Raw genomic sequence first — 113,263 nt, forward strand, 5'->3', positions numbered from 1 at the left:
GGAGCACGAGCGGACGGATGCGGCGGCGCAGCTGTGCCAGCCGGCGCTGCCGATACGGGCCGCCCTCCGCGTTCTCGGGCACCTTCCCGTGTTCGATCGGCTGGACGTACTGTTCGCGGAACTTCCGGGCGGACGCGAACAGGCCGGGCGCGGTGAGCTTCAGCAACGCCCAGAGCTCGGTGAGACTGTTCTCCAAGGGCGTGCCGGTGACCGCGAGCGTCACATCGGCGGAGAAGCGCGCGACCGCACGGTGGAGCTTGGTCGCCGGATTCTTGACGAATTGGGCTTCGTCGAGGATCAGCCCGGCCCAGGCGACCTCAGCGAACCCGTCCTCGTCGAGTCGGGCGACGGCATACGTGGTGAGCACGACGTCCGCCTCTCCGGCCACGGCGGCCGCGGGTGGGCCGGCCGTGGAGTCCCGGGTGACCACACGGAGTCCCGGGGCGAAACGGGCGGCCTCGGTGCGCCAGGTCGCGAGGACGGAGGTCGGGACGACGACGAGGAACGGCCGCTCCTCCCCCGACGCGCGCGCGTGCAGCAGGAGGGCGAGGAGCTGCACCGTCTTGCCCAGACCCATGTCGTCGGCGAGGATGCCGCCGAGCCGATGGGACCAGAGGAAGGCGAGCCAGTCCAGCCCCTCCTTCTGATCCGGCCGCAGCTGCGCCGTGAGCCCGGGCGGGAGCGGGACGGACGGAACCTCGGACGCGCGCCGGAGGCCGTCGGCGGTGGCACGCCAGCTCACGGCGGGAAGCGCCTCGTCGGCGAGGTCTTCGAACTCCTCCCAGAGATCCGTCTGATGGCGGCTGAGGCGCGGCCCCGTCTCCCACTCATCGAGGTCGCCCGCCTCGTCCAGCAGCTCGCGGAGGCGATCGAGTGCCGGGTGGTTCAGCGAGAGATAGCTGCCGTCGACCAGCAGGAGCTTGCGCCGCCCGGCGCTCATGGCGGTGAACAGCGGCTCGAAGGGGATACTCCGTCCGTCGATCCGCACGATGACACCGAGATCGAACCAGTCCGGATCCGTGGTCTCGACGGTGGAGACGGTGATCTCGGGTTCTCCCGTGAGCTCGCGATACGTCTTGCGGCGGCCGGACACCTCCACCGTGACCCCTTCGGCCTCGAGCGCGGGCACCGTGCGCGTCATGAACTCGGCGGCCTCGACGTCATGGAAAGCGCCCGTGGGCGCGAACACGGCGCTCGACCGTTCCTCCCAGACAGCGCGCAGGCGGTCGGCGACGGCCGCTTCCGCGTCCGGATCGCGGATGCCCTCCGATCCCGCGACGAAGGCGACCCGCCCGAAGCCGCGGTACTCCCACTCGATGACGTATTCCACGGTGTCGCCGCGACGAAAGGCCACCCGCAGCACGGCGCGCGGTGGCGGGAGGGCGGGCAGCGCGACGCGGCCGACGGCGCGGACCGCCACCCGGCGCGCGAGAAGCGGATAGGCGTCGCGGAGGAACGCGGACTCGTCGGTCGCCGGTACCACGAGCGCGCCGGTGCGGACCAGGGAATGCGCCGGCCCCGCCAGCGGCAGTTCGGCGAGCGTCACCTGCAGCCGGGCGCCGATCGGGGCCACCGCGTACACGCCGGCGCGGCCCAGGGGACGCACGGTCCCCGACTCGGTCTCGCGGCCGTCCAGCGTCACGACCGGACGGACGACGAGACCGCCGTCGTCGTCGCGGGAGACGGCGGCGGTCAGCTCCGCCGACTCCGCCAGCACGAGCGTCGTCGAGCGCTGGGCCGCGACGAGCGGAATGCCCAGGTCGGTGGCGGATCGCAGATGGCTCCAGAGGAGACGCGACTCGATGAGGTCTGCGACGAGCCAGTCCCCCGCCGTGCCGGACAGTAGCGTGTCGCGCGCGATGCTCAGCAGGTCGGCGAACCACCGGGACTGCTCGCGACCGTACTGTGCCGGTGCGCGGCGGACCGCGTCCCAGGTCGCCGCGCCGAGCACCCAGGACCCCGTCGTGGCACTCCGCTCCAGAGGCCGGATGCCCAGGAGGAGCTCTCCCACACCCTGGGCCACATCACGCGGCGTGGCGGTACGTTGCGGACGCGAAGCCCACGGGTTGGCGCCACGGGAGTCGCGGACTCGCAGTTCGAAGCCGAGGGCGAGCGGCGTCGTCGACGGGGAATCCGCGCCGGTGTCGAGCAGCACGCGCCAGTCGGGCGCGCCGTCTCCCGGCGCGCCGGAGGTGGAGGCGGGCGGGCGGATCATGGGACGATCCTGCCCGCTGCCGCCGACACCGCGCGCGGAGGTCAGGACGAGCGGGCGACGCGGGCGAGCACCCCGTGCACGAACGCACCCGACTCGTCGGTGGAGAACTCCTTCGCGAGCTCCACCGCCTCGTCGATCGCGACCGCCGTGGGCACCTCGTCGTTGAAGAGGATCTCCCACGCGCCGATGCGCAGGAGCGCACGGTCGACCGCGGGCATCCGCTCCAGCTTCCATTCGCGACTGTGCGTCGTGATCTGCTCGTCGATCTCGTCGCGCTGATCGATGATGCCGTCGACGATCTCGCGGGCGTACAGCCACGAGGCCTCGCGGGCCGGCTCGTTGGCCGCACGCTTGGCTTCGGCCGCCAGGGCGACGGCGACCTCGTCGCCGCGGACGTCGGCGGAGAACAGGATGTCGAGCGCGCGCTTGCGCGCCTTCGTGCGGGCGCTCACGCCTTACTTCTCGCGGCCGAGGTACTCACCCGTGCGGGTGTCGACCTTGACCTTCGTACCGGTCTCCAGGAACAGCGGAACCTGGATCTCGTAGCCGGTCTCGAGCGTCGCGGGCTTGGTGCCGGCGGACGAGCGGTCGCCCTGCAGACCGGGCTCGGTGTAGGTCACCTCGAGGATGACCGACGCCGGGAGGTCGATGTAGAGGGGGTTGCCGTTGTTGAGGGCGATCGTGACCTGCTGGTTCTCGAGCAGGAAGTTCTTCGCGTCGCCGACCGTGGCGGCCGGCAGCGTGATCTGGTCGAAGTCGGTCTGGTCCATGAACACGAACCCGTCACCGTCGGTGTACAGGTAGGTGTAGTCGCGGCGGTCGACGTTCTCGATGTCGATCTTCGCCCCGGCGTTGTACGTGCGGTCCACGGTCTTGCCCGAAACGACGTTCTTCAGCTTCGTGCGGACGAACGCGCCGCCCTTGCCCGGCTTGACGTGCTGGAACTCGATGACGCTCCAGAGCTGCCCGTCGATGCTGAGGACGACGCCGTTCTTGATGTCTGCGGTGGATGCCATGTGCGAGGAGTTCCGTTCCTGAGTCCGTGGGGCCGGGGTCGGCCGACAGTCGATTCTACGGGATGCCCGGTGCAGGCCGCCGCGTGGGCACGATAGACGCTCCTGTGCGGGAGGGGTACCCCCGTGACGCCGCTCACCGCCCCGCGCAGGCTGAGCACGGACAGGAGGAATCGACATGACCGAGGACGACCGCGAACGGGATCCGACCAGGATGGCGAACCAGCCGGCGCTGCGGACGTCGTCGGGGGCCGTCTGGCTCATCGTCGCCGCGCTCTTCACGGCCGTCAGCCTCGTGCCGCTCATCGGGATCGTCCGCAGCGGCGGTGCGGCGGGAACGGTCGGCCTCGTGACCGCGCTCCTGCTGGTGCTGGGCCTGGTGACGATGGTCGTCATCCGTCTCACGGTGAGGAGCGTTCGCGCTCGGCTCCGCGCTCTCGCGGCATGCTTCCTCGCGATGGCGGGCCTCACGCTCGTGGGCATCACCGTCTGCGTGCTGCTTGTCGGCCTGCCCTGACCCCGCCCGCTCAGAGGTGAGCGACGAGTTCCCGCACCGCCTCGGCGTAGCCTTCCACGCCGTGCCCGACGACGCGGACGGCAGCGACGTCGTGCAGGTACGAGTGGTGACGGAACTCCTCGCGGGCGTAGACGTCGGAGATGTGCACCTCGGCGAACGGCAACGCGACGCCGGTGAGAGCATCACGCAGGGCGACCGATGTGTGCGTGAGGCCGCCCGGATTGATGACGATGCCCGCGCAGTCCGCACGCGCCTCGTGGATCGCATCGATGAGCACACCCTCATGGTTGCTCTGCAGGGCCCGCACCTCGAACCCGAGTGCGGCGGCGGCCTCCGCGGTGATCCGCTCGACGTCGGCCAGCGTCGCAGTGCCGTAGACCTCGGGCTCGCGGGTGCCGAGGAGGTTCAGGTTGGGGCCGTTGACGAGCAGCAGCCGACGCGGGCCGGTCATGCGGGCACGCTCCCCGTGTGCGCCAGCTCCCGGCGCATGACCCACTCTCGTCCGAAGCCGGAGGTCTCGATCGCGCCGGTCTGGACGAAGCCGCATCGACGGTAGACCGCCTGCGCGCGCTCGTTGTCGACATGCACCTCGAGCACGAGCGCACGGAAGTCGCGGTCGCGTGCCCAGGCGGCGGCGTCGTCGAGGAGCGCATCGATGACCCCCGCACCGCGGTGCGCGTCTGCCACGTACACCCCCACGACGAGCCCGGCGTCGTGCTGCTCGCGATGCGGGAGCACCGTCACCGTCCCGGTCCAGGTGCCGTCGTCGGCGATCGCGACGAACTGCGTCGCGGCGGCATCACCCGCGGCGTTCGCCGCGCGCTCCTGCCAGAAGCGGTCGGGCTGTGCGGCGGCGTGCTCGACGGTGTCGAGGAACGCCATCGGCGCGGCCGGGTCGGCGAGGGCCTGCAACCGCAGCGCCTTGACCTCCCGCCAGTCCTCCGGTGTGATGCGCCGGACGGCGATGCTCATGAGCCGATCTCCTGGTACGCCGCGAACAGCAGTGACTCGTCCGGTGCCTGGAGCACGGTGGGCTTGGCGATGTCGTCCAGCAGGATGAACCGGAGCATGCCGCCGCGGCTCTTCTTGTCGCGCTGCATCGTGGCGAGCAGCTGCGGCCAGGCTCCGGCGCGGTACGAGGTGGGCAGGCCCAGCGACTCGAGGATCGTCCGGTGGCGCTCCGCCGCGGCATCCGACAGCCGTCCGGCCAACCGGGAGAGCTCCGCGGCGTACAGCATGCCGATGGAGATCGCCGCCCCGTGCCGCCAGCGGTATCGCTCCGCGTGCTCGATCGCGTGTCCGAGCGTGTGTCCGTAGTTGAGGATCTCGCGCTGTCCGGCCTCGCGGAAGTCGTCCGACACGACCTGCGCCTTCATGTCGATCGCGAGCTCGACCGCCCGACGGAACTCGTCCGTCGCGGTGTCGACCGCGCGCGTCGGATCGGCTTCGATGATGTCGAGGATCTCCGGCGCCCAGATGAAGCCGGCCTTGACGACCTCCGCGAAGCCGGCGGTGGCCTCGTTCGGGCTCAGGCTGCCCAGCTCGTCGAGGTCGCCGATGACGGCGCGCGGAGCCCAGAAGGCGCCGACGAGGTTCTTCCCCTCCGCGGTGTTGACGCCGGTCTTGCCCCCCACGGCGGCGTCCACGAGGCCGAGGACGGTGGTCGGCACCTGGATGACCTGGACGCCCCGCAGCCAGGTGGCCGCCACGAAGCCGGCGAGGTCGGTCACCGCGCCCCCGCCGTAGCCGATGACCGCATCGGTGCGGGTGAAGTCGGCCTGGCCCATCACCTGCCAGCAGAAGGCCGCGACCTCGATGCGCTTGCCCTGCTCGGCATCCGGGATCTCGGCGAGGAGCACCTCTCGCGGCCCCTCGGCCGTGTCGGCGAGGATGCGGTCGCGGAGTTCGGCGGCGCGAGCCGCGAGGGTCGGTGGATGCACGACCAGGACCTTGCGGACGCCGGGCGCCAGCGCCGCCGCGACCTGGTCGAGGATTCCCCGGCCGATGCTGATGTCGTAGGCGTCGTTCCCGGTGACGCTGATGGTCGTCGTGCTCATCGCTGTTCTCTCCTCCATGCCACGATCTCGTCCGCGATGCGCTGCATCGGACGCCGCGAGGTGTCGAACGTCGTCGATGCCACCTCGTCGTACCATCCTCGCCGTTCGGCGAAGATCCGCTTCCACTTCTCGACGGGGTCATCGCCCGCCAGGAGGGGGCGCGTCCCCCCGCGCAGGCGATCGGCCACCGCCGCCTCGTCGACGGTGAGGAACACCACGGGATGGTCGCGCAGCAGCTCCCGCGTCTCGGGATCCGTGACCGCGCCGCCCCCCAGCGAGATCACGCCACCCTCGGCCAGTGCCGTGCGGACTGCGTCGCGCTCCAGCGTCCGGAAGTGCGGTTCGCCGTGAGCGGCGAAGATCTCCGAGATCGGTCCGTGCGCGGCGACGAGGCGTTTGTCCGTGTCGATAAACGCGACGCCGAGGCGCCGTGCGACCCGTCGTCCGATGCTGGTCTTGCCGGCCGCCATCGGCCCGACGAGGACCACCGTGAGCGGGTCAGCCTCGTTCGTCATGCGCGATGAGCGCCGCCTCGGACGCGGGGGCCGTGCGCAGCTCCGCGGGGATAGCCTCCAGGTATCCGTCGAGGTTGCGGCGTGTCTCGCGAACGCTGTCCCCGCCGAACTTCTCCAGGACGGCGCGCGCGAGTTCGATGGCCACCATGGCCTCCGCGACGACGCCCGCCGCCGGAACGGCGCAGACGTCCGAACGCTGGTGGTGCGCGGTCGCCTCGTCCCCGGTCGCGACATCGATCGTGCGCAGCGCGTGCGGCACGGTCGCGATCGGCTTCATCCCGGCGCGCACACGAAGCACGGTCCCGGTGGACATGCCGCCCTCGGTGCCGCCGGCGCGGTCCGTGCCGCGGGCGATGCCGTCGGCGGTGGCGAAGAGCTCGTCGTGGGCGGCGGAGCCGCGGCGGCGCGTGGTCTCGAAGCCGTCGCCGACCTCCACGCCCTTGATCGCCTGGATGCTCATGAGCGCCTGGGCCAGCCGGGCGTCCAGGCGACGGTCCCAGTGCACGTGGGAGCCGAGCCCCGGCGGCAGACCGTACGCGAGGACCTCGACGATGCCGCCGAGGGTGTCGCCGTCCTTCTTGGCGTCGTCCACCTCGGCGACCATGAGCGCCGAGGTCGCGGGGTCGAAGCACCGCAGCGGGTCGGCGTCCAGTGCGTCCACGTCGTCCGGAGTCGGCAGCGCCGCGCCATCCGGCACTCGCACCGGCCCGATGGAGAGCGTGTGGCTGACGAGTCGGATGCCGAGTTCACCGAGGAAGGAGCGGGCGACGGCACCGAGCGCCACGCGGGCGGCGGTCTCCCGCGCGCTCGCACGCTCGAGGATCGGACGGGCCTCATCGAAGTCGTACTTCTGCATGCCCACGAGGTCGGCGTGGCCCGGACGCGGCCGGGTCAGCGGCGCGCCACGACCGCGCGAGCGGTCGGTGAGCTCCACCGGCTCCGGGTTCATGACCTCGATCCACTTCGGCCACTCGGTGTTGCCGATGCGCAGAGCGATGGGGCTCCCCAGGGTCTTGCCGTGGCGCACACCGCCCGAGATGGTCAGCTCGTCCTGTTCGAACTTCATCCGGGAGCCGCGTCCATAGCCGAGCTTGCGGCGGGCGAGGTCGGCCTGGATGGCCTCGGACGACACCGGGACGCCGGAGGGCAGGCCCTCCATGACGGCGATGAGTTCTGGGCCGTGCGATTCGCCGGCCGTGAGCACGCGGAGCATGTGCTCTAGTCTCCCATGCGTTTCCCCCCGTGACGTGCCGCGTTTCGTCGGGCGGCGCTCAGAGGGTGGCGCGCATCGCGGCGAGGACCGCGTCCTCGTCCGGCAGCGGCGAGACCGGGTCGCCGTGCAGGAAGATCCGGATCTGCCGGACCGCCTGATGCAGCAGCATCCCGAGCCCGGAGACGACCGGCTGATCGCCCCACGCCGTCGCGAGCGCGGACGGCCACGGGGCGTAGGCCGCATCGAAGAGCGTCCCGCCCATGTCGGACAGGCGGGCAGCGACGTCCGGCGGCAGCGCGGTGCCGGAGGGCAACGTCGCCACCGTGAGGTCCGCGTCGCCGTCCACGTCCTCGAACGATCGCGGGGTGACCACGACCCCGCGACGCTCTCCGATGCGGACGAGCCCGGCGGCGCGTTCCGGCCGCCGGGCGGCGACCTCCACCCGCCTCGCCCCGAGGTCGGCGAGGGCGACGAGAGCCGAGGCCGCCGTCGCTCCGGCGCCCAGGATCCGCGCCGTCCCGATCTCGCGGATGCCGGCGTCCCCGAGCGCATCGACGATCCCGCCGACGTCGGTGTTGAATCCGGCCGGGTACTCCGAGAGCAGGAGCGTGTTGACCGCGCCGGTCAGCTCCGCATGGGCGTCACGGGTGGCGGCGTATCGGTACGCCTCCTCCTTGAGCGGCATCGTCAGGGACAGGCCGCGCCAGGAGTCGTCGAGCGCCTCGACGGCGTCCGTGAACCCCTCCGCGCCGACCTGGCGGCGCCCGTACTCCCAGTCCAGCCCGAGCACCGCGTAGGCCGCGGCGTGCAGCTCCGGCGAACGGGAGTGCCCGATCGGGTCGCCCCAGACCGCAAGGCGTCTCCGGTTCACGGAATCAGCACCCGGCGTCGGGGTTCGCCCGACACCAGTCCCGCCACTTCTCCACGCCCTGCTCGTGTTCGGCGAGGGTCTCCGAGAACTGCGTCTCGCCCGTCTCGAGGTTGACGGTGACGAAGTAGATCCATGGGCCGTCGGCGGGATGCATCGCGGCATCGATCGCGGCATCGTTCGGGCTCGCGATCGGCGTGATCGGCAGGCCCTTGTGAACGTACGTGTTCCACTCGTTGGGGTCTTCCAGAGCCTCCGCCGAGCTCGAGACCACGCCCTCGTGCAGCGAGCCGTACCCGTACTGCGCCGTCGAGTCCATCTGGAGCAGCATGTCGTCGTCGAGGCGGTTCTGAATCACGCGCGACACCTTGGCGAAGTCGTCCGTGCGGCCTTCGCGCTGGATGATCGAGGCGATCGTGAGGATCCGCTGCGCGTCCTCGTCCGGGACGCCCGCGGCGGCGAGCGATTCGCGCGTCCGGTCGACCATGCGCTGGATGACCTGCGTCGCGGTGACTTCGGGGTCGAAGGTGTACACCGCGGGGAACAGCCACCCCTCCAGGCTCTGCGCCTCCACCCCGTACGCGGACGGATCGGCAACGGCTGCTTCGAGGTCGGCCAGCGGCATCCCGAGAGTCTCCGCCATGGACGGCAGGGCCGATTCGATCGTCCCTCCCTCCGGCATGGAGACGGTGTTCTCGAGCTTGTTGTCCTCGTTGCGGAGGGCGGCCAGGGCATCTTCCGCCGTCATCTTCTGCTGCAGGCGGTAGACGCCCGGATAGAAGGTCACCGCGATGTTCTCGTCGATCAGATAGTCGTAAAAGACGTCCTCGGTCTTCGTGACGCCGGCTTCGTAGAGTGCCTTCGACACGGGGCCACCCGTGTCACCCTGCTTGATCGTGACGAGTGCCTCACCGGTCGCCTGGCCGGGCTCCCAGTCCTTCGGCTCGCCCCAGCCCATGGCATCGGCGATGCGGTCGCCGAAGGTGTTCGCCACCCAGATTCCGCCGGCAGCGATGCCGCCGAGGATGGCCAGGACGATGATCAGCGCGATGAGACAGCCCTTGCGGCGCTGCTTCTTCGCGGGTGCGCCACGGTCGCGGTCGTCGTCCTGCGCGGCGAAGATCTCGTCGAGGCCGCCTCCGAGCACGGGAGCCTCGTCGACGCCGCCCGATCGACGTGGCCCGTGCGGCGTCGATACGTCGGCCGTGGTGACCACGGGAACCGCGCGTGTCGCTACCGCGTGGTCAGTCGCGACGGGCGTGTCCGCCTCGGCCTCCGTCGGTGTCGAAGGGCGGCCTGCCGCCGCCGAGACGGGACGCGCCGGCTCGTCCGCCTCGCCTCCGGTCGTGCCCTCCACGGACGACGTCATCGGCTGACGCGCCGCGGCTTCCCTGGCCGCACGGCGGGAACCGGGGGCGGGGGTGTCGTCGCCGGTGGTCGGCACCTGGGGCGAGGGAGCGGGGAGGTTCTCGAACAGGTCACCCAATCGGGAGCTCTGCTCGTGCTCGTGCTCGGGCGCACGGCTCTCGCGTTCGGACATGTTCAGGCGGGCTCCTCGTCAACGGGGACCGGGGCACCGGCCGGGTTTCCGGTGCTCTTCTCCGTGTCGATCGCCTGCTGCAGCAGCACCACGGCGGCGACCTGATCCACAATGCTACGAGAGTTCTTCTGTGATCGCCCAGAACTCCGCAACGCCGCATGCGCGGAGACCGTGCTCAGACGCTCGTCGACGAGGCGTACCGGCACGCCGCTGCGCGCCTGGAGCGCCGCGGCGAACTCGCGCGCATCGACCGTCGACGGCGTGTCCGCGCCCTGCATGTTCACCGGCAGCCCGACGACGATCTCCAGCGGCTCGTACTCCGCGGCCAGCTCCGCGATGCGCGTGAGCGAGCGCTCATCGCGCGGCACGGTCTCGACGGGGACGGCCAGCATGCCATCCGGATCGGACCGGGCCACGCCCACGCGGGCCCGGCCGACGTCGATGCCGAGCCGGACCCCGCGGCGATAACCGCTCACGCGCCGCGCAGCTCCTGGGAGACAGCCTCGAGCGCGGCGGGCAGTGCCGCGGCGTCGGTACCGCCACCCTGGGCGACGTCGTCCCGACCGCCGCCGCCTCCGCCGAGCACACCGGCGGCGCGCTTCGCGAGCGCACCCGCCTTCGCGCCGGCACCGCGTGCAGCCTCGTTCGTGGCGACGACGACGACGGGGCGACCATTCACGACGGCACCGAGCGCGACGACCGCGGCGTCGGAACCCAGCCGGTCTCGCACGCCGTTGACGAGCTCGCGGACGTCGTCCGCCGACGCGACATCACCCAGCGTCTGCGCCGCCACACGGAAGTCTCCGACGCGCGTCGCGGCCTCGGCGATGGCGGGGATGCGTCCCGCACGCTCCTTCGCCTCGAACTGCGCGATGCGCTTCTCCGCGGCCTTGAGGCTCGCGGCGAGATCGGCGATCCGCTCGGGGAGCTGCTCGCGCGGCGTCTTCAGGGAGGCGGTGAGCTGCGACACGAGGGCCCGCTCCGCCGCGAGCTCGCGGAACGCGTCCGCGCCGACGAGAGCCTCGATCCGGCGGTTGGAGGCGCCGACGGACGACTCCCCCACCACGCTGACCAGGCCGATCTCCGCACTGGTCGACACGTGCGTTCCGGCACAGAGTTCGCGCGACCACGGACCGCCGATGTCGACCATCCGCACGACGTCGCCGTACTTCTCGCCGAAGAGCGCCATCGCGCCGGCTTCCTTGGCCTCGTCGAGGGTCACGATGCGGGTTGTCACCTCGAGGGCGTCCTGCACGGCGCGGTTCGTGATCTCCTCGATCTCCGTGCGGGTGTCCGTCGACAGCGCCTGCGACCAGGCGAAGTCGAATCGCATGTACCCGGCGCGGTTGAGCGAGCCCGACTGCGTGGCCGTCGGGCCGAGCGTGTCGCGCAGAGCGGCGTGCACGAGGTGGGTGGCGGAGTGCGCCTGGCGCGCCGCACGACGGTTCGCGGCGTCGACGATGGTCGTCGCGACGTCGTCCACCGCGACGGAACCTCGGGATACCTCCACCGTGTGGCTGATGAGGCCGGGTACCGGACGCTGCACGTCCAGTACCTCGAGCTCATAGCCCGGGCCCACGATCGTCCCCTTGTCGGCCACCTGGCCACCGGATTCGGCGTACAGGGTCGTCTCGGCGAGGACGACCTCGGCGATCTGGCCTTCGGTGGCGCTGCGTACAGGGGCTCCGTCCACGAGGAGTCCGAGGACACGGGACTCCACCTCGAGCGCGGTGTAGCCGTCGAAGCCGGTCTCCCCCAGCGCACGGAGGTCGCGGTACACCGACACGTCCGCGAGCTGCCGCTTGCGGTTGCGGGCATCATCCTTGGCGCGCTGACGCTGCTCCTGCATGAGCGAGTCGAACGCGGCGCGGTCGACGTCGAGCCCGGCCTCCTCGGCGACCTCCAGGGTCAGATCGATGGGGAAGCCGTAGGTGTCGTGCAGCAGGAACGCCTCGGAGCCGCTGAGGGTCTTCCCGCCGCTCTTCTTCGTGTCCTCCAGCGCGAGGTCGAGGATTGTCGATCCCTGCGCCAGCGTGCGGCGGAAGGTCTCCTCCTCGGCGAAGGCCGCCGAGGAGAGCACCGACCAGTCGCGCTCCAGTTCCGGGTACGCCGACTTCATGGCGTCGCGGGACGCGGCGAACAGCTCGGGGAACGCGGGGTCGTCGACGCCGAGCAGACGCATCGCGCGCACGGTCCGGCGCATGAGGCGCCGCAGGATGTAGCCGCGGCCCTCGTTCGACGGGCGCACTCCGTCGGAGAGGAGCATGAGCGAGGAGCGCACGTGGTCGGCGATCACACGGAAGCGGACGTCGTCCTCATGCACGGCGCCGTAGCGACGACCGGAGAGCTCGACGGCGCGATCGAGGACCGGACGCACCTGGTCGGTCTCGTACATGTTCTCGACGCCCTGCTTGAGGAAGGCGACGCGCTCCAGCCCCATGCCGGTGTCGATGTTCTTCATCGGCAGCTCGCCCACGATGTCGAACTCGGTCTTGCCGCGGATGTTCTCGATGAAGTCCTGCATGAAGACGAGGTTCCAGATCTCCAGGAACCGCGAGTCGTCGACGGCGGGCCCGCCGTCCTTGCCATAGGCCGGACCGCGGTCGAAGAAGATCTCGGAGTCGGGTCCGCCGGGACCGGGCTGGCCGGTGTTCCAGTAGTTGTCCGCGCGCCCGAGGCGCTGGATACGCTCCGGCTTGAGTCCGATGATGTCGCGCCAGATCGCCTCCGCCTCGTCATCGGTCTCGTAGACGGTGACCCAGAGGTCCTTCTCGTCGAAGCCGAGACCGCCGTCGGCCTCCGCGCTCGTCAGGAGCTCCCAGGCGTAACGGATCGCGCCTTCCTTGAAGTAGTCGCCGAACGACCAGTTGCCGAGCATTTGGAAGAACGTGCCGTGACGCGCGGTCCGCCCGACCTCCTCGATGTCGTTGGTCCGGATGCACTTCTGCAGGTCGGCGATACGCGGGTGCGGCGCCGGGACCACCCCGGTGAGATACGGGATCATCGGGACCATGCCCGCGACCGTGAACAACAGCGAGGGGTCGTCGCTCACCAAGGACGCCGAGGGCACGATGAGGTGGTCGTTCTTCTCGAAGTAGGAGAGATAGCGCTGCGCGATGTCCGCAGTTTTCATAGGAGTGCCGGATGTCCTTGCGTGAGGGGTCGCGCCGAAGCGCAGATGCGGGGGGTCAGTTCTCGCCCGGCTCGGTCAGCCGAGCCTCCTGCTCGCGATACGCGTCGCCGAGGATCGCGGCGAGGCCGTTGATGCGGGCGTCGACGTCGGCCAGGATGTCGTGGCCACGCGGGTCCTTGTTCATGAAGTGAGCCGCGACGAAGCCGCCGATCACGCCGATCAGGAACCACAGCACGTTCTTCATGTCGTCATCCTTGCCCTAGAGCCGCGAAGGCGCGGTCTCTCCATCGTATGCGGAAACGACAGGAGGCGTCGGGAACCCCCGACGCCTCCTGCCTGATGCTCTACCGCTGGATCAGCGACCCGAGTAGTACTCGACGACGAGCTGCACTTCACAGGTCACGGGGACCTCAGCGCGCTTCGGACGACGGACCAGGCGGGCCTGGAGCTTGTCGAGCTCGACCTCGAGGTAGCCCGGGACCGGGGGCAGGACCTCGGCGTGACCGCCGGCAGCCGCCACCTGGAAGGGCTCGAGGCCCTCGCTCTTGGGCTTGACGTGGATGAGCTGACCCGGCTTCACGCGGAACGACGGGCGGTCGACGAGCTGGCCGTCGACGAGGATGTGGCGGTGCACGACGAGCTGACGAGCCTGCGCCGTGGTGCGGGCGAAGCCCGAGCGCACGACGAGGGCGTCGAGACGCATCTCCAGGAGCTCGACCAGGTTCTCACCGGTCAGACCCTCCTGGCGCTTGGCCTCCTTGAAGACGATCTGCAGCTGCTTCTCGCGGATGCCGTACTGCTCGCGCAGACGCTGCTTCTCGCGCAGACGGACGGCGTAGTCGCTGTCGGCCTTGCGCTTGGTGCGGCCGTGCTCGCCCGGAGCGTAGGGACGCTTCTCGAGGTAGCGGGCGGCCTTCGGGGTGAGGGCCACGCCGAGGGCGCGGCTGAGACGGACCTTGCGGCGGTCCTGGGACTTCGTGGTCACGAAGCTGTCCTTCCGATGACGCGGTCGCGACTTTCGCGACTCGCGGACGTATCATCCGCGTCCTGCCTCGGAGCGCACGTCGGGGCGCCGGCGAGGTGTGGTGTGGACGAGGAGATGCCCGAAAACTCGGTTTCGAGCCGCTCAAGTCTAACAGACAGCAGGGATCGGCCGTGGACGGCGGGTCACCGGTCGCCGAGGATGCGGCGGATGCGCTCCAGACGGGCGCTGATGTCACGCTCGGCCCCCAGGTTCTTCGGCTCGTAGTAGTGCCGTCCGTCGAGTTCGTCCGGAAGGTACTGCTGCGGCACGATCCCGTACTCGCTGTCGTGCGCATAGCGGTAACCGCGGCCGTGCCCGAGCCGCTTGGCCCCCGGATAGTGCGCGTCGCGGAGATGAAGCGGCACACGACCGAAGCCGCCGGCGCGGATGTCGGCGATCGCCGCATCGATGCCGACGTAGGCGGCGTTCGACTTCGCCGTGGTGGCGAGGTAAACGGTGGCCTCGGCCAGCGGGATCCTCCCTTCCGGCATGCCGATGAATGCCACGGCGTCGGCGGCGGCGACGGCGATGACCAGTGCCTGCGGATCGGCCAGACCGACGTCCTCGGAAGCGGAGATCACGAGCCGCCGCGCGATGAAGCGCGGGTCCTCCCCCGCCTCGATCATGCGGGCCAGGTAGTGCAGCGCCGCATCGGGATCGGAACCGCGGATCGACTTGATGAAGGCACTGATGACGTCGTAGTGCTCGTCGCCCTGCCGGTCGTAGCGGAGCAGAGCCTTGTCCACGGCCTGCGCCACGTCATCAGCGGTGACCTCGGGCGCCGATGCCTCCGCATCGTCCGCGCCGTCGTCGGGGCCTTCGTTCGACGCGGCGTGCGAGAGCGCGACGGCTGCCGCGGCCTCGAGGCCGGTGAGCGCGCGACGGGCGTCGCCGGACGCCAGGTGCACGAGCGCGGATCGCGCCTCTCCGCTGAGCGCGACCGCACCGCCGAGACCGCGCGGGTCGGACACCGCCCGGTCCACGAGCACGCCGATGTCGTCGTCGGTGAGCGGCTGCAGTGTGAGGAGCAGCGAGCGCGACAACAGCGGCGAGATCACCGAGAACGACGGGTTCTCCGTCGTGGCCGCGATGAGGATGACCCAGCCGTTCTCCACCCCCGGCAGCAGCGCGTCCTGCTGGGCTTTGGTGAACCGGTGGATCTCGTCGAGGAAGAGGATCGTCGTCTGGCCGTAGAGGTCGCGCTGTGTGATCGCCTCCTGCATGACCTCCCGCACGTCCTTCACGCCCGCGGTGATGGCGGAGAGCTCGACGAAACGGCGCCCGGACGACCGCGCGATGGCCTGGGCGAGCGTCGTCTTGCCGGTGCCGGGCGGGCCCCAGAGGATGATCGAGACCGCGCCGGGGGAACTGGCCTCCGGGTCGGCGAGGGCCACGATGGGCGATCCGGCGCGCAGCAGGTGACGCTGTCCTGCGACCTCGTCCAGCGACACCGGACGCATGCGCACCGCGAGCGGGGTCTGCCCGGAGAGCAGCGCGGAGGGAGAGGACATTCCTCCAGGCTAACGGCGGGCGGCGACACGGGGCGCGGTCGACGCCCCGGTAGGCTCTCAGGCGACGTCGTGGACCGGCGTCGGACAGGAGAGGCACGGCATGGCGGCACGCGGTTCCAAGAAGGCGCAGGCGCGCACCGAGGCGGAGCGCGCTCGACTGCACACCGCGCGCACACGCTGGCACCAGGACCAGATCCGACGGCGCACCCGCGACAACGTCATCGCGATCACCGTGGGCGGCCTCATCGTCGTGGGAGCCATCGTCAGCCAGGCCGTCCACGCACAGGTCACCGCTCCGGAGCCGACGCCGACACCCTCCTCGACGGTCGAGCCGGCCCCGGTGCCGTCCGACGCCCCGGACGAGGCGCCGAGCACGGAGCCCACCGCGCCGGAGACCCCGGCGGAGTGATCCCGGCCGACGCGGTCAGTCGTCGACGACCGCGAGCCGATACCCCCGCTTGACTACGGTCTGCACGAGGTCACGTCCGCCGAGGGACTCGCGGAGACGCGCCACGGCGACCTCCACGGCGCGCGGGCTCCGCCGCCCACCGGGAAGCACCTGTCCGATCTCCGCCCGGCTGAGCACTCGTCCGTCCGCGACGAACAGCGCCTCCACGAGGCTCACCGCGCCGCGTGACAGCGGCAGGAACTCGTCGTCGACCAGCACGCCCCCGCTGCGCACCGCGAGCCGGCCGACCTCGGTCATCCGGACCGGCGCCGTGCGGACGAGGAGATCGAGGACGGCCTCGGCGAGATCCTGCGCCGTGGGCCCGCCAGCGGCGACCGCGGGGAGTCCGGCCTCTTGCAGCGCTCCGACCGCCGCCGCGTCGACAGCCGCGAGCACCAGTCGCGCCGCGTGCGTCCGGCGACGAACGGCGTCGAGCATCGCGGATCGTTCGAGCGCGCTCAGCCACGCCGGCACGGCCTCCGCCGCGGGGAACAGCACGGCATCCACCTGTCCCGTCGCGATCCGGTAGGCCGTGCGCCGCGAGCCCGCGGGGATCGGGTGGGCGTCACGCAGCGGCACCATCCGCACCACCTCGGACCCTGTCGCGATGAGGGTCCGCACGAGGGTCTCGGCGTCCACCGACTCCGGCCGGACGGGCCGCGGCGCCTCGGCGATCGCGACGCGACAGCCGACGAGCGCCGGGGCGGATCGGGTGGGCGCGCTCATGCGGAACCCTCCGCGGCGCGCCGCAGGGCAGCGGGTGCACCCCGTCTCCCTCCGGGCGCGCGGTGGCGGCCTCCGGCGCCCGCCCCCTCGCCGGCGGACGCAGGGCTCATCCCGCCGCGCACCGGGTTCCCGTGCAGACCGTCGACACCGGGAACGACGACACCGAACGCACGGAGCTCCGCCAGCACACCCGGGAGCTCAGCCCGGGGGAAGCCGTCGAAAGCGAGCGCTCCTCGGTCGATGCGCACGGGGGTGCCGAGCCCGGAGGCGAGGCGGGCGAGGACGAGCAGCAGATCGGCACTGATCCCTTCGCCGACCCGCACCTCGATGCGGGCGGATGACGCGGCTTCGCGCACGAGCACGCGCGACGATTCCCCTGCCCGATCCGCGACGCGCGAGGCGGCACCCGCGGACGCGCGGTTCATGAGAGCGAGGGCGAGTCGCCGAAGGCACCCCGCGCAGTCGCTGCTGTCGCCCCCTGCGGTCGACGCGTCCGCGAACGTCGTGATCCCCCGGCGCTCCAGGTGTGCCTCCACCGCGGCAACGGTCATCGCGCCCCACTCGCGGCCGCACGAGCATGTCTCGTCTTCTGCCCCGTCGTCCGCGAGCAGCCCGCGGATCACCGCGTGCCGATCGGCCTCTCCCTGCCACAGACGCGACGTCCACCCTGCCGACCGCTCACCGATCACCGTGACGGCGTGCACCACCCGTGCATCCGCGGAGAGCTCCGCCTCGCCGTACACGCGCCGTCCGCTCGCGGTCAGCGGAACCGTCACCGTGTCGGCGCCTGTGCCGACCCGCATCGTCGTGATGCCGATTCCGCCGGGCGCGGCGCTCCACCTCTCGGGTCCGGGCCCAGCGGCCCGCTTTGCGCAAAGCAGATCCGCGGCGCGCTCCGCCGCGATGCGGGCGCGCTCCACGCCGTGCCCCGCGGATGCCTCCCGGACGGCGACGTCACCGATCGCGAGGACCCGCGGGTCCGCGGTCGCGCCCTCCGCATCCACGAGGATCCCGCCCTCGGCGTGCACGGGCAGTCCCGCGTTGCGGGCCAGTTCATCGCGCGCGCGGGCACCGACGGTGACCACGAGGTCGGTCCGCGCGAAGCTCCCGTCCTGGAACTCGACGGCGGTGACCGTCCCCGCTTCGTCCGGATCCACGCGCGTCAGGCGCGTCCGGAGACGCACGCCGATCCCCCGGCTCTCGACGAGCGCGCGCAGGGCGGCGGCCCCGGTGACGGAGAGCTCGCCCGCGCACAGCCGATCGGCGGTGTCGACGAGCGTCGTCTCCACGCCCGCATCCTGCAGCGCGCACGCGGCGTCGACGCCCGCCGCATCGCCCCCCACCACCACCGCGCGGAGGGGGCGCGGGAGCTGCGCGGCGCGGACGGCGACGAAGGCACGGAGCGTCTGGGCATCCTCCATCGTGCGGAGCGCGACACTGCCGCGGATTGCGATGCCGGGGACGTCCGGGACATGCGCGTGGGTCCCTGTCGCGAGGACGAGCGCGTCGTAGCCGTACCAGCGTCGCGAGCGCGTGCGCACCCGGCGTCCGGCCCGATCGATCCGGAGCACCCGGTCGTCATCGATGAGCCGCACACGATCGTCGCGGAAAGGCCCACGGTCGAGGTCGAGGGACGATGCCGATGCCCCGCCGACGACGCGCGCAAGCCCCGACCGGTCGTAGGGCAGACGCGCCTCATCACCGATGACGGTGATCCGCACCTGGTGCTCCGGATCCTGCAGGAGGCGCGCGACGAAGCGCTGGGCCGCCACGCCGGCCCCCACGACGACGATATTCGCGGTGTGCGCTGCGCTGTCGTCCATGGAACTCCTGTCGACCTGGGGACTGTCGTGGTCGCGACGATAGGAGCACCGTGTTACCCGGAGATGACGCGGAGTGTTTCACGCAGCGAACGTTCTCCTCACGAATCGATAACGCCCTCTCCCCCGCCCCTCTCTTTCTCCCGAGACCCTGGACCGTTGCCGAGGCCCCGGGGGGCTCACGCACGGAAGATGGGGGCTCGGCGGGAAGGCGGAGGCTCGGGTGATCGGGCGCACCTGGACCGGCCGCACCCGGAGGGCCGCGGCGTACTAGGCTGAGCCTCGTCCTTTCCGCCTCCCGCGGCGTGACCGCGCAAGGAGAATCACGTGTCTGCCAACGAGCCCGCGAAGCCGACCCCGCCCGTTCCCACCCCGCCCGCTGTGCCGATGCCGCGCAAGGCTCCCACGCCGGCCGCCGTGGCGCCCGCCGTCGCCAAGCCGACGCCCGTCTCCTCCGCCGGCGAGTGGGGCCGTGTCTCTGAAGACGGCACCGTCGAGGTCCGCGAGGGCGAGACCTGGCGGGTCGTCGGCCAGTACCCGGACGGCACCCCCGATGAAGCCCTGGCGTACTTCGTGCGCAAGTACGACGACATCGCCTTCAAGGTCGTCGCGCTCGAGCAGCGCCACCAGGCCGGCGGCGCCTCGGCCAGCGACCTGTCGAAGCAGGCGGCGCACCTCATCGACGAGGCGACGGACGCCGCCGCCGTCGGAGATCTCGCCGGCCTGCGCGACCGTCTCACCGCGTTGACCGCTTCCCTGTCCGAAGCGACGGCGCAGGAGGCCCAGCAGGCGAAGGAGCTCGTCGAACAGGCCATCGCCGAACGCACGGCCCTCGTCGAGCGCGCCGAGGCCATCGCCGCCCGCGACCTGAGCAAGGTGCAGTGGAAGCAGGTGACGGCCGAGCTCAACGAGCTGTTCGAGGCCTGGCAGTCGCAGCAGCAGAACGGTCCGCGACTGTCGAAGGGCATCTCGCAGCAGCTCTGGAAGCGATTCCGTGACGCGCGTTCCGTCGTCGACAAGCACCGCCGGGCCTTCTACTCCGAGCTCGACGACGCCCACAAGGCCGCGCGGGACGCGAAGTCGCGTCTCGTCGAGCGCGCCGAGGCGCTGGCCCCGCGCGGCGTGGACGGCATCCCCGCGTACCGTGCCCTCCTCGACGAATGGAAGACCGCGGGTCGGGCCGGCCGGAAGGCGGACGACGCCCTCTGGGCGCGCTTCAAGGCCGCCGGTGACGCCCTCTACGCCGCGCGTGCCGAGCAGGCCGCGGCGGAGGAGGCGGACAGCGCTCCGAAGATCGAGGCGAGGGAAGCGCTCCTCGAGCAGGCCAAGGCTGTCGCCGACGAGCCCAACATCAAGCGCGCCCGGGCGCTCCTCACGCGCATCCAGCGTGAATGGGACGAGGTCGGGCGCATCTTCCCGCGGGAGAAGGAGCGTGCGCTCGACGACAAGCTCCGCGTCATCGAGCAGGCCCTCAAGGCCCGCGAGGACGTCGACTGGAAGAAGAACAACCCGGAGACCAAGGCGCGGGCGAACGACATGAGCTCGCAGCTCCACGAGGCCATCGAGAAGCTCGAGGCCGAGTTGGCGGCGGCCGAGAAGGCCGGCGACGCGAAGGCGGCGAAGGAAGCAGCCGACGCGCTCGAGGCGCGTCGCGCCTGGCTCACGGCTCTCGGCGGCTGATCTCTCCACAGATCCCGCAGATCATCACCGGAGCGGGGTGCCGGACACGACACTGGTGTCATGCACCCCGCTCTGTTGTACCTGCCCGGTGCGCGGCTGAGCCTGCCGGAGTTGAGCGCCGCGCGACTCGATGGCGACGTCGTCGAGATCGGCGACGCCTACATCCCCGCGGACCTGCCCGAGTCCCCTGATGTGCGTGCCAGCAGCATCGCCGTGCTCGTGCAGGACGGCACTGCGGCGTGCGGACCGTCGGCGGCCTGGATCCACGGCGCCGGGGACGCACCTCCGCCCGTCCATCACGTGCGACGGTGCGTGGAACGACGCGTACGCCCGCGACTCAGCGCCCGCATCACCTTCCACGACACGGTGATCCCCGCGACGGATGTGGAGGTGCTCGGTGGCATTCCGGTGTCGACGCCGGTGCGGACCATGAGCGACCTCGCCACCGCCCTGCACCGCGACCCCCGGGTGCTGCCCTGGATGCACGCCCTCGCCTCCGTGCATCCCGTCGCGGTGGAACTCGCGATCGCGAGCCTGCGCGCGCGGCGCCGCGTCCCCGGGCTCGTGAGCGGCGTCGCCGCGCTCGAGCGTGTCGTCAGGAGGACGTGACGCGATAGACGTCGTACACGGCGTCGATCCGCCGGACGGCGTTGAGGACGCGGTCCAGGTGGACGGCGTCGCCCATCTCGAACACGAACCTGCTCAGGGCCAGCCGCTCATCGGTCGTGGAGACGGTCGCCGAGAGGATGTTCACGTGATGCTCGCTGAGCACGCGCGTGACGTCGGAGAGCAGCCCCGACCGATCGAGCGCCTCGACCTGGATCTGCACCCGGAAGACGCTCTTCTTGGTCGGCGCCCACGAGACCTCCACGAACCGGTCCTGCTCACCGCTCAACGCCTTGACGTTCACGCAGTCCGCCCGGTGCACGGAGACGCCGCTCCCCCGGGTGACGAACCCGACGATCGGATCGCCGGGGACGGGCGTGCAGCACTTCGCGAGCTTCACCAGGATGTCGTTCGCGCCGCGCACGAGCACACCGGAATCGCCGCCCCGGGTCTCGCGGGTCTGAACGCTTCCCGGCAGGTCGATCGCCCCGGTCGTGGGCTCGTCGGTGGCGACGAGCGCCGTGACCTTCTCGAGAACGGACTGGGTCGAGACATGTCCCTCGCCGACGGCGGCGTAGAGCCCCGAGACGTCCTCGTAGTGCATCTGGTGGGCGACTTCGGTGAAGGAGTCCTGGCTCATCAGGCGCTGCAGTGGAAGATTCTGCCGGCGCATCGCCCGCGCGATGGCCTCCTTGCCCTGCTCGATGGCCTCCTCGCGGCGCTCCTTCGTGAACCAGCCACGGATCTTGTTGCGCGCGCGAGTGCTCTTGACGAAGCCGAGCCAGTCCTGGCTCGGACCCGCGTCGGGGTTCTTCGAGGTGAACACCTCGACGACGTCGCCGCTCTTCAGCTCGGACTCCAGCGGCACCAGGCGGCCGTTGACCTTGGCGCCCATGGTCCGGTGGCCGATCTCGGTGTGCACGGCGTAGGCGAAGTCCACCGGGGTGGCGCCGGCCGGCAGCCCGATCACGCGGCCCTTCGGCGTGAAGACGTAGACCTCCTTCGCGCCGATCTCGAACCGCAGCGAGTCCAGGAACTCTCCGGGGTCGGCGGTCTCCGCCTGCCAGTCGGAGATGTGCGCGAGCCACGCCATGTCGGTGTCGGAGGCGCGGACCTCCGCCTTGCTGCCGCCGTTCATCCGCTCCTTGTACATCCAGTGTGCGGCGACGCCGTACTCCGCCTGGTGGTGCATCTCGTGCGTGCGGATCTGGATCTCGACGGTGCGCCCGGCCGGGCCGATCACGGTCGTGTGCAGGGACTGGTAGAGATTGAACTTCGGCGTGGCGATGTAATCCTTGAAACGGCCCGGCAGCGGCGTCCAGCGCGCGTGGATCGCTCCGAGCACGGCATAGCAGTCGCGCACGGACGAGACGAGGACGCGGATGCCGATGAGGTCGTAGATGTCGTCGAACTCGCGTCCGCGGATCACCATCTTCTGGTACACCGAGTACAGCTGCTTCGGGCGGCCGACGACCTTGCCGCGGATGCGAAGGTCGCGGAGGTCCTCGTCGATCTCCTCGATGACCTGACTCAGGTACTTCTCGCGCTGCGGAGTGCGCTGGGCGATGAGGCTGTGGATCTCGTTGTAGATCTTGGGATGGAGCACCGCGAAGGAAAGATCCTCCAGCTCCGACTTGATCGCCTGGATACCGAGGCGATTGGCCAGCGGCGCATAGATCTCCAGCGTCTCCTTGGCCTTCTTCGCCGCCTTCTCCGGCGGGACGAAGCCCCAGGTGCGGGCGTTGTGCAGCCGGTCCGCGAGTTTGATGAGCAGCACGCGGATGTCTTTCGACATCGCCACGATCATCTTGCGCACCGTCTCGGCCTGCGCGCTCTCGCCGTACTTGACCTTGTCGAGCTTCGTGACGCCGTCGACGAGCATCGCCACCTCGTCGCCGAACTCGGCGGTGAGGTCGGTGAGCGCGTAGCCGGTGTCTTCCACGGTGTCGTGCAGCAGGGCGGCGGCGATCGCGCGCGGCCCGAGCCCGAGTTCGGCGAGGATCTGGGCGACGGCCAGCGGATGCGTGATGTACGGCTCGCCGCTCTGGCGCTTCTGCCCCTCATGCTTCTCCTTCGCGACCGCGTACGCGCGCGAGATGACGGAGAACTCACCCTTCGGGTGGTTGGCACGGACCGTGCGGATCAGGTTGTCGAGGTCGTTGATCCGGGACGCGCGCGAGAAGATGCGGGGCACCAGCCGTCGCAGACTCGAACCCTGCGATGCCGTCTGCGGCTCCGCCATCCACTCACCTCCGAATCAGACAATCCTACGCGCGCTGAGCGGGGGTCGGCCCCGCGGCGGGGGCGTCAGGCGTCGACGGCCGCTTTGCTCCGTGCGGCACGGATACGCGCGTCGCGTTCCTTGATCTGCGGCTCGTTCTCACGGAAGAGCGAGTACAGCGGCGCGGCGACGAACAGCGTGGAATACGTCGCCACGAGGATGCCCACGAAGATCGACAGCGAGATATCGGTGAGTGTCTCCGCACCCAGCCAGAAAGCTCCGATGAAGAGGATCGCCCCGACCGGCAGAGCCGCGACCACCGAGGTGTTGATCGAGCGGATGAGGGTCTGGTTCACGGCGAGGTTGACGGACTCCCCGAACAGCCGCGCGGTCTTCTCCCCGTCCTCGGTCGTGTTCTCCCTGATCTTGTCGAACACGACCGTGGTGTCGTACAGGGAGTACGCGAGGATCGTCAGGAAGCCGATGACGGCCGCCGGCGAGATCTCGAATCCGGCGAGGGCGTACACCCCGACGGTGATGACGAGGACGTCGAGCAGGCCGATGATCGCCGCCGCCGACATCTTCCACGTGCGGAAGTAGATGGCGAGGATGAGGAAGGTCAGGGCGAGGAAGATCGCCAGGCCCCACAGCGACTGCCGCGTGACGCTCTCGCCCCAGGCAGGGCCGATGAAGGAGGAGGCGACGGCATCGGGCTCGACGTCGTACGCATCGGCCAGGGCCCGCGCGACCTGCTGCGTCTCGGCCTCCGTCATCTGGTCGGTCTGGACACGGACGTCCTGGTCGTTGACGATGACGACCTTGGTCGCGGCTCCGGGTACCACGGACTGGACCGCCTCGGTCGCGGTGTCCTGATCCGTGGTGTCCGGTGCGGTCACGGTGAACTGCGAGCCGCCGGTGAACTCGATCGAGAACTGGATCGGGCGGAACAGCGGCACGAGAGCCGAGCCGACGACCAGCGCGATCGCGATGATGAACCAGAGGCGGCGCCGCCCCACGAACGGGAAGGAGGTCTTGCCCGTGTAGAGGTTGTTGCCGAACTCATTCATGGAAGGCATCAGTTGTCTCCCTCACTTCCGGCCGTGGTCTGTCTCTCGGCGGCGAGGGCTTCCGCCCGCTTGCGCTCGGCGATGGTCTGCCGGCGGTCCGCCTCTCCGCGCGAACGCGCGTTCTTCGCTCCGCGACCGGCCGAGGCCGTGGCGACCTCGCGGTACTGCGACCGGCTGCGGTACACCGCGCCGAGGGCCTCCGGGTCGAGTCCGGAGAGCTTGTGGCCGCCGCCGAAGAACTTCGTGCGGGCGAGCAGCTGCATCACGGGGTGGGTGAAGATCACGAAGATCAGCACGTCGATGACCGTCGTGAGGCCGAGCGTGAACGCGAAGCCCTTCACGGTCGAGTCCGCGAGGATGTAGAGCACCACGGCGGCGAGGACGTTGATGGACTTCGAGATGTAGATCGTCCGCTTCGCGCGTCCCCAACCGTCTTCGACGGCCGCGGTGATCGACTTGCCGTCCCGCAGCTCGTCGCGGATGCGCTCGAAGTACACGATGAACGAGTCGGCCGTGAATCCGATCGAGACGATCAGACCGGCGACGCCCGCAAGCGACAGACGGAAGCCGATGCGCCACGCCAGGATGCAGATGACGATGTAGGTGAGCACCGCCATCACCGCGATGGACGCGATGATCACCGTCCCGAGCGCGCGGTACGACAGCAGGGAGTACACCGCGACGAGCGCGAGGCCGATGAGGCCGGCGATGAGGCCGATCTGGAGCTGCTGGGTGCCGAGCGTCGCGGAGATCGTGTCCGAGCTCTGCACCTCGAAGCTGAGCGGGAGAGCACCGAACTTGAGCTGATCGGCCAGCGTCGTCGCGCTCTCCTGCGTGAAGCTGCCGGAGATGCTCGGCCGACCGTCGAGGATCACGCCGTTCATGCGCGGCGCACTGATCACCTCGCCGTCGAGCACGAACGCGAACTGGTCCCGCGGCGAGAGGCCGTCGATGCGGTTCTGGTTGAGGCGCGTGCTCACCTGGCCGAAGGCGTCAGCGCCCTCGCCGTTCATGGTGAGCTGCACGATCCAGGCACCGGAGCGCGGGTCGCGTCCGGCGGTCGCGTCCGTGATCGCGCGGCCGTCCAGTTCCGCCGGACCGAGGATGAACTTGGCGGTGTCGTCGGGCGAGCACGCGATGACCGGCTCGTCCTTCGGAGCCTTCGACGGGTCGTTGGACGGGTTGGCGCAGTCGTACGCCTGGAACTCCGCGGCCAGCTTGTCGGTCACCCAGGACAGATCGCTCGCGTCCGTCGGCTCGGCCGTCGGTTCCGCGTTCAGCGAGGGGTCAGGGCTCGGGTACGGCGTGGAGTTGCCGTCCTCGCCGACGAACTCCGTGCTCGCCGCCGTGGTGTACAGCACCGGACGGAACTCCAGCTGAGCGCTGGACTGGATGCGCTCGCGCGTCTGCTCGTCCGCCTCACCGGGGATCTGGACGACGATGTTGCGCCCGCCCTCGGTGGTGATGTCGGCCTCTGCGACGCCGGACGCGTCCACACGCTGACGGATGATGGCCGCGGCCTGGTCGAGCTGCTCCTGCGTCGGCGCGGCTCCGTCCTCCGTCTCCGCGCTGAGGATGATCTGGGTGCCGCCCTGCAGGTCGAGGGCGAGCTCCGGCGTCCACGAGCTCTGCTTGAAGACGTAGACACCCAGCGCGTTGATGCCGAAGAGCACGCCCGTCACGAGGAGCAGGCCGAGGAGGACCCGCCAGGCGTGACGGACGGGAGAGGATGAAGCCACGTGTGTTCAGCTTTCTGGAAGGACGGTGATCCGACAGGCCGCGACGGCCCTCTTCTTACTTGTCGTCGGCATCCCGCTCGAGGCGGGCGCGGGTCTCCTCCGGCGTCTCCACCGCGGGGGCGGCGGTCTCGTCGACGATGTGGTCGTCCACTCCGTCGACGGGCGCCTCAACGATAGCGTCCTTGGGCTCGACGATGCGGAGGATCGCCTGGCTGTGGACCTCGATGACCGTGCCGGGGGCGATCTCCACCAGGGCCGGGGAGTCGAGGTCGTCCGCGTCGTAGGCGACGATGGTGCCGTAGATGCCGCCCTGCAGGAGGACCTTGGCGCCGGGGACCGTCTTGGTCGCCTTCTCCTCCTGCTCCGCCTTCATCTGGCGGGTGCGCTTGCGCGTGTTGAAGATCATGAAGATCAGGAGGACGGCGAGGAGTCCGAAGAGGACAAATTCCATGGGCATGGGGATGGCGCCTTTCTCAGGTGCACGCACCAGCCTTTGGGCGCACAGCGGTATCCGGGAAGTCTTCAGCGATTATAGGTCATCCAACTTCAGCATCCCGTCCGGGTGCGCGACGCCGAGGTGCGCGTACGCCTCCGGGGTCGCGACCCGTCCGCGGGGCGTGCGCCCGAGGAAGCCGATCCGCACGAGGTACGGCTCCACGACGCTCTCCACGGTCTCCGGCTCCTCCCCGACGGCGACCGCGAGGGTGCTCAGGCCGACGGGGCCGCCGCGGAAGCGCCGCACCAGCGCTTCGAGGACGGCACGGTCGAGGCGATCGAGACCGATCGCATCGACGTCGTACAGGTCGAGGGCCGCCTGCACTCCGCGCAACGTCGCTTCGCCCCCGCCGTGGACGAGCGCATAGTCGCGGACGCGGCGCAGCAGGCGGTTCGCGATGCGCGGTGTCCCCCGGGACCGCCGGGCGATCTCGGCCAGCGAGTCCGTGGGGAGGTCGACGCCCAGCACCGATGCGGAGCGGCCGATGACCTGCTCCAGCTCCCCGTCGTCGTAGAACTCCAGATGTCCGGTGAAACCGAAGCGATCACGGAGCGGGTTCGGAAGCAGACCCGAGCGGGTCGTGGCACCGACCAGGGTGAACGGCGACAGCTCGAGGGGGATGCTCGTGGCGCCGGCGCCCTTCCCGACCATGATGTCGATCCGGTAGTCCTCCATGGCGAGGTAGAGCATCTCCTCCGCGGAGCGCGCCATCCGGTGGATCTCATCGATGAACAGCACCTCCCCGGGCACGAGGCTCGACAGCAGGGCGGCCAGGTCGCCGGCGTGCTGGATGGCGGGGCCACTGGACATGCGCAGCGGTCGGTCGCTCTCGTGGGCGACGATCATCGCGAGAGTCGTCTTGCCGAGCCCCGGGGGCCCCGCGAGGAGGATGTGGTCGGCAGGGCGGGACTGGATGCGCGCCGCCTCCAGGAGCAACTGCAGCTGCCCGCGCACCTTCTGCTGGCCCACGAACTCGCCGAGGCTCGACGGCCGCAATGCGCCTTCGATCGCGAGTTCGGACTCGTCGGTCGGCTCGGTCGGGTCGAGGGCGTCAGCCACGCGTCGGGCCTCCCTGCGCGGGACCGAGAAGCGCGAGGGTGCGGCGCAGCAGCGAGGCCACGGACCCGCGCTCGGCATCGGTCGCGTCCGTCGCCGTCTGCGTGGCCGCCTCGGCCGCCACCTTCTCGGACCATCCGAGACCCACCAGTGCCACGGTCACCTGCGCCACGACGTCACCGCCTGTCGCGGCCGCGGGCGCGGCCGGCGTCGCCACCGCCTGCACCTTGCCGGCGAGCTGGACGACGATGAGCTTCGCCGTCTTCGGCCCGATGCCGGACACACGCCGGAAGGGGGCATCGTCCTCCGCGGTGACGGCCTCCGCGATCTGGTCGGCCGTCAGGTGGGACAGCACGCCGAGAGCCGACTTCGGCCCGACGCCGGTGACGCTCAGGAGCAGGGTGAAGATCTCCAGCTCGCCGCGGTCCGCGAAGCCGAACAGGGACAGGGAGTCTTCCCGGACGATGAGACTCGTGTGCAGGAGGAGCTTCTCCCCCACCGTCGCCGTATGCGCCACATCCGCGGGCACCGCGACGGCGAACCCCACGCCACCGACGTCGATGATGACCTGATCCGACGTCGTGTGCAGCACGGTGCCGTGCAGAGAGGAGATCATCCCCTCAGTCTACGAGGTCGCTCGTAGATATGTTCGAGCGACACGCTCCGCATCGGCCCACGCGCGCTGCGCGGGGGTGAGCCCGCCGTCACCCGCCCGCCCCGGCGCCGGCGCGCCGCGGCGCCAGGCGTGGCACAGCGCGATCGCGAGCGCATCGGCCGCATCCGCCGGCTGCGGCGGAGCATCGAGCCGGAGGATCCGCGCGATCATCGCCTGGACCTGCCGTTTGTCCGCCGATCCGTAACCGGTCACCGCGGCCTTCACCTCGCTGGGCGTATGGGTCGCCGCAGGCAACCCCGCCTCGGCCGCGATCAGCAGCGCGACCCCGCTCGCCTGGGCGGTCCCCATCACGGTGTGCGTGTTCTGCTGCGCGAAGACCCGCTCGACCGCGACCGCATCGGGGCGATGCTCGGCGATCGCCGCGCGGATACCCGCCGCCACGACCGCGAGCCGGTCACCGATCTCCGCGTCGGGTGCCGAGCGGATCACACCGACATGGACGAGGGTGCCGCGACGCGCGCGATCGACGTCGACGATGCCGACACCGCACCGGGTGAGTCCGGGGTCGATGCCGAGCACGCGCAGCGAAGTGGTCACCCGTCCAGGCTAGGCGGACAGGATGGTGGTCGGTCTGCGCCGCGCCTACGCGTCGTCGTTCTCGAGCTCGGCCTGCACCTCGGGCGACAGGTCGAAGTTGCTGAAGACGTTCTGGACGTCCTCGCTGTCCTCCAGCGCGTCGATCAGCCGGAACACCTTGCGGGCGGTGTCGGCGTCGATCTCGACCTTGAGGTTCGGCACGAACTCGACGTCGGCGGACTCGTAGTCGATCCCCGCGTCCTGCAGAGCGGTGCGGACGGCCACGAGGTCGCTCGCCTCGGTGACGACCTCGAAGCCCTCGGCGTGCGGCTCGATCTCCTCGGCGCCCGCTTCGAGGGCCACCATCATCACGTCATCCTCGGTGGTGCCCTCGGAGCCCACGACGATGACGCCCTTGCGGCTGAAGTTGTACGCGACGCTGCCGGGATCGGCGAGCGTCCCGCCGTTGCGGCTGAGGGCGGTGCGCACCTCGGCCGCCGCGCGGTTCTTGTTGTCGGTCAGACACTCGATCATGAGGGCGACGCCGTTGGGCCCGTAGCCCTCGTACATGATCGAGGTGTACTCGACGGCCTCGCCGCCGATGCCGGCCCCGCGCTTGATGGCACGGTCGATGTTGTCCTTGGGGACCGAGGTCTTCTTCGCCTTGAGCACCGCGTCGAAGAGCGTCGGGTTGCCCTGCAGGTCGGCGCCGCCCAGCTTGGCCGCGACCTCGATGTTCTTGATGAGCTTGGCCCAGGACTTCGCACGCCGCGCGTCGATGACGGCCTTCTTGTGCTTGGTCGTGGCCCACTTGGAATGCCCGGACATAAGTCTCCGCTCGTCGTCTGCGCCCCGGAACGCCGTCCAGGGCGTCGTCCAGTCTATCGAAACGTGCCGCGGCACCGCTCTGGTTCCTGTGCGGGATGCAGGCGAGCGCGCGAGAACAGGCCATCTCGCACTGAGATGCCTGTGGTCGCGCGCGGGCCTGAATGCGCGCGACAGGACGATCAGCCGCGGGCACCGACGTGGTCGAGGAAGCGCCGGTGGAACCGCGCCTCGTTCGTGATCTCGGGGTGGAAGCTCAGCCCGAGCAGTCCGTCCTGCTCGACCGCGACCACGCGGCCGTCAGGCAGGGTCGCGAGCACCGACGCCCGTGGTCCTACCGCCTCCACGACGGGTCCGCGGATGAAGGCCGCCGTCACGGGCCCGTCGAACGCGGGCACGGTCAGCTCCGCCTCGAATGACTCGGCCTGTCGCCCGAACGCGTTGCGCCGCACGACCGCATCGAGCCCACCGAAGCTCTGCTGTCCGTCGATCGCGTCGACCACCTCGTCGGCGAGCAAGATCAGCCCTGCGCAGGTGCCGAGCACCGGCATCCCCTCGGCGATCGCGGCGCGGATCGGCTGCTGCAGCCCGAACAGCCGGGCGAGCTTGTCGATCACGGTCGACTCGCCCCCGGGGATGACGAGGCCGTCGACCCGCGCGAGCTCTTCCGGGCGACGCACCAGGGCGACATCGGCACCGAGGGCCTCAAGCAGGGCGACATGCTCCCGCACGTCGCCCTGCAGCGCAAGGACCCCGACGCGCGGACTACCAGCCACGCTCGGCGAGGCGGTGCGGCGCCGGGAGGTCGCTCACGTTGATGCCGACCATCGCCTCACCCAGCCCACGGGAGACCTCGGCGATCACCTTCGGGTCGTCGAAGAACGTCGTGGCCTTGACGATGGCCTTCGCACGCTCGGCGGGGTTGCCGGACTTGAAGATGCCGGAGCCGACGAACACGCCGTCCGCGCCGAGCTGCATCATCATCGCCGCGTCCGCGGGGGTCGCGACGCCACCGGCGACGAAGAGCACCACGGGGAGCGTGCCGGTCTCGGCGATCTCGGCGACGAGCTCGTACGGCGCCTGCAGCTCCTTCGCGGCGACGAACAGCTCATCCTTCGGCAGCGCGGTCAGCGCCGCGATCTCCCCGCGGATCTTCCGGATGTGCTTCATGGCCTCGGAGACGTCCCCCGTGCCGGCCTCGCCCTTGGAGCGGATCATCGCGGCGCCCTCGTTGATGCGGCGCAGCGCCTCGCCGAGGTTCGTGGCGCCGCAGACGAACGGCACCGTGAAGCCGAACTTGTCGATGTGGTTCACGTAGTCGGCGGGCGAGAGCACCTCGGACTCGTCGATGTAGTCGACGCCGAGCTCCTGCAGCACCTGCGCCTCGACGAAGTGCCCGATGCGCGCCTTCGCCATGACCGGAATGGAGACGGCGTCGATGATGCTGTCGATCATGTCCGGGTCGCTCATCCGCGAGACGCCGCCCTGCGCACGGATGTCCGCGGGGACCCGCTCGAGGGCCATGACGGCGACGGCGCCGGCGTCCTCGGCGATCTTCGCCTGCTCAGCGGTGACGACGTCCATGATGACGCCGCCCTTGAGCATCTCGGCGAGGCCGCGCTTCACGCGGGCGGATCCGGTGGTGGGCTGCTCGGTCATGGAGGTCTCCTGTCGGATGATCCGAAGTCGGGTTTGATCTAGATCAAAGATAGCACTGTCCCCACCGCCTAGAATCGCGGAGGAGGATCATGAGCGACGAGATCAGGGGCACCACGGCGGCGGAGATCGCGGACAGCGTGCGCGCCCTGCGGGACCGCGGGACCCTCCGGCCCGGAGAAGTGCTCCCTCCCGTCCGCGAACTCGCCGCCACGCTCGGCGTGAACCGCAACACGGCGGTCGCCGCCTACCGTCAGCTCGCCCAGGCGGGGCTCGTGCACTCACGCGGGCGGGCCGGGACCGTCGTCGCCGGGGTCGACGCCGTGCCACAGGAGGGCTACGCGGCCGACACGGTCCTCCGCGACATCGGCACCGGGAATCCCGACCCCGGACTCATCCCCGATCCGTCATCGGCGCTCGGCACCATCGGCCGCCGCCCCGTGCTCTACGGTGAGCCGGTCATCGATCGAGGGCTCGAGGAGTGGGCTCGGGAGTGGATGGGCGCCGACCTCCGGGAGCAGGACTTCCGTGTCACCGTCACCAGCGGTGCGGTGGACGCCGTGGAGCGGCTGCTGGCACAGGCACTGATGCGAGACGACGCGGTGGCCCTCGAGGACCCCTGCTTCCTCGCGAGCATCCACACCGTCCGACTGGGTGGCTACCGCGCCATCACGGTGCCGGTCGACGACGAGGGCATGACCGTGGACGGCCTCCGCTCGGCTCTCGAAGCCGGCGTCCGCGCGGTCATCTGCACGCCGCGGGCGCAGAACCCGACAGGGGTGAGCCTCTCCCCCGCCCGGGCCGAGGCGCTGCGAGCCGTACTCGCCGACCACCCGTACGTGCTCGTCATCGAGGACGACCACTTCTCCCTGCTCTCCCAGCGGCCCTACGAGTCGCTGATCGGCCCCGGCCATCGGCGCTTCGCGCTGGTGCGATCGGTGTCCAAGTTCCTCGGGCCGGACATGTGCCTCGCGCTCGCGGCGACCGACCCGGAGACGGCCGATCGCCTCGCGATGCGACTCAGCCCCGGCACCACCTGGGTCAGCCACCTGCTGCAGCGGCTCACGCTCGCGCAGCTCACCGACCCCGCCGTGCGCGAGGAGATCGCGGACGCAGGGCGGCACTACGCGCAGCGCAACGCCGCCTTCGCCGCGCGCCTCCGCGCCGAGGGCATCGACGCCCCGGACCCGGACGGCCTGAGCCTGTGGATCGGCTTCTCGAAGCCCGCTCGTGTCGTCGCCGACCACCTCATGCGGCGCGGATGGCTCGCACGCACCGGGGACGACTTCGCCCTGGACGAGCGAGCCGAACCCTCGCACCACCTCCGTCTCACCGTGCACGACCTCTCCGAGGCCGACGCGGACACCCTCATCGCCGACCTCGTCGCCGCCGGACGATGACCACCCGACGCGGGCACCGTCCCGCCCTGAATGAAAGGGACCGGGCATGAAGATCCTGTCCATCCAGTCCGCCGTCTCGTACGGTCACGTCGGCAACTCCGCCGCGGTCTTCCCGCTCCAGCGCATCGGCGTGGAGGTCCTGCCCGTGTACACGGTGACCTTCTCGAACCACACCGGATACGGCGCGTGGCGTGGACCGCTGATCGACCCGAACGACGTCGGCGAGGTCATCACCGGCATCGAGGAGCGCGGGGTGTTCGGCTCGATCGACGCCGTCCTCAGCGGCTACCAGGGCAGCGAAGGCATCGGGGACGTCATCATCGACGCGGTCGCGCGGGTCAAGGCCGCGAACCCCGACGCGGTGTACGCGTGCGACCCCGTGATGGGCAACGCCAAGTCCGGGTGCTTCGTCGCACCGGCGATCCCGATCCTGCTGCGGGAGCGCGTCGTCCCGGCCGCGGACATCATCACGCCGAACCAGTTCGAGCTCGGCTTCCTCACCGAGACGGAGCCGGACACCCTCGAATCGACCCTCGCCTCCGTGGATCTCGCCCGCGCGATGGGACCGCGCACGGTGCTGGTCACGAGCGTCGAACGTCCCGATCGCGAGGAGGGCACGATCGAGATGCTCGCGGTGGACGACGCCGGTGCCTGGCTCGTCCATACCCCGCACCTGCCGATGAAGGCCAACGGCTCCGGCGATGTGACGGCCGCGCTGTTCACGGCGCACTACGTGGCGACCGGGAGCGCGCAGACCGCCCTGGAGCGCACCGCCTCCAGCGTCTACGACCTCCTGCAGGCGACCCTCGACTCGGGTGAGCGCGAGCTGCAGCTCATCGAGGCGCAGGAATTCTACGCGCACCCCCGGATGCAGTTCTCCGCTCGCCAGGTGCGCTGACCCCTTCTCCACCCTGGGTCCCTGAGCCCGTCGAAGGGCGGCGCTTCGACAGGCTCAGCGACCCAGGACCGGGCTCAGAGATCGGAGGCGGGCCACGCCTCCGCGACGGCCTCCCGGACCTCGCCGAGAAGCTGCGGGAGTGCCTTCGTCTTGGCGATGATCGGGAAGAAGTTCGCATCCGACCGCCACCGCGGGACCACGTGCTGATGCAGATGCGCATCCACGCCCGCGCCCGCCACGGCGCCCTGGTTCATGCCCAGATTGAAGCCGTCGCACCCCGACACCTCGCGGAGCACGCGCATGGCCGTCTGCGTGAGGGCACCGATCTCGGCGACCTCCTCGGGCGTCGCCTGGTCGTACGTGGCGATGTGCCGGTACGGGCAGACGAGCAGGTGTCCCGAGTTGTACGGGAAGAGATTCAGCAGCACGTACGCGGTCTCTCCGCGCGCCACGATGAGGCGCTCGGCGTCCGGGTACTTCGGGGCCTCGCAGAACGGGCATTCCTCGCGGAGGGGCTCCGGTCCCGCCTGGATGTACGCCATCCGGTGCGGAGTCCACAGCCGCTGGAACTCATCGGGGACACCGACGAGACGGGAGGCGTCCTCGAGATCGACCTCGGTGCGCCCTTCCGCCTCGCGGCCGGTCATGCCAGGTCCCCCGCCTTCAGCACCAGGGTGTGTGCCGCGATGGCGGCCGTGATGCGGCGCACGGCGTCGGCGACCGGGACGCCGTTCTCCTGCGTCCCGTCGCGGAAGCGGAACGACACGGTGCCGGCGGCACGATCCTGCTCCCCCACGATGAGGATGACCGGGACCTTGGCCGTCGTGTGGGTGCGGATCTTCTTCTGCATGCGGTCGTCGGAGTGATCGACGTCGGCCCGCACGCCCGCCGCACGCAGCTGCGCGATGACGTCGTCCAGGTAGTCGCCGTACTGTTCGGCCACGGGCACGCCCACCACCTGGCTCGGGGCGAGCCAGAGCGGGAAGTCGCCGGCATAGTGCTCGAGGAGGATCGCGAAGAAGCGCTCGACGGAGCCGAGGAGCGCCCGGTGGATCATCACGGGCCGGTGCTTCTGTCCGTCGGGACCGGTGTACTCCAGCTCGAAACGGTCGGGCTGGTTGAAGTCGAGCTGGATGGTCGACATCTGCCAGGTGCGGCCGATCGCGTCGCGTGCCTGCACCGAGATCTTCGGACCGTAGAAGGCCGCGCCTCCCGGATCAGCGACGAGCTCCAGCCCGGACTCGATGGCCACCTCGCGCAGCGTGTCGATCGCGGTCGACCACTGCTCGGGCTCGCCGAGGAACTTCGGGTTGCCCTCCTCGTTCGTCGAGAGCTCGAGGTAGAAGTCGTTGAGGCCGTAGTCGCGGAGCAGATCGAGCACGAGGTTCAGGTTGGTGGTGAGCTCCTCCTTGACCTGATCCTGCGCGACGTAGATGTGCGCGTCGTCCTGGGTCAGACCGCGCACGCGGGTGAGCCCCGAGAGCGTGCCGCTCTTCTCGTACCGGTAGACCGTGCCGAACTCGGCCAGACGCAGCGGGAGCTCCCGGTAGGAGCGACCGCGCGAGCGGAAGATGAGGTTGTGGAACGGGCAGTTCATCGGCTTCAGGTAGTAGTCCTGGCCCTGGCGGGTGACGTTGCCCTCGTCGTCGACGACCTCGTCGAGGTGCATCGGGGGGAACATGCCGTCCGCATAGGTCTGCAGGTGCCCCGACGTCATGAAGAGGTCCTTCTTCGTGATGTGCGGGCTGTTGACGAGGTCGTAGCCGTTGCGCAGCAGGTGCTTGCGCAGGTTCTCCTCGATCTCGTAGCGGATGATGCCGCCCTTGGGGTGGAACACCGCCAGTCCCGAGCCGATCTCGTCCGGGAAGGAGAACAGGTCCATCTCGGCGCCGAGCTTGCGGTGGTCGCGGCGCTCGGCCTCGGCGATGCGCTCCTGGTAGGCGCGGAGCTCGTCCTTCGTCGGCCATGCGGTGCCGTAGATGCGCTGCAGCTGCGGGTTCTTCTCGCTCCCCCGCCAGTACGCGGCGGCGATGCGGGTGAGGTCCCAGCCGTTGCCGATCATGCGCGTGTTGGGCAGGTGCGGACCGCGGCAGAGGTCCTTCCAGACGACCTCGCCGTCACGGGTGGTGTTGTCGTAGATCGTGAGCTCGCCCTCGCCCACCTCGACGGAGGCCCCCTCGGCGATCTCGGTGGATCCCTGGGCCCCTGAGCCTGCCGATGGGCCCTTGAGCCCGATGAGCTCGAGCTTGAACGGCTCGTCCGCGAGCTCCGCACGAGCCTCGTCGTCGGTCACGACGCGGCGGACGAAACGCTGGCCCTCGCGGACGATGCGCTGCATCTCCTTGGAGATCGCCTTGATGTCCTCCGGCGTGAACGGGGTGTCGACGCCGAAGTCGTAGTAGAAGCCGTCGGTGATGGGCGGGCCGATGCCGAGGTTCGCCTGCGGGTTGATGCGCTGCACCGCCTGGGCGAGCACGTGCGCGCTCGAGTGGCGCAGGATCCTCAGGCCGTCGGGGCTGTCGATCGTGACGGGCTCGACCTCGTCGGTGTCGGTGACGGTCGCAGCGAGGTCCTTGAGGACGCCGCCGACGCGCATGGCGACGACGTTTCGGTCAGGGAACAGGGCGAAGCCGTCGGTCGGCTGGGCGTTTTCAGGCACTGATCACTCCATCTGGGTCTGGATCTAGGCTACTCGTCCGTTCGCAGGTCGCCGACCGTCACGCGGCGCTTTCCGGCAGCGAATCCGTAGCGGCCGGGGCGAAGATGATGATCGCCGCTCCGGCCAGTGCCACGACGGATCCGATCACATCCCAGGAGGTGGGACGGAAGCCGTCGACGATGACGCCCCAGGCGAGGGACCCGGCGATGAAGATCCCGCCGTACGCGGCGAGGACCCGCCCGAAGTTCGCATCCGGCTGGAGCGCCGCGATGAAGCCGTAGGCGCCGAGGGCCATGACCCCGAGGACCGCGAACAACCACCCGCGGTCTTCCTTCACCGCCTGCCAGATGAGCCAGGCACCGCCGATCTCGGCGACGGCGGCGAGGACGAAGAGGACGGCGATGCGCAGCACGGTCATCGCCTCAGTGTGGCATCAGCGGTGTCCGACGGGGGCGGTAGCGTGGGCGCATGACACGGACGATCGGCCGCTGGCTCCTCGCTCTCGCCCTCGGGGTGATGGGCGTGCTGCACTTCACGCAGACACGCGGGTTCCGGGTGGTCGTTCCCGACTGGGCGACCGCCTTCACCCGGATGGACAAGGACACGATCGTCCTGGCGTCGGGGGCAGCCGAGGTCGCGCTCGCGGCGGGGCTGGTGGCGTTGCCCCGCGAGCGCCGACGCGTGGGATGGGCCACGGCGGGTTTCTTCGCCGCGGTCTTCCCCGGCAACTGGTACCAGTGGCGCACCGGGCGGTCGACTCCCGGACTCGACACGGACCGGCGGCGGTTCGGCCGCCTGTTCCTGCAACCTCTGCTGATCGCCTGGGCCCTGTGGGCGACCCGATGACCTCGCCCTCGATCGTCTGGTTCCGCGACGATCTCCGCCTGGCCGACAACCCCGCGCTGCGTGCCGCCGTCGAGCGCGACGAACCGGTCGTCGCGCTCTTCGTCCTCGACGAGGAATCCCTCGGCATCCGTCCGCTGGGCGGCGCGGCACGCTGGTGGCTGCATCACTCGCTGGCCTCGCTCGCCGGACGGCTGCGCGAGAAGGGGGCGACGCTGGTACTGCGGCGCGGGCCGGCCGACCGGGTCGTGCGGGAACTGGTGGCGGAGTCCGGGGCGGGCGCCGTCTTCTGGAATCGCCGATACGGAGCGGCCGGGCGCGGGATCGATGCCGGACTGAAGACGGCGTTGCGGGGCGACGGGCTCACGGTGTCGTCGTTCGCGGGCGCCCTTCTGCACGAGCCCTGGACGGTCACGACCGGGAGCGGCACACATTATTCGGTCTTCACGCCGTTCTGGCGGGCCTGTCTGGCCCTTCCGGCCCCGCGCGCCCCCCTCCCGGAACCCCGGGAGCTCCGCGGCACGCACACTCGACTCACCTCCGACGCGCTGGATGACTGGGGTCTGCTGCCCACCTCACCGGACTGGGCGGGCGGGTTGCGCGACACGTGGGAGCCCGGCGAGCCCGCCGCGCGCCGCCGGCTGCAGCGCTTCCTCGCCGAAGACCTCCGAACGTATGATCGCGCTCGCGACACCCCGGCCGCCGGCGCCACCTCCCGACTGTCTCCCCGTCTGCGCTGGGGCGAGCTCAGCCCCTTCACCGTGTGGCACGAGGCCGTCGGAGTCGACGGTGCCGGCGGATTCCTCTCGGAACTCGGCTGGCGGGAGTTCGCCTGGCACACGCTCTTCCACTTCCCCGACCTCGCGACGAAGAACCTGCGTCCGGAGTTCGACGCGTTCCCGTGGCCGCCGCTGGATCCCGCACGGCTGGACCGGTGGCAGCACGGGGAGACGGGCGTGCCCCTCGTCGACGCGGGCATGCGCGAGCTCTGGCACACGGGGTACATGCACAACCGGGTGCGGATGGTCACGGCATCCTTCCTCGTCAAGAACCTCCTCATCGACTGGCGGCTCGGCGAGGAGTGGTTCTGGGACACGCTGGTGGATGCCGACGACGCGAGCAACCCGTTCAACTGGCAGTGGGTCGCAGGCTCCGGCGCCGACGCCGCCCCCTACTTCCGCGTCTTCAATCCGGAACTGCAGGCCAAGAAGTTCGACGGCGAGGGGCAGTACATCGGACGCTGGGCCGCCGATGCCCCCACGGAGCCCCTCGTCGACCTCGGCGAGACGAGGAAAGCCGCGCTCGCCGCCTACGACACCATGAAGCGGTCGGCGCGCGCGCAGCGCGACTGACCTGCCCCTGCGGCCCGGCAGGCGGACGAGGACCGTGGCAGACTGGTGCCCGTGAGCCCGTCCCGCAAGCCCGCCGTCGTGCGCGGCTTCGCGACCTCGTCACTCGCCATCTTCGTCGCTCTGGCGGGTCACGTGACCGGCGGCGGCGAGATGCCGGGGGCCCTGGGGATCCTCGTCCCTTGGGTCTTCGCGTTCATGGCCAGCGTGCTCCTCGCCGGCCGGACGCTCTCGCTCGCCCGCCTCACCGTGTCGGTCGCGCTGAGCCAGTTCCTCTTCCACACGCTCTTCGTCCTCGGCACGGTCTCCCCCTCCGGTGCCCCGGCGCGCCACGTGCACGGCGCCCCGCTCGTCCTCCCCGCCGGTGACGGCACGATGGCAGCCGTACCGGCGGACGCCTCGATGTGGGTCGGCCACACGCTGGCCGCGCTCCTCACCGTCGCGGCGCTCTACCGCGGTGAGCGCTTGCTCGGAACGATCCGCGACCTCGCCGTCCGCCTGGCCCGGTGGGTCCGGCGGCGCGCGGACGTGGTGCTCTCCCCCCGTCCCGTCGACGCCGGGCGGTACAGCACGGGGTACTTTGTCGTCCGGACGGCCCGCAGCCGCCGACTCCTCGCTCCTCTTCTCGGACGCGCCCCGCCCTCTCTCGCCGCGCTCTGATCCGCACTCACGGCCACCGGTCGTGGCGTGCGACCTCGCGCTGTCGTCTGCGACGCGCGCTCGAACGCAGGAATCCACGTCGCTCGGCGACGTCTGAAGAGAGGCTCTTCCATGTCCCCTGTCCGCAGATTCGCGGCCGGGGCGGTGGTGGCAGCCGTCGCGGTCCTCGCGACGGCCGCTCCCGCGACCGCCCACGATCAACTCATCGACAGCAGTCCCACCGACGGAGAGCGGCTCGAGGCGGCTCCCGAGAACATCACCATGACGTTCTCCGGAGAACTCCTCGTCCTCGACTCCTCTACCGCCGGTGCCACCGTCCTCGTCGTCGACGCGGCGGGTGAGGACTGGGCCACGGGTGCGGTGGAGGTGCGCGGGAGGAACGTCACCGCCGCGCTCGCTGCCGACATGCCCGAAGGTGGCTACCAGGTCCGCTGGCAGGTCGTCTCCGAAGACGGGCATCCCATCGCCGGAGTCATCCCGTTCGCGATCGGCGACGCCGCTCCGCTGGAGACGACAGGTCAGCCGGCGGCGACGCCGCCCGCCGCCGGGGACACGGCGGACACACCTCCTCAGAATGCCGACGAGGCCGGTGACCCGATCCGGGTCCTGCTCATCGGCGGAGCGGGCGCGGCACTCGCCGTCGCCGTCTTCGCCCTCCTCCTCCGCCGCCGTCGCGCGGCCGCCGTGCTGCCGGAATCCGGCGATGACACGGCAGACAACTCGTGAAAGGCCACACCATGAACATCCGCACCTCCCTCCCCCGCTTCGGCGCGATGATCGCCCTCTCGCTCCTCGCCCTCACCGGCTGCACGGCACCGACGGCCGCGACGCCGACGGACACCCCGGCCGCGGATGCCCTCCGCATCGACGATGCCTGGGTCAAGTCCGCGGACGAGGGCATGTCGGCGGCTTTCGGCACGCTCGTCAACGAGAGCGACGAGGACGTGACCGTGACGGCGGTCTCGTCCGCTGCATCGCCGATGATCGAACTGCACGAGACCGTCGAGAACGACGCCGGCGAGATGGTGATGCGCGAGATCGCTGGCGGTTTCGTCGTCCCGGCCGGCGGCCGCCTCACCCTCGAGCCCGGTGGCGACCACATCATGATGATGGACCTCGCCGCGCCGCTCCGCGCCGGTGACGAGGTCTCCTTCACCATGACCATGTCGGACGACTCCACGGTCGACTTCACCGCGCCGGTGAAGGACTACTCGGGTGCCAACGAGAACTACGACGGCGGCGACGAGCACGACGGCATGGACCACTGATGCCCACAACCGATGCGAGCTCTCGTACCGGGCGTCGTGGTTCGACCCGGCGGCAGTTCCTCCTCGGAGGGGCCGTCGCCGGTGTCGGGGCCGCGGTCGCGGTGGGTGCGGATCTCGCCCTCAACAGCCGAGGCGCGGACACACCGGACGCTTCCCGGGCCCTGAACGGCGACCTCACCGTCGCATTCCACGGCACCCACCAGGCCGGCATCGCCACCGATGCGCAGGCGCACGGGTCTTTCGTCGCGCTCGACCTCCGACCCGAGGTCGACCGAGAATCGCTGCGGAGGATCCTGCGGATCCTCACGGACGACGCGGCTCGGCTCACTGAGGGACGGGCGGCGCTCGCGGACTCGGAACCGGAACTCGCGGCCGCCCCGGCGCGGCTGACCGTCACGTTCGGCTTCGGACCGGGGCTCGTGGCGCGGGCGGGAGGTACGGGACCCTCGTGGCTCGCTCCGCTCCCGGCGTTCCGCGTCGATCGCCTACGGCCGGAGTTCTCGGACGGGGACCTGCTCCTCCAGATCGGCGCGGACGACCCCCTCACCGTCGCCCATGCCCAGCGGATGCTGCTGAAGGATGCGCGGGGGTTCGCGACCGTCCGGTGGATCCAGCAGGGCTTCCGCCGCGCGCACGGTACCGAGCGCGCCGGGACGACCATGCGCAACCTCTTCGGTCAGGTCGACGGCACGAGCAATCCGCAGCCGGGGACCGAGGATTTCGCGCGCGTCGTCTGGAGCGACGACGGCTGGCTGACCGGAGGCACGGGCATGGTGCTCCGCCGCATCCGGATGGACCTCGACGGGTGGGACCGCCTGGATCGGAGCGGGCGCGAGGCGTCCGTGGGGCGGACGCTCCGCGAGGGAGCGCCGCTGACCGGGACAGCGGAGTTCGATGAGCCGGACTTCGACGCGACCACGGCCATCGGCTTCCCGGTCATCCCCGCGTTCGCGCATATCCGGCGGGCGCGCGGCGACGGCACGGAGCGCATCTTCCGCCGGGCGTACAACTACGACGAACGTCCGGCCGGTAGTGAGGTGTCGGAGTCCGGATTGCTCTTCGTCGCCTTCCAGGCGGACGTCGCGCGCCAGTTCCTCCCCATGCAGCGGCGATTGGATGAACTCGATCTGCTGAACGAGTGGACCGTCCCGATCGGGTCGGCGGTCTTCGCCGTCCCGCCGGGGTGCGCGGCCGGCGGGTACATCGGAGAGACCCTCCTCGACTGAGGCGGGATCAGTGGGGTCCGCGTCGTCGCGCGGCGGCGACCGCGGGCCCCACGCCGTCGAGGATGGGAGCCCCATGACCGGGGAGGACCACCCGCGCCCCCGTGCGCGCCAGCGTGTCCAGTGAGTCCATCGCCTCCGCGGTATCGGCCGTCGCCGCCCTGGCGACGATCTGCGGCCCTGCCTCCCCCGTGTACGGGTCGAGCGTCACGAGGGCGTCGCCCGCGACGAGCACCCCGGTGTCCGGGAAGAAGTAGGCGCAGTGTCCCGCCGTGTGCCCGGGTGTCCACAGGGCCAGCGGAGTGCCCGGGGCGTCGACGGGGTGTTCGTGCGTCACGCGAGGCTGCGCCTCGACGCCGCGGACGTTCAGCGCCCCGGCGAGTGCCATCCGCGTGATGGGCGGGATGCCCCGCGGATGAGTGAGCACGTACGGGACCCGAGGGGCGGCCGGACGATACCGGTACGGATGACGGGCCAGCTCCGCGTCCCGCGGGTGGACGAACACCGACACGCCCTCCGCCCGCAGCCCGCGGGCGACGCCGACATGATCGAAGTGCCCGTGCGTCAGCACGACCGCGTCGATGTCGGCCTCGTCCGCGCCCAGATGACCGAGGAGGACGCGCAGCACTCCTCTGCTCCGCGGCAGCCCGGCGTCGAACAGGGTCATCCCGTCCGCGGTCTTCACGAGATAGCAGTTGACGTCCGCCACCCCGATGCCGAAGAAGCCCGGCACCACCTCGGTCCACCGTCGCCCTGTACTCATTCCCGATCCTCCCCATCGTCGGCGGGTCCGCGGCCCGCATCGAAGCTGCGCTCGTAGCGGTCCCTGGCCTCGGCCAGCACGTGCTCGTCGATGACGGCGATGGGCTCCACATCACGAAGCAGAGGCTCGCAGTCGGGCCCCCGACCGCAGTGCTCCCCGCGGAGGACCCAGGCGATGCGCTGCGGGTCCTTCTCCGCCAGGTGACGGTACTGACAGAGCTGACGCGCGAGCCAGTCCTCCAGCGGACGTGTCCACCAGCGTTCGGCGTCCAGAGGATTGACGGAGAGACCGGGGAGCTCGAGTCCGCTCTCGGTGTCGATGCTGGAACGGCGGGAGTCCGCATCCGGACCCTCCGAGTAGCGGACGTGCAGGCCCGGGCACGCCCGGACGACCGCGGCCAGCTGCGCCAGATGATCGATGCGCCGAAGACCGGTCGCGGCATCCCGGCCGGATGCGGTGTCGGGTCCGCAGGTGCGGTCGAGTGCGGCGTCTGTCATGCCCTGAGAGTAAGAACGGGACCTCCGGTGCCGAGGGGGATTGACAACTCCCGCTTCCGCCGCCTCCCTCCCGCGCGGCGGGTCCTCGGCCGCGCGGGAATCTACCGCGCAGCCCCGGGCCGCGTCAATGGGGTCTCAGCGGCCCTGTGGCGGGTCCTACCGTCGGGCAACCGCACCACACCCTGGAGGGGAAAATGAGCGACACCACCCGCACCGACCGCAGCACCCGTTATGCCGGCACACCCATTCAGAAGACGGCGTTGATCGTCGGAATCGTCTTCCTCGTCGTCGGCATCGCCGGGTTCATCCCCGGCCTCACGCATTCCGCCGAGCACCTGCACGGCGCAGGCGCCGACTCCGAGGCGTTGCTTCTCGGCGTCTTCCAGGTGTCCGTCCTGCACAACATCGTGCACCTTCTCTTCGCGGTCGCGGGCATCGCGCTCGCCGCCTCGCCGCGTGCCTCTCGCCTGTATCTGATCATCGGTGGGCTCGCGTATCTCGTCGTCTGGCTCTACGGTCTCATCGCCGTCGGCAACGAACAGCTGAACTTCCTGCCGGTGAACAATGCCGACAACTGGCTGCACCTCGGCCTCGCGGTCGGCATGGTCCTGCTCGGCATCTTCGTCAGCCGCGAACCGCGCGTCCCGCAGAACGGCAGCGGCACCGCGCGGGTCTGACACCTCGCGCCCGTCGAGAACGCCCCCTGCGCGCTGCGGCGTCGGAGGGGGCGTTCCTGGTGTGGCGGCGTCGAGCGCCGGGACTCACGCCGAGTCGACGGTGCCGGTGACGGCGCTCCCCGTCGGTTCCGGGACCAGGTACAGCCCTCCCGGCGCGTTGGCGGTGAAGGCGAGGGCATCCACCCAGGCCCGGTTGATCTCCGGCTGCCGGCTGCCGACGTACTTGAACACGATCGAACTGGTCGCGTGCACCCACACGGTGGTCCGGCCACCGCCGATGCTGGCGTCTTCCTTCCAGGTGTACGGGAACGGCTCTCCCCGCCGCAGCTTCGCCGTCATCACCAGCTGGAGGTGTCGCAGCGCGCGGTCCTCCACCTCGATCTTGGCGCTTCCTTCGTAGATGAATCTGCCCACGGTCGTCCTCCTGAGATGATCGGGTCCACCCTGACACCGGCGGCGGCGCCAAAGGGCGGTTCCTGCCGACCCAGGACGGAAAGCGAACACATCGTGCGAGTGGTGTCCAGTGCGGTCATCCGACGCCGTCGACGGGTTGCACCGCATTCCCCCACACCCAGCAGCGGTACGTGCGCTCGCCGGCGCGGAACTCGATGCCCGCCGCGAGCGGCGTCGAGCGGACGACCTTGGCTTCGACGCGGATCGCCTCCGGTCCGAACCGCACCCAGGCGCGCACTCTGCGCTGGAGCGCATGCGGATAAACGGTGACGGCGGATTCCCGCAGCGCGAGCTCACGATCGGACAGGGATTGCAGCGGGCCACGGCGCGCGGCGGCCTCGATGGCCTGATGCTGCGACCGCATGTCGTTGTACGCGGAGAGCGCGCGACCCGAGTTGCCCACACCGGCTCCTTCCTCCGGCCTTCTCCAGGATACCGATATTCGAACACATCTTCGAACTCGACAGTCATCGACGCAGGGATCGCACCGGGATGGGGATCCGGGAAGGAAACAGAAAACCCCCGGCAGAACCGGGGGTTTCAGGTGGTGCGCGATACTGGGATCGAACCACTGTCCGGGGCCTATCCGGGAGAGGCGCTATTCTGCGTTTTCGCCAGTGTTTTCTAAGAGTGTCGCATTTCTCTCAAGGATCAGGAATCATCAAGAGTCCGCCGGAAAGTCGGTTCACAGGCCCACGCAGGGCCCACGCTCGACGGTCATTCTGACTCGCGAGAATAGCTCACGGATGATCTCGGGAATACGGGTCTAATGCGTTGGAATCGCGATCTGAATACCTATTGCTCCCAGTGCCGCAGGACATGTGCACGCACCCGTAACGACTCCAGGCCTATCTGACATGATGTCCAATTGCGGCCGAATCCACGGGGCATGGATCGTTCGGACAGGGCACGGAGAGCGCGGCTTGCGGCACCTGGGATGATTGAACAGGCAACTATGCGACTTACGCTGCGCAAGGGCATGCGAACGTGACTCGCGAGTTCGCGGCACCCCAGTCATTCAGTTCGCGGTACCAGTCCGTAGATCCCAGGTGGGCGCAGAGCAAACCCGCGAGGAATGACGCTGCCATCGCGTCGGCTCCTGCACTGATTCCATGCTCCCTCAAGACTCTGGAGAGCGCTCCGAAGAGGTCATGATCTCCGACCACAAGCGTTCTCTCTTCACCTAGCCGACTGCCCGCCTCAGACATCGCAGCAACGAGCGTCGAGGGCGACAAGGGCGTCCCCGATCGATCGATCGCTATCTTGGCGAGGGCTTCTTCATCCGCAGGCAGGCTCGCGATCTTCCCGAATGGAAAGCCTCGCAAGTTCAGCCCGTAGCTGTGAAGTTCGTTGGCCAACCTTAGAGGAGCTATCGCGGCTGCAAGTGCAACCGCCTGGGCACGTACATCCGCGGTGTCGAACGTCGCCCCATTTCGCCGACCTGACCGGCTATGGCTTTCGATGACTCGCTCCAGCAGATTGGCCCCGGCGAAGAGCATGTCTGCGAACGTGTCGTGGCCGTGCGAGGACGTAACGTTATCGGGGTACTCGGGTCTGGACGGCAGGTATCGGTCGTAGTCAGCGTCGACGAGAAATCTGACGCCCCTGAGAGACTGCTCGCTGGCCAGCTTCGCCGCCTGGAGCGCCCCACCCTTGCCTCCATTTGACGGGATCGTCAGCACGTCCTGTTCGTTGAGATGCTGCTTGAGTACGAAATCATCGTCAGCACCCTCGATCACCAGTATCAGCTGCTGCGTCGCCTGTCTCGCTAGTAGGACGGTCGCGTACAACGTGCTTCCTGTGAGAGCTTGCCTCATGAAAACGGGGCTTCTTCGGGGCCGAGTGGCGTCGCTTTGTCCCAATCGTCATTGATGATCTGCGGTGAGTGAGTCGCAACCACAAACCGAAACCCTGAAAGCTCGGCGATTCGCTGTACATCCGGAATGAAGGCCAGTTGCCAGACCACGTGGAGCGAGATCTCCGGCTCGTCAATGAGAACCATCGCTCCTTCAGGCACGTTGAATAGGAGGTCGAACATGAGGATGATCTCGTGCTGCTCACCAGAAGAAAGCGCATCAAGCCCGATCGTGCGGTCGTCGTCACTTCTTCGGACGACGAGTCCTTCCCTCGCGGTGACCCGAAGCTTCTTTCGAAGCAGACGCGTGTTCACGATCTCCTCGAGAAGCTCGATCTTCTGGAGCAGCGTTTCAAACGGTTCGAGCTTCGCTTCAGCGTCGTCGAGGTAAAGCGAGAGGAGTCTGAGCTCCCAGTCCTCAAGATCCCGGTCCGGGAGCGACAGAGCTTCGGCGAGTGCGACCGACGCGACCCGACCGAGCCGACTACGGAATGCGTTCTGCTCCTCGTAGTGTTGCCGCACCTGCGCTGCGTCTCTTGGAGCCGTAGAACCCTCGAGAACCCGGTTCGGGAAAGTTCGGTCGAGCTGCTGCGTGATCGTTGAGTGCTCAGTTTGCGCCCGATTGACTAGTGCTCGCATCTTGTCAGCGTGCTGCGTGATCTTAGATGTGTGCTCACGTCGAACGCCCGGCCGCACCGCGAACCCGCGAGGTCTGGCTCGCTCAGCGTTCTCGATTCTTAGACGCTGTGTCTCAATGAGGTAGCTCTTCACTACGCGCCGGAAGCCGCGAAACACGGGCGGCAGTGCGTCTGAAGCAAAGGCTTCCGGATGACGCTGCTCCAGGTCTTGGGTCGTGACCAACTCGCCGTCTCGAATATCCTCCCAGAGCTCATCGTCGACCGGCCTCCACGGCGTGTTCTCCGCCAGCCACTCCTCTGCGCTTGTACCTGAATAGACCCAGTCTGCGGACTGACCGCCGGCCTGCGTCAGAGTGAACCGAAGCTCACGGCTCACCCGTCGCTTTTCGGAAGGAGGGCTCACATCTTCATGCGTTGGTCCGACATGCAATGTCGTGCCGTCAGAGAACGTCAGCGTCGCGTCCTGGAAAGGGAGAGCAGACAGAGCCCTTCCATCGATACGCGATGCAGCGTGAATGATCTCGAGAAACTTTGTCTTCCCAACGCCGTTCGGGCCATAGACAATTGCGAAGTCATCTGCGGCCGGGAAGGTCAGATGGTGGTCGTACTCGCCCAGCACCCGACGGGCCTGAGCGTCAACCAGCGAAACGGTGTTGGCAGTCACGCCTCTACTATGGCGCATCGAGAACGCAGACACGGATAGTCGCGTTCGATTCGACCCGGTCGAACCGGGGCATGCGCGGCTCAATTCGTGCCCAACGGCACGACCCGGGACGTTCAGCCCACCGCCCAATGCCGTGGCGAGGTCCGTCCATGAGACCCCGGGCCGAGCGGCCGCGTTGGGAGACGTGGACACTCGATTCGCGTGTACAGGAAACGCGCGCAGGACAGCAACGGGCGATCGCGACGAGCCGATGGATCCCCAGTTTCGGCTCACGACTGAACATAATGTGACGTATCTGATACAAACGTCGTGTAATGTTACTGATACAAGACTTTGCATCATCGAGAGACGAGTGAACATGGCAGACCAGGTCACCGCGGCAGCAGCGTCCAACACTGCTCGCATCGTATGGGACACCGCGGACAAGTTCCTCCGCAACGTCGTCGAACCCCAGGAGTACGGCGACTACATCTTGCCCTTCACCGTGCTGCGCCGCCTTGAGTGCCTGCTCGCGGACACGAAGAAGGACGTGATCGCGTATGTGCACAGCCTGGGCGAGATGCCGCCGCACCTGATCGACATCGCCGTGCGCGATCGCTTCAAGCTGAGCTTCTTCAACGTCTCCGAGCTGGACCTCGCGACCATCGCCTCTGTCGACGACAACGTCGATAAATCGCTGACGAGTTACGTGGCAGGATTCTCGAACAACATCACCGACATCTGGAACGCGTTCGAGTTCCCGAAACTCGTGACCAAGCTGGCTTCCGCGAACCGGCTGCACGCGGTCGTAAAGCACTTCTCGACGCTGCCGCTGGGGCCCGACCAGGTGTCTAACACTGCGATGGGCGACATCTTCGAGGACGTGATGTACCGCGCGTTCGACAAGAAGGGCAAGGGCGCGGGTGCCTTCTACACGCCGCGTGACGCCATCAAGCTCATGGTCGACGTGCTCTTCGCAGCGGATGAAGACTCGCTCGTCGGCGAAAGTACGCTGCGTTCAATCTATGACCCGACTGCAGGCTCCGGCGGCATGCTGCTCGTGGGGCAGGACTCGCTCAAGGCGCTGAACCCCGACATCAAGGTCACGCTGTTCGGCCAGGAGCTCATGCCCTCGGCATACGCACTCGGCAAGGCAGACTTGCTGATCCAGGGCGGCAGACCCGACGCAATCCGCATGGGCGACACGCTCATCCACGATGAGTACGAAGGCCAGACCTTCGACTACGTGCTTTCGAACCCACCGTTCGGCTCGGACTGGGGCGTTCAGGAGACGGAAGTCCGCAAGCAGGCGAAGGTCGATGGCTCTAGGTTCAGCCATGGCCTCCCGAGTAAGAGCGACGGCCAGATGCTCTTCCTCGCGCACTGCGCCTCCAAGCTCACACCCGCCGGCAAGCAGGGCCATGGCGGTCGCGCCGCGGTGGTCTCGAACGCCTCACCGCTGTTCACGAGCGACAAGGGCCCGAACGCCATCCGCCAGTGGCTGTTCGACGAGGACCTCATCGACGCGATCATCGCACTGCCGACGCAGATGTTCTACGGCACCGGTATCGCGACCTATATCTGGATCCTCGACACGAACAAGGACAAGGCGCGCCAGGGCAAGATCCAGCTCATCGACGGCTCAGGTCTCTGGGACCCGATGCGCAAGCCCATGGGCGACAAGCGGCGCTACGTCTCCGACGGCAAGCGCAAGAAGATCCTCGATGCATACCGCGACTTCGAGTACGCAGATCCGAACATCTCGAAGGTGCTCACGCCGGAGGACTTCCAGTTCATCGACGTGCCGGTCTACAAGCAGGCGCGGCTCGCCACCGTTGTCAGCGACGAGGCGATCGAGACGCTGCTCGAGCGCAAGGACTTCACCGACGCCCACGCGGAGGCACTGCGCTCGCTCGACGGGTCGCCGTGGAACGGACTGGCCACTGCGTGGCCGCAGGTCGCGAAGGCCGCAGGTCTCAAGGTGCCGGTCACCCAGGTCGACGCTGTCATGAAGGCAGTCGGCGTCGAGGACGACAACGCTCCCGTCGCAGTCGATCGCAAGGGCAACCCTGTCATCGCGGACGGATGGAAGATCACCGAACGCGTCGCACTGAGCGAGGACCTCGAAGAGCACATGCGACGCGAGGTGCTGCCGTTCGCCCCGGACGCCCAGTGGGACGAGGGTGCTGCGAAGGCAGGCAACGAGATCCCCTTCACGCGCCTGTTCTACGGGGACGGCGCTCGTCTCCTCAAGCGCGTTCCCGCAACTTGGACTGTCATGCCTGCGTGGGCCATCTTCAAGGAACGCGGTGAAAAGGCGTCCAGCGAAGATGTGTATCTGACGCCTTCGCAACAGTATGGCGTCATGCCCCAGAGCGAGTATATGGAACTCACGGGGAACCGCGTCGTGCTTAACAACGCTTCGTCAGACACGATGAAGTCCGTGCGCGAAGGAGATTTCATCATCCACCTCCGGAGTTTTCAAGGAGGAATTGAAGCGTCAGATATCGAAGGCAAGGTGAGTGCTGCCTATACGGTTCTGACACCAGTTATGACGCTTCATCGAGACTATTTCCGTCACTTGTTAAAGTCCGAGGAATTTATAACCGAGCTGGCAAATCTTACGTTTCAGCTTCGCGACGGCCAGAACGTTAGCTTCAGTCGATTCTCCAGGATGCGATTGCCGGTACCTCCACTTGAGGAGCAGATCGCAATCGCGGAGCGTCTGCAGTCAGAGCTTGCGCATATCGATGCTAGGCAGGCCGAAGTTGACCGGCTCCGCAACGAGTTCAGTTCGCTCCGCGGATCGTTCGTTACCGGAAAGAAGCAGGTGTCCTGATGAGTGACGCACAGCTGATGGAACTGGCCTTCGAGCAGGACCTCTGCACGGAGCTGTCCGAGCGGGGATGGCTCTATGAGGCAGGCGGCTCCCCTCAGGCCGCAGGCTGGGACGTGAGCCTCGCCATGGTCCCGCGCGACGTGCTCTCGTGGCTCGAGACGCAGTATCCCGATGAGTATGAGAAGGCGGTGCCGACTGATCTTGTGAATGGTCAGCGCGACACCGCAGAAAAGAAGCTCCTCGAGCACATCACGAAGGAGCTCGCGAAGCAGACGAAAATGGACCCCACCACAGGTCACCCGATCGGCGGGCTGCTTGGTGTGCTTCGCAAGGGCTTCTCCTATGCACAGGTAGGAGGGCCCGCAGCGAAGTTCGGGCCGTTGATGGTGTTTCCGCCGGCGAATCCGAACCTCACTGAGGTCGTGGAGCAGTCGGAGGCTGTGAAGCTCCGGATCCTGCGTCAGGTGCGCTTTGACACCACGACGACCGAGACCATCGACGTCGTGCTGACGGCTAACGGGCTCCCGATCGTGACGATGGAGCTGAAGACCGATAACACACAGACGGTTCAGCACGCGATCCGGCAGTATCAGCAGGACCGCGTGCCGGGCAAGAATCGTCCTCTGCTGGCTCCGGGCCGTGCGCTTGTGCACTTCGCGGTCTCGAACGATCTCGTCTATATGGCGACGAAGCTGGCCGGCTCCGACACGGTGTTCCTGCCCTTTAATAAGGGTAACAACGGTCATGAAGGGAACCCGCCGTCGGACACAGGTTCGCCGAGCAACTACCTCTGGCGCGAGATCCTTTCGCGTCCAACCTTCATGCGGATCCTGAAGGACTTCGCACTGTTCGAACCGAGCAAGTCTGGCAAAAAGGACGGACGCCTCATCTTCCCGCGCTTCCACCAGCTGCGCGCAGTCGAGCGCGTCGTCACGGACATCGAGCAGCGCGGCACCGGCGGCAAGTACCTGGTCTGGCACTCGGCAGGCTCCGGCAAGACCAAGACGATCGCCTGGCTCAGTCACCGGCTGATCCGCCATATGGGCCCGGACAGCACGTCAACGTTCGACTCGGTGATCGTGGTCACCGACCGCACGGTGCTCGATGAGAACATTCGCGACGACATGAACCTCGTGCAGTCGTCGAAGGGACTCGTCGTCTCGATCGGCGAGAAGTCCGGTGCGAAGTCGCCGCAGCTGAAGAAGGCGCTCATCGAGGGCGATCACATCATCACCTGCACTCTCCAGACCTTCCCCGAGGTCATGAAGCTCATCGAGAACACCGACGAGCTGCGCGGGCGACGCTGGGCCGTCGTCGCGGACGAAGCTCACTCGTCTCAGACCGGTGAGAGTGCACGCAAGCTGAAGGAGCTCCTGGCCGATGTCGTTGGACTCGACTTCGACGAGGACGACATCGACGCTGAGCTGTCTGCCGAGGACCTGCTGCGCGCCAAGAACAGTGCCGTGGCGAACGCGGAGAACATCACCTTCATCGCCCTGACGGCGACGCCGAAGGCGAAGACGCTCCGGTTGTTCGGCACGCACAATCCGGATTCGGACCGCTGGGAAGCCTTCGACACGTACACGATGGCGCAGGCGATCGAGGAGGGCTTCATCCTCGACGTGCTGCAGAACTACTCGACCTATGACATGTTCCTGCGCGTGAAGGACGCACTCGGTAAAGCAGAGGACCTCGAGGTCAACACAGGCGAAGCGGTCACGAACATCGTCAAGTACGCGCGCCTTCATCCGACCGCTGTCGCGCAGAAGGTCCGAGTGGTTATCGAGCACTTCCGCCGGAACGTGATGCACCTGCTGGACGGCGAGGCGAAGGCCATGGTCGTCACGGGCACGCGCATGGAGGCGTACACCTGGTCGAAGAAGATGAACGAGTACATCGCCGAACGCGGATACGACGACATGGACACGCTCGTCGCTTACTCGGGGTCGCTGAAGAACGAAGCTGGAGACAAGGTCACTGAGATCGCCCTCAATGGCACGAGCGATGTCGCGCGCGCCTTCCGCGAAGAAGGCATCTACAAGGTGCTCATCGTCGCGAATAAGTTCCAGACCGGGTTCGATGAACCGAGGCTCATGGCGATGTACGTCGACAAGAAGCTCTCGAACATCACGACGGTGCAGACGTTGTCTCGTCTGAATAGGATGTACCCCGGCAAGACCTCGCCGATGGTCGTCGACTTTGTGAACTCGCCGGAGGACATCCAGAAGGACTTCCAGCTGTACTATGAGGACGCGCACGTCAAGGGAGAGGTGGATCCGAACGCGCTCTACACGCTCGCAGAGCGCCTGGATACCGCCGGCTACTACACCGAAAGCGGCCTCGAGGCCGCCGCACGCGCGTACCTCGAGAATCTGGGCAGTGAGCAGATCTCGAAGGCTGTCTCCCCCATCGTCGCGAAGTGGCATGGCGAGTGGAAGCAGGCGAAGCTCGCGAAGGACAAGGCGGCGCGGGAACAGATCGAGAGCTTCCGTTCTGATGTGATCAGTTACCGCAACGCCTGGCAGTTCCTGAGTCAGATCGTCGACTACGACGATCCTCAGCTGGCACAGCGCGCGGTGCTGACCACGCTGCTGGCGCGCAGGCTGCACACTGAGGGGCTCGAGATCGACCTCGGCTATCTCGATGGCGTCCAGCTGTCGGGTGTGAAGCTCGTGCCCTCGCAGATCGCCGTGGACTACTCGCTCAGCGAAGGCAGCGGTGACGGCATCGAACTCCCGCAGTTCGACGGTGAGCACGGTGGCGGCGCAGCAGTCCCAAAGCGTGGGCCGCTCGATGAGGCAATCGACGCTGTGAACGAGCTGTTCTCTGCGAAGGGTGTCGACGTCGGCAAGGACAGCGTTGCTGGGTTCATTACGACGTTCTGGGGCTTCCTCGACGCGAACGATGACGCGGTCGCAATGGCGAAGAACAACACCGCTGCACAGATGAAGGCCTCGGAGAGCTTCCAGAACGCTGTGGGACTTGCAATGTTCAAAGCCGTGCGAGAGTCGCAGGAGATCCAGTCCTACATGGCGGATCCGTCGTTCCTCAATGACATCGCGGCGATCGCCGCCGACGCGCTTCATTCGCAGCACCGCAATGAAGGGTCTGGCCCGGCGGTACCCGGTAGAGCTGAGGAGCTGGTGTGATGGCAAACATGCCGGCACCTGGCGAGCTTCCTGACTTCGGGAAGATCATCCGCGATGCTCGGGTCGCCCGCGGATGGTCGCAGGAAGAGCTCGGGCGTCGGGCCGAGCTGTCGCGCCCGACGATTGCGCGGGTTGAGCGTGGGGACGACATTTCGACCGCGACGCTGGCGAAGATCGCGGCCGTCCTTGGTCTCACGCTCGAGATGAGGACCGTAGACGAGAGCTGAGGGTCGTTTGAACAAGAACCCCGTGACCACATGGTCACGGGGTTCTTGTTCGAACACTAAATCAGGTCCGCTAATGGCATAGCTTTGACGGCTCGACGTGCAGCGCCGAGTGGGGTGATTGCGCGCTCGATTTCCGTGGCGAAGTTGAGCAGGTCTTCCGGTGTAGCGGCAAGCGTTCGCCATGACTTCCCGTCCTTAGCCGTATACGCCAGACCCGGGAGGTAACTTCCGTGAGCATCCTGGCCGGCGGTGAACGGATGGGCATGCGAGAGCTTGTTCCGAACAACGTCACGGGCATGGTCGAACGCTGCGAATGCCGCGTCAATCGATTCTGCGACTGCCAGCCCATCAGGGTGTTCACGATACGTTGCAGCAAGATCCCTGAGCGCCTGTCCTTTGGCATGAGCCATCTTGCCGCGCGTTTCAGGCAGCGTCGCAGCCCCTGCGTCGTAAAGGATCGCCGTCACGCTCTCTTCAAGGCTAAGGAACGTGTACTGGGCCCGCCCCAATGCAACGAGCACGTCGGGATGAGCGGGAGTACGGAACTTCCGCCCGAGCGTGACATGTTTGCCGTCAACCAGCGGTTCCTTTGGGTCGCTCATGACTCGTATCCGATCACGTCTCGACGGATCGTCTCGACGGTCTCCTTCGGCACATCGCCAACAGCCAGCCGGTGTACCGCTCCCAGCCGTGGGTTGAGCAAACCGACGTGCGTCAGCTCCGCGAACTCGGGCAAGCCGGACTCCTTCCCCATGAGGAAGTACATCAGCAACTGCAGCGTATGGTCCTTCGTCGGCTTGCTCGCCGACACCTTCATATCCCACAGCGTGTCCGCGGTGAGGAAGTCGCCGTCGCCGGAATCGACGAGGTCGGTATAGCCACCGCGCTCACCGAGAAGAAATCTCACGGGATCCGCGAAGACGAAGCCGTCCTTAGTCACGGGTCCGTACCCGGCGAAGAACGCCTGCGTACGAGCGAGCATGATCGCGACGTGCGTGATCGTCATCTCATTGGGAGCAACGCCAGTTGCACCGTGCTCGGGGTTCCACAGCCGTGGATCGTTCCGGCCACCGACGTCGTAGCCGGCCAGCTGACATGCTAAGCGGCCCGTGCTCTCGTCGATCGCGGCCATCACACGGCCCTGTTCCGTCTCGAAGTACCGGATCGATACGACGGCTTCGTCGGCCGCCACTGCGACGCCGGAGCCCGCGTACACGGCGTCGATCCGCTCTGCCCCGCGCAAGCTCACCCTGAAGACGTCTCGAACCGAGTCGGAGAACTCATCGCGAGCCACATGGACGCGGGCGAGTCTCGAGAGATAGTCGACTGCCACCCCGATGACGCTGGCGTGAAGATTCTCGATCTTGTGGTCAAGCACACCGTGCTCGTCTTCGATCTCGGTGCGGGTCAGCGTCGACGGATGAATGAGACCACCACGAGGCTGCCCGACCTCGCTGTTGTACTGCGTGATGCGCTGGGTCACACTGACCATGTGCGTCACCTTCCTATGAAGAAGCGCCGAACGCTTCTCGCTCGGCCCATACTCTCAGTCTGACCGGCCGGCCGCTGAGCGCACTGACGATGCCTATGTACCGGCAGTTAGATTCCTATGAGCGTCCTCTTGTCTCGAGCCTTCGCGCACCAATCACGTGACGCAGATAGCGGCGAAGGTCGCCACATCGAAGCATCAGGCCTGAGCATTGCAACTCGGCAGCACGTGGACAGTCAACGCGTCTTCAGGGAGCGCGGATGCCCCGATGACCCGCCAATCCTCGCCGAGCACGCCATGGAAGCCGAACAAGCAGACGATAGACACCCAACGTTTGATCGAGTCGGCAACTTGAGCGCGTAGCTCTCGTTCGAATGGTGCGAAGTCTGCGCCCTCTATCGTTCGCTGGTAGTGAGCAGCGAGAGACCGCGAGCTGGAGATTGCCGCTTTCTCTGCTTTGTCCCACATCGCTGACGACGGTCGCGAGGTGATCTCTTTGCCAGCAACCTGGTCGAGATGGTGGTAACGGCCGGCGTCGGCGTAGTTTCTCAGCGCGTGGACCACTGCAGCCCAGACTGGGTCGTTATCGAGGGTGCAGATCCAGCTGCGGAGCATCACTTTCTGCTCCCATGTGCCGGACTCGACTGCGTCGCGAATTTCGAAACGTAGTCGCTCGTCCATCTCGTCCAAGGCATGGCCCCAGCCGTCGCGGGTGAAGCCCATCTTCTTTGGCCAGCCTTCACCTCTGGAAACGGCTGCGGTTCCAAGTGCAAGCTTCATCAGTCGTTCGACGCCGATCGAATAGGTCGCTAAGACGGCATCGAGGTCGCTTTCGAGGGCTCCATCTTGTCGCAGTAGGCGATCGGCCGAAGCGAGCACACTGCGAGCCGAATTGACCTCGGGCAGTAACCCATTGAGCCACTGTTGACTCGCGAATCCTGATCCCTGGCGCATTTCCCAAGAATACCGACCGTGACAGGACTCGCGGTCTGAAGTCCTTTCGCGTCTCAACCAGCTATCTCTGATTCCGGTGTGACAACACCCGCAATCTTCTCCGCGATGACGGCGACCGAGTCGCGCGAGGTCTCGAAACCCGCGAGATCGGGAAGGAAGCCGCTGTACTCGGCGACGTCGGCGAAGGTCACTCCGTTGAGTACAGGGATCAGCGTTGACTTTCCAAGCAGCACCCCGAGCTCACGCTCGGTCCAGAAGCGACCGGTGAGGTAGGCAGCTGTGAGAAGCACGACGCCGGCGCGGGCCTTGCGTAGGCCCTTGTCCATCTGTAACGCCTGACTCTGACCGGGGACAATTGCGACTTCGTCGAACCATACGCGGACGCCAAGGCTCTCGAGCTCGTCCTTGAGCTCGGTTGCAACGGCCGAGCCATCGATGCGGGCGTAACTGAGAAAGATGTCCCATTCGCGGTCGTCTCGCTCGACAAGCCCATGCTGAACGCGTTCGGCCAATTCCTGCTCCGCAGGTGTGTACACAATCCGCGTGGTTGTCGCCGCCGACTGGAGCTTGCGATTCAGCTCACGGGCGGCACGGTCGGCTTGGGCAGCGACCTGCTGATTGTGGGCGTTGGCCTGGCGGATCTGTTGGTTCACCCGCTGGTTGTGCTGATTGACGCGGTTCACTTCACGGTTGTACTCGTCGACCCGCCGCTTGTTCTCGCGGTTCACGCGGTCAACTTCTCGTTGCAGCTTCTGCTGAGCCGCCCTCATCTTCGCCTGGAACTGCGCAGTATTGATGCTTCTCGCCATGACGATGCCCTCTCGTGTCCTTGTCATGAAGAGTAGGCGCGACCACCGACATTGCTGCTCCAGGGCTGGCTGGCAGTTCGTGCGCTACTTGGCGAGACAACGACTCAGCTCAACAAAGGGACCCCGTGATCGAGTGGTCACGGGGTTCCTCGCAGTCGACTCGGTGATCGAGGTCAACCGGCGTTCGGAGGCTCGAAACCGCCAACGTGGACGTACTGACGCCAAAAGCGACGAACGTCGTCCTCGTAGTGGATCACGCCGTGCGCAGCGTCGCAGCTAGGGGCACCCACGCAGAGCCCGCGAGTCTTGCCGGCCGCCCAGCGCCGATACCCCGTGATACCTGAGGCCAGAATCGTCTCGAGCTGTTCCTCGGTAAAGCCGAGGGCGCAGGCGGGCCCGGGGAAGGTCACAGTCACATCCTCGCAGGTCGGGTCGGGCACCCCGCCTGCCGTCGTCTGCGCCGAGGGCCGGGCCCCATATGCGCGGAAGCTCCGGACCGATATCCATCGATATCTGGATTCAAGGGCCATTCCGAGCCGTCTTCCCGCAGCAGCCAGACGCTTTGGGACGGGGATAGTCATCGTTGGATAGTGCTCGGAAGCGTCACTGGGATAACCCGTCTTCGCGGCGTTCCCAGTGACGTCCGCGACCCGAGTGATCCGCGAGCAATAGGGAGTAACCTTCGGAAAGATCACGATCGGGTCACGAAAACGTGCGAAACATGGCCCACGTGGAGCCCACGCGGAGCGTCTGACGTACACCCAAATGCACGAAAACCCCTGATGATCAGGGGTTTTCAGGTGTGCGCGATACTGGGATCGAACCAGTGACCTCTTCCGTGTCAGGGAAGCGCGCTACCGCTGCGCCAATCGCGCCCGTTGGGGCTATTCAGTTTTCCCGTGAGGTGGCGACGGGATTCGAACCCGTGTAAACGGCTTTGCAGGCCGGTGCCTAGCCGCTCGGCCACGCCACCGTGTGGATTGACCCCACGTGCCGCCGATCTTCGAGAAGATCTACTGCACTCGAGCGGATGACGAGACTCGAACTCGCGACCCCAACCTTGGCAAGGTTGTGCGCTACCAACTGCGCTACATCCGCATTTCGTTCCCGGTTGTCCCGGGCACTTATGAAACATTAGCCGATGATCGGCGCTCCACCAAACCCGCAGCGAATCTCGCGCGTGTCTCCCGGACTGGTCATCAGGGCGTCCGCGGGTCCGGTAGTATCGGTTGACGTACCCCACGGGTATGGGCGATTGGCGCAGTTGGTAGCGCGCTTCCTTCACACGGAAGAGGTCATCGGTTCGAGTCCGGTATCGCCCACCACAAGTGTCGATGTTCAGACTTGCGACGTCCTCGGTCTGGCCTGCCTCGATCCGCTGACCGCCATGCCGAGGAACACCTGCGCGAGCTTGTGCAGGTCAGGGTGACTGGTCACTACACGGCACTGCACGCCGTCTCCGAAGCTCGCATCCCACCGGACGAAGCGAAGACCGCCACCAGGGGTGCACCGATCGCGATCAGCACAACGGGAATCCACGGCACGGTGAGTTCCCACACGCCACGGTCGAGCAGGTTCGTGCTCACAGTGTTCAGCGAGACCGCGATGCCAAGTGCGACACCTGCAAGAACACCGATCACGCTTCCGAGTAGTCCGACGGTGAGTGTGGCCGCCGTTCTGAGGCGCCTCCGTGTGCGGTTCGAGGCACCGACGTCGTGGAGAACGCGAAGGTCGCGGCGCATGTCGGTGAGTGCGAGACGAGCGGTACCCGCCGTGGCTGTGATCGAGATGAGCGCGGCGATCACCGTGACGATGGAGAGGGTGGTCGCGAGACCGGGGTTCGAGTAGTCCCGCGCGGCGGTGACCTGATGGATGCCGAGAAGCAGGAGGCGATCTCGAAGCTCGTCGAGCTCGGTCTGAGTGAGGGGGACTTCCGCGGTTGCGATCACTCCGACGTGCTCAACGACAGGTTCGAAGTCCGCCAACGGGACGTGCTCGAGTATCTGCGGTGGGATGAACGCCTGCCATTGCTGTGACCCCCAATCGACCACCACGGCATCTGCGATCACGCTGTCGAGGATGACCGGATCGGGCGGGTTCTCGAAGAAGCGTTCGCCTCGGTCCTGGGCGTGCTCGAGCTGTTGCTCCCACGCGGCTTCTGCGGTCGCGTCCTCCTCGTAGATCCCCAAGTGTGCGGAGCCATCTGTCCATTGGTCGATCGTTCGAGTGAGCACGATCTTCCCTGATCGGAGAGCTTCTGCGGCTTGTTCGTATCCAGGGAGGCCCAGTGCGGTCACGAGAGTGCCGTCATCGACCACGATGTTCGTTCGCTCCGTCGAGCGCCACATCGGCTGCCGGTTGATGTCCGTGGCGGCCTTGTCGATCTGGCAGTTGTAGCCATTCACATCCGCGCCCTGTTCGTGCTTGTCCGGGTCGGCAACGGCGTCGTTGTATTCCTCGGAGTAGTCGGCCCAGGCGGGGCACGCTGTGGAGGGGTCGATCGTGAGGCGGGCGAAGCGTTCCCCGGTGAGGCCGAGCATGTTCACGTCAACGAGTTCGGTTCCGGGGAGGTACTGATTGACGGTGTTCTTGATGCTGTTGCGCTGCTTCGCGGTTGGCGAAGATGCTGCACCTGCGTCTTGCTCGCTCGTTGATTGCTCGAAGGGGTTCTCGCCGCCAGAAGACTCGGTGTAGAAGCCGTCGTAGATCATGATGGTTCCCTCGCTCGCACGAGGGTGCCACTCTGCGGCCACAGTCGCGTACTGGGTCGCCGTTACGACCAGGATCGCCACGGCGACCGCGATCGCTGCCGCCGTGCCTGTGACTGACGGGATCGTCCGGTCGGCCCGTCGAACCGCATCACGGACCGCGACCCGCTCGGCTGCCGGCAGCCTGTGCGCAACCCTTCCCAGGAGCGGCAGGATCGGACGGATCACGAGGATCAACCCGATCGTGAGGAAGGGTCCGGTGAGGATGTACCAGGCGCGTACCCCGCTGACGATGCCCAGCACGAAAGTCGTCAGTGCGAGCAGCACGAGGACGGCCATCAGCACCCAGCGGACGCGGGGCATGCTTCGGGGCTCTTCGCCGGTGTCCTTCAAGGAAGCGATCGGATCGGCGTTCGCTGCGCGTCTGGCCGGCGCCCAAGCGGCAACGAAGGCCACGACCACGCCGAAGACCGCGATGACTATGAGGTCGAGCGCAGGAACGATCAGGTTGGGGTATGCGGTGCTTCCATTGAGGCGGGTGGCCCAGACGATCAGCGAGGCAACGATGAGACCGAGCAACACCCCGGCTATCGACGCGAGCGACGCAACGAGTACGGCACTGCTGATCATCACCCCGCGGATGTCTCGCCCGGTGGCGCCCTGTGCGACGAGCAGCCCGTAATCTCGGCGGGACTGACGCGCTCCGATCGCGAAGACTGGACCGATCAGAAGTGCCATGATCGTGCCGCCGATAACTGCCGTCAGGGTGACTGCGAGAGCGACGCCGAGCGTTACCGCGGCTTCGTGTGCCTCACCTTCGCGGTAGATCGGCACCTCCACCGCATCGGGGGGATCCATGACAACTGAGCGGCTGATCGCCACGAATCCCGCATCGTTGAGAGTGAGCACGTCGGCCCAGGGCAGATCAGTGCCAGTCAGGAACCAGACCGTGGATGCGCCGTCCAGATAGGTGTCGCCCACGGCCAGAAGGGTTCCATCAGCCAAGGCGACATCGGAGCCGAGCGCGTTGTTCTCATGGATGCCGACGAGAGTGAGCGCTGTCAGTCGCGCTGCGGTATCTGTACCGCCCTCGAAGGTGTCGCCCACCGAGAGGTTCAGCCGTTCCGCGACCGTACGGCTCACCGAAGCCTCGCCGAGGGCCTCCGGCACATCCCCCTGCCAGACATCGATCAGGCTGCGCAAGGGGGGATCGGTGAAGTCAGCCTCCACTGCTGCGAGGCCGTCCGTCAGCGCGTCGCCTGAACGGAGCGCGAGGAACCCGGTCCGGGTCTCGTGAAGCTCATTGTCGGCGGGGAGAAGCGCGCGGAGCGTGCCCTCCACCTGTTCCAGCGGCGCGTCACGTCCGCCTCCACTGCCGACGTCAGCGCGGGGCGTCTGCTGGAAGACTGCGTCCCCGAACCATTGCACCCGCGCTTGCGCCGTGTCTCCCAATGTCAGTCGGGCGTATGTCTCATCTGAAGTTTGCGCAGAGCGAAGAAGAACGTCCATGCTGGTGCCCGCCCCGACGGTCACCAGGATCACGAGCGCAGCCAGAAGGTAGCGAGTCAGATTCCGTCGCACATCTCTGATCGCGAGGCGACTGAGTAGCGCTCGCCGCCGTCGAGCGTGGGGCGGTCGTGCTGGTCGCTTGGTCACGATGCCGTACCGGGTGAATGCTCGTGGCCCGACGCAGGCGCGATGAGCGACTCCACCTCGCTGAGCGGCTCGGTCCCTGCGACGATCCGACCGTCCTTGAGGAAGAGCGTTCGATCTGCCCACGCCGCATAGCGAGGGTCGTGCGTGACGAGAATGCCACCGCAATCCGGTCCGATCTGCGCTCGAAGGAAAGAGATCACCTCTTCGCCCAGCGCAGAATCCAGCGCTCCGGTCGGCTCATCAGCGAGGATCAGCGAGCGAGACCCCACCACTGCTCTCGCGATTGCGACGCGCTGCCGTTGCCCGCCTGAAAGTCGATCAGGAAACTCATCGCCCCGTTCCGGCAGGCCCAGACGCGCCAGCATGGCGGAGGCGTGCTCCGCTGCTTCGCTCGCCGGAGTCCCGTCAAGCTCCAACGGCAAGGCGACGTTCTCCTTGGCCGTAAGGGAGGACACCAGGTTGTAGTCCTGGAACACGAACCCGATCGACTGTCGGCGCAGCCTCGCACGCTCGGTACTCGAAGCACTCGAGATGTCCACCCCCGCAACGAGCACCCGCCCCGAGGTAGGCGAGTCAAGCGCACCCGCGAGGTTCAGCAGAGTGCTCTTACCCGATCCGCTCGGACCCATCACCGCGACCAACTCGCCATAATCCACTCGGAAACTCACGTCCCGAAGCGCATGCACGAATGTGTCACCCGAGGTGTGCGTGCGAGTTACCCCGGAGAACTCGATCAACGCGGCGCTCACCGTCGGGCACCTTCCTGGTTCTTGTGATGCGTGTGCTCGGGAGCGGGTGCAGGCAGGGGCTTCTCGGCGGATGCTTCGCGAACAAGCGTGGCTTCAACGTGATCGAGCCAACGGATCTCTGCTTCGGTGTGAAAGATGAGAGAGTCACTCAGGAGCTGCCAGGCCATGTCCTGCTCAGCAGCGTGCTTCGCTTGAGCCTTCAGACGCGTGTACTGGTGCAGCATCCGCATCGACTCGGTGCGCTGCCGCTGCACCACGAGGCTCACATCCACACCAGGTGCCGACACTGCGAGCGTCAGCTTGATCGCCAGTTCATCCCGCGTGGGGCGAGAGCGTTCCACCGGAGAGTCCCACCACTCACGCACCGCAGCACGCCCGTCTGGGGTCAGCTTGTAAAGCTCCGAGTCACCACCGGCGTGCGGTTCCACCAGACCGTCACGCTCAAGCCGTTGCAACGTCGTGTACGCCTGCCCGATGTTCAACGGCCACGTCGATCCCGTGCGCGACTCGAACGCTGTCTTCAGTTGGTTCCCGTTCATCGGGCTCTCCGACAGGAGCACCAAGAACGCCTTCGGTATCGACATCACAAATCCCTTACTCAGTAAGCTTTCCTGAACTTACCGAGTAAGGATCCTGCCGTCAAGAATCGCTGGGGAGGGTCCACAGAATCCCTCCGAAGGCTCCGGTCATCCGGGGTCTTCGCTGTTTCCGCCCGTCACAGGACCCTGCCGTCCCCGGGGCGGGAGACGCGCAGCCACCGGTACCCGTACGCGGGAAGCTCCAGCTCCACCCCGCCGTCGTCGTCGAGAGGAACGCGCCGCGCACCGAGGAGGTCGACCAGGGTCGTGCCCGCGGGCTCCTCCCCCAGGCGGAACCGCGTCGTCGCCGGCCGTTCCGCGAAGTTGTGGACGGCGATCGTACGGCCCACATCGGCGTCCAGGGAGTGCACCAGCAGGGCCTCCTGCGGCTGCTCGATGACCGTGAACGTTCCCCATCCCAGCTCGGGCGACACGCGGTAGCGCGCGGTCAGCTCGCGGAGGAAGTGCAGCAGCGAGCCGTGGTCCTCGAGCTGGGCGGCGACGTTCACATGGGTGGGCGCGTACCCGTCCGTCGGCACCGGCGCGACCAGCCGAGAGGGACGCGCATCGGAGAAGCCTCCGTTGCGATCCGCCGACCACTGCATCGGGGTGCGCACGGCCTGCCGTCCCTCGACGGCGATGTTCTCGCCCATCCCGATCTCCTCGCCGTAGAAGAGAACCGGTGTCCCGGGCAGTGTGAAGAGCAGGCTGTAGGCCATCCGGATCCTCCGCGGGTCGCCCTCCAGCATCGGCGGCAGGCGCCGTGTGATGCCGCGGCCGAACACCCGCTGCCCCTCATCCGGCGCGAAGGCTTCGAAGACCTCCTGACGTTCGTCATCGGTGAGCTTGTCGAGGGTGAGCTCATCGTGGTTGCGGAGGAAGTTCGCCCACTGCATCTCCGGACCGAGGACAGGGCGCGCGGTGAGCGCGGCGACGAGCGGGGCGGGATCACGGCGGGCGAGCGACAGATAGAGCACCTGCATGGCCATGAAGTCGAACTGCATGGTCAGCTCGTCGCCGTCCGTGCCCCCGAAATAGGCGCGCTGCTCCTCGTAGGGCAGGTTGACCTCGCCGAGCAGGATCGCCTCGCTGGAACGTCGTTGCAGGAAGCGCCGCATGTCGCGCAGCAACTCATGCGGGTCCGGAAGGTCCGCGGTCTTCGGAACCTCGAGGAGGAACGGGACCGCGTCCACCCGGAATCCCGAGATGCCGAGCTGCAACCAGAACCCGATCACCTTCGCGATCTCGTCCCGGACCACGGGGTTGGCGATGTTGAGGTCGGGCTGGTGCTCGTAGAAGCTGTGCTGGTACCACTGCCCCGACTTCTCGTCCTTCGTCCAGATCCCGTCCGCCTGCCCGGGGAACACCGCGTTCTTCTGCCCCTTCGGCGGCGCATCGTCGCGCCACACGTAGAAGTCCCGATACGGCGAGTCGACACTGCGGAGCGCGGCACGGAACCACGGGTGCCGGTCGGAGGTGTGGTTGACGACGAGGTCGACGATCACGCGGATGCCACGATCGCGGGCCGTGCGGATCACCTCCACGAGGTCGCCGTGGGTGCCGAGACGGGGGTCAACGCCGTAGAAGTCGCTGACGTCGTATCCGTCGTCGAGGTCGGGCGAGGGATAGAACGGCATGAGCCACAGGCACGTCACGCCCAGCTGCGCCAGATAGTCGATCCGCTGCGCGAGACCCCGGAGATCGCCGACGCCGTCGCCGTCCGCATCCAGGAAGGTCTCCACGTCGAGGCAGTAGACGACGGCCGTCTTCCACCAGAGATCGCTCGTGTCGGTGATCTTCATGTGCGCTCCCTCAGAGCCGGCAGGATCTCGGAGGCGGCCGCCTTCAGGAAGAGCGTCTGCTCCCGTCCCACGTGGTGCAGATAGACCCGGTCGAAGCCGATGGCGACGAGCTCCGCGATCCGCTCGGCGAGCGACCCGGCGTCGTGGTCGACGAGCACGGCGGCGCGCAGAGCCTTCTCGTCCACCTCTCCCACCGCCGCGTCGAAGTCTTCCGGCTGCTCGATGTTCCACGCGAGTGGCGGAGTGACGACTCCCTGCCGCCACTGCTCCTTGGCGATCGCGAACGCCTCCGCGTCGTCAGCGCCCCAGCTCAGATGGGTCTGCAGGACGCACGGCCCCTCGCCCCCGGCCGAGCGGTAGGCCTCCACGACCCGCCGGAGCGCGGACGGCTCCTGGGCGACGGTGGCGAGACCGTCCGCCCAGCCGGCCGCCCACTCCGCCGTCTCCGCACTGACGGCGGTGGCGAAGAGCGGCGGCGGCAGAGCCGGACGGGTCCAGACGCGGGCGCGGTGCACCCGTACGAGGCCGTCATGGTCGACCTCCTCACCGGCCAGCAGCCGCCGGATCACGTCCACGCTCTCGCGCAGGCGCGCGTTGCGGACGTCCTTGGCCGGCCAGGCGTCACCGGTCACGTGCTCGTTCATCGCCTCCCCGCTGCCGAGCGCCGCCCAGAACCGCCCGGGGAACATCTCCTCCAGTGTGCCGAACGCCTGCGCGACGATCGCGGGGTGATAACGCTGCCCCGGCGCGTTGACCATGCCGATGGGGAAGCGCGTCCGAGCCAGCGCCGCCGCGATCCAGCTGAACGCGAATCCCGACTCGCCCTGCTCGGGCAGCCACGGCGCCAGGTGGTCGGAGCACATCGCCCCGTCGAAGCCCGCCCACTCCGCGCTGACGACCGCGTCCAGCAGCACGCTGGGCGGGATCTGCTCATGGGAGGCGTGGAATCCGATGAAGACCATACGCCCGAGTCTGGCAAGCCACGACGCTCGGCGGCAGTGGTTGACAGGAGCGCCGGGTGCTGCCAGGTGCCCCGATGTCCGAGGGTGAACATAGGCTGCTCCGGTGCCGAAACCCCGACTTCTCCCCGGCCCCTGCCCACTGTGCGGCAATCTCGCCGGGCAGCGGACGGACGACGCCTGGCACTGCACGCTCTGCGACTGGCGCTATGGGGACTCCCCCGACCCCGACCTGCCGTTCCCGCGGATCGACGTCGTGTACTACCTCCGGTACGACCGCCGGGTGAAGATCGGCACGAGCAGGCAGCCGCGGCGGCGTCTGGCGAGCATCCGTCACGACGAGCTCCTCGCGTTCGAACGGGGCGATCGGACGCGCGAACAGCAACGGCATCGCGAGTTCGCCTCCGCCCGCGAAGGCGGCGAGTGGTTCACGCTGACGCCCGAGATCCGCGCTCACGTCGCGCGCTTGCAACAGGGCGGCGACCCCTGGCACCAGTACGCCCGCTGGCTCAGCGCCGCTCTCCGGGGCTGACACGCCTATCACCGCACGCCGGATCACACCAGGGGATCCCGCCTGCCTCTCGCGACCGGCAGACTCCCGGGGAACGGGCGCAGCCGGCGCCCCGCGTGAGAGGACCGGACATGAACGGACGAGAGAACATCCCCGCCGATGACGTCAGCGCGCAGGATCCGCTGGCCGGAGACGGGAGCGGCGACCCGAACAGCGACCGCCAGTTCCTCCAGGACCTGCCTCCCGCGCAGGTCGACACGGAGCAGCAGCAGGAGCATCAGGCCGACGCCGACGACGAGGAGTAGTCCTCGCGGCCGACGAGGGGCGACCGGATCGGACTCCGGTCGCCCCTCGTCGTGCGCGGGTCAGGGTCAGGCGGTCGCGGTCCGTCCGCGGGCGCTCTGCGGCTGCGGCTGCGAGAACAGCACGACGACGATGACCGCGGCGCCGACGACCACGTGCGGGAGCCAGACGTTCAGGGCCTCCCCCGCGAAGCCGAACAGCCACGGCGACAGCGCCAGGAAGAGGCTCGCGACGATGTCGAAGACGAGGTGCACGGGCATGGGGATCAGGCCGAACGGGCCCCACTCGTACTTCGTGAAGAGGCTGTAGACGATGAGGCCGACACCGAGCACGATCGGGATGACGACGGGGGCTCCGCCCTTGTCGGCGAACCCGAAGAGCCAGGGCGCGGCGATCAGAGCGATTCCGACGACGTAGTCGAGGACTCCATGGACCTTGGTCGGGATGAAACGCATGATTCCTCCTTGGGTGCCGCCGGCGGCGACTCACAGGAAGGTTCGGAGCCCTGCGCCCATCGGATGGGAATGCGGTGCCCGCCTCAGCTCTGCGCCCACCCGTACCGCCGCTGGAGCGCCGCCGCGACCCGCGCGTACCGGGTGCGGTCCAGGGCCGCCGCCTCGCGGCGCAGACCACGCTCATGCACGCTGTAGAGCTGTTCGATGTCGACCCACGATTCGCGGCCCTGCCCGTCCCACTCCCCGCTCCCGATGGAGAGGTAGTCACGGTCGCCGTCATGCGGCCGACTGGTCATCCGGACCGCGTACACCCGCTCGGACGACTGCCGCCCGATCACCAAGACCGGTCGATCCTTGCCGCGGCCGTCGTTCTCCTCGTACGGCACCCAGGTCCAGACGACCTCTCCCGCATCCGGCGCCCCGTCTCGGCGCGGCGCGTAGGCCACGCGGACCGCCGGGATGCGTGCGGCATCGAGCCGCACGGTCTCGGTCCCGCGGGTCTGTCCCGGCTCTGTCCCCGGGTCCCCCGCCGTCGCGGACCGCCGCGCACGCTCCTCGGCCGTCCGCAGACGCGCGTCCGGGCGCCGCGGACCGGGAGAGGTCCGCGACGCCCGGGGGGAGCCCACTGCTCGATGCAGGAGATCCGCGAGTGTCTTCAGGATGCCGTTGCTGGTCGTGCCCACACGGTCACCCTAACCGGCGTCAGGCGTTCGCGAGTGCGTACCCCTCCTCGCCGTGGACGACCTGGTCGACACCGGCGATCTCGTCCTCGTTGGTGATCCGGAAGCCGACCGTCTTCTGGATCGCGAAGCCGATCACCCAGGCGACCACGAAGGAGTAGATCAGCACGCCGGCGGCGGCGATCACCTGCACGGCGAGCTGCCGGGCGTCGCCGCCGACGAACAGGCCGGTGCCGGTGGCGAAGAAGCCGAGGTAGACGGTGCCGATGAGTCCGCCGACGAGGTGGATGCCGACCACGTCGAGCGAGTCGTCGAAGCCGAGGCGGAACTTCAGCTCCACGGCGAGGGCGCAGACGACGCCGGCCACGGCGCCGAGCAGGAGCGACCAGCCCGGGGTGAGGTTGGCGCACGCCGGAGTGATCGCGACGAGACCCGCCACCGCGCCGGAGGCGGCACCGACCGAGGTGGGCTTGCCGTCCTTGATGCGCTCGATGAGGATCCACCCGAGGATGGCGGCCGCGGTCGCACCGAGCGTGTTGAGACCGATGAGGCCGACGCCGCCCATGTCCTCCGCGAGCCACTCGGCACCGGCGTTGAAGCCGAACCAGCCGAACCACAGCAGCGCCGCACCCAGCAGCGTCAGCGGCACGTTGTGCGGCTTGAGGATGCCCTTCTGGAAGCCGATGCGCTTGCCGAGGACCAGGGCCAGGGCCAGGGCGGCGGCGCCGGCGTTGATGTGCACCGCGGTCCCGCCGGCATAGTCGATCACGCCGATGCCGCTGTCCTCACCGAAGAGGGTCGTGCCGAGATTCATGATCCAGCCGCCACCCCACACCCACGCGGCGACCGGGAAGTACCCGACCGTCGCGAAGACGCCGGCGAAGATCAGCCAGCTGCCGAACTTCGCCCGGTCGGCGATGGCGCCCGAGATGAGGGCGACGGTGATGATCGCGAACGTCGCCCCGTAGGCGACGCTCAGGAGGGCGACGTTCGAGCCCTCCCCCGAGGCGAGGCTCGACAGTCCGATGTCCGCGAACGGGTTGCCCGCGAAGGCCGTCGGGCTGTCGACGGCGCTCATGGAGAAGCCGAAGAGAATCCACAGCACGGCGACGAGTCCGATCGAGCCGAAGCTCATCATCATCATGCTGACGACGCTCTTCGCCTTGACGAGACCGCCGTAGAAGAAGGCGACGCCGGGCGTCATGAGCAGCACCAGTGCCGTCGCGGTGATCGCCCACGAGATGTTGCCGGGAGCATCCATAGGAAAACCTCACATCCGAAGTAATTGAGAGCTTCAGTGTGACCACGCACGATTTCGCCCATGCGTGAGGTTTGTTTCCCCGCTGTTACAGCCGCGCTCCGGGTGTGAACATCGCGTTACGCCGGCCTGCGGGCTTACGCAGAATGCGTGAGCGCGTTGAGCCGGGAGATGGCGCGCAGGTACTTCTTGCGGTAGCCGCCGGCGAGCATCTCCTCGGAGAACACGGCATCCAGTCCGAGGCCGGTGGCGAGGATCGGGATCTGTGCGTCGTACACGCGGTCGACGAAGGCGACGAAGCGCAGCGCCTCCGACTGGTCGGTGAGCTGGCGCACGCCGCGGAGCCCGACCCGCTCCAGGCCGTCGATGAGACGGATGTACCGGGACGGGTGGACCTGGGCCAGATGGCGGATGAGATCGTCGAACGCGTCGTCCGACACCGTTCCGTCGGCCGACGCCGCCGCGACCGCCTCGTCGTAGCCCGCGTCGTCGAGAACCACGGCGTGTCCGTCGATCGCACGCTGACGGAAGTCGACACCGTCGATCCGCAGGGTCTGGAAGCTGTCCGACATCGCGTGGATCTCGCGGAGGAAGTCCTGCGCGGCGAAGCGCCCCTCACCGAGGGCGTTCGGCGGGGTGTTGGAGGTCGCGGCGAGACGCGTGCCGGTGGGCACCAGCTCCCCCAGCAGACGCGTCATGACCATGGTGTCGCCCGGGTCGTCGAGTTCGAACTCGTCGATGCAGAGCAGGTCGGCCCCCTTGAGCAGATCCACGGTGTTCTTGTACCCGAGCGCGCCGACGAGCGCCGTGTACTCGATGAACGAGCCGAAGTACTTCCGCCGGGCCGGCATGGCGTGATAGATCGAGGCGAGCAGGTGGGTCTTCCCGACGCCGAAGCCGCCGTCGAGGTACACCCCGGGCTTCAGCTCGGGTTCCTTCTTCGCCCGGCTGAACAGCCCGCCTCTCTTGACCGGGCCTCCGCGGCCGGCGAAACGGAGCAGCGTCTGCTTCGCGTCCTCCTGCGACGGGTAGGCGGGGTCCACCCGGTAGCTGTCGAACGTGGCGTCGTCGAACTGCGGCGGCGGCACCAGGCTCGCGAGCATCTCGGGTCCGGTGACCGTCGGCGTGCGATCGGTCAGGTGGACGGTTCCGGTACGGGTGGTCGGGTCAGTCATCGCGGTCCTGAATCAGGCGGCGGCCTGTGTCGAAGTCTTACGGATCGGGTCCCGGGGGCGCGCGGAGGATCTATCGTCGAAGGGACGGATCCACACTACGCCGTCCGCACCGCCCGCTCGCCCGCTCACCGCTCCGGAGACCCCATGGCCATCGAGTTCGACTCCTCCTCCCCGAAGTTCGCCGAGTACGCCGAGCCCGGCCGTCTGGTCACGACCGAGTGGCTGGCCGCGCATCTGTGCGAGCCCGGCCTCGTGGTGGTGGAGTCCGACGAGGACGTGCTCCTCTACGAGACCGGGCACATCCCGGGTGCGGTGAAGGTCGACTGGCACACCGAGCTGAACGACCCGGTCGTGCGCGACTACGTCGACGGCGAGGGCTTCGCCGCCCTCCTCAGCCGCAAGGGCATCGCGCGCGACGACACGGTCGTCATCTACGGCGACAAGAACAACTGGTGGGCGGCCTACGCGCTGTGGGTGTTCTCCCTCTTCGGGCATGAGGACGTGCGACTGCTCGACGGCGGCCGCGACCGCTGGATCGCCGAGGGCCGGGAGCTGACCCGCGAGGCGACGACGCGTCCCGCCACGGAGTACCCGGTGGTCGAGCGGGACGACACGGCCATCCGCGCCTACAAGGAGGACGTGCTCGCTCACATCGGCCAGCCCCTCATCGACGTGCGCTCGCCCGAGGAGTACAGCGGAGAGCGCACCACCGCTCCTGCTTACCCGGAGGAGGGAGCGCTGCGCGCCGGCCACATCCCCACCGCGCAGAGCGTGCCGTGGGCGAAGGCCGTCGCCGAGGACGGCGGCTTCAAGAGCCGCGCCGAGCTCGACGCCATCTACCGCGACGGTGCCGGGCTGCAGGACGGCGACGACGTCGTGGCGTACTGCCGCATCGGGGAGCGCTCCAGCCACACGTGGTTCGTGCTCCGACACCTGCTCGGGTTCGAGAAGGTGCGCAACTACGACGGGTCGTGGACGGAATGGGGCAGCGCGGTGCGCGTGCCGATCGTCACCGGCACGGAGCCCGGCACGGCCTGAGATGGGAGAATGGCGGGGATGAACGCACCTGCACTGCCCGAGACCCTCGCCGAGATCCGCGACGGCTTCCTGGAGACCCCGGAGGCCGATCGCCTGCTGCTGCTCCTGGAGTACGCGGACGAACTCCCGGCGGTGTCGGACGAGGTCGCGACGCACCCCGAGATGGCGGAACGCGTCGCCGAGTGCCAGTCGCCGGTCTACATCTACGTCGAGGTGCACGACGATGTCGTGACCATGCATGCGACGGCGCCCCCGGAGGCGCCGACCACACGCGGATTCGCCAGCATCCTCGTGCAGGGCATCACCGGACTGACCACGGATGAGGTTCTGGCGATCCCTGAGGATTATCCGCAGTCGATCGGGCTGACGAAGGCGGTGTCACCGCTGCGGATCGGCGGCATGACCGGCATGTTGATGCGCGCCAAGAACCAGGTCAGGCAGAAGCGCTGAATCCCTGGGCCGCGAGCCACTCCGAGATGGCCGTGGTCCACCCCTTCTCGTCGTAGTTCCAGAGCTTCGTGTGCCGGGCGACGGTGAAGCGCGGCATGGTGACCAGGTCCGGCCGCGTCTCCTGCAGCGCGTGGGAGGCATCCGCGGGGACGAAGCCGTCATCATCGCTGTGCAGGATGAGGATCGGCGCCCGCAGCTCGTCAGCGCGCGCGACCATGTCCAGCCGGTCGAACAGGATGGGCTCGTCCGCGCCGCTGAGCTTCGCCGTGAGCGGCAGCTGCAAAGCCCCCATCGCGAGCGCGGGCAGCGGCTCGCGCACCCGGGCGACCTGAGCCTGGAACCGCAGCACCGTGCGCCAGTCCACGACCGGCGATTCGAGGATGATCCCCGCAATGCGGTCACGATGGCCGGAGTTGACCGCAGCCTGCAGGGAGACCGCGCCGCCCATGGACCAGCCCATGAGCACGACCCGCTCCGCGCCGTGACGGAGCGCGTAGGCGATCGCGGCGTCGACGTCGCGCCATTCCGACGCCCCGAGCGCATAGGCGCCCGCCTTGGTCCGCGGGGCCTCGCCGTCGTTGCGGTACGACACCACGAGAGTGGGCAGCCCGGCCGCCTTCATCACCGGGACGGCGCGGAGGCACTCGGCCCGTGTGGTGCCGCGACCGTGCACCTGGATGGCCCAGGTCGAGGAGTCTCCGGGGAAGAACCAGGCGGGACACGGCCCGGCCGGGGAGCCGATGAGCACGTTCTCCCATCGCAGGTGCAGTTCGCTCGGCGACATGTAGTAGCTGCCGCTGAACGAGGCGGCGCGGTCCACCCTGGCACCGGGTTCGATCTTGGTGAGCAGCTTGCGCCGCACGGTCGTGCTGTCGGCGCTGAGGACGGCGCCGAGCTTCACGTAACCGTACGTCCCCGTGGTGAAGAGACCGTATCGACCCGGCAGTTCTGTGTCGAGCGTGCGCCGGAGCTCGATCGTCTGCGCGCCGGTGTCGATCGCGAGGATCTCGGTGTCCAGGAGGCGGCTCCGCAAGGGCGTCACGACGCGGCGCGCGACCGCGATCACGAGCAGGCCGACGGCGGCGCCCAGGGCGAGGAGCGCGGGGACAACGATCGCAACGGCGTGCCTGAGACTCTTCATCGCCTTCCGACTCTAGCCTGTTGCCGTGACCGCACACCCCGAGGCCGGGACGCCCTTCGACGCCGCCGTCGCCGAACTGCGCGCGACCGCGTTCCGCGACGACATCGCGGTCCGCGAGATCCCGACGCCGCAGAACCTGGCGCCCTTCGCGATCGCGCTCTCCGCGGACGTCCGTCCCGGTGAGGACGGCGACTCCGTGTACGGGACGGGACGGTTCATCCTGTTGCACGATCCGGACGAGCCCGACGCCTGGGGAGGAGCCTGGCGCATCGTGATCTTCGCCCAGGCCCCTTTGGAGACCGAGATCGGCACCGATCCACTGCTCGCGGACGTCACGTGGTCCTGGCTCGTGGACGCGCTCGACTCGCGGGAGGCGATCTATCACTCCCCGTCCGGCACCTCGACCAAGACGCTGTCCAAGGGATTCGGCGGTCTCGCCGACGAGGGCGACGGTGCACAGATAGAATTGCGGGCGTCCTGGACTCCGGACGGCCCGTTCCGACCGCACGTCGAAGCATGGGCCGAGCTGGTCGGAATGCTGGCGGGGCTTCCGCCGGGATCCGAGGGCATCGCCGTGATCGGCGCGCGAAAGGCTGTACGTGACTGAATACTCCGTGATCTCCGATACCGAGGAGTTCCGTGCGGCGTGCGCCGCGCTCGCTGCGGGCACCGGCCCCGTCGCCGTCGATGTGGAGCGGGCATCCGGCTTCCGCTATTCGCAGCGGGCGTACCTGGTGCAGGTCTTCCGCCGCGACGCCGGGGTGTTCCTCTTCGACCCCCCGGCGCTCGGCGACTTCGCACCGCTCCAGAGCGCGATCGGCGACCTCGAGTGGGTGCTGCACGCCGCCAGCCAGGATCTGCCCTCGCTGCGTGAGCTGCACCTGGACCCGAAGGAGATCTTCGATACCGAGCTCGCCTCCCGACTGCTCGGGCACGACAGGGTGGGGCTGGCCGCCGTGGTCGAGGACACCCTGGGCATCACGCTGAAGAAGGAGCACTCGGCCGCCGACTGGTCCACGCGTCCGCTCCCGGACTCGTGGCTCGAGTACGCGGCACTCGACGTCCTCCATCTCATCGACGTGCGCGACGCCCTGGTGGCCGAGCTCGAGGAGCAGGGCAAGAGCGAGTTCGCGGCACAGGAGTTCGCCGCCACGCTCGCGCGTGCCCCGAAGCCCCCGCGCGAAGACCCGTGGCGCCGGCTGAGCGGGCTCCACCAGGTCCGCGGCGCGCGCAACCTCGCCGTCGCGCGCGCACTGTGGGAGGCGAGGGAGACGTACGCGCAGCAGCAGGACGTCTCCCCCGGACGTCTCGTCCCGGATCGCTCTCTCGTCGCCGCCGTCCTCGCCAACCCCGCCTCGAAGCAGGCCCTGGCCGGCGTCAAGGAGTTCCAGGGTCGGGCGAGCCGCACGCAGCTCGACCGGTGGTGGCAGGCGATCGTCGAGGGGCGTGCCGCGGAGACCCTGCCACGCGAGCGTGTGCCGAGCGATGCGCTCCCCCCGCCTCGCGCCTGGAGCGATCGCAACCCGGAGGCTGATGCGCGGCTGAAGGCGGCGCGTCCCGCCGTGGAGGCCGTCGCAGAAGAGCTTGGCATGCCGACGGAGAACCTCCTGACGCCGGAGTACCTGCGCCGGATCGCCTGGGACGCCCCCGGCACCACGGCGGAGGAGATCGGCGACGCGCTGTCGGCCCTCGGCGCGCGCCCGTGGCAGGTTGAACAGACTGCACAGAAGATCGCTGACGCCTTCGTAGAGGCGGCACAATCGCCTGACACGACGTCCGCGACCGCTTCGTAGGTTCGATCCAACCGATTCCTCCCGGTTTCCGGCCGTTCATAGACTGAGGCCACCGCACAAACTTGGAGGCAGAGTGGCCGAGATCTCGGACGTCTACTTCGTCGATGGAGTGCGCACCCCGTTCGGGCGCGCCGGCGAAAAAGGCATGTACTGGAACACCCGCGCGGATGACCTCGCCGTCAAGGCGACCATCGGCCTGATGGAGCGCAACGCGGCCGTGCCGGCGGACCGCATCGACGACGTCGCGATCGCCGCGACGAGCCAGACCGGCGACCAGGGACTGACCCTCGGCCGCTCGGTGGCGATCCTCGCCGGGCTCCCCCAGACCGTCCCCGGACTTGCCGTCGAGCGCATGTGCGCCGGCGCGATGACGAGCGTGACGACGATGGGCGCCTCGATCGGCGTGGGCATGTACGACCTGGCGATCGCCGGCGGTGTCGAGCACATGGGCCACCACCCCATCGGCTCGAACGCCGACCCGAACCCCCGCTTCGTGGCGGAGAAGATGGTCGACCCCGGCGCCCTCAACATGGGGGTCACCGCCGAGCGGATCTTCGACCGCTTCCCCCACCTCACCAAGGAGCGCTCCGATCGCTACGGCATGCGGAGCCAGCAGAAGGTGCAGGCCGCCTACGACGCCGGCAAGATCCAGCCCGACCTCGTGCCGGTCGCGATCAAGGGCGCCGACGGCGCCTGGGGCCTCGCCACCGAGGATGAGGGCCGCCGTCCGCAGACCACGATGGAGGACCTCGCGGGTCTCAAGACGCCGTTCCGGCCGCACGGACGCGTGACCGCGGGCACCTCGTCGCCGCTCACCGACGGCGCCACCATGTCGCTGCTCGCCGGCGGCGGGGCGGTGAAGGAGTTCGGCCTCGCCCCCAAGATGCGGATGGTGTCGTTCGCGTTCGCCGGCGTACAGCCCGAGATCATGGGCATCGGCCCGATCCCGTCCACGGAGAAGGCGCTCAAGAAGGCCGGTCTCGACATCTCCGACATCGGTCTGTTCGAGCTCAACGAGGCGTTCGCGATCCAGGTCATCTCCCTCCTCGACCACTTCGGCATCGACGACGACGACCCCCGGGTGAACCCGTGGGGCGGCGCGATCGCGGTCGGCCACCCGCTGGCCGCCTCCGGTGTCCGTCTCATGATCCAGCTCGCCGCGCAGTTCGCCGAGCGTCCCGACGTGCGTTACGGCCTGACGGCGATGTGCGTCGGCCTCGGGCAGGGCGGATCGGTCATCTGGGAGAACCCGCACTACGACGGAAAGAAGAAGAAGTGAGCTACGACGACGTCGACTTCTCGCCCATCCAGGCACTCACCGAGGGAGAGGTCGTCACGCACTCCCCCGTGCGCGACATCCGCCTCGCGTCAGGTAAGGTCCTCGCGCTGATCACCCTGGACAACGGTCGTGACCACACGCGCCCGAACACCCTGGGCCCGGCCACCCTCACCGAACTCGGCGCGACGCTGGACGGCCTCGCGGCCCGAGCGGCGGCCGGGGAGATCCAGGCGGTCGGTATCACCGGCAAGCAGTACATCATGGCCGCCGGCGCCGACCTCTCGGACATCAGCAAGGTCGGCTCGCGGGACAACGCGCGTCTGATCGCCCAGCTCGGCCACAAGGTGCTCGGAACGCTCAGCGAGCTCGGCGTCCCGTCGTTCGCGTTCGTGAACGGGCTCGCGCTCGGCGGTGGCCTCGAGATCGCCCTGAACTCCACCTACCGCACGGTCGACGCCTCGGCGGCCGCCGTCGCCCTCCCCGAGGTCTTCCTGGGCATCATTCCCGGCTGGGGTGGCGCGTACCTGCTGCCGAACCTCATCGGCATCGAGAACGCCCTCGAGGTCGTGATCTCCAACCCGCTCAAGCAGAACCGCATGCTGAAGCCGCAGCAGGCGTTCGACCTCGGCATCTTCGACGCGATCTTCCCGGCCGCGAACTACCTCGAGAACTCGCTGGCGTGGGCGGATGCCGTCCTCGGCGGTAAGAAGGTCGAGCGGAGGAACGAACCGGGCAAGATCGAGCGACTCACGAAGTGGCCGATCGCCATCAAGATGGCGCGCGGCATGCTCGAGTCCAAGATCGGTACCGTTCCGAAGTCGCCGTACGCCGCGCTCGACCTGCTCGACAAGGCGAAGAGCGGCACCAAGGCGGAGGGCTTCGCCCGCGAGGACGAGGCCCTGGCCGAGCTCGTGACCGGCGACCAGTTCGCCGCGTCGATGTACGCGTTCGACCTCGTGCAGAAACGGGCCAAGCGCCCGGTCGGCGCTCCCGACAAGCAGCTCGCCCGGAAGGTCACCAAGGTCGGCATCATCGGTGCCGGTCTCATGGCCAGCCAGTTCGCCCTGCTGTTCGTGCGCAAGCTCCAGGTGCCGGTGCTCGTCACCGACCTGGACCAGGCGCGCGTCGACAAGGGAGTCGCCTACATCCACGAGGAGATCGGCAAGCTGGAAGGCAAGGGCCGCATCGACGCCGACACGGCGAACAAGCTGCGCGGCCTCGTCACGGGCACCACGGACAAGAGCCTCTACGCGGACTGCGACTTCGTCATCGAGGCCGTGTTCGAGGAGGTCGGCGTCAAGCAGCAGGTGTTCGGTGAGATCGAGAAGATCATCGCGGAGGACGCGGTGCTCGCGACGAACACCTCGTCGCTGTCGGTCGAGGAGATCGGCGCGAAGCTCGCCCACCCCGAGCGCCTCGTCGGCTTCCACTTCTTCAACCCGGTCGCGGTCATGCCGCTGATCGAGATCGTGAAGACACCGACGACCGCCGACGCGGCGCTGTCGACCGCTTTCGTCGTCGCGAAGAACCTCGGCAAGAACGCCGTGCTCACCGCCGACGCCCCCGGGTTCGTGGTGAACCGTCTGCTCGCCAAGGTGATGGGCGAAGCCGCGCGGGCCGTCTACGAGGGCACCCCCATCGCCGACGTCGAGAAGGCGTTCGCGCCGCTCGGTCTACCGATGGGGCCCTTCCAGCTCATCGATCTGGTCGGCTGGAAGGTCGCCGCGCACGTGCAGGACACGATGGTGCGGGCGTTCCCTGACCGGTTCTACGCGAACGAGAACTTCCATGCCCTGGCCGAGCTCGACCAGGTGGTCGAGAAGGACAAGGGCGGGCGCGTGGTCGGGTGGACGAAGCAGGCCGAGAAGGTGCTCAAGCCGGCTGTCGGCAAGAGTCCGGCGTCGGCGGCCACCATCCTGCAGCGCGTGCAGGACGGGCTCGCCACCGAGATCAAGCTCATGCTGGACGAGGGCGTCGTCCCGGAGGTGGAGGACATCGACCTCTGCCTCATCCTCGGCGCCGGCTGGCCGTTCATCGACGGAGGCGCCTCGCCCTACCTCGACCGCGAGGGTGCGTCCGAGCGCGCGTTCGGCGGCTCGTTCCACACCCCGCAGATCCGGGGTATCGAAAGCCGCTGATCCTGTTCCCGACGGGGGTCGCGCCGGCGGCGCGGCCCCCGTCGTCGTCCGTGGGGACGGGCCCGGACGACAGCACGCGCGTCGCCGCCGCCTCGGAACGGATGCGCGCGACAGTGAGCGCTGCGCACTCTCGGCCCCGCCCGAGGGCGCGCCGGGTCAGTGGCGTTCGTGGAGCGGGAGCTCGATCGCGCCGGTCTCGCCGGCGTGGCGGGCCTTCGGGATGCGAGTGCCCAGCACCTGTGCCACCACGTCCTGCGCGATCTTGGAGGCCGTCAGCCCGGCGTCCGCGAGGATCTGGTCGCGGGACGCGTGGTCGATGAACTCGTCCGGGAGGCCGAGTTCGTCCACGGCGGTGTCGATGCCCGCCTCGCGCAGCACCTGCCGCACGCGCGTCCCGATGCCACCGACGCGGATGCCGTCCTCGAGGGTGATCACGAGGCGGTGCCGTGCGGCGAGCTCGACGACGGACGGCTGCACGGGAATCGCCCAGCGCGGATCGATCACCGTCGCCCCGATCCCCTGCGCACGGAGCCGCTCGGCGACATCCACCGCCAGTGCGGCGAACGGGCCGATAGCGACGATGAGGACGTCCTCGCCCTCGCCGCGCGCGAGCACGTCCACGCCGTCCACGAGGCGTTCGACAGCCGGCAGGTCGGCGGAGACGTCGCCCTTCGGGAAGCGGATCACGGTGGGGGCGTCCTCCACCGCGACGGCCTCGTCCAGCGCCTCGGTGAGACGCGCGCCGTCGCGAGGAGCGGCGATGCGGATATGCGGGACGATCTGCAGCATCGCGAGGTCCCACATCCCGTGGTGGCTCGGCCCGTCCGGTCCGGTCACACCGGCGCGATCGAGCACGAAGGTGACCCCGGCCCGGTGCAGGGCGACGTCCATGAGCACCTGGTCGAAGGCGCGTCCCATGAAGGTGGCATAGACGGCGACGACCGGATGCAGGCCGCCGTACGCGAGCCCGGCCGCGGAGGCCACCGCGTGCTGCTCCGCGATCCCCACGTCGTAGACCCGGTCGGGGAAGCGCTCAGCGAACGGCGCGAGACCGGTCGGCCGGAGCATGGCCGCCGTGATCGCGATCACGTCAGAGCGCCGCTCACCGACCTTCACGAGCGCGTCCGAGAACACGTCCGTCCACCCGCGGCCGCCCGAGGACAGGGTCTCCCCCGTCGTCGGGTCGATCTTGCCGACCGCATGGAACTGGTCGGCCTCGTCGTCGCGGGCCGGCTGATAGCCGCGGCCCTTCTCGGTGATCGCGTGCACGATGACGGGCGCGCCGTACGACTTCGCCAGCTCCAGGGTCTCCAGCAGTGCGGGCAGATCGTGTCCGTCGACGGGACCGAGGTACTTGATGTCGAGGTTGGAGTACAGCGCCTCGTTGTTCGTGAAGCGCGAGAGGAAGCCATGCGTGCCGCCCCGCACACCGCGGAACACCGCGCGCCCCATCGGACCGAACGCGCGGAACAGCCGGTCCGACTTGTGGTGGAGGTCCTTGTAGGCCGCGGCGGTGCGCACCCTGTTGAGGAAGCGCGACATGCCGCCGATGGTCGGCGCGTAGGAGCGCCCGTTGTCGTTGACGACGATGATGAGGTTGCGGTCGTTGTCGTCGGAGATGTTATTCAGCGCCTCCCACGTCATGCCACCGGTCAGCGCGCCGTCGCCCACCACGGCTATCACGTGGCGATCGGCGCGTCCGGTGGCGGTCAGCGCGCGCGACACGCCGTCGGCCCAGCTGAGCGAGCTGGATGCATGGGAGGACTCGACCACGTCGTGCGGGCTCTCCGCGCGCTGCGGATAGCCCGCCAGGCCGTCGCGGACGCGCAGCTTCGAGAAGTCCTGGCGGCCCGTGAGGATCTTGTGCACGTAGGACTGGTGTCCCGTGTCGAAGATGAACGGGTCGTCCGGCGAGGAGAACACGCGATGCAGAGCGATGGTCAGCTCCACGACGCCGAGGTTGGGGCCCAGGTGCCCCCCGGTCTGAGAGACGTTCTCGACGAGGAAGGCGCGGATCTCGGAGGCAAGTTCTTCCAATTGCTCTGGCGACAGCCGATCCAGATCGCGCGGTCCAGAGATGCTCGGAAGAATGGGCATCTGCGCCTCCTCACAGGCTTCGACGGAGCGTCCGAACGGGTGCGGGCGCCATCCTGATCCTACCGCTCGGAGCCGGGAAACCCCCGAGCGCGAGAGGCCCTTGACACGGCGAAGGGGCCCGTGTCCGCAGACACGGGCCCCTTCGTCACAGGGTTCAGACCAGCGAGCGCAGCACGTACTGCAGGATGCCGCCGTTGCGGTAGTAGTCCGCCTCACCGGGGGTGTCGATGCGGACGACCGCGTCGAACTCCACCGGCTGCTTGCCCTCGGGCGAGTGCTCGCTCGGGGTGGCGGTGACCTTGACCGTCTTCGGGGTGACGCCGTTGTTGAGCTCCTCGAGGCCCGTGATCGAGACGATCTCGGTGCCGTCGAGACCCAGCGACTCCCAGCTCTCGCCTTCCGGGAACTGCAGCGGGACGACGCCCATGCCGATGAGGTTGGAGCGGTGGATGCGCTCGAAGCTCTCGGTGATCACGGCCTTGACGCCCAAGAGGCTCGTGCCCTTGGCCGCCCAGTCGCGGGACGAGCCGGAGCCGTACTCCTTGCCGCCGAAGACGACGAGCGGGGTGCCCTGCTCGGCGTAGTTCATGCACGCGTCGTAGATGTACGACTGCGGCCCACCCGGCTGGGTGAAGTCACGGGTGAAGCCACCCTCGACGACCTGGCCGTCGTTCACGGCGGAGACCATGAGGTTCTTCAGGCGGATGTTCGCGAACGTCCCGCGGATCATCACCTCGTGGTTGCCGCGGCGCGAGCCGAAGGAGTTGAAGTCCTTACGGTCGACGCCGTGCTCCGTCAGGTACTGCGCGGCGGGCGTGCCCGGCTTGATGTTGCCGGCCGGGGAGATGTGGTCGGTGGTGACCGAGTCGCCGAGCGTCGCCATGACGCGGGCACCCTCGATGTCCTTCACCGGCGTGAGCTCCATCGTCATGCCGTCGAAGTACGGCGCCTTGCGCACGTAGGTCGAGTTCTCGTCCCACTGGAACGTGTCGTCGTCCGGCGTGGGCAGGTTGCGCCAGCGCTCGTCACCGTCGAACACGGTGGCGTACTGCTTGATGAACTGGTCGCGCGAGATCGACGAGTCGACGATCTCCTGCACCTCCTCCGGGGAGGGCCAGATGTCCTTGAGGAAGACGTCGTTTCCGTCCGCGTCCTTACCCAGGGCGTCGGTCTCGAAGTCGAAGTGCATCGAGCCGGCGAGGGCGTAGGCGATGACCAGCGGCGGGCTCGCCAGGTAGTTCATCTTCACGTCCGGGCTGATCCGGCCCTCGAAGTTCCGGTTGCCCGAGAGGACGGCCGTGACCGCGAGGTCGTGCGAGTTGATCGCCTCGGAGACCTCTTCGATCAGCGGACCCGAGTTCCCGATGCAGATCGTGCAGCCGTAGCCGACCGTGTAGAAGCCGAGGCCCTCGAGATCCTTGTCGAGTCCGGACTTCTCGTAGTAGTCGGTGACGACCTTCGAGCCGGGACCGAGCGTGGTCTTGACCCACGGCTTCTGCTTCAGGCCCTTCTCCCGCGCCTTGCGGGCGAGGAGACCGGCCGCGATCATCACGGACGGGTTGGAGGTGTTGGTGCACGACGTGATGGCGGCGAGGGTGACGGCGCCATTGTCGAGGGTGTACTTCTCACCCTCGGGCGTCGTGACCGGGACGGGGTTCGACACGTTGGCCGGCGCACCGCTGCTGATGTGCACGGGACGCGTGGACGGCTCCTCCTCGCCGGGCACCTGGCCCGGGTCGGACGCCGGGAACGAGTGCTTCGACTCGAGGTCGACGATGTCCTCGCTCGTCGACGGCGTGGCGTAGTTCAGGATGTCCTGCTCGAACTGCGTCTTCGCTTCGGAGAGGAGGATGCGGTCCTGCGGGCGCTTCGGGCCGGCGATGGACGGCACGACGGTGCCGAGGTCCAGCTCCATGTACTCGCTGAAGACGGGCTCGTGGGAGGCGTCGTGCCAGAGCTTCTGCTCCTTGGCGTAGGCCTCGACGAGCGCGACGGCCTCCTCGCTGCGACCGGTGAGTCGCAGGTAGTCGAGGGTGACGTCGTCGATCGGGAAGATGGCGGCGGTCGAGCCGAACTCGGGCGACATGTTGCCGATCGTCGCGCGGTTGGCCAGCGGCACCGACGCGACGCCCTCGCCGTAGAACTCGACGAACTTACCGACCACGCCGTGCTTGCGCAGCATGTCGGTGATGGTCAGCACCACGTCGGTCGCGGTCACGCCGGCGGGGATCTCACCCGAGAGCTTGAAGCCGACGACGCGCGGGATGAGCATCGACACGGGCTGACCGAGCATGGCTGCCTCGGCCTCGATGCCGCCGACGCCCCAGCCGAGGACGCCCAGGCCGTTGACCATCGTGGTGTGCGAGTCGGTGCCGACACACGTGTCGGGGTATGCCCGCAGCACGCCGTCGACCTCGCGGTCGTAGATGACCTTGGCCAGGTGCTCGATGTTCACCTGGTGCACGATGCCGGTGCCCGGGGGGACCACCTTGAAGTCGCTGAACGCGGTCTGGCCCCAGCGGAGGAACTGGTACCGCTCGCCGTTGCGCTCGTACTCGATCTCGACGTTGCGCTCGAGGGCGTTCTCACTGCCGAAGAGGTCGGCGATGACGGAGTGGTCGATGACCATCTCGGCCGGCGAGAGCGGGTTGATCTTGTTCGGGTCGCCGCCGAGCGCCGTCACGGCCTCGCGCATGGTGGCGAGGTCGACGATGCAGGGCACACCGGTGAAGTCCTGCATGACCACGCGCGCCGGCGTGAACTGGATCTCGGTGTTGGGCTCCGCGTTCGCGTCCCACGACCCGAGCGCCTCGATCTGCGCCTTCGTCACGTTCGCGCCGTCCTCGGTGCGAAGCAGGTTCTCCAGGAGGACCTTGAGGCTGAAGGGGAGCTTGTCGAAACCGGGCACCGTGTCGATGCGGAAGATCTCGTAGTCGGTACTGCCGACCGTCAGGGTGCTCTTGGCACCGAAGCTGTTCACCGTGGACACGAATCCGTCTCCTTCTATTCGGATGGGAGCGACAGGCGCCTCCATCTTGCTCGCCGGTGCGGCCACGCGGCTAGCAAGGGGGACCTAACCAGTCTGCTCCGCGCTGGTCACCGGCGAAAGCCCGTGATTTATCTTGATGTCGAGATAAATCTATCACGCCGGGACGTCGTCGTCGTGCGCCGACGCGCGGGGGTACAGCGCACGGACGACGAGCCAGGTCACAGCGATGAGGGGCGCGAACAGCGGTAGTCCCATCACGAGCTTGAGGGTGCCGAGGGCGGTGACGTCACCGGCCAGATACAGCGGGAACTGCACCGCGAGGCGCGCGAAGAAGAGAGCAGCCCAGGCGATCCCGAGCCAGAAGAACGCGCGTCGCTTGCGCCGATCCGCGCGCCACGCGGTGCCCTCCCCCATGAGGAAGCCCACGGCGAGTCCGATCACCGACCATCCGATGAGGGCGGAGACGAGGATCACGGAACCGTAGACGGCGTTGGTGATCAGCCCGGGCACGAAGTTGTCCTCACCGCGCCCGGTCCACAGGGCGAGGCCGGCCGCGGCGACCGCCGCGACGAGCCCGCCGAGGGCGGCGGACGGCGGGGACTTCTGCACCAGGCGGACGACGGTGAACACGGCGGCGAGACCGACGGACACGCCGAGCGGCAGCAGCAGGGGCTCCGGCCGGAGGGTGAAGAGGATCACGAAGGCGAGGCTCGGCAGCACCGACTCCAGGATCCCGCGCCAGCCGCCCATCGCCGACCAGACGACCTTATGCGTGCTCGCGCTCTCGGCCGGATCGAGTCCGGCCTTGCGCGCGGCGCCGCCGAGCGCCGCCCCGAGGATCTCCGACGCGCTCTGCGTGCGCGGCTCCTCGGCCTCCGGCGTGCTCACGCCGAACCCGGCGTCGCCGGCATCTTCAGCGGGATGAGGTCGCGCGGTGGCATGGGTGCGCCTCCGCGCACCACGACGATCGAACGGAAGAGGTCTTCCACCTTCTCGGCGGCCTCGGGGTCGGACGCGGCCGCACCGCCGATCACGCCGCGGAGGAACCAGCGCGGACCATCGATGCCGATGAACCGGGCCAGACGCAGGCCGGAGCCCTCGCTGGCGGCGGCGGGGACCTCGGCGAGGAGCTCCTTGCCGAGTGGCCCCTCGCGCTCCTCGACGCGACCGCCCTGGGCCTTGACCTGGTCCCGGAGCTGAACCCGGGTCTCGTCCCAGAGACCGCCGCTGCGCGGCGCCGCGAACGGCTGCACCTGAAGGGACGACTCGGCGTAGTCGAGCCCGACCGCCACGATGCGCTTGCTCTGCTCCTCGACCTCGAGACGCAGGTTCAGGCCCTCACGGGGAAGGATCTTGATCCCGCCGAGGTCGATGTAGGGGCGGACGGGGTTCGCCTCGGAGTCGTCGAACGGGCCCTCGGTGGCGCGGTTCTCCGGCGCCGACTTGGAGGGAGTGTCGTTGCTGTCGGTCATTTCGCCTGTCCTGCTTCGTTCTGAGGGGTCTGTGCCTGGTAGCCGGTCGAGCCGAATCCGCCGGCGCCGCGGACGCTGTCCGGCAGTTCATCGACCAGGAGGAACCGCGCCCGCGTGACGGGCATGACGATCAACTGCGCGATGCGATCGCCGACGGCGACATCGTACGCGCTGTGGATGTCCGTGTTGATCAGGCTGACCTTGATCTCACCCCGGTAGCCGGCATCCACGGTCCCCGGGGAGTTCACGATCGAGATCCCGTGCTTCGCGGCGAGACCGCTGCGCGGCACGACGAAGGCCGCGTAGCCGTCGGGAAGCGCGATCCGGACGCCGGTCGGTACCAGGGCCCGCTCCCCCGGCTCCAGCCGCACGGCCTCGGCCGCGACCAGATCGGCCCCGGCGTCGCCCGGATGCGCGTAGCCGGGGACCGCAGCGGCGATAATGGGGACATCAACGGAATCGGTCACCCCATGAGGCTAATGCAGAACCCCGCAACGGACGCACGTCCCCGCTACCGCGAACGACTGGCCCCCAGCCTGTGGCTGCTGGTCACCATCGCGCTGGCCGGGCCGATGGTCTCCCTGATCTTCGTGCCGGTCGGCTCGACGTTCGCCCTACTCCTCGGCGGCGTCGTCTCCGCCGTCCTGGTCGTCGCCGCCATCGCCCTCACCCCGGTCGTCGAGGTGCAGGACGGCGTGCTCCGCGCCGGACGCGCGCACATCGACGTCCGGTACCTCGGCGACCCGGTGGCGCTGACCGGAGCCGAGGCGCGCGATGCTCGCGGTCCGGAGCTCCCCGCCCGCGGATGGCATCTCATCCGCGGCGGCATCGACGGCATCGTCGTCGTGCCCAACACCGACGAGGCCGATCCCGTCGTCGCCTGGACCATCTCCACCCGCACGCCCGACCGGCTCGCCGCAGCCATCCGCGCCGCCCGCGGCTGAATCCGCCGGAGACGACAGCGCGCCCCTGACCGGATGGTCGGGGGCGCGTGGGGCGTCGCTCGGAGGACTGCTCAGGCAGCGCACTCCTTGCAGATGGGGCCGTCGGGTCCCTCGTGGTCGAGCTGCGAGCGATGCTTCACGAGGAAGCAGCTCATGCAGGTGAACTCGTCCTGCTGCGCGGGCAGCACGACGACGTCCAGCTCGAGGTCGGAGAGATCCGCGCCAGGGAGATCGAAGTTCGACGGGTTGTCGGAGTCCTCGTCTCCGGTCGTGCCGGACAGCTTGTCCGGCACACGCTCCTTGAGGGCTTCGATCGACTCGGAGTCGTCTTCACTCTTTCGGGGAGCGTCGTAATCGGTTGCCATGCGGTGAATCTCCACTTTCATGGTGCGAGTGGGCGGGTGCGCCGTCGGGTAATCGGCGGCCATAGTTTGCATGACCGGCGGGCGTTTCGCAAATGCCCGACCATGCGACAGGGCAAACTCACGGCACGCCCGCCGTATTCCCTGTTCCGGGCCCCCTCCCGTGACACCATGAACCCACACCCATCAGAGGGGCATTCGCATGGAAAACGTCACCATCGTCGGCACAGAGGCAGGAGTGCTCGTCCTCGCGACCGAGGCGGGCGAGCGGTTCGCGCTGCCCATCGACGCCGTGCTGCAACGGGAGATCCGCCGCGCGACCCGCCAGGCCGAGCCGGCCGCCCAGAAGCTCGCCGCCAGCCCGCGCGACATCCAGGCGCAGATCCGCGCCGGCTTGACCGCCACCGAGGTCGCCGAGCTCCTCGGCATCAGCGTCGACGACGTCGCCCGGTTCGAGGGTCCGGTCCTCGCCGAGCGGGAGCACATCATCGGCCAGGCCCTCGCGGTCCCCGTCCTCATCGGCAGCGAGGTGGAGCCGGACGCCCAGCCCACCTTCGGCGCCGCCGTCCGTGCCAAGCTCGCCGAGGTCGACGCGACCTCCGAGCGCTGGGCCAGCTGGAAGGAGGAATCCGGCTGGATCATCAAGCTGGAGTTCTCCGCCAACGACGTCGAGCATGATGCCCGCTGGAGCTTCGACCCCCGGCGCAGTGCCCTCTCGCCCCTGAACGCCGACGCAACGCAGCTCTCCCGCCAGGGTTCGCTGCCGGAAGGTCTGATCCCCCGGCTGCGAGCCGTGGAAGCCGACCGCGCCACCTCGCCGTACAAGGACGACAGCCGGTTCGACTCCGGCGCCTTCGGACCGCGCCTCGTGCCCTCGCCCGCTCCGGAGCAGGACGAGCCGACCCAGCCCGAGCGGTCGGCGCCCGCGGTCCAGGACGCCGCGATCAACCGCGCGCCCGACTCCCCCTCGACGAGCCCGGAGACCGCCGACCTCTTGGAGGCCCTGCGCCGCCGCCGCGGACAGCGCGAGCCCTCGCCCGTCGAGCACGACAGCGAGGACGGTCAGGACGAGTCCGATCCGATCGCCCTGTTCGCCGCGCTGGAGGAGCCGGATGACGAGCCTCCCGCGCCCGAGCCGACTCCGCGTCAGCCGACCGCCGGTGAGCCCGGGGACGGCGGCGGACGTCGACGTCGGCGGAACGCGATGCCGTCCTGGGACGAGATCGTCTTCGGAGCGCGCACCGACGAGTGAGGCCGTCCGCCCCGCAGATCAGGAGGCGAACACGCCGCGTCGCAGGAACGGGACCCTGGTCTCCTCCGGAGTGAGTGCACCGTGCTGCCCGACCATGCCGCGACTGCGCTGGTCCTCCGCCGTCCCGTCGTAGACCGCGCGGACCCCGGAGGCGATCACCAGGAGATCGCCGATCCTGGCCAGGGAGTCATCGCGCACGACCGGCCCGAACAGCCCGGAAGCCACGGCCTGCTCGCGGGTCACGATGTCGGCCGCTCCCTCCAGGTCGCCGCGGAGTCGCGCGGCGACCGCGTGGAGGTCGGCATCCCTCTCCCGGTAGAGGTGCAGCATGCGCGGCTCCCCGCCGACGTGGCGGATCCCGACGAGATGCTCCTCCTCGAGCACGACCTGTCGGTGGTACGGCACGTCGACCATCCCGTGGTCGGACGTCACGACGACGCCGATGCCGGGCGGCACACGGACCGAGAGTGCGCCGTCGAGGAGCTCCAGAGCGGCAACCCACTCCGGCGACGCCACGCCGTGCTTGTGCCCGGCCTTGTCGACCTCGGGGAGATAGCAGTAGACGAGCGACCCTGGATGCTGCTCGGCCAGCGCGAGCGCGGCCTCGACGCGCTCCTCCGGCGATGCGGCGGCGACGAAGGCCGCGCCCCGAAGGGTGGCGCGCGTGAAGCCGCTGCGTGCATAGGCGGCGAGTCCGACGGCGAAGGTCTCCCGTCCGTCCGCGGCCGCCCGTTCGAAGACCGTGGGCGCCGCCTGCCAGGTGAGCGGATCCAGACCGTCCGTCTCCCAGCCGCTGAGCTGATTGACGAGCACGTCCCGCTCCGGATCGCGGACCCGGTAGCCCACCAGACCGTGCTCTCCGGGCCAGACCCCCGTGGTGATGCTCGTGAGAGCCGCGGCGGTCGTCGTCGGGAAGACGGTCTGCGCGACGTCGCGCTTGGTCATCCCGGACGTCAGCGAGCGCGCATGCCCGGCATGCCCGCGGAGACTGATCGCCCCGAGACCGTCGATCACGACGAGCACCGCCGACTGCGCGCGCGGCAGGGACGGGGATTCGCCGCGGAGCGCGGCGCACAGGTCGTCCGCCACCCCGACGACGCTCCGGGTACTCGGCGACGCGGACGGTAGCATGAAGGACATCCGAGCCAGTTTGACACAGGCTCCCGTACGCCCTCAGGAAGTCCATGCCGAAAACCCCGCCGCCCGAGCCCGTCGAGGAACGCATCCAGGACATCGATCTCTCACACGAGATGCAGGGCTCCTTCCTCGAGTACGCGTACTCCGTCATCTACTCCCGCGCCCTTCCCGATGCGAGGGACGGCCTCAAGCCGGTGCAGCGGCGGATCCTCTTCCAGATGGCGGAGATGGGCCTGCGTCCCGACCGCGGTCACGTGAAGAGCGCCCGCGTGGTGGGCGAGGTCATGGGAAAGCTGCACCCGCACGGCGACTCGGCGATCTACGACGCCCTCGTGCGCCTCGCGCAGGAGTGGGCCCTCCGTGTGCCGCTGGTCGACGGTCACGGCAACTTCGGCTCGCTCGACGACGGTCCGGCCGCCGCGCGTTACACGGAGGCCCGCCTCGCGGCCCCGGCCCTGTCGCTCACGGAGAACCTCGACGAGGACGTCGTCGACTTCATCCCGAACTACGACGGCCAGTTCCAGCAGCCCGCCGTCCTCCCCGCCGCGTTCCCGAACCTCCTCGTGAACGGCGCGAGCGGCATCGCGGTGGGAATGGCCACGAACATGGCGCCGCACAACCTCATCGAGGTGGTCGCGGCGGCGACCCACCTCCTCGAGCACCCGGACGCCACGACCGAAGACCTCATGGAGTACGTCCCCGGCCCCGACTTCCCGTCGGGCGGGATCCTCATGGGCCTCGACGGGGTCAAGGACGCCTACACGACGGGGCGCGGGGCGCTGAAGGTCCGGGGACGGACCTCGATCGAGCCCCTGGGCCCCCGGCGCACCGGCATCATCGTCTCGGAGCTGCCCTACATGGTCGGCCCGGAGCGCCTCATCGAGAAGATCCGCGACGCCGTGCAGGCGAAGAAGCTGCAGGGCATCAGCGACGTCACCGACCTCACCGACCGGAACCACGGCCTGCGCGTCGCGATCGGGATCAAGACCGGATTCGACCCGAACGCGGTCCTGGAGCAGCTGTACCGGCTCACTCCGCTGGAGGACTCCTTCAGCATCAACAACGTCGCCCTCGTCGACGGTCAGCCCCGCACGCTCGGTCTCAAGGAGATGCTCAGCGTCTACGTGGGGCACCGCATCGAGGTCATCACCCGCCGCAGCCGGTACCGGCTCGCGCGCCGGGAGGAGCGCCTGCACCTGGTGGAGGGGCTCCTCATCGCGATCCTCGACATCGACGAGGTCATCCAGGTCATCCGCTCCTCGGACGACACGGAGCAGGCCCGCACCCGACTCCGGTCGGTGTTCGACCTCAGCGAGCCGCAGGCCGAGTACATCCTCGAACTGCGACTGCGCCGACTGACCAAGTTCTCCCGCATCGAGCTCGAAGCGGAGCGGGACGCCCTCCTCGCGGAGATCGCGTCGCTGCGCGAGCTGCTCGCCAGCCCGGCGCTGCTGCGCGCCGCCGTCGCCCAGGAGCTCGACGCCGTGGCGGAGGCCTACGGCACGCCGCGCCGCACGCTGCTGATGAACGCCGCCCCGCCGAAGCCCCGCGCGACGAAGGGTGCGGTGGATCTGCAGATCGCCGATGCTCCGACCACCGTGGTCCTGTCGACGACGGGCCGCGCCGTGCGCGTGGACCTCGGCGAAGGACAGGAGCTCACCGCCCCGGCACGGCGGAGCAAGCACGACGCCATCCTCGCGACGGTCGAGACGACGGTCCGCGGTGAGGTCGGTGCGCTCACCAGCACGGGACGCGTCGTCCGCTTCTCCCCCGTCGACCTGCCCTCGGTGCCCGGCACGTCCGTGCAGCTCGCCGCGGGGACCCCGCTGCGCGATTACCTCGGGCTCACCACCAAGGGCGAGCGCATCCTCGGGTTCGTCCGCTTCGACAGCGACTCCCCGGTCGCTCTCGGCACCGCGCAGGGCATCGTCAAGCGGATCGTCCCGTCGACGCTTCCCGTGCGCCCCGACCTCGAGGTCATCGGCCTGAAGTCCGGCGATGCCGTGGTCGGCGCGGCCGAGGCCTCGGACGACGCGGATCTCGTGTTCCTGACCACCGATGCCCAGCTCCTCCGGTTCTCGGCATCGACGGTCCGTCCCCAGGGGGCGCCGGCGGGCGGCATGGCGGGCATCAAGCTCGGCGCGGGCGCATCGGTCCTCTTCTTCGGTGCCGTCCGCCCGGACACCGACGCCGTCGTGGCCACGGTCTCCGGCGCGGAGAGCATCCTGCCCGGGACCGATCCGGGCCGCGCGAAGGTCTCGGCGTTCACGGAGTACCCGTCCAAGGGACGCGCGACCGGCGGTGTCCGCGCCCACGCCTTCCTCAAGGGCGAGGATCGTCTCACCGTCGCCTGGGTCGGCCCCCACCCACCGCTCGCGGTCGACCCCACCGGCGCCGTGCGCAAGCTTCCGGACGCCGGGGCACGCCGCGACGCCTCCGGCCAGCCGATCGACGGCGTGATCGGCAGCATCGGGCGCACGCTCGTCTGATCCGTTCCACGAGAAGGGGGGACCCGGCGATGCCGGGTCCCCCCTTCTCGTGATCCGTGGCTCAGGCGTCGATGGACTCGCGGGAGAGCTGATCAGCAGAGTCGATGATGAACTCCCGACGCGGGGCGACCTCGTTGCCCATGAGGAGTTCGAAGACGCGACCCGCGGCCTCGGCGTCCTCCATGCGCACGCGGCGCAGGAGACGTCCGGAGCGGTCCATGGTCGTGTTCGCCAGCTGCTCCGCGTCCATCTCGCCGAGACCCTTGTAGCGCTGGATCGGCTCGTGCCAGCGCTTGCCGGCCTTGCGGAGCTTGGCGAGCAGCGCGTGCAGCTCCTGCTCGCTGTACGTGTAGATGGTCTCGTTCGGCTTCGACCCCGGATTGATGACGATGATCCGATGCAGCGGCGGCACGGCGGCGAACACCCGTCCGTGCTCGATGAGCGGCCGCATGTAGCGGAAGAAGAGCGTGAGCAGCAGAGTGCGGATGTGCGCGCCGTCGACATCGGCGTCGCTCATGAGGATGATCTTCCCGTAGCGGGCGGCGTCGATGTCGAACGTGCGGCCCGAGCCCGCGCCGATCACCTGGATGATGGACGCGCACTCGGCATTGGAGAGCATGTCGCCGACCGAGGCCTTCTGCACGTTCAGGATCTTGCCCCGGATGGGCAGCAGCGCCTGGAACTCGCTGTTGCGCGCGTTCTTCGCCGTACCGAGCGCCGAGTCGCCCTCGACGATGAAGAGCTCACTGCGCTCGACGTCGTTGGTCCGGCAGTCGACGAGCTTGGTCGGCAGCGTCGATGACTCCAGCGCGTTCTTGCGCCGCTGGGTCTCCTTGTGCGCTCGGGCCGACACCCGGGCCTTCATCTCCGACACGATCTTGTCGAGCAGCTGCGTCGCCTGGCTCTTGTCGTCGCGTTTGGTGGAGGCGAAGCGCTGCTGGAGATCCTTGCGCATCACCTGGGCGACGATCTGGCGCACGGCGGGGGTGCCGAGCACTTCCTTCGTCTGCCCCTCGAACTGCGGCTCCGGCACGTTGACCGTGAGGACGGCGGTGAGGCCGGCGAGCACGTCGTCCTTCTCCAGCTTGTCGTTGCCCACCTTCAGACGCCGCGCGTTCTGCTCGACCTGACTGCGCAGCACCTTCAGCAGCTCCTGCTCGAAGCCCTGCTGGTGCGTGCCGCCCTTCGGCGTGGAGATGATGTTGACGAAGGAGCGGATCCGCGTGTCGTAGCCCGTCCCCCAGCGCAGCGCGATGTCGACGGCGCACACGCGCTCGACCTCGGTGGCCACCATGTGCCCGTCGGCCTGCAGGACGGGCACGGTCTCGGTGAAGGTCCCCTCCCCCTGGATCCGCCACGTGTCGGTCACGGGAGGGTCGACCGCCAGGTACTCCACGAATTCGGAGATGCCGCCCTCGTAGAGGTACGAGGTCTCCACGGGGCCGGTCGGGGTGCCGTCCTCGCCCACCAGGGCGCTCGCGGCGCGCTCGTCGCGCACCACGATCTCCAGACCGGGCACGAGGAAGGCGGTCTGCCGGGCCCGCGTCTCGAGCTCGGCGAGCTGGAAAGCCGCGTCCTTGGTGAAGATCTGGCGGTCCGCCCAATAGCGGACGCGGGTGCCGGTGACGCCGCGCGGCGCCTTGCCGACGACCCGCAGCTCGCTGTTCTCCTCGAATGGAGTGAACGGCGCATCGGGGCGCTTCTCTCCCGAATCCTGGAAGATGCCGGGCTCGCCGCGATGGAACGACATCGCGTACGTCTTGCCGCCGCGGTCGACCTCCACGTCGAGACGTTCCGAGAGCGCGTTGACCACCGACGCGCCGACGCCGTGCAGACCGCCCGAGGCCGCGTAGGACCCGCCGCCGAACTTCCCGCCCGCGTGCAGTTTCGTGTAGACGACCTCGACACCGGTCAGACCGGTCCGGGGCTCGACGTCGACGGGGATGCCGCGACCGCGGTCGTGCACCTCGACGCTGCCGTCGTCATGCAGGATGATGTCGATCCGCGAACCGTTGCCGGCGACGGCCTCGTCGACGGAGTTGTCGATGATCTCCCAGAGGCAGTGCATGAGCCCGGGCGAACCGTTCGAGCCGATGTACATGCCGGGGCGCTTGCGGACCGCTTCGAGGCCCTCGAGCACCTGGAGATGATGGGCGGAGTACTCGGCATTCACAATCTCCGAGTCTATTCGCGGGAGGCCGCCGCCCTCCGCCGACACTCCCCGTCGATGCGCACTCGCGAGGGCGCGCGTACGCGCTGAGCGAAACACGCCGCCGACCGGGCATGCCCACAGGTGCAGCGTGGTTGTATTGAGCACGACCACACAGGACGCCGAGACCCGAGGAGGCCCCGAGATGAATGCAACGACCGAACGTGAGACCTCCGCCGTCGAGTTCCGCCTGACCGCGATGGACCGCTGCGACTCCTGTGGAGCGCAGGCCTACATCGCGGCCGAGGTCAACGGCTCCGAGCTGCTCTTCTGCGCGCACCACGGCCGCAAGTACGAGGAGAAGCTCCGCAGCGTGGCCACGAGCTGGCACGACGAGACCGCTCGTCTCATCGAGACCGCCTGAGCAGCGCGTGACCCGGCCAGCCCGGGTCAGTCCACGACCCTCCGCCGGATCCGCGGACCGAGTCGCGTGAGGATCTCCTCGCCGACCGTGTCGATCCGCTCGGCGAGGGTCGTCGCTGTCTCCTCGCCCTGTTCTCCGGCACCGAAGATGGTCACGTCGTCCCCGACGGCCATGCCCTGCCACCCTGCCACCGTCGTCGTCGCCAGATCGATGGCGGACACCCGCCGGGGCCCGGCGGGAGTCCCGACCGTCATCCCGACGAGCGTGGACGGCAGGCCGTCGAGGCTGCCGACGCCGACCACGGCCTCCCCGTGCTCCACCCGCACGACGGGAGCCGCCAGGCTCGCGGCGGGCCTGACCCCGTCGAGGTCCGGACCATCCGCGGAACGGATGCCGTAGCAGAAGGCCCCGATGCGCGACACGGTGCCACGCAGCTCGGGGCGCCACCAGGACGCGGCCGACGCCGTGAGGTGCAGAGCACCCGGCAGCGGACCGGACTGGCCCGCCTGTCGCACGGCTTCGAGGAACACGGCCTGCGCCTCGTCATCCTCGGCGTCGCTCGCCTCGGCGATGTGACTCCAGATGCCCACCAGCGACAGCGCTCCCGCGCTCTCGGCGTCCCTCGCCTCCGCGATGGCGGACGGCCAGTCCTCCGGACGGACGCCGTTGCGGTGCAGCCCGGTGTCGATCTTGAGGTGCACGCGCGCGCGGACGCCGAGCACAACGGCTCGGGTGACGATACGACGCAGGTACTCGATCGTGCCGACACCGAGTTCGATGTCGTGCAGGAGCGCCTCGTCGATCTCTGCGTCCGTCGACGTCGCCCACGCGAACACCGTCACGGTTCCGCCCGCGATGCGCCGGACGTCGAGCCCGCCGCGCACGTCGTAGCTGCCGAAGGTCGTCACTCCCGCGTCGAGCGCGGTCTCGACCGCCCAGCGGAGTCCGTGGCCGTACGCGTCGTCCTTGAGGACCAGCATCAGCGCCGAATCCCCCAGCCGCTCCTGCACTGCCGCGATGTTCGAACGGAACACGCCGCTGTCGAGGCGCAGTTCGGGTCGCATCAGGCCTCCCATCCGCGCACGGCGTGCGCTCCCGGCACGGCGACGAGCTCCGCGATCGTCAACCCGGTGATCTCGGACCAGCGGGCGAGCGCGCCGGCGGCCGGGCCCGTTCCGCCGAAGAAGGTCACGGTGTCCCCGAGCTTCGCGTCGACGCCCTGCAGATCGATCACGCAGACGTCCATCGCGACACGCCCGACGATCGGGCGCAGCACGCCGTCGATCTCGACGTCGGCGCGGTTGCCCAGCGCGCGCACCACGCCCTGGGCGTATCCGCCGGTCACGAGGGCCACCACGGTGTCTTCCTGAGCGCGGAACGTGTAGCCGTAGGAGACGGCCTCACCGGCCCGCAGGCGCTTGGTCGACATGACCCGGCCGGTGAGACGCAGAACCGGCGCCGACGCCAGCGAGCGGGAGGAGTCCGGAAGGCCGTACAGCAACGCCGGGTCGACGTCGGGCTCCCCGGTGGTCGTGCCGACGATGCCTTCGAGCCGCAGCGCCTCCACCTCGCCGACGGAGTCGACGAGCACCCGGTCGGCGCCCGCGGCGGTGACGGCGTGCGCGACGGCGAGCAGGCCATGCCCCCAGGCGTCACGACGGAGGTCGGCCGTGCGCCCTCCCGCCCGGATCGCCGCGGAGGCGCCGGCAGCGAGGGCCGAACGCGAGATCATCGCCTGCGGAAGCGCACTCGAACTCGTGTCACACACGTCCTCCAGCCTAGCTTCCGTGCTCCCAGGACCCTGAGCGCTCCCCGCGTAGACTGAGACGTCGACCCCTAGACCCGGAGCTCCATGTCTCGTCTTTCTCTCGCGCCCCGCATCCGCTACCTCCTCGGCCGCGCCCGCCGCATCGACGTCGGCTCGGTTCTCGACCGGGCCAAGGAGGCCTCGGCGCAGCACGACCGCCCCGTCTCCACGATCGTCGCCGACATGCTCTGGTCGGCGGCCCGTCACAACGTCGGCTTCCAGGACTACATCGACTACGACTTCGCGATGCTGACCCGCGCGGAGCGCGAGACGTACATGACGCACCCGGTGTCCAACCAGCTCTCGCAGAAGTACGACCACCCCGACTTCCGCTGGATCTTCCAGGACAAGATCGAGTTCAACCGCAAGTTCTCGGCACACCTGCACCGCGAGTGGATGGTGGTCGAGGAGGGGAACGCCGACGAGGTCCGCGCCCTCACCGAGCGCCTCGGAACGATCGTCACGAAGGAACCGGTCGGCCAGGCCGGCACCGGCGTGCACCGCTACCACGCCGCCGACATCACGGACTGGACCGAGTTCCACCGGGGTCTGCTCGATCGGGGCGAGCTGCTGATCGAAGAGGTCATCCGTCAGCACGACGACCTCGCCGCCGTGTGCCCCGGCACCGTGAACACCACCCGCATCACCGCGTTCTTCGACGGCGAGAAGGCGCACATCCTCGCGATGGCGCAGAAGTTCGGCCGCGGCGCGGTGAGCGACCAGATGACCTTCGGCGGCTTCTACACGATGCTCGACGAGAACGGACACGCGGTCGGGGCCGGCTACGACTCGCACGGCCACGTCCACGAGACGCACCCGGACTCCGGGTTCCGCATCGCCGACTTCCAGCTGCCCTACATGGACGAGGTGCGCACGTTCATCGACCAGGTCGCCCGCGTCGTGCCGCAGGTGCAGTACGTCGGGTGGGACGTCGTCGTCACCCCGGACGGCCCCGTGCTCGTCGAGGGCAACTGGGGTGCGGGCGTCTACGAGAACAAGCCCAGCGTCACCGGCATCCGCACCGGGCACAAGCCCCGGTACCGCGAGGTCATCGGCTTCTGACCCTTCGACAAGCTCGCCCTTCGACAAGCTCAGGGACCCAGGGTGGGTCGCTGAGCCTGTCGAAGCGTCGACCCGGCCCGTTACGTACGAACCGGCCCCTTGCGTTCGCACGCAAGGGGCCGGTTCGGTCGTTAGGGGGTGGGTCGACCGCTCAGATGGCGCGGACGATGCCGAGCGGCGTGGACTCGAGGCCCTGGCCGAGCGGGTTGTCCCCGAGGATCTTCACCAGGCGCAGCTCGCCCGCCTTGTCCAGCGTCGACCCGAGGATGTTGCCGCCGAGGTCGTTGATGTCGACCACCGCTACCTCAGCCTGGCCGCCGATCAGCGTCTTCAGGTGCGCCGCGACCCGGTCCGGGTCCTTCGGCCCGAGCACCACAGCCTCGTTGTACGGAGGGATGGTGTGCTTCGTCGGTCCGTCGATCGCGCGCGCCTTGTCCCCCGCGATGCGGTAGAAGTCGCCCTTGCGCCCGAAGGCCTTCGTGACCGCCGCGACGGCCGCCGCGAAGAGGATGCGGGGCGTGCCGCACTCGCGCAGCGCCATCTCCATCGTCTCCGGCATGCCGAGACCGATGCCGTACGGCGTGCGAGTGACGTACTTCGACAGGAACAGCGCGAGCTTCCGCGGCTGGATCTCGTCCAGGCGGTAGGACCGGCCCTGCGTGATCGCGACGATCTTCTCGGTCACGAAGAGCAGGTCGCCCGGCTGCACGGCGTCCTTCGCATACTCCGTGATGATGGCGTCGAGATCGTCGTCCGGCATCACGACACGGGTGCGCAGCGGAATCCGCGCGTAGCTCTTTCCGTCGACGCTCGTCTCGAGCGCCTTGCCCTCGTTCGCCTGCATCACTCGAGGTAGTCCCGCAGCGACTGCGAGCGGCTCGGGTGGCGCAGCTTCGCCATCGTCTTGGACTCGATCTGACGGATGCGCTCACGCGTCACGCCGAACGTGTCGCCGATCTGGTCGAGCGTCTTCGGCTGCCCGTCGCCGAGACCGAAGCGCATGCGGATCACGCCGGCCTCGCGCTCCGAGAGCGAATCGAGGAGCTGTTCGAGCTGACGCTGCAGCATCGTGAAGCCCACGGCATCGGCAGGGACCACGGCCTCGGTGTCCTCGATGAGGTCACCGAACTCGCTGTCGCCGTCCTCGCCGAGCGGCGTGTGCAGGGAGATCGGCTCACGACCGTACTTCTGCACCTCGACGACCTTCTCCGGCGTCATGTCGAGTTCGCGGCTGAGCTCTTCCGGGGTGGGCTCGCGGCCCAGGTCCTGCAGCATCTGCCGCTGGACGCGGGCGAGCTTGTTGATGACCTCGACCATGTGCACCGGGATGCGGATCGTCCGGGCCTGGTCGGCCATGGCACGCGTGATCGCCTGCCGGATCCACCACGTGGCGTAGGTCGAGAACTTGAAGCCCTTGGTGTAGTCGAACTTCTCGACCGCACGGATGAGGCCCAGGTTGCCCTCCTGGATGAGGTCGAGGAACTGCATGCCGCGGCCGGTGTAGCGCTTGGCCAGCGAGACCACCAGTCGGAGGTTGGCGCCGAGGAGGTGGCTCTTCGCGCGCTGACCGTCCCGGGCGACCCACTGCAGGTCGAGCCCGAGCTGGCTCGTCTTCTCGGCCGGCGACATCGCGGAGAGCTTCTCCTCGGCGAACAGTCCCGCCTCGATGCGCATCGCGAGCTCGACCTCTTCGGCCGCGTTCAGCAGCGCGACCTTTCCGATCTGCTTCAGGTAGTCCTTGACCGGGTCGGCCGTGGCGCCGGTGATCTGGGTCGAGTAGACCGGCACCTCCTCGTCGTCCTTGGAGGAGATGACGATCGCCCCCGTGGGCAGAGGCTCGGTGAAGGCCGGCTTGGCCTCTTCCTCCTCGTCGTCACCCGCGGAGTCCTCGGCACCGTCGGTCGCCGCCGCGTCGTCCTCTTCGACGACCTCGGTCTTCTTCTTCTTCGCAGGGGCGCGCTTGGCCGCGGCGCGCTTGGGGGCGGGCGCCGCCTCAGTCGCGTCGACGTCCTCGACCTCGGGATCCGCGGTGATCTGATCGGCCTTCTTCGTCCGCGTGTTCTTCGTCGTGGCAGGAGTCACGTTTCGCCTTTCACGGGGCCGCTGGGAGACCCCGGGACATTTCGGACACTAGTAAGACCCTTGTCAAGTCCGGTGCTCGAAAACACCGATTGACAACGGGTCGGACTCCTAGTCTCGCACACGTATGGCGATGAAGGCGCATTCGTCCGCGATCGCGGACGAATCGCTCAGCCGCGACCCGGCTTGTCGTCGTCCCCCGACGGCCGCGAGGCGAGGTAACGCTCCAACTCGGCCGCGAGTTCGTCCGCGCTGGGAAGGTCCCGTTCGTTGAAGCCGCCCTCGTCGTAGGAGTCGTCCTCCGGGTCGCGACCGGCCATGTAGGCGTCGTACCGACGCTCCAGGTTGTGCACCATCTGCTGCAGCTCGTCGTTGGCCGCGACCTGCTCGTCGACGCGGGCGATGTAGTCGGCCCGGCGCTCCTGCACGGCATCGAGCATGAGTACGAGCCCCGTCGAGGCCATGAGCTTCTCCGCCGCCGCGCTCACCGCCTCCGGGTTCTCGGTCTCGGCGAGGTAGTGGGGCACGAGCAGGACGAAGCCGACCACGCGCTCGCCGCGCTCCGCGAACCGGTACTCCAGGAGGTGGCCGGCCGTCGCGGGCACCTGGGTGCGGGGCCGCCACACGGAGTGCGACACGATGAGATCCCGCCGGTTCCCGCTCACGGTCGTCCCGATCGGACGGGTGTGCGGCACCGGCATCGCAATCGAGTGCACCCAGTGGAGTCCGGACGCCTCGAACTCGGCGGCGAGATCCAGCACCGTCTCCGCGAACGCGTTCCAGGCGAAGTCCGGTTCGTACCCCGTGAGGAGCAGGAACGGGCGCCCGAGTGCGTCAGTGGCGAGCGAGAGCTCCAGGCGCGGCGGGCGGAACTCGGCGAGGTGGTCCTGGTCGAAGGAGATGACCGGGCGGCGCGCCCGGTAGTCGAGGAGCAGGTCGTTGTCGAAGACGGCCAGCGGCTGCGGGGACGTCGTCTCCCGCAGGTGATCGATGAGCCCGGACACCGCGCTGCCGGCGTCGGTGAAACCGGTGAGCAGCATCACGAGGGGCAGGCCGTGCGGCACCGTGGGTGCATTCGCGACACGTTCGTGGATCTCTCCGGAGAAGGGCATGTCTCCATGCTACGAGCCGCGCCCGGAGCCGGGCTCTGACCCGTCTCGCTGAGAGCGAACACACCCCGTCCGGCCGGGCGGTCCCGCCGGGGCGGAGATCCTAGGATGGAGGGCATGACGCTTCCCGTGCTCTCGCACACCACCGATCAGTTCCCCGGAAGCGCTGCCGATGCCGCAGTGCTCGTCGTCCCCGATCTCTCCGAGTCGGCCGAGTCGCTGGCGGCTCATCCCGGCCTCGCGGATGTCCTCGCGGGCATCGGCTTCACGGGGGCTGCGGGGTCGTTCACCCGCGTGTACGCACCGGAGGTGACCGCCCTCCCGTTCGCCGTCGTCGGCGCGGGATCCACGATCGACGACGCCGCCGTCCGCAGCGCCGCGGGAGTCGCGCTGCGCTCCCTGACCGGCTTCGACCGCGTCGCGCTCGGCTTCGCCGGCGGCCTCGAGGCCCACGCCGTGGCCGCTGCCGAAGGCGCCGTGCTGGGCGGCTACCGCTTCGACGACTACCGCGCGGAGAGCGGTAAGAAGAAGCGTGCCACCGCGGTCGTCGTCCATGCCGCACTCGACGACGCCGCGATCGCCCGGGCGCAGGCCACCGGCGAGGCCGTCGCCCTCATCAAGGACCTCGTCAACGTGCCCGCCGAATGGCAGAGCCCGGAACAGCTGGCCCAGACCGCCGCCGACAGCGTCGCCGACCTCGACGTCACCGTGGAGATCCTCGACGAGAAGGCCCTCGCCGATCAGGGCTTCGGCGGCATCCTCGGCGTCGGACAGGGCTCGGACCGCCCGCCCCGCCTGGTCCGCCTCGACTACGCCCCCGCGGGGGCCCAGCGTCACATCGCGCTCGTCGGCAAGGGGATCACGTTCGACACCGGCGGTCTCTCGCTCAAGCCGGCGGCCTCGATGGTGGGCATGAAGTTCGACATGGCGGGAGCCGCCACGTCGCTCGCCGCTCTCCGCGCGATCGCCGCACTCGGCCTCCCCGTGCACGTGACCGCCTGGCTCTGCATCACCGACAACATGCCGTCCGGTCGCGCACTCCGTCCGGGCGACGTCATCCGCATCCTCGACGGCACCACCGTGGAGGTGCTGAACACCGACGCGGAGGGACGCCTGGTCCTCGCCGACGGACTCGTCGCCGCGAGCAGGGAGAACCCCGACGTCATCATCGACGTCGCGACGCTGACCGGCGCGATCGTCGCCGCGCTCGGCCACCGTCACACCGGCGTCTTCGGCGACGACGACACGGTCGCCGAGTTCCTCGCCGCTGCGGCGCGAACGGGCGAGCCGGCATGGCACATGCCGCTGCCCGCGTACATGGAGGAGACACTGGACTCCCCCATCGCCGACATGATCAACGCCAACATGGGCGACCGGATGGGCGGAGCGTCGTTCGCCGGTCTCTTCCTGCGGCGCTTCGTCGGCCGCACCTCGGACGCGGATGACGCGCCGCGCATCCCCTGGGTGCACCTCGACATCGCGGGATCCGGCGAACACGCCGGCGCTCCCTACGGCTTCACCGAGAAGGGCCCCACGGGGGCGATGGTCCGATCGATCATCGCCTTCGCCGACGCAGCATCCCACCCGGAGGCATGACACCCATGACAACCCACACCTTCGACATCGTCGTCCTGGGCGGCGGCAGCGGCGGCTACGCCGCGGCACTGCGAGCGAGCGAGCTCGGCAAGTCCGTCGCACTGATCGAGAAGGACAAGGTGGGCGGCACATGCCTCCACCGCGGGTGCATCCCGACGAAGGCGCTGCTGCACGCCGCCGAGGTGGCTGACCACGTGCGCGATGCCTCCTCCGTCGGCGTCACGGCCTCGTTCGGTGGCGTCGACCCCGTGGGCGTCCGGACGTACCGCGAGGGAATCGTCGCCAAGAAGTACAAGGGCCTCGAGGGACTCGTGAAGGCGCGCGGGATCACGACGGTCTCCGGTCTCGGTCGGTTGAACGCAGACCGGAGCGTCAGCGTCGGCGACGACGTCTACGTGGGCACGGACGTCATCCTCGCCACCGGCTCCTACAGCCGCTCGCTGCCGGGCCTGGAGATCGGCGGACGGATCCTGACCAGCGAGCAGGCCCTCGCCCTGGACGTCATCCCTGATCGCGTGCTCATCCTGGGCGGCGGCGTGATCGGCGTCGAGTTCGCGAGCGTGTGGCGCTCGTTCGGTGCCGAGGTGACCATCGTGGAGGCACTGCCGCATCTCGTCCCGAACGAGGACATCGCGATGAGCAAGGGCCTGGAGCGCGCGTTCCGACGGCGTGGCATCCAGTACTCCCTGGGCGTGCGCTTCCAGAGCGCCACGCAGGACGACTCGTCCGTGACCGTCACCCTGGAGGACGGCAAGGAGTTCACGGCGGACTACCTCCTCGTCGCCGTGGGCCGCGGCCCCGCCACCGCCGACCTGGGATTCGAGGAAGCCGGCGTGCGCCTGGACCGTGGGTTCGTGACAGTGGACGACGAGCTCCGCACCGGCGTCCCTGGCGTGTGGGCGGTCGGCGACATCGTCCCGGGCCTCCAGCTCGCCCACCGCGGATTCCAGCAGGGCATCGCCGTCGCCGAGCGCATCGCCGGCCTCTCCCCCGTGAACGTTCCCGACGTCCAGATCCCGAAGGTCACCTACTCCAGCCCCGAGGTCGCCTCGGTCGGCCTCACGGAGGAGGCGGCGGTCGCCGCGCACGGTGCCGACGCCGTCCACTCCTACGAGTACAACCTTGCGGGGAACGGCAAGAGCGAGATCATCGGCACGGGCGGCCTCGTCAAGGTCGTCCGCCTCAAGGACGGTCCCGTCCTCGGCGTGCATCTCCTCGGCGACCGTGTGGGCGAGCTCATCACCGAGGGGCAGCTCGCCGTGGCGTGGGAAGCCCATCCAGAGGACATCGCGCCGCTCATCCACGCCCACCCGACCCAGAGCGAGGCCCTCGGCGAAGCCTTCCTCGCACTGGCCGGAAAGCCCCTGCACGCCCTCTGAGCACCAACCGGTGCCCGAGTCACTAAGCTAGACAAGCGTCATACAACTTCTGAAGGAGACTCAGTCATGAGCACATCCGTGGTCCTCCCCGCTCTCGGTGAGAGCGTCACAGAGGGTACGGTCACCCGCTGGCTCAAGCAGGTGGGAGACACCGTCCAGGCGGACGAGGGCCTGCTCGAGATCTCGACCGACAAGGTCGACACCGAGATCCCGTCTCCGGTCACCGGCGTCATCGAGGAGATCCTCGTCGCCGAGGACGAGACCGTCGAGGTCGGAGCCCTGCTGGCCCGCATCGGCGACGGCAGCGGAGCGGCCCCCGCCGGCGACGCTCCGGCGGCCGCCGAGGCCGCCCCCGCCGAGGCCGCCGCTCCCGCTGCCCCGGAGCCCGCCGCAGCCCCCGAGCCGGCCGCACAGCAGGCCCCCGCCGAGTCCGCTCCGGCTGAGTCCGCTCCGGCTGAGGCCGCTCCGGCGGCTCCGTCGGGCGACGCCACCGACATCGTGCTCCCCGAACTCGGCGAGAGCGTCACCGAGGGGACGGTCACTCGCTGGCTCAAGCAGGTCGGCGACTCCGTCGAGGTCGACGAGGCTCTCCTGGAGATCTCCACCGACAAGGTCGACACCGAGATCCCGTCGCCGGTCGCCGGCGTGCTGCAGGAGATCGTCGCCGGCGAGGACGAGACCGTCGAGGTCGGCGCCGTGCTGGCGCGCGTCGGTTCCGGTGCTGCTCCGGCAGCGCAGCCCGAGGCTCCCGCCGCTCCGCAGGCCGAGGCCCCGTCCGCTCCGGCCCCGCAGTCCGAGGCTCCGGCCGCTCCTGCTCCGCAGGCTGAGGCGCCGGCGGCTCCCGCCGCTCCGGCCCCGCAGGCTGAGGCCCCGGCCGCGCCCGCCGCTCCGGCGGCGCCCGCGCAGGCGGAGGCTCCCAAGCTGTCGCTGCCGACCGAGAGCGACAACCTGTACGTGACACCGCTCGTGCGTCGTCTGGCTGCGCAGCAGGGTGTCGACCTCGCCAGCGTCAAGGGCACGGGAGTGGGAGGCCGCATCCGCAAGGAGGACGTCCTCAAGGCGGCCGAGTCCGCCACCGCCGCACCCGCTGCCGCCGCGGCCCCCGCACCGGCTCCGCTCGAGGTGTCGCCGCTCCGTGGGACCACCCAGCCGATGTCGCGCCTGCGCAAGGTCCTCGCCAAGCGCGCGGTCGAGTCGATGCAGCAGACGGCTCAGCTCACCACGGTGGTCGAGGTCGATGTCACCGCCCTCGCCGAGTACCGCGACAGCGTGAAGGCCTCGTTCCTCGAGAAGACCGGCGACAAGCTGTCGTTCCTCCCGTTCTTCGCGCTGGCGGCGGCGGAGGCCCTCCAGGCCTTCCCGATCATCAACGCGACCGTCGACGGCGAGCAGATCGTCTACCCGGCTTCGGAGAACGTCTCGATCGCCGTCGACACCGAGCGTGGCCTGCTCACGCCGGTGCTCCGCGATGCGGCTTCGAAGAACATCGCCCAGATCGCCCACGAGATCGCCGACCTCGCCGCGCGCACCCGCGACAACAAGCTGAAGCCCGACGAGCTGGCGGGCGGCACGTTCACGCTGACCAACACCGGTTCGCGTGGCGCGCTGTTCGACACGCCTGTCGTGTTCCTCCCGCAGTCCGCGATCCTCGGCACGGGAACCGTCGTCAAGCGTCCCGGTCTGGTCAAGGTCGGCGGCACGGACGCGATCGCCGTGCGCTCGTACGTCTACCTCGCTCTGTCTTACGACCACCGCATCATCGACGGCGCGGATGCCGCGCGCTTCCTCGGAGCGGTCAAGGCCCGCCTCGAGGCCGCGCAGTTCAGCGGTCAACTCGGCGCCTGACCCGCGGCTCATCTCGGCTGGTCCGCGACGCGATACGCGTCGCGGACCAGCCATTTCTCTGCCTGGCGCATGAGCACGACGATCGTGCCCGGCCCGCCCTCCGCACCACCATCCACCGCGGGGAACTCGAGGACCGCGATGTCGCCGTAGCGGTCCACGAGCACCGCGTCCCCCTCCCTCCCCGCGGCGGCCATGATCTCCACGACGCCCCCGGATCCGGGCACCACCGCCCCCGCGCACACCACGTCACCCTCCTCCGCGCAGGCCGTGACCTGCGCCCGCAGGGCCGCCGCGGCAGGAACCGGGTCATCCCCCGCTGAGGGCGTCGCCGAGGCGGACGGCAGCGACGTCGGCGACGGACCCGCGTCGCCGAGCCCAGGGCCCGACGCACGCTCCTCCGGCCGGGGAGTGCTCGACGCGGTCACCGTTCCCTGCGGGGAGCCGACCGCCGAGTCCTCCCCTCCGGACGGCCACAGCAATCCCACCCCGAGCACCGCTGCGGCACAGACCCCGGCGAGCACGAGGAGCCGGGCCCTCGGCGCACGGGACCGCGTGCGCACTCTCCGTCGCCGCGTTCCGGTCCCCCGCCGGTCGTCGGCGAACGGCGCCCGCGCCCGCAGCCGGTCACGCTGGTCCCCCAGAACCGTCGCGACCGTCAGCGCCCACGCCCGGACACCCCGCGCAGGCCGCTGCCGGTGATCCCGGCGCCCTCGCCGCAGGGGGCGCGCAACGGACTCCCCGCGGTCCCGCTGCCGGAGAGCGCCGACGACGCCGGCGGCCGGGGCCACCGGTGCGGTCTCGACCTCGTCCGTCTCCAGCGGACGAGGCGCCGCGATCTCCAGCAGCTCGCGCTCGCCCTCATCGAGCAGGCGCCGCGGTACGCGGCGTTGCCCGACTGCGGCGCGCAGACGCTCGCCGATCCGCTCGAGCGCGCGTGCGAGGGTCTTGTCGGCGCATTCCCGTTGCAGTCGATCCACGATCTCCTGCGCACCGACGGCCGCTTCCTTCCCCGACCCCAGGACGAAGACGGGACGACCTCCCTCGGTGAGCCACCACGTGCCCGACGCCGCGACGGATTCCGCGGGCCCCAGCTCCGCGAGTCCTCGCAGCAGACTGACCACGACCGTGCTGACCTCTCCTGCCGACAACCCAGGACGGCTGCCGAGCCGCCGGCCGACGGCGACGTCGAGCCGCCGGGTGCACCACGGGAGGAGCACGTCATGCCCGCGTGCCCGCCGGATGACGTCGAGGGGTGCGGCGACGTGCTGCGCCCCGGCGTACCTCCAGCCGCCCCACGTGGCGAAGTGCTCCGCCGCCTGCCGGACAGCCGGCCCGTCCGGGGTCGTCACGAGCGTGCCGGAGAACGGTTCTTCCGCGGCGTCGAGCACACGGATCGTGCGATGCGCCTGTGTCAGGACCGTCGGCTCGGCGGTCACGTGCTCTGATTCGTCTGCCATGCCGACCATCACAGCCGATCGCGAACGGGCGATGCGCCACATTCGCCCGTCGGGGGAACGATCCTCCCTCGACGAGCGAATGTGGAGGAAAGACCCTGCCGTCGCTCCGCTTCGCGCGAACGACGGCATCGTGAGGCCTGAGGACTCGGTAGGCTGGTCTCCATGGCAAAGCGTGCTCCCGAACCCGAGAAGCGTCCTGGGTTCTTCTCCCAGATCAAGTCCCTCTTCCGGTTCACGCGCGAGGCCTACCCGTGGCTTCCGTGGGCGCAGCTCGCGATCCTCGTCGGCGGCATCCTGCTCGGCCTGGTGGCCGGCTACCTGATCCCGCCGTTCCAGGTCTGGACGCTCGTGCTCTGGGCCATCACCGGTCTCATGCTCGGTGTCCTCGGCGCGCTGTTCCTCATGACCCGCCTGTCGACCTCGGCGATGTACACGAAGATCGACGGGATGCCCGGCGCCACCGGCCACGTGCTCAGCACCAGCCTCGGGCGTCGCTGGCAGGCATCGGACACGCCCGTCGGCATCAACCCCAAGACGCAGGAGGCGGTCTACCGCACGGTCGGCCGCGGCGGCATCGTGGTCGTCGGCGAGGGCGCTCGCGGGCGTCTCACGCGCCTCGTCAACGAGGAGCGCAGCCGGGCCCAGCGCGTCGCCCACGGCGTGCCCGTGACCGTGCTCTACGTCGGACACGGGGAGGACGAGGTGCCGATCGCCGACCTCGCGAAGACCATCAAGAAGCTGCCGAAGGCCATCGACAAGGCGACCATGGCCGCGGTGATCCGTCGCATCGACTCCGTCTCGCAGTCGCTGTCGTCGCTGCCGATCCCGAAGGGCATCGACCCGACGAAGGTGCGCGCGCAGCGTCCGCGCTGATCATGACTCGAACCGCGAAGCGCGGCCGTCCTCACCGGGAGGGCCGCGCTTCTCTCATTCCGAGAGAGGCTGACGCGGGAGGCGGCGCACCTTCGCCCGGCGCCGACGACGCTCGGGGATCATCGAGCGCATCTCATCGAGCTTCCCGAAGCAGAACAGGCGGTCGTCCGGCTCCAGGACCACGTGCTTGCGAGGATTCGGGATCACGCTCACGCCGCGGTGCAGCGTCAACACGGTGATGTCACGCTCCCAGAGTCCGGCCTCCCCCAGCGTCTTGCCGACGAGGTCCGCCGCACCGTGGACCATGAGCTCCGCGACGCCGTAGCCGGTGGACACGGTGAGGCGCTGCCGCACGTCGATCTCCGGGAACGCGACCTGACCGGCGATGTAGTCGATGATGGCACCGGCGACGTCGAGCTTCGTCGCCGTCTCGATACCCTGCAGCCCCGGTGAGGAGTTCACCTCCATGACGAGGGGTCCCTCGTCGCCCTCGAGCATGTCCACGCCGGCCACGCGCAGACCCATGATCTGCGCCGACCGCACGGCCGCCCTCTCGTAGATCGGGTCGAGCTCGATCGCCTCGACCGAGCCGCCCCGGTGCACATTGGAGCGGAACTCGTCGCCGGCCGCGGAGCGACGCATCGCAGCAACGACGCGATCCCCCACGACGAGCGCACGGATGTCGCGACCGCGGCTCTCGGCGATGAACTTCTGGATGAGCACGTTCTGCTTGGTCGAGTGGAGGGTCTCGATGATCGCCTCGGCCACCTTCACCTGCGGCGCGAGGATGACGCCGATGCCCTGAGTGCCCTCAAGCAGCTTGATGACCACGGGAGCCCCGCCGACCCGCTCGATCGCGGGACGCACGTCCGCACGATTGCGCACGAACGCGGTCGGCGGCATCGCGATGTTGTGGCGGGAGAGGATCTGGTTCGCCCGCAGCTTGTCCCGCGCACTGGAGATGCCGTTCGCGGTGTTGGGCGTGTACACATCCATCTGCTCGAACTGCCGGACGACGGCGGTGCCGAAGTACGTGATCGAGTTCCCGATCCGCGGCAGGATCGCGTCGTAGTCGCTGAGCTGACGGCCGCGGTAGTGCAGATCCGGCTCATCGGAGGTCAGGTCGATCGCGAAACGGAGGGTGTTCAGCACCTTCACGTTGTGCCCCCGCTGCAGTGCGGCCGCGCGGAGGCGTTGGGTGGAGTACGCCTGCGGCGCACGGGACAGCACTGCGATCTTCACGGGGGATTTTCCTGCCAGGATGTATCAGGTGAGTAGGTCTACCCATTCAAACACCCTTACGGGGTGGCGCGAGTGGGTGAGCCTGCCCGATCTCGGAGTCGACTGGATCAAGGCGAAGATCGACACCGGCGCGCGCACCTCGTCCCTGCATGCGTTCGACATCGAGGAGTTCGTGCAGGACGACGAGGCATGGGTGCGGTTCCGGGTGAAGCCGTGGCAGGACAGCCAGGAGGACGCCGTCGTCGTCGAGTCCCCGATCCACGACCGCCGTGAGGTGCGGAGCTCCTCGGGGCACGCGCAGGAGCGCCTCGTGGTGCAGCTGATGATCCGCCTCGTCGACCGAGAGGTGCTCGCGGAGGTGACGCTGAGCAATCGTGACGAGATGGGCTTCCGGATGCTGATCGGACGCGAGGCGCTGCGCCGCGGGTACATCGTCGACCCCGCCCGCTCGTTCCTGGGCGGTCGCGCGCCCCGGGAGGCTCGTCGCCGCAACCGCGGTCGCGACTGAGCGCCGCGCCCTCGGCTCAGGCGCGGATGAGGACGGTCCCCACGGCCTTGTCGTGCAGGCCGCGCTGATCGGGGTCCCACACGACGGCGGGGATCACGATCATGAGGAGGAGCGTGCGCACGATCGGTCGCCACAGGCCGATCCAGGCACCGTCGAGGCGGACCACGCGCATCCCGAGGATGCGGTGGCCGGGGCTGCCGCCGGCCGTCGGGATGAAGAGGATCTGCACGACGCCGAAGATCAGCAGCGTGGCGAAGGGGTCGTACTGGAAGAAGGCGACGGAGAGGATCACCGCCGCCGTCCAGTCGATCGCGAGAGCGCCGATCCGGCGACCCGGGCGGCCGATGCTGCCCGGCCCCAACTCCGGGAATCCGAGTCGCTCGCCGGGGTACGCGTTCACAGCATCCGTCACCCCTCCAGCCTACCGAGCCTGAGGAACGCCTCTGATCCTGCTCACGCTGTAACACGGACGAAACAAAGCGGATACCGTGGAGAAATCCCCCGTCCGTACTGTGCAAAGTGGCCCCGAAGCCATCGATCCGCATCACAGGAGTCGTACATGTTCAAAGATTCGTCCGAGGTACTGGCCTACATCAAGGAGAACGACGTCAAGTTCCTTGACATCCGTTTCACCGATCTCCCTGGTGTGCAGCAGCACTTCAACATCCCTGCGGCGACGGTCGACGAGGCCTTCTTCACGGACGGGCAGCTGTTCGACGGCTCGTCCATCCGCGGCTTCGCCAGCATCCACGAGTCGGACATGCAGCTCATCCCTGATGTGACGACGGCGTACATCGACCCCTTCCGCGAGGCGAGCACCCTCGTGATGATCTTCGACATCTACAACCCGCGTACCGGCGAGATCTACTCGAAGGACCCGCGTCAGGTCGCGAAGAAGGCGGAGAAGTACCTCGCCTCCACCGGGATCGCGGACACGGCGTTCTTCGCCCCCGAGGCCGAGTTCTACATCTTCGACGACGTGCGCTACTCCGTCACGGCAGGCGAGAGCTTCTACAAGGTCGACTCCGAGGAGGCCGCGTGGAACACCGGCCGCGAGGAGGAGGGCGGCAACCTCGGCAACAAGACCCCGTACAAGGGCGGCTACTTCCCCGTGAGCCCGGTCGACAAGACGGCCGACCTCCGCGACGACATCACGCTCAAGCTCATCGATGCGGGCTTCATCCTCGAGCGCTCGCACCACGAGGTGGGCACCGCGGGTCAGCAGGAGATCAACTACCGCTTCGACACCATGGTGCACGCGGCCGACGACATCCTGAAGTTCAAGTACATCGTCAAGAACACCGCCGAAGAGTGGGGCAAGGTCGCCACCTTCATGCCGAAGCCGCTCTACGGCGACAACGGCTCGGGCATGCACACCCACCAGTCGCTGTGGAACGACGGCAAGCCGCTGTTCTATGACGAGGCCGGCTACGGTCAGCTCAGCGACATCGCGCGGTGGTACATCGGCGGCATCCTGGCGCACGCACCGGCGCTGCTCGCGTTCACCAACCCGACGCTGAACAGCTACCACCGCCTGGTAAAGGGCTTCGAGGCTCCCGTGAACCTCGTCTACTCCGCCGGCAACCGTTCCGCCGCGATCCGCATCCCGATCACCGGTTCGAACCCGAAGGCCAAGCGCATCGAGTTCCGTGCGCCCGACGCCTCGGGCAACCCGTACCTGGCCTTCGCCGCGCAGCTCATGGCCGGCCTCGACGGGATCAAGAACCGCATCGAGCCGCACGAGCCGGTCGACAAGGACCTCTACGAGCTGCCGCCCGAGGAGGCCAAGAACATCCCGCAGGTGCCGAACTCCCTGCTGGACTCGCTCGAGGCACTCCGCGCCGACCACCAGTTCCTCCTCGAGGGCGGCGTGTTCACCGAGGAGCTCATCGAGACCTGGATCTCCTACAAGTACGAGAACGAGATCCTCCCGATCGCCCAGCGTCCGCACCCGTTCGAGTACGAGCTGTACTTCGGCGTCTGATCGGCGCACGGTCGCCGGCGCTCCGGTGGATCCGCCTCAGGCCCGCTCTCGCGTGAAGCGAGAGCGGGCCTTCGCCGTGCCGGCGAGAGAATCAGGGGAGGTCGGCGACGACCTCCGCCTTGAAGCCGGCGGAGTTCTCCAGCCACCCCGCGTAGTGCGCGGGACCGCCGGCGTGCGGGTAGCGGTCCGCGTAGAGCGGCCGCCATCCGTGTTCCGGTGCCGCCGCCATGATCGCGTCCACACGATCCTGCGCGCCCGCAGCGAAGGCGAGGTGGTTCACGCCCGGCGCACGGCGGTCATGCCCGATACCGCTCAGGTTCGGCGACGTGGTGAGGGTGAGATACGCGCCTCCGGCGGCCCAGGATTCTCCGTCTCCCCAGACGCTCGTCCGCGTGAACCCGACTGCGTCGAGCAGCCAGCCCCACTCGCGGCGCGCCAACCCCAGCTCGGAGACCCAGATTTCCACGTGATGAAGACCTGCCATCGTCCCAGTCTCCCAGTCCGACGAGCCGGGCCCTTGCAGGTGCAGGCGGCCACGTCAAGCCCGATGTCGACCCCGCGCCGCGCCGATACGGTGAACTCATCGTCGGGATGCCCGATCCCGCGAGCAGGAGGCCCGATGTCCACGCAGGAAGCGCCGTCGACCGCCGCACTTCTCGACGGTCGCTATCGTCTCGCGGAAGCCGTCGGCATGGGCGGAATGGCGACCGTCTACCGCGCGGAGGACATCGCTCTCGAACGCACCGTCGCCGTGAAGGTGTTCCGCGACTCCGACGACGCCGTCGCGTCGGCGGATCGCGTCCACTCCGAGAAGACGCTGCTCGCCGGACTGAACCACCCGGGACTGGTCACCCTCCTCGATGCGCACCTCGAGCCGGGCCGGACGAGGTACCTCGTCATGGAGTTCGTTCCGGGGCCGACCCTGAGCGCCCGGATGGCCCGCGCGACCATGACACCGCAGGAGGTCGCCGCGGTCGGCGCGGATCTCGCCTCCGCCCTCCATGCCGTGCACTCCGCCGGGATCGTGCACCGCGACATCAAGCCGTCCAACGTGCTCCTCACGCCGCCCGCCGACAACACCGGCCGGTGGAGTGCGAAGCTGGCCGACTTCGGCATCGCCTGCGCCATCGACACCACCCGCGTCACCACGCCCGGCATCGTGCTCGGCACGCTGACCTACATGGCACCCGAGCAGCTGCGCAACGGTGACATCCGGCCCGCGGTGGACATCTACGCTCTCGGCCTCGTCCTCCTGGAGGCGCTCACCGGCATACCCGGCTTCGCGCCGACGGTGAGCGTGGAGTCCGCGCTGGCCCGCCTCCATCTGGCTCCGGAGATCCCGGAGGGTCTAGGAGCGGAGTGGGTCGCGCTCCTCACCGCCATGACGAGCATCGCCCCGGAGGCCCGCCCGCACGCGATGGAGGTCGAGAACGCCCTCCGTCACCTGGTCGACGTGGCCGTCCCGGCGACGCCACCGTCGGAGCGGCCCACGGAGGCTCTTGCGCTCGGAACCGCAGACACGCCTCTCCCCCGGACCCGCGCCGAGGCGCGTGCTCGCCACCGCGCCGTCAGCGCACCTCCGACGCCGCCCGTGCGACGCGCCCGGCGTCGGCGCGAATCCCTCCTCATCGCGGCGGTCCTCGTCCTGGGCGCCGTGACCACGGCCTCCGCCGCGTTCGTCGGACACGGCGAGCAGGCCGCCGCCAGCTCGGGCGCCGTGACCGACGGCTTCACGCGGTCCGTGGACGCCGTCGCCCCGGTCGAGGCTCCGCAGGATGCCGTCGCGGCCGACGAGGTCACGACCCCGCCGATCTCCCCCGCCTCGTCACAGACGAACGCGACGCCCGTCGACGATGACACGCCCGCCGTGTCGTCACCGTCCGAGAACGCCGCCTCTGCAGCATCGACGAACCAGGGAAAGAGTCCCGGGCGCGACGGCAACAACGGCAAGGGTGACAGCGCCGGCCATGCCGGCAAGGACAACAGCCGCTGAGATCCCGCCACCGTGCACCCGGGCCGTCGTCCGGGTGTCGCTGAAGGATGCGCGGGGCGCCGTGGAGGAAGATCGAGTGTCGGGAACCGGCAGAGGGAGGGGACCATGCGTCGCAGGAGATTGATCGCACCGCCGGAACAGGCGCCCAGCGTCTCCGCACAACGGCGGTCGCCGTCGAGCGTGGTCGCCGGAGCCAGGGCCAACCCGTTCATGTTCGGGCTCCTCGGCGCCCTCGGGGTGCTCGTGGCCCTCATGATCGGCGGCATCGTCGGGCAGCTCGCCACCGTCCTCGTCTACATCGGGGTGGCTCTGTTCCTCGCACTCGGTCTCGACCCGATCGTCCGGTTCATCGAGCGCAAGCTCCCCCGCCCGGCCGCTGTCGCCGTCGTCGTCATCGGCGTGCTCCTCGCCTTCGCCGGGATCATCCTCGCCATCGTGCCCACACTCGTCGAGCAGATCGGGAACCTCATCAAGGATGGCCCGAAGATGATCGAGGACTTCACGAAGAGCGCGTGGTTTCAGGACGTCAGTGGACAGTTCGGTGGGACCATCCAGGACGCGGTCGACGGCGTCCTCGGCTTCGTGCAGAACCCGGACAACTTCCTCGACATCGGCGGCGGTGTCTTCGCGGTCGGAGCGGGAATCGCCGGCGGGCTCACGGGCGTCACGATCGTGGTCATCCTCACGCTCTACTTCATGGCGTCCCTGCGGAGCATGAAGCGCGTCGCGGCCCGTTTCGTCCCGGCCTACCAGCGGGACACGTTCAGCGAGCTGCTGGAGGACGTCTCGAGCGCCGTCGGCCGCTATGTGATCGGGCAGGCGAGCCTGGCGCTCACGAACGGCATCCTCAGCCTCATCTTCCTCAGCCTCATCGGCGCACCGGTGCCGGCACTCCTCGCGCTGCTCGCGTTCATCGGCTCGATGATCCCACTCGTGGGCACGCTCTCCGCGTCCATCCTGATCTCGCTCATCTGCCTGTTCGAGTCGCCGACGACGGCGCTGATCGCGATCATCTACTACCTCGTCTACATGCAGATCGAGGCCTATGTGCTCTCGCCCCGCATCATGAACAAGGCCGTGGCCGTGCCCGGCGCGCTCGTCGTCATCGCCGCGGTGGCCGGCGGCGCGCTCGGCGGGATCCTCGGTGCGCTGGTGGCCATCCCCGTCGCCGCGAGCATCATCATCATCGTGCAGAAGGTCGTCTTCCCGAATCAGGACCGGAAGAGGACGCCGCCCGCGGTGACCGTCGCCTGATCAGCGGACGAGGACGGCGCCCGGCTGCACCCGCACGGTGAAGGCCTCGATCTCGCCGATCTCCTCGCCGTCGATCTCGAACATCTGCGGCGCGGACAGGCGCACCGCGATGCGCTCGGCGGAGACGTGCGTGGTGGAGTCCGTGCTCACCGCCTGATCGACGTTGCCGATCATGCGGCGGATGCCGTTGTCCCAGACCACCGAACGGACGGTGTCGAGCCACTGCAGCGCGCCGTCGGAGCTGATGAGCAGCATGTCGAGGAGGCCGTCGTCGAGGACCGCGTCCGGCAACAGCCGGATGCCGCCCTGGAGCATGCCGCAGTTGCCGACGAGCAGCGTGTGCCCGCGGACCTCCTCCGGCTCGTGGTCGTCGAGCTGCAGCGTGATGTCCGTCATCTCGGTACCGGCCAGCGCCCGCCCCATCGCCTCCACGTAGGCGAGCCAGCCGGCCCGGTCCTTGAGGTCGTCGTTGGTCTCCACGAGCATCTGCGCGTCGACCCCGAAGCCGACCATGACCGAAAAGGCATGCTCCTCGCCGTCGAACTCCACCCAGCCGAGATCGATGCGGTGGGGCTCGGAGTCGCGGATGTGCTCGAGTGCCGGGAGCACGCCCTCGAGCGGCACACCGAGGTTGCGCGCGAGCAGGTTGCCGGTGC

Annotated in this window: 105 protein-coding genes and 4 tRNA genes (2 of these 109 running past the window's edge); 38 read left to right on the forward strand and 71 right to left on the reverse strand. The window is 68.8% G+C overall.

The genetic code is table 11. The features are described 5' to 3' along the window. The 3 genes in view from KAF39_RS12375 to efp are tightly spaced (at most 41 nt apart) and all read right to left on the reverse strand, a layout consistent with a single transcriptional unit that may run on beyond the window. Positions 1-2,215 carry the 5' portion of a DEAD/DEAH box helicase gene (locus tag KAF39_RS12375; RefSeq protein ID WP_210677523.1) on the reverse strand. The gene continues 749 nt to the left of window position 1, outside the view, so the window shows 2,215 of its 2,964 coding nt (coding positions 1-2,215); it begins with the start codon at positions 2,213-2,215; its stop codon lies beyond the left edge, outside the window. Positions 2,216-2,256: 41 nt separating this feature from the next. Beyond that, positions 2,257-2,667 carry a transcription antitermination factor NusB gene (nusB, locus tag KAF39_RS12380; protein WP_210677524.1) on the reverse strand — a complete coding sequence of 137 codons (411 nt, stop codon included), beginning with the start codon at positions 2,665-2,667 and terminating at the stop codon, positions 2,257-2,259. A 3-nt stretch (positions 2,668-2,670) separates the two neighbouring features. Beyond that, a complete protein-coding gene (efp, locus tag KAF39_RS12385) occupies positions 2,671-3,231 on the reverse strand; it encodes an elongation factor P (RefSeq protein ID WP_025103502.1) in 561 nt (186 codons plus the stop codon). A gap of 175 nt (positions 3,232-3,406) precedes the next feature. Here efp and KAF39_RS12390 point away from each other — a divergent pair, with 175 nt between their 5' ends. After that, positions 3,407-3,745 carry a hypothetical protein gene (locus KAF39_RS12390; RefSeq protein WP_210677525.1) on the forward strand — a complete coding sequence of 113 codons (339 nt, stop codon included), beginning with the start codon at positions 3,407-3,409 and terminating at the stop codon, positions 3,743-3,745. A 10-nt stretch (positions 3,746-3,755) separates the two neighbouring features. On the opposite strand, the gene aroQ is transcribed toward KAF39_RS12390, so the two are convergent. From aroQ to KAF39_RS12450, 12 genes are all read right to left on the reverse strand, one after another. Next, positions 3,756-4,196 carry a type II 3-dehydroquinate dehydratase gene (gene aroQ / locus KAF39_RS12395; RefSeq protein ID WP_210677526.1) on the reverse strand — a complete coding sequence of 147 codons (441 nt, stop codon included), beginning with the start codon at positions 4,194-4,196 and terminating at the stop codon, positions 3,756-3,758. Further along, complete coding sequence (locus tag KAF39_RS12400; protein WP_210677527.1) at positions 4,193-4,717, reverse strand: N-acetyltransferase; 525 nt, start codon at positions 4,715-4,717, stop codon at positions 4,193-4,195. Before KAF39_RS12400 ends, aroQ begins: the two co-directional genes overlap by 4 nt. Further along, positions 4,714-5,802, reverse strand: a complete 1,089-nt coding sequence (gene aroB / locus KAF39_RS12405) for a 3-dehydroquinate synthase (RefSeq protein WP_210677528.1) — start codon at positions 5,800-5,802, stop codon at positions 4,714-4,716. Before aroB ends, KAF39_RS12400 begins: the two co-directional genes overlap by 4 nt. Then, positions 5,799-6,317, reverse strand: coding sequence for a shikimate kinase (locus KAF39_RS12410; protein ID WP_210677529.1), 519 nt, complete (start codon positions 6,315-6,317; stop codon positions 5,799-5,801). The genes aroB and KAF39_RS12410 overlap by 4 nt, the downstream gene beginning before the upstream one ends. Beyond that, positions 6,301-7,530 carry a chorismate synthase gene (gene aroC / locus KAF39_RS12415; protein WP_210677530.1) on the reverse strand — a complete coding sequence of 410 codons (1,230 nt, stop codon included), beginning with the start codon at positions 7,528-7,530 and terminating at the stop codon, positions 6,301-6,303. The genes KAF39_RS12410 and aroC overlap by 17 nt, the downstream gene beginning before the upstream one ends. Before the next feature lie 58 nt (positions 7,531-7,588). Then, positions 7,589-8,401, reverse strand: a complete 813-nt coding sequence (locus KAF39_RS12420) for a shikimate dehydrogenase (RefSeq protein ID WP_210677531.1) — start codon at positions 8,399-8,401, stop codon at positions 7,589-7,591. Positions 8,402-8,405: 4 nt separating this feature from the next. After that, positions 8,406-9,938 (reverse strand): endolytic transglycosylase MltG, encoded by a 1,533-nt coding sequence (mltG, locus tag KAF39_RS12425; protein ID WP_210677532.1) that lies wholly within the window; start codon positions 9,936-9,938, stop codon positions 8,406-8,408. 2 nt (positions 9,939-9,940) lie between these two features. Further along, on the reverse strand, positions 9,941-10,414 hold the full coding sequence (ruvX, locus tag KAF39_RS12430; RefSeq protein ID WP_060923676.1) for a Holliday junction resolvase RuvX: 474 nt from the start codon (positions 10,412-10,414) through the stop codon (positions 9,941-9,943). Then, positions 10,411-13,071 carry an alanine--tRNA ligase gene (gene alaS / locus KAF39_RS12435; protein ID WP_210677533.1) on the reverse strand — a complete coding sequence of 887 codons (2,661 nt, stop codon included), beginning with the start codon at positions 13,069-13,071 and terminating at the stop codon, positions 10,411-10,413. Before alaS ends, ruvX begins: the two co-directional genes overlap by 4 nt. A 55-nt stretch (positions 13,072-13,126) precedes the next feature. Beyond that, complete coding sequence (locus tag KAF39_RS12440; RefSeq protein ID WP_210677534.1) at positions 13,127-13,315, reverse strand: hypothetical protein; 189 nt, start codon at positions 13,313-13,315, stop codon at positions 13,127-13,129. A gap of 111 nt (positions 13,316-13,426) precedes the next feature. Then, entirely contained in the window at positions 13,427-14,056 is a 630-nt protein-coding gene (rpsD, locus tag KAF39_RS12445; protein WP_210677535.1) for a 30S ribosomal protein S4, read from the reverse strand. A 182-nt stretch (positions 14,057-14,238) separates the two neighbouring features. Further along, positions 14,239-15,606 carry a replication-associated recombination protein A gene (locus KAF39_RS12450; RefSeq protein WP_210677536.1) on the reverse strand — a complete coding sequence of 456 codons (1,368 nt, stop codon included), beginning with the start codon at positions 15,604-15,606 and terminating at the stop codon, positions 14,239-14,241. 100 nt (positions 15,607-15,706) lie between these two features. Between KAF39_RS12450 and KAF39_RS12455 the strand changes: the two genes are divergently transcribed. After that, the gene (locus KAF39_RS12455) at positions 15,707-16,015 is read left to right on the forward strand and encodes a hypothetical protein (protein WP_210677537.1); all 309 of its coding nucleotides are present in this window, start codon (positions 15,707-15,709) and stop codon (positions 16,013-16,015) included. Between the two features lie 15 nt (positions 16,016-16,030). Here KAF39_RS12455 and KAF39_RS12460 read toward each other — a convergent pair whose 3' ends face one another. Together KAF39_RS12460 and KAF39_RS12465 are read right to left on the reverse strand one after the other, a co-directional pair. Then, complete coding sequence (locus KAF39_RS12460; protein WP_210677538.1) at positions 16,031-16,780, reverse strand: winged helix-turn-helix domain-containing protein; 750 nt, start codon at positions 16,778-16,780, stop codon at positions 16,031-16,033. Beyond that, positions 16,777-18,603, reverse strand: coding sequence for an FAD-dependent oxidoreductase (locus KAF39_RS12465; RefSeq protein WP_210677539.1), 1,827 nt, complete (start codon positions 18,601-18,603; stop codon positions 16,777-16,779). The genes KAF39_RS12460 and KAF39_RS12465 overlap by 4 nt, the downstream gene beginning before the upstream one ends. A gap of 324 nt (positions 18,604-18,927) precedes the next feature. On the opposite strand from KAF39_RS12465, the gene KAF39_RS12470 reads away from it, so the two are divergent. After that, positions 18,928-20,280: a DUF349 domain-containing protein gene (locus KAF39_RS12470; protein WP_307805206.1), complete on the forward strand. Its 1,353-nt coding sequence runs from the start codon at positions 18,928-18,930 to the stop codon at positions 20,278-20,280. 60 nt (positions 20,281-20,340) lie between these two features. Continuing rightward, positions 20,341-20,889 carry a type IV toxin-antitoxin system AbiEi family antitoxin gene (locus KAF39_RS12475; RefSeq protein ID WP_210677540.1) on the forward strand — a complete coding sequence of 183 codons (549 nt, stop codon included), beginning with the start codon at positions 20,341-20,343 and terminating at the stop codon, positions 20,887-20,889. On the opposite strand, the gene KAF39_RS12480 is transcribed toward KAF39_RS12475, so the two are convergent. The 10 genes from KAF39_RS12480 to pdxS all read right to left on the reverse strand — a co-directional run bounded on the left by KAF39_RS12480 (position 20,876) and on the right by pdxS (position 31,141). Next, a complete protein-coding gene (locus tag KAF39_RS12480) occupies positions 20,876-23,128 on the reverse strand; it encodes a bifunctional (p)ppGpp synthetase/guanosine-3',5'-bis(diphosphate) 3'-pyrophosphohydrolase (protein ID WP_210677541.1) in 2,253 nt (750 codons plus the stop codon). The genes KAF39_RS12475 and KAF39_RS12480 overlap by 14 nt on opposite strands. 65 nt (positions 23,129-23,193) lie before the next feature. Next, positions 23,194-24,183, reverse strand: a complete 990-nt coding sequence (gene secF, locus KAF39_RS12485; protein ID WP_210677542.1) for a protein translocase subunit SecF — start codon at positions 24,181-24,183, stop codon at positions 23,194-23,196. Then, on the reverse strand, positions 24,183-25,913 hold the full coding sequence (gene secD / locus KAF39_RS12490; protein ID WP_210677543.1) for a protein translocase subunit SecD: 1,731 nt from the start codon (positions 25,911-25,913) through the stop codon (positions 24,183-24,185). Before secD ends, secF begins: the two co-directional genes overlap by 1 nt. A gap of 55 nt (positions 25,914-25,968) precedes the next feature. After that, positions 25,969-26,364, reverse strand: a complete 396-nt coding sequence (gene yajC / locus KAF39_RS12495; RefSeq protein ID WP_210678054.1) for a preprotein translocase subunit YajC — start codon at positions 26,362-26,364, stop codon at positions 25,969-25,971. A 78-nt stretch (positions 26,365-26,442) separates the two neighbouring features. Continuing rightward, positions 26,443-27,468 carry a Holliday junction branch migration DNA helicase RuvB gene (gene ruvB, locus KAF39_RS12500; protein WP_210677544.1) on the reverse strand — a complete coding sequence of 342 codons (1,026 nt, stop codon included), beginning with the start codon at positions 27,466-27,468 and terminating at the stop codon, positions 26,443-26,445. Beyond that, a complete protein-coding gene (ruvA, locus tag KAF39_RS12505; protein WP_210677545.1) occupies positions 27,461-28,081 on the reverse strand; it encodes a Holliday junction branch migration protein RuvA in 621 nt (206 codons plus the stop codon). Before ruvA ends, ruvB begins: the two co-directional genes overlap by 8 nt. Positions 28,082-28,090: 9 nt before the next feature. Next, a complete protein-coding gene (gene ruvC, locus KAF39_RS12510) occupies positions 28,091-28,678 on the reverse strand; it encodes a crossover junction endodeoxyribonuclease RuvC (protein ID WP_210677546.1) in 588 nt (195 codons plus the stop codon). Positions 28,679-28,723: 45 nt separating this feature from the next. After that, the gene (locus KAF39_RS12515) at positions 28,724-29,485 is read right to left on the reverse strand and encodes a YebC/PmpR family DNA-binding transcriptional regulator (protein WP_210677547.1); all 762 of its coding nucleotides are present in this window, start codon (positions 29,483-29,485) and stop codon (positions 28,724-28,726) included. A gap of 179 nt (positions 29,486-29,664) precedes the next feature. Further along, on the reverse strand, positions 29,665-30,258 hold the full coding sequence (pdxT, locus tag KAF39_RS12520; RefSeq protein WP_210677548.1) for a pyridoxal 5'-phosphate synthase glutaminase subunit PdxT: 594 nt from the start codon (positions 30,256-30,258) through the stop codon (positions 29,665-29,667). Next, positions 30,248-31,141 (reverse strand): pyridoxal 5'-phosphate synthase lyase subunit PdxS, encoded by an 894-nt coding sequence (gene pdxS, locus KAF39_RS12525; protein ID WP_210677549.1) that lies wholly within the window; start codon positions 31,139-31,141, stop codon positions 30,248-30,250. The genes pdxT and pdxS overlap by 11 nt, the downstream gene beginning before the upstream one ends. Positions 31,142-31,230: 89 nt before the next feature. Here pdxS and KAF39_RS12530 point away from each other — a divergent pair, with 89 nt between their 5' ends. Further along, on the forward strand, positions 31,231-32,538 hold the full coding sequence (locus tag KAF39_RS12530; RefSeq protein ID WP_210677550.1) for an aminotransferase class I/II-fold pyridoxal phosphate-dependent enzyme: 1,308 nt from the start codon (positions 31,231-31,233) through the stop codon (positions 32,536-32,538). A 46-nt stretch (positions 32,539-32,584) separates the two neighbouring features. Continuing rightward, positions 32,585-33,436 carry a pyridoxal kinase PdxY gene (gene pdxY, locus KAF39_RS12535; RefSeq protein ID WP_210677551.1) on the forward strand — a complete coding sequence of 284 codons (852 nt, stop codon included), beginning with the start codon at positions 32,585-32,587 and terminating at the stop codon, positions 33,434-33,436. A 74-nt stretch (positions 33,437-33,510) separates the two neighbouring features. Here the strand turns inward: pdxY and KAF39_RS12540 are convergent, their stop codons facing one another. The 3 genes from KAF39_RS12540 to KAF39_RS12550 all read right to left on the reverse strand — a co-directional run bounded on the left by KAF39_RS12540 (position 33,511) and on the right by KAF39_RS12550 (position 36,513). After that, positions 33,511-34,083: an HIT domain-containing protein gene (locus KAF39_RS12540; RefSeq protein WP_210677552.1), complete on the reverse strand. Its 573-nt coding sequence runs from the start codon at positions 34,081-34,083 to the stop codon at positions 33,511-33,513. Further along, positions 34,080-36,032 carry a threonine--tRNA ligase gene (thrS, locus tag KAF39_RS12545; RefSeq protein WP_246878706.1) on the reverse strand — a complete coding sequence of 651 codons (1,953 nt, stop codon included), beginning with the start codon at positions 36,030-36,032 and terminating at the stop codon, positions 34,080-34,082. The genes KAF39_RS12540 and thrS overlap by 4 nt, the downstream gene beginning before the upstream one ends. Positions 36,033-36,153: 121 nt before the next feature. Further along, positions 36,154-36,513 carry a YnfA family protein gene (locus KAF39_RS12550; RefSeq protein ID WP_210677554.1) on the reverse strand — a complete coding sequence of 120 codons (360 nt, stop codon included), beginning with the start codon at positions 36,511-36,513 and terminating at the stop codon, positions 36,154-36,156. A gap of 50 nt (positions 36,514-36,563) precedes the next feature. On the opposite strand from KAF39_RS12550, the gene KAF39_RS12555 reads away from it, so the two are divergent. The 6 genes from KAF39_RS12555 to KAF39_RS12580 all read left to right on the forward strand — a co-directional run bounded on the left by KAF39_RS12555 (position 36,564) and on the right by KAF39_RS12580 (position 41,441). Next, positions 36,564-36,941: a hypothetical protein gene (locus tag KAF39_RS12555; protein WP_210677555.1), complete on the forward strand. Its 378-nt coding sequence runs from the start codon at positions 36,564-36,566 to the stop codon at positions 36,939-36,941. Next, positions 36,938-38,290 (forward strand): deoxyribodipyrimidine photo-lyase, encoded by a 1,353-nt coding sequence (locus KAF39_RS12560; RefSeq protein ID WP_210677556.1) that lies wholly within the window; start codon positions 36,938-36,940, stop codon positions 38,288-38,290. Before KAF39_RS12555 ends, KAF39_RS12560 begins: the two co-directional genes overlap by 4 nt. A 51-nt stretch (positions 38,291-38,341) precedes the next feature. After that, entirely contained in the window at positions 38,342-38,947 is a 606-nt protein-coding gene (locus tag KAF39_RS12565) for a hypothetical protein (protein WP_210677557.1), read from the forward strand. Between the two features lie 111 nt (positions 38,948-39,058). Beyond that, positions 39,059-39,673, forward strand: a complete 615-nt coding sequence (locus tag KAF39_RS12570) for a copper resistance CopC family protein (RefSeq protein WP_210677558.1) — start codon at positions 39,059-39,061, stop codon at positions 39,671-39,673. A gap of 11 nt (positions 39,674-39,684) precedes the next feature. Continuing rightward, positions 39,685-40,215 carry a copper chaperone PCu(A)C gene (locus KAF39_RS12575; protein WP_210677559.1) on the forward strand — a complete coding sequence of 177 codons (531 nt, stop codon included), beginning with the start codon at positions 39,685-39,687 and terminating at the stop codon, positions 40,213-40,215. Further along, positions 40,215-41,441, forward strand: a complete 1,227-nt coding sequence (locus KAF39_RS12580) for a Dyp-type peroxidase (protein ID WP_210677560.1) — start codon at positions 40,215-40,217, stop codon at positions 41,439-41,441. The genes KAF39_RS12575 and KAF39_RS12580 overlap by 1 nt, the downstream gene beginning before the upstream one ends. 7 nt (positions 41,442-41,448) lie before the next feature. Here KAF39_RS12580 and KAF39_RS12585 read toward each other — a convergent pair whose 3' ends face one another. Continuing rightward, on the reverse strand, positions 41,449-42,201 hold the full coding sequence (locus tag KAF39_RS12585) for an MBL fold metallo-hydrolase (protein ID WP_210677561.1): 753 nt from the start codon (positions 42,199-42,201) through the stop codon (positions 41,449-41,451). Next, positions 42,198-42,698: a DUF6098 family protein gene (locus tag KAF39_RS12590; protein ID WP_246878299.1), complete on the reverse strand. Its 501-nt coding sequence runs from the start codon at positions 42,696-42,698 to the stop codon at positions 42,198-42,200. Before KAF39_RS12590 ends, KAF39_RS12585 begins: the two co-directional genes overlap by 4 nt. Positions 42,699-42,892: 194 nt before the next feature. Between KAF39_RS12590 and KAF39_RS12595 the strand changes: the two genes are divergently transcribed. Beyond that, complete coding sequence (locus KAF39_RS12595) at positions 42,893-43,375, forward strand: DUF4383 domain-containing protein (protein WP_210677562.1); 483 nt, start codon at positions 42,893-42,895, stop codon at positions 43,373-43,375. A gap of 84 nt (positions 43,376-43,459) precedes the next feature. Here the strand turns inward: KAF39_RS12595 and KAF39_RS12600 are convergent, their stop codons facing one another. From KAF39_RS12600 to KAF39_RS16270, 4 genes are all read right to left on the reverse strand, one after another. Beyond that, complete coding sequence (locus KAF39_RS12600; RefSeq protein ID WP_210677563.1) at positions 43,460-43,789, reverse strand: ATP-dependent DNA ligase; 330 nt, start codon at positions 43,787-43,789, stop codon at positions 43,460-43,462. Positions 43,790-43,904: 115 nt separating this feature from the next. Further along, complete coding sequence (locus KAF39_RS12605; RefSeq protein ID WP_307805208.1) at positions 43,905-44,231, reverse strand: hypothetical protein; 327 nt, start codon at positions 44,229-44,231, stop codon at positions 43,905-43,907. A gap of 559 nt (positions 44,232-44,790) precedes the next feature. Continuing rightward, a complete protein-coding gene (locus tag KAF39_RS12610) occupies positions 44,791-45,618 on the reverse strand; it encodes a hypothetical protein (protein WP_210677564.1) in 828 nt (275 codons plus the stop codon). Between the two features lie 23 nt (positions 45,619-45,641). Beyond that, a complete protein-coding gene (locus KAF39_RS16270) occupies positions 45,642-46,985 on the reverse strand; it encodes an AAA family ATPase (RefSeq protein ID WP_210677565.1) in 1,344 nt (447 codons plus the stop codon). A gap of 358 nt (positions 46,986-47,343) precedes the next feature. On the opposite strand from KAF39_RS16270, the gene KAF39_RS12620 reads away from it, so the two are divergent. Genes KAF39_RS12620 through KAF39_RS12630 form a run of 3 tightly spaced genes read left to right on the forward strand, consistent with a single transcriptional unit; the run spans position 47,344 to position 53,179 of the window. Further along, positions 47,344-49,803 carry an N-6 DNA methylase gene (locus KAF39_RS12620; RefSeq protein ID WP_210677566.1) on the forward strand — a complete coding sequence of 820 codons (2,460 nt, stop codon included), beginning with the start codon at positions 47,344-47,346 and terminating at the stop codon, positions 49,801-49,803. Next, positions 49,803-52,952, forward strand: a complete 3,150-nt coding sequence (locus KAF39_RS12625) for a type I restriction endonuclease subunit R (protein WP_210677567.1) — start codon at positions 49,803-49,805, stop codon at positions 52,950-52,952. Before KAF39_RS12620 ends, KAF39_RS12625 begins: the two co-directional genes overlap by 1 nt. Next, positions 52,952-53,179: a helix-turn-helix transcriptional regulator gene (locus KAF39_RS12630; RefSeq protein ID WP_246878300.1), complete on the forward strand. Its 228-nt coding sequence runs from the start codon at positions 52,952-52,954 to the stop codon at positions 53,177-53,179. Before KAF39_RS12625 ends, KAF39_RS12630 begins: the two co-directional genes overlap by 1 nt. Before the next feature lie 56 nt (positions 53,180-53,235). Here the strand turns inward: KAF39_RS12630 and KAF39_RS12635 are convergent, their stop codons facing one another. From KAF39_RS12635 to KAF39_RS12665, 7 genes are all read right to left on the reverse strand, one after another. Further along, entirely contained in the window at positions 53,236-53,781 is a 546-nt protein-coding gene (locus KAF39_RS12635) for a hypothetical protein (protein ID WP_210677568.1), read from the reverse strand. Beyond that, a complete protein-coding gene (locus KAF39_RS12640; protein WP_210677569.1) occupies positions 53,778-54,671 on the reverse strand; it encodes a hypothetical protein in 894 nt (297 codons plus the stop codon). The genes KAF39_RS12635 and KAF39_RS12640 overlap by 4 nt, the downstream gene beginning before the upstream one ends. A gap of 195 nt (positions 54,672-54,866) precedes the next feature. Next, entirely contained in the window at positions 54,867-55,622 is a 756-nt protein-coding gene (locus KAF39_RS12645; protein WP_210677570.1) for a hypothetical protein, read from the reverse strand. 53 nt (positions 55,623-55,675) lie between these two features. Beyond that, positions 55,676-56,431: a toll/interleukin-1 receptor domain-containing protein gene (locus KAF39_RS12650; protein ID WP_210677571.1), complete on the reverse strand. Its 756-nt coding sequence runs from the start codon at positions 56,429-56,431 to the stop codon at positions 55,676-55,678. A gap of 803 nt (positions 56,432-57,234) precedes the next feature. Then, positions 57,235-57,306, reverse strand: a tRNA-Val gene (locus KAF39_RS12655). A gap of 27 nt (positions 57,307-57,333) precedes the next feature. Next, positions 57,334-57,404: transfer RNA gene (locus KAF39_RS12660), tRNA-Cys, on the reverse strand. Positions 57,405-57,456: 52 nt separating this feature from the next. Continuing rightward, positions 57,457-57,529, reverse strand: a tRNA-Gly gene (locus tag KAF39_RS12665). 151 nt (positions 57,530-57,680) lie between these two features. On the opposite strand from KAF39_RS12665, the gene KAF39_RS12670 reads away from it, so the two are divergent. Next, a tRNA-Val gene (locus KAF39_RS12670) sits at positions 57,681-57,756 on the forward strand. A 111-nt stretch (positions 57,757-57,867) separates the two neighbouring features. Here the strand turns inward: KAF39_RS12670 and KAF39_RS12675 are convergent. The 5 genes from KAF39_RS12675 to KAF39_RS12695 form a co-directional block, all read right to left on the reverse strand. Continuing rightward, positions 57,868-60,681, reverse strand: coding sequence for an FtsX-like permease family protein (locus tag KAF39_RS12675; RefSeq protein WP_210677572.1), 2,814 nt, complete (start codon positions 60,679-60,681; stop codon positions 57,868-57,870). Positions 60,682-60,791: 110 nt separating this feature from the next. After that, positions 60,792-61,544 (reverse strand): ABC transporter ATP-binding protein, encoded by a 753-nt coding sequence (locus KAF39_RS12680; protein WP_210677573.1) that lies wholly within the window; start codon positions 61,542-61,544, stop codon positions 60,792-60,794. Beyond that, a complete protein-coding gene (locus KAF39_RS12685; protein WP_210677574.1) occupies positions 61,541-62,128 on the reverse strand; it encodes a PadR family transcriptional regulator in 588 nt (195 codons plus the stop codon). The genes KAF39_RS12680 and KAF39_RS12685 overlap by 4 nt, the downstream gene beginning before the upstream one ends. A 131-nt stretch (positions 62,129-62,259) precedes the next feature. Beyond that, positions 62,260-63,924, reverse strand: a complete 1,665-nt coding sequence (locus KAF39_RS12690) for an alpha-amylase family protein (protein WP_210677575.1) — start codon at positions 63,922-63,924, stop codon at positions 62,260-62,262. Next, complete coding sequence (locus KAF39_RS12695; RefSeq protein WP_210677576.1) at positions 63,921-64,886, reverse strand: TIGR03885 family FMN-dependent LLM class oxidoreductase; 966 nt, start codon at positions 64,884-64,886, stop codon at positions 63,921-63,923. Before KAF39_RS12695 ends, KAF39_RS12690 begins: the two co-directional genes overlap by 4 nt. A gap of 103 nt (positions 64,887-64,989) precedes the next feature. Between KAF39_RS12695 and KAF39_RS12700 the strand changes: the two genes are divergently transcribed. Continuing rightward, positions 64,990-65,415 (forward strand): GIY-YIG nuclease family protein, encoded by a 426-nt coding sequence (locus KAF39_RS12700; protein ID WP_210677577.1) that lies wholly within the window; start codon positions 64,990-64,992, stop codon positions 65,413-65,415. A 110-nt stretch (positions 65,416-65,525) separates the two neighbouring features. Continuing rightward, entirely contained in the window at positions 65,526-65,699 is a 174-nt protein-coding gene (locus tag KAF39_RS12705; protein ID WP_210677578.1) for a hypothetical protein, read from the forward strand. 66 nt (positions 65,700-65,765) lie between these two features. Here the strand turns inward: KAF39_RS12705 and KAF39_RS12710 are convergent, their stop codons facing one another. From KAF39_RS12710 to zapE, 4 genes are all read right to left on the reverse strand, one after another. Beyond that, positions 65,766-66,152: an SPW repeat protein gene (locus KAF39_RS12710; RefSeq protein WP_210677579.1), complete on the reverse strand. Its 387-nt coding sequence runs from the start codon at positions 66,150-66,152 to the stop codon at positions 65,766-65,768. A gap of 83 nt (positions 66,153-66,235) precedes the next feature. After that, on the reverse strand, positions 66,236-66,835 hold the full coding sequence (locus KAF39_RS12715; RefSeq protein WP_307805209.1) for a type II toxin-antitoxin system PemK/MazF family toxin: 600 nt from the start codon (positions 66,833-66,835) through the stop codon (positions 66,236-66,238). 19 nt (positions 66,836-66,854) lie between these two features. Beyond that, positions 66,855-68,093: an ammonium transporter gene (locus tag KAF39_RS12720; RefSeq protein WP_210677580.1), complete on the reverse strand. Its 1,239-nt coding sequence runs from the start codon at positions 68,091-68,093 to the stop codon at positions 66,855-66,857. Between the two features lie 134 nt (positions 68,094-68,227). Further along, positions 68,228-69,265: a cell division protein ZapE gene (gene zapE / locus KAF39_RS12725; RefSeq protein WP_210677581.1), complete on the reverse strand. Its 1,038-nt coding sequence runs from the start codon at positions 69,263-69,265 to the stop codon at positions 68,228-68,230. Between the two features lie 144 nt (positions 69,266-69,409). On the opposite strand from zapE, the gene KAF39_RS12730 reads away from it, so the two are divergent. After that, complete coding sequence (locus KAF39_RS12730) at positions 69,410-70,303, forward strand: sulfurtransferase (RefSeq protein WP_210677582.1); 894 nt, start codon at positions 69,410-69,412, stop codon at positions 70,301-70,303. A gap of 18 nt (positions 70,304-70,321) precedes the next feature. After that, positions 70,322-70,753 carry a SufE family protein gene (locus tag KAF39_RS12735; protein WP_210677583.1) on the forward strand — a complete coding sequence of 144 codons (432 nt, stop codon included), beginning with the start codon at positions 70,322-70,324 and terminating at the stop codon, positions 70,751-70,753. Here the strand turns inward: KAF39_RS12735 and KAF39_RS12740 are convergent. Continuing rightward, a complete protein-coding gene (locus KAF39_RS12740) occupies positions 70,737-71,894 on the reverse strand; it encodes a S9 family peptidase (RefSeq protein ID WP_210677584.1) in 1,158 nt (385 codons plus the stop codon). The genes KAF39_RS12735 and KAF39_RS12740 overlap by 17 nt on opposite strands. Positions 71,895-71,919: 25 nt before the next feature. Here KAF39_RS12740 and KAF39_RS12745 point away from each other — a divergent pair, with 25 nt between their 5' ends. From KAF39_RS12745 to KAF39_RS12760, 4 genes are all read left to right on the forward strand, one after another. After that, positions 71,920-72,501, forward strand: a complete 582-nt coding sequence (locus KAF39_RS12745) for a DUF3000 domain-containing protein (protein ID WP_210677585.1) — start codon at positions 71,920-71,922, stop codon at positions 72,499-72,501. Then, positions 72,494-73,687, forward strand: a complete 1,194-nt coding sequence (locus KAF39_RS12750; protein ID WP_210677586.1) for an HRDC domain-containing protein — start codon at positions 72,494-72,496, stop codon at positions 73,685-73,687. The genes KAF39_RS12745 and KAF39_RS12750 overlap by 8 nt, the downstream gene beginning before the upstream one ends. Before the next feature lie 73 nt (positions 73,688-73,760). After that, positions 73,761-74,966: a thiolase family protein gene (locus tag KAF39_RS12755; protein ID WP_210677587.1), complete on the forward strand. Its 1,206-nt coding sequence runs from the start codon at positions 73,761-73,763 to the stop codon at positions 74,964-74,966. Then, positions 74,963-77,104 (forward strand): 3-hydroxyacyl-CoA dehydrogenase NAD-binding domain-containing protein, encoded by a 2,142-nt coding sequence (locus KAF39_RS12760; protein WP_210677588.1) that lies wholly within the window; start codon positions 74,963-74,965, stop codon positions 77,102-77,104. The genes KAF39_RS12755 and KAF39_RS12760 overlap by 4 nt, the downstream gene beginning before the upstream one ends. Before the next feature lie 156 nt (positions 77,105-77,260). Here the strand turns inward: KAF39_RS12760 and dxs are convergent, their stop codons facing one another. The 5 genes from dxs to dut all read right to left on the reverse strand — a co-directional run bounded on the left by dxs (position 77,261) and on the right by dut (position 84,129). After that, a complete protein-coding gene (gene dxs, locus KAF39_RS12765) occupies positions 77,261-79,201 on the reverse strand; it encodes a 1-deoxy-D-xylulose-5-phosphate synthase (protein ID WP_210677589.1) in 1,941 nt (646 codons plus the stop codon). A gap of 154 nt (positions 79,202-79,355) precedes the next feature. Further along, positions 79,356-82,190, reverse strand: a complete 2,835-nt coding sequence (locus KAF39_RS12770) for an aconitate hydratase (RefSeq protein WP_374093738.1) — start codon at positions 82,188-82,190, stop codon at positions 79,356-79,358. Between the two features lie 153 nt (positions 82,191-82,343). Continuing rightward, positions 82,344-83,078, reverse strand: a complete 735-nt coding sequence (locus KAF39_RS12775) for a DUF3159 domain-containing protein (RefSeq protein ID WP_210677590.1) — start codon at positions 83,076-83,078, stop codon at positions 82,344-82,346. Beyond that, on the reverse strand, positions 83,075-83,662 hold the full coding sequence (locus KAF39_RS12780; RefSeq protein WP_210677591.1) for a DUF3710 domain-containing protein: 588 nt from the start codon (positions 83,660-83,662) through the stop codon (positions 83,075-83,077). Before KAF39_RS12780 ends, KAF39_RS12775 begins: the two co-directional genes overlap by 4 nt. Next, the gene (dut, locus tag KAF39_RS12785; protein ID WP_210677592.1) at positions 83,659-84,129 is read right to left on the reverse strand and encodes a dUTP diphosphatase; all 471 of its coding nucleotides are present in this window, start codon (positions 84,127-84,129) and stop codon (positions 83,659-83,661) included. Before dut ends, KAF39_RS12780 begins: the two co-directional genes overlap by 4 nt. A 12-nt stretch (positions 84,130-84,141) precedes the next feature. On the opposite strand from dut, the gene KAF39_RS12790 reads away from it, so the two are divergent. Further along, positions 84,142-84,606, forward strand: coding sequence for a DUF3093 family protein (locus KAF39_RS12790; RefSeq protein WP_210677593.1), 465 nt, complete (start codon positions 84,142-84,144; stop codon positions 84,604-84,606). Positions 84,607-84,677: 71 nt separating this feature from the next. On the opposite strand, the gene KAF39_RS12795 is transcribed toward KAF39_RS12790, so the two are convergent. Further along, complete coding sequence (locus KAF39_RS12795; protein ID WP_025103572.1) at positions 84,678-84,971, reverse strand: DUF4193 domain-containing protein; 294 nt, start codon at positions 84,969-84,971, stop codon at positions 84,678-84,680. Positions 84,972-85,170: 199 nt separating this feature from the next. Here KAF39_RS12795 and sepH point away from each other — a divergent pair, with 199 nt between their 5' ends. Further along, entirely contained in the window at positions 85,171-86,220 is a 1,050-nt protein-coding gene (sepH, locus tag KAF39_RS12800) for a septation protein SepH (RefSeq protein ID WP_210677594.1), read from the forward strand. A gap of 18 nt (positions 86,221-86,238) precedes the next feature. Here the strand turns inward: sepH and KAF39_RS12805 are convergent, their stop codons facing one another. Then, a complete protein-coding gene (locus KAF39_RS12805) occupies positions 86,239-87,360 on the reverse strand; it encodes an alkaline phosphatase family protein (protein WP_246878301.1) in 1,122 nt (373 codons plus the stop codon). A gap of 44 nt (positions 87,361-87,404) precedes the next feature. On the opposite strand from KAF39_RS12805, the gene KAF39_RS12810 reads away from it, so the two are divergent. Beyond that, positions 87,405-89,846 (forward strand): DNA topoisomerase (ATP-hydrolyzing) subunit A, encoded by a 2,442-nt coding sequence (locus KAF39_RS12810; protein WP_210677595.1) that lies wholly within the window; start codon positions 87,405-87,407, stop codon positions 89,844-89,846. A gap of 61 nt (positions 89,847-89,907) precedes the next feature. Here the strand turns inward: KAF39_RS12810 and KAF39_RS12815 are convergent, their stop codons facing one another. Beyond that, on the reverse strand, positions 89,908-92,019 hold the full coding sequence (locus KAF39_RS12815) for a type IIA DNA topoisomerase subunit B (protein WP_374093743.1): 2,112 nt from the start codon (positions 92,017-92,019) through the stop codon (positions 89,908-89,910). A 181-nt stretch (positions 92,020-92,200) separates the two neighbouring features. Here KAF39_RS12815 and KAF39_RS12820 point away from each other — a divergent pair, with 181 nt between their 5' ends. Then, positions 92,201-92,419 carry a hypothetical protein gene (locus KAF39_RS12820; protein WP_210677596.1) on the forward strand — a complete coding sequence of 73 codons (219 nt, stop codon included), beginning with the start codon at positions 92,201-92,203 and terminating at the stop codon, positions 92,417-92,419. Between the two features lie 26 nt (positions 92,420-92,445). Here the strand turns inward: KAF39_RS12820 and KAF39_RS12825 are convergent, their stop codons facing one another. Continuing rightward, positions 92,446-93,483, reverse strand: a complete 1,038-nt coding sequence (locus tag KAF39_RS12825; RefSeq protein ID WP_246878302.1) for an alanine racemase — start codon at positions 93,481-93,483, stop codon at positions 92,446-92,448. Next, positions 93,483-94,187 carry an alanine racemase C-terminal domain-containing protein gene (locus KAF39_RS12830; RefSeq protein WP_307805210.1) on the reverse strand — a complete coding sequence of 235 codons (705 nt, stop codon included), beginning with the start codon at positions 94,185-94,187 and terminating at the stop codon, positions 93,483-93,485. Before KAF39_RS12830 ends, KAF39_RS12825 begins: the two co-directional genes overlap by 1 nt. Positions 94,188-94,271: 84 nt before the next feature. Between KAF39_RS12830 and KAF39_RS12835 the strand changes: the two genes are divergently transcribed. Continuing rightward, the gene (locus KAF39_RS12835) at positions 94,272-95,288 is read left to right on the forward strand and encodes a sugar-transfer associated ATP-grasp domain-containing protein (RefSeq protein WP_210677597.1); all 1,017 of its coding nucleotides are present in this window, start codon (positions 94,272-94,274) and stop codon (positions 95,286-95,288) included. Between the two features lie 151 nt (positions 95,289-95,439). On the opposite strand, the gene KAF39_RS12840 is transcribed toward KAF39_RS12835, so the two are convergent. The 3 genes from KAF39_RS12840 to KAF39_RS12850 form a co-directional block, all read right to left on the reverse strand. Continuing rightward, positions 95,440-96,132, reverse strand: a complete 693-nt coding sequence (locus KAF39_RS12840) for a coenzyme F420-0:L-glutamate ligase (RefSeq protein ID WP_210677598.1) — start codon at positions 96,130-96,132, stop codon at positions 95,440-95,442. Beyond that, positions 96,132-97,370 carry an RNA polymerase sigma factor gene (locus KAF39_RS12845; protein ID WP_210677599.1) on the reverse strand — a complete coding sequence of 413 codons (1,239 nt, stop codon included), beginning with the start codon at positions 97,368-97,370 and terminating at the stop codon, positions 96,132-96,134. Before KAF39_RS12845 ends, KAF39_RS12840 begins: the two co-directional genes overlap by 1 nt. Before the next feature lie 167 nt (positions 97,371-97,537). After that, the gene (locus KAF39_RS12850) at positions 97,538-98,479 is read right to left on the reverse strand and encodes a proteasome assembly chaperone family protein (RefSeq protein WP_210677600.1); all 942 of its coding nucleotides are present in this window, start codon (positions 98,477-98,479) and stop codon (positions 97,538-97,540) included. 114 nt (positions 98,480-98,593) lie between these two features. Here KAF39_RS12850 and KAF39_RS12855 point away from each other — a divergent pair, with 114 nt between their 5' ends. From KAF39_RS12855 to sucB, 3 genes are all read left to right on the forward strand, one after another. Further along, positions 98,594-100,072 (forward strand): leucyl aminopeptidase, encoded by a 1,479-nt coding sequence (locus KAF39_RS12855; protein WP_210677601.1) that lies wholly within the window; start codon positions 98,594-98,596, stop codon positions 100,070-100,072. 5 nt (positions 100,073-100,077) lie between these two features. Next, positions 100,078-101,451, forward strand: a complete 1,374-nt coding sequence (gene lpdA, locus KAF39_RS12860) for a dihydrolipoyl dehydrogenase (protein WP_210677602.1) — start codon at positions 100,078-100,080, stop codon at positions 101,449-101,451. Between the two features lie 66 nt (positions 101,452-101,517). After that, entirely contained in the window at positions 101,518-103,296 is a 1,779-nt protein-coding gene (gene sucB / locus KAF39_RS12865) for a 2-oxoglutarate dehydrogenase, E2 component, dihydrolipoamide succinyltransferase (RefSeq protein WP_210677603.1), read from the forward strand. Between the two features lie 8 nt (positions 103,297-103,304). Here sucB and KAF39_RS12870 read toward each other — a convergent pair whose 3' ends face one another. Next, complete coding sequence (locus tag KAF39_RS12870) at positions 103,305-104,753, reverse strand: hypothetical protein (protein ID WP_210677604.1); 1,449 nt, start codon at positions 104,751-104,753, stop codon at positions 103,305-103,307. Positions 104,754-104,915: 162 nt separating this feature from the next. Between KAF39_RS12870 and KAF39_RS12875 the strand changes: the two genes are divergently transcribed. Beyond that, entirely contained in the window at positions 104,916-105,626 is a 711-nt protein-coding gene (locus tag KAF39_RS12875) for a DUF4191 family protein (RefSeq protein WP_210677605.1), read from the forward strand. Between the two features lie 54 nt (positions 105,627-105,680). On the opposite strand, the gene KAF39_RS12880 is transcribed toward KAF39_RS12875, so the two are convergent. After that, positions 105,681-106,868: a RimK family alpha-L-glutamate ligase gene (locus tag KAF39_RS12880; RefSeq protein WP_210677606.1), complete on the reverse strand. Its 1,188-nt coding sequence runs from the start codon at positions 106,866-106,868 to the stop codon at positions 105,681-105,683. Positions 106,869-106,887: 19 nt separating this feature from the next. Between KAF39_RS12880 and KAF39_RS12885 the strand changes: the two genes are divergently transcribed. Further along, positions 106,888-107,376, forward strand: a complete 489-nt coding sequence (locus tag KAF39_RS12885; RefSeq protein WP_210677607.1) for a RimK/LysX family protein — start codon at positions 106,888-106,890, stop codon at positions 107,374-107,376. A 16-nt stretch (positions 107,377-107,392) separates the two neighbouring features. Here KAF39_RS12885 and KAF39_RS12890 read toward each other — a convergent pair whose 3' ends face one another. Then, positions 107,393-107,788, reverse strand: a complete 396-nt coding sequence (locus tag KAF39_RS12890) for an RDD family protein (protein WP_307805211.1) — start codon at positions 107,786-107,788, stop codon at positions 107,393-107,395. Between the two features lie 147 nt (positions 107,789-107,935). On the opposite strand from KAF39_RS12890, the gene glnA reads away from it, so the two are divergent. Next, entirely contained in the window at positions 107,936-109,360 is a 1,425-nt protein-coding gene (glnA, locus tag KAF39_RS12895; RefSeq protein WP_210677608.1) for a type I glutamate--ammonia ligase, read from the forward strand. A gap of 91 nt (positions 109,361-109,451) precedes the next feature. On the opposite strand, the gene KAF39_RS12900 is transcribed toward glnA, so the two are convergent. Beyond that, positions 109,452-109,844, reverse strand: coding sequence for a VOC family protein (locus tag KAF39_RS12900; protein ID WP_210677609.1), 393 nt, complete (start codon positions 109,842-109,844; stop codon positions 109,452-109,454). A gap of 135 nt (positions 109,845-109,979) precedes the next feature. Here KAF39_RS12900 and KAF39_RS12905 point away from each other — a divergent pair, with 135 nt between their 5' ends. Together KAF39_RS12905 and KAF39_RS12910 are read left to right on the forward strand one after the other, a co-directional pair. Next, a complete protein-coding gene (locus tag KAF39_RS12905; RefSeq protein ID WP_210677610.1) occupies positions 109,980-111,353 on the forward strand; it encodes a serine/threonine-protein kinase in 1,374 nt (457 codons plus the stop codon). Between the two features lie 210 nt (positions 111,354-111,563). Then, positions 111,564-112,607, forward strand: coding sequence for an AI-2E family transporter (locus tag KAF39_RS12910; protein WP_374093890.1), 1,044 nt, complete (start codon positions 111,564-111,566; stop codon positions 112,605-112,607). Here KAF39_RS12910 and KAF39_RS12915 read toward each other — a convergent pair whose 3' ends face one another. Continuing rightward, positions 112,608-113,263: the 3' portion of a diacylglycerol kinase family protein gene (locus tag KAF39_RS12915; RefSeq protein ID WP_210677612.1), read on the reverse strand. Its footprint extends 265 nt past the window's final position; the window shows 656 of its 921 coding nt (coding positions 266-921); its start codon lies off the right edge, out of view — the gene reads right to left on this strand; it ends in the stop codon at positions 112,608-112,610. It lies immediately after the preceding gene.

The sequence above is a fragment of the Microbacterium sp. BLY genome (assembly GCF_017939615.1).
GTDB lineage: Bacteria > Actinomycetota > Actinomycetes > Actinomycetales > Microbacteriaceae > Microbacterium.

Bases quoted from the DNA above. Each gene is read 5' to 3' on its own strand.
- efp (WP_025103502.1), bottom strand. From the start codon at position 3,231: ATGGCATCCACCGCAGACATCAAGAACGGCGTCGTCCTCAGCATCGAC.
- KAF39_RS12390 (WP_210677525.1), top strand. From the start codon at position 3,407: ATGACCGAGGACGACCGCGAACGGGATCCGACCAGGATGGCGAACCAG.
- aroQ (WP_210677526.1), bottom strand. From the start codon at position 4,196: ATGACCGGCCCGCGTCGGCTGCTGCTCGTCAACGGCCCCAACCTGAAC.
- KAF39_RS12400 (WP_210677527.1), bottom strand. From the start codon at position 4,717: ATGAGCATCGCCGTCCGGCGCATCACACCGGAGGACTGGCGGGAGGTC.
- aroB (WP_210677528.1), bottom strand. From the start codon at position 5,802: ATGAGCACGACGACCATCAGCGTCACCGGGAACGACGCCTACGACATC.
- KAF39_RS12410 (WP_210677529.1), bottom strand. From the start codon at position 6,317: ATGACGAACGAGGCTGACCCGCTCACGGTGGTCCTCGTCGGGCCGATG.
- aroC (WP_210677530.1), bottom strand. From the start codon at position 7,530: ATGCTCCGCGTGCTCACGGCCGGCGAATCGCACGGCCCAGAACTCATC.
- mltG (WP_210677532.1), bottom strand. From the start codon at position 9,938: ATGTCCGAACGCGAGAGCCGTGCGCCCGAGCACGAGCACGAGCAGAGC.
- alaS (WP_210677533.1), bottom strand. From the start codon at position 13,071: ATGAAAACTGCGGACATCGCGCAGCGCTATCTCTCCTACTTCGAGAAG.
- KAF39_RS12440 (WP_210677534.1), bottom strand. From the start codon at position 13,315: ATGAAGAACGTGCTGTGGTTCCTGATCGGCGTGATCGGCGGCTTCGTC.
- KAF39_RS12450 (WP_210677536.1), bottom strand. From the start codon at position 15,606: ATGTCCTCTCCCTCCGCGCTGCTCTCCGGGCAGACCCCGCTCGCGGTG.
- KAF39_RS12455 (WP_210677537.1), top strand. From the start codon at position 15,707: ATGGCGGCACGCGGTTCCAAGAAGGCGCAGGCGCGCACCGAGGCGGAG.
- KAF39_RS12460 (WP_210677538.1), bottom strand. From the start codon at position 16,780: ATGAGCGCGCCCACCCGATCCGCCCCGGCGCTCGTCGGCTGTCGCGTC.
- KAF39_RS12465 (WP_210677539.1), bottom strand. From the start codon at position 18,603: ATGGACGACAGCGCAGCGCACACCGCGAATATCGTCGTCGTGGGGGCC.
- KAF39_RS12475 (WP_210677540.1), top strand. From the start codon at position 20,341: ATGCACCCCGCTCTGTTGTACCTGCCCGGTGCGCGGCTGAGCCTGCCG.
- KAF39_RS12480 (WP_210677541.1), bottom strand. From the start codon at position 23,128: ATGGCGGAGCCGCAGACGGCATCGCAGGGTTCGAGTCTGCGACGGCTG.
- secF (WP_210677542.1), bottom strand. From the start codon at position 24,183: ATGCCTTCCATGAATGAGTTCGGCAACAACCTCTACACGGGCAAGACC.
- yajC (WP_210678054.1), bottom strand. From the start codon at position 26,364: ATGGAATTTGTCCTCTTCGGACTCCTCGCCGTCCTCCTGATCTTCATG.
- ruvA (WP_210677545.1), bottom strand. From the start codon at position 28,081: ATGATCTCCTCTCTGCACGGCACCGTGCTGCACACGACGTCGGATCAG.
- KAF39_RS12515 (WP_210677547.1), bottom strand. From the start codon at position 29,485: ATGTCCGGGCATTCCAAGTGGGCCACGACCAAGCACAAGAAGGCCGTC.
- pdxS (WP_210677549.1), bottom strand. From the start codon at position 31,141: ATGACCGAGCAGCCCACCACCGGATCCGCCCGCGTGAAGCGCGGCCTC.
- KAF39_RS12530 (WP_210677550.1), top strand. From the start codon at position 31,231: ATGAGCGACGAGATCAGGGGCACCACGGCGGCGGAGATCGCGGACAGC.
- pdxY (WP_210677551.1), top strand. From the start codon at position 32,585: ATGAAGATCCTGTCCATCCAGTCCGCCGTCTCGTACGGTCACGTCGGC.
- KAF39_RS12540 (WP_210677552.1), bottom strand. From the start codon at position 34,083: ATGACCGGCCGCGAGGCGGAAGGGCGCACCGAGGTCGATCTCGAGGAC.
- thrS (WP_246878706.1), bottom strand. From the start codon at position 36,032: ATGCGCGTCGGCGGCGTCCTCAAGGACCTCGCTGCGACCGTCACCGAC.
- KAF39_RS12550 (WP_210677554.1), bottom strand. From the start codon at position 36,513: ATGACCGTGCTGCGCATCGCCGTCCTCTTCGTCCTCGCCGCCGTCGCC.
- KAF39_RS12555 (WP_210677555.1), top strand. From the start codon at position 36,564: ATGACACGGACGATCGGCCGCTGGCTCCTCGCTCTCGCCCTCGGGGTG.
- KAF39_RS12560 (WP_210677556.1), top strand. From the start codon at position 36,938: ATGACCTCGCCCTCGATCGTCTGGTTCCGCGACGATCTCCGCCTGGCC.
- KAF39_RS12570 (WP_210677558.1), top strand. From the start codon at position 39,059: ATGTCCCCTGTCCGCAGATTCGCGGCCGGGGCGGTGGTGGCAGCCGTC.
- KAF39_RS12575 (WP_210677559.1), top strand. From the start codon at position 39,685: ATGAACATCCGCACCTCCCTCCCCCGCTTCGGCGCGATGATCGCCCTC.
- KAF39_RS12580 (WP_210677560.1), top strand. From the start codon at position 40,215: ATGCCCACAACCGATGCGAGCTCTCGTACCGGGCGTCGTGGTTCGACC.
- KAF39_RS12585 (WP_210677561.1), bottom strand. From the start codon at position 42,201: ATGAGTACAGGGCGACGGTGGACCGAGGTGGTGCCGGGCTTCTTCGGC.
- KAF39_RS12590 (WP_246878299.1), bottom strand. From the start codon at position 42,698: ATGACAGACGCCGCACTCGACCGCACCTGCGGACCCGACACCGCATCC.
- KAF39_RS12595 (WP_210677562.1), top strand. From the start codon at position 42,893: ATGAGCGACACCACCCGCACCGACCGCAGCACCCGTTATGCCGGCACA.
- KAF39_RS12620 (WP_210677566.1), top strand. From the start codon at position 47,344: ATGGCAGACCAGGTCACCGCGGCAGCAGCGTCCAACACTGCTCGCATC.
- KAF39_RS12625 (WP_210677567.1), top strand. From the start codon at position 49,803: ATGAGTGACGCACAGCTGATGGAACTGGCCTTCGAGCAGGACCTCTGC.
- KAF39_RS12630 (WP_246878300.1), top strand. From the start codon at position 52,952: ATGGCAAACATGCCGGCACCTGGCGAGCTTCCTGACTTCGGGAAGATC.
- KAF39_RS12635 (WP_210677568.1), bottom strand. From the start codon at position 53,781: ATGAGCGACCCAAAGGAACCGCTGGTTGACGGCAAACATGTCACGCTC.
- KAF39_RS12640 (WP_210677569.1), bottom strand. From the start codon at position 54,671: ATGGTCAGTGTGACCCAGCGCATCACGCAGTACAACAGCGAGGTCGGG.
- KAF39_RS12645 (WP_210677570.1), bottom strand. From the start codon at position 55,622: ATGCGCCAGGGATCAGGATTCGCGAGTCAACAGTGGCTCAATGGGTTA.
- KAF39_RS12650 (WP_210677571.1), bottom strand. From the start codon at position 56,431: ATGGCGAGAAGCATCAATACTGCGCAGTTCCAGGCGAAGATGAGGGCG.
- KAF39_RS12685 (WP_210677574.1), bottom strand. From the start codon at position 62,128: ATGTCGATACCGAAGGCGTTCTTGGTGCTCCTGTCGGAGAGCCCGATG.
- KAF39_RS12690 (WP_210677575.1), bottom strand. From the start codon at position 63,924: ATGAAGATCACCGACACGAGCGATCTCTGGTGGAAGACGGCCGTCGTC.
- KAF39_RS12695 (WP_210677576.1), bottom strand. From the start codon at position 64,886: ATGGTCTTCATCGGATTCCACGCCTCCCATGAGCAGATCCCGCCCAGC.
- KAF39_RS12705 (WP_210677578.1), top strand. From the start codon at position 65,526: ATGAACGGACGAGAGAACATCCCCGCCGATGACGTCAGCGCGCAGGAT.
- KAF39_RS12710 (WP_210677579.1), bottom strand. From the start codon at position 66,152: ATGCGTTTCATCCCGACCAAGGTCCATGGAGTCCTCGACTACGTCGTC.
- KAF39_RS12720 (WP_210677580.1), bottom strand. From the start codon at position 68,093: ATGGATGCTCCCGGCAACATCTCGTGGGCGATCACCGCGACGGCACTG.
- zapE (WP_210677581.1), bottom strand. From the start codon at position 69,265: ATGACTGACCCGACCACCCGTACCGGAACCGTCCACCTGACCGATCGC.
- KAF39_RS12730 (WP_210677582.1), top strand. From the start codon at position 69,410: ATGGCCATCGAGTTCGACTCCTCCTCCCCGAAGTTCGCCGAGTACGCC.
- KAF39_RS12735 (WP_210677583.1), top strand. From the start codon at position 70,322: ATGAACGCACCTGCACTGCCCGAGACCCTCGCCGAGATCCGCGACGGC.
- KAF39_RS12740 (WP_210677584.1), bottom strand. From the start codon at position 71,894: ATGAAGAGTCTCAGGCACGCCGTTGCGATCGTTGTCCCCGCGCTCCTC.
- dxs (WP_210677589.1), bottom strand. From the start codon at position 79,201: ATGCCCATTCTTCCGAGCATCTCTGGACCGCGCGATCTGGATCGGCTG.
- KAF39_RS12780 (WP_210677591.1), bottom strand. From the start codon at position 83,662: ATGACCGACAGCAACGACACTCCCTCCAAGTCGGCGCCGGAGAACCGC.
- KAF39_RS12790 (WP_210677593.1), top strand. From the start codon at position 84,142: ATGCAGAACCCCGCAACGGACGCACGTCCCCGCTACCGCGAACGACTG.
- KAF39_RS12795 (WP_025103572.1), bottom strand. From the start codon at position 84,971: ATGGCAACCGATTACGACGCTCCCCGAAAGAGTGAAGACGACTCCGAG.
- sepH (WP_210677594.1), top strand. From the start codon at position 85,171: ATGGAAAACGTCACCATCGTCGGCACAGAGGCAGGAGTGCTCGTCCTC.
- KAF39_RS12805 (WP_246878301.1), bottom strand. From the start codon at position 87,360: ATGTCCTTCATGCTACCGTCCGCGTCGCCGAGTACCCGGAGCGTCGTC.
- KAF39_RS12810 (WP_210677595.1), top strand. From the start codon at position 87,405: ATGCCGAAAACCCCGCCGCCCGAGCCCGTCGAGGAACGCATCCAGGAC.
- KAF39_RS12820 (WP_210677596.1), top strand. From the start codon at position 92,201: ATGAATGCAACGACCGAACGTGAGACCTCCGCCGTCGAGTTCCGCCTG.
- KAF39_RS12825 (WP_246878302.1), bottom strand. From the start codon at position 93,483: ATGCGACCCGAACTGCGCCTCGACAGCGGCGTGTTCCGTTCGAACATC.
- KAF39_RS12835 (WP_210677597.1), top strand. From the start codon at position 94,272: ATGTCTCGTCTTTCTCTCGCGCCCCGCATCCGCTACCTCCTCGGCCGC.
- KAF39_RS12840 (WP_210677598.1), bottom strand. From the start codon at position 96,132: ATGCAGGCGAACGAGGGCAAGGCGCTCGAGACGAGCGTCGACGGAAAG.
- KAF39_RS12850 (WP_210677600.1), bottom strand. From the start codon at position 98,479: ATGCCCTTCTCCGGAGAGATCCACGAACGTGTCGCGAATGCACCCACG.
- KAF39_RS12855 (WP_210677601.1), top strand. From the start codon at position 98,594: ATGACGCTTCCCGTGCTCTCGCACACCACCGATCAGTTCCCCGGAAGC.
- lpdA (WP_210677602.1), top strand. From the start codon at position 100,078: ATGACAACCCACACCTTCGACATCGTCGTCCTGGGCGGCGGCAGCGGC.
- sucB (WP_210677603.1), top strand. From the start codon at position 101,518: ATGAGCACATCCGTGGTCCTCCCCGCTCTCGGTGAGAGCGTCACAGAG.
- KAF39_RS12870 (WP_210677604.1), bottom strand. From the start codon at position 104,753: ATGGCAGACGAATCAGAGCACGTGACCGCCGAGCCGACGGTCCTGACA.
- KAF39_RS12875 (WP_210677605.1), top strand. From the start codon at position 104,916: ATGGCAAAGCGTGCTCCCGAACCCGAGAAGCGTCCTGGGTTCTTCTCC.
- KAF39_RS12885 (WP_210677607.1), top strand. From the start codon at position 106,888: ATGTATCAGGTGAGTAGGTCTACCCATTCAAACACCCTTACGGGGTGG.
- glnA (WP_210677608.1), top strand. From the start codon at position 107,936: ATGTTCAAAGATTCGTCCGAGGTACTGGCCTACATCAAGGAGAACGAC.
- KAF39_RS12900 (WP_210677609.1), bottom strand. From the start codon at position 109,844: ATGGCAGGTCTTCATCACGTGGAAATCTGGGTCTCCGAGCTGGGGTTG.
- KAF39_RS12905 (WP_210677610.1), top strand. From the start codon at position 109,980: ATGTCCACGCAGGAAGCGCCGTCGACCGCCGCACTTCTCGACGGTCGC.
- KAF39_RS12910 (WP_374093890.1), top strand. From the start codon at position 111,564: ATGTTCGGGCTCCTCGGCGCCCTCGGGGTGCTCGTGGCCCTCATGATC.